The following is a 115,343-nucleotide window of genomic DNA, read 5'->3' on the forward strand; positions in this document are numbered from 1 at the left end:
GTCAACGCCGATTTCCAAGAGAACATCGCCGGCATCAAGACCACGCAGACCTACCGCCACATCCCGGCGGCGACGGATCGCTTCACCCGCCGCACCCACGACTGGGTGGCCGCGCGGATGGTGTCGCAGAAGGCGATCTCCATCTATTTCCCGTTCATCACCTTCATGTCCGACATCGCGACCGCGGTCGCGATCGCCGTCGGTGCGCACCAGATCACGCAGGGCTCCCTGTCGGCAGGCACTCTCGTCGCCTTCGTCCTGTACCTGTCGATGCTGTTCGGGCCGGTCCAACAGCTCTCTCAGGTGTTCGACGGATATCAGCAGGCGGCGGTGGGCCTACGACGCATCGGCGATCTCATCCGCACCCGCAGTTCACTGGCCGACCGTGACCGGCAGATCCCGGTGCCGGCGGACGGTTTCGACGGATGCGCGCACCTCGACGACGTGACCTTCCGCTACTCGGGGGCCCACCGGGACGCACTCACCGACGTCGATCTGACGATTCCGCCGGGCACGTCGCTGGCTCTCGTCGGCCGGACCGGCGCCGGAAAGTCCACCATCGTCAAGCTGCTCGCCCGCTACTACGATCCGACCTCCGGCGCGGTCCGGATGGACGGCGAAGACATCCGCGACCATCCACTCGAGCAGTACCGCAGCCGCATCGGCGTGGTACCGCAGGAACCCCACCTGTTCACCGGCACCGTCGCCGACAACATCGCCTACGGTCGCCCCGGCGCCGACCGCACCGAGGTCGCCGCGGCCGCCGCCGCGGTGGGCGCCGCGACGATGATCGCCGAGCTGCCCGGCAGGATGAATCACCCGATCGGCGAACGCGGCCAGGGTCTGTCGTCCGGTCAACGCCAGCTCATCGCCCTGGCCCGCGCCGAACTCGTCCGGCCCGACCTGCTGCTCCTCGACGAGGCGACCGCAACGCTCGACCAGGCCACGGAGGCGCTCGTCCTGGCCGCCGGCGAGGCACTCACCCACCGTCGGACGTCGGTCATCGTGGCGCACCGGCTGGCCACCGCGGCACGGGCGGACGTGATCGCGGTCGTCGACGACGGCCGAATCGTCGAGCTGGGAACACACCGCGAGTTGCTCGCGTTGGGTAAGAGGTACCGCGCGTTCTGGGATGCCGGTGTCGCGCCCGACGCGGACGGTATCGCCACCGCCGGTGACATGCGCCTCAGATGAGGCTGTTCGGTGAGGTCAGACGCACATGGCCAACTCGGCACGCGTACCATCGGCAGGTGGTTCACCGATAGTCTTCACAAGGGACCTACATGGTGACAAGCGACCCGACACCAGAGGGAATTGAGGCGAGTTAGAGCTGTGAGCAGTTCGATTTCAGACTTCGGACAAAATGCGTGGCTGGTCGAGGAGATGTACCAGCAATACAAGAAGGACCCGAAGTCGGTCGATCCCAGTTGGCACGACTTCCTGGCCGATTACGACCCGAGTTCGAACGGCTCGCCCGAGACCGCCGCAGCCCCCGCGGCCGAGCAGCCGAGCAAGCCCGCCTCGACCCCGTCCACCACCTCCACCGGCGCGGCAGCGCCCTCCGAGAAGCCGAAGTCCACCAAGCAGGTCACCCTCGACCAGCAGCCGACGAAGGCCGCGGCCCGCAAGTCCGGACCGACCAAGGAGTCCACCGCCACCAAGGCGGCCTCGGGTCAGAGCACCGCCAGCCGTGACGGCTCGGCGCGCTCGCAGAAGTCCAAGGAACCGGCCAAGTCCGCCGCGTCGTCACCCAGCGAGGACGAGAACAAGGTGTTGCGGGGTCCGGCCGCCGCGATCGCGAAGAACATGTCGGCGTCGCTGGAGATCCCCACCGCGACCAGCGTGCGCGCGGTTCCGGCGAAGCTGATGATCGACAACCGCATCGTCATCAACAATCACCTCGCCCGCACCCGCGGCGGCAAGATCAGCTTCACCCACATCCTCGGTTACGCCATCGTCCAGGCGATCAAGGCGTTCCCGAACATGAACCGGCACTTCGCCGAGGTCGACGGCAAACCGAACGCCGTCACCCCCGCGCACACCAACCTCGGCCTGGCCATCGACCTGGTCGGCAAGGACGGAAATCGCACTCTGGTGGTCGCCGCCATCAAGGAGTGCGAGAAGATGGGCTTCGCGGAGTTCTACACCGCGTATCAGGACATCGTCCGCCGGGCCCGCGACGGCAAGCTCACCGCCGAGGACTTCGCCGGCACCACCATCTCGCTGACCAACCCGGGCACCATCGGCACCGTGCATTCCGTGCCGCGCCTGATGAAGGGCCAGGGTGCCATCATCGGCGCCGGCGCGATGGAGTACCCCGCGGAGTTCCAGGGTGCCAGCGACGAGCAGATCGCCGACCTCGGCGTCGGCAAGCTGATGACGCTGACGTCGACCTACGACCACCGCATCATCCAGGGCGCGGAATCGGGCGACTTCCTGCGCACGATTCATCAGCTGCTGCTCGACGACGCCTTCTACGACGAGGTCTTCACGGCGTTCCACATCCCGTACGAGCCGGTCCGCTGGCGCCGCGACATCCCCGCGGGCCTCGTCGACAAGAGCACCCGGGTTCTGGAACTCATTGCGGCATACCGCAATCGCGGACACCTGATGGCGGACATCGATCCGCTGATGATGGACAGCGACGCCCGGGCGAGCCACCCCGACCTCGACGTTCTGACCTACGGCCTGACCCTGTGGGATCTCGACCGGAGCTTCAAGGTCGGTGGCTTCCACGGCCAGGAGAAGATGAAGCTGCGCGACGTGCTGTCGATCCTGCGCGACGCGTACTGCCGCCACGTCGGCGTCGAGTACACCCACATCCTCGAACCCGAGCAGCAGCGCTGGGTGCAGGACCGGGTGGAGATCAAGCACGTCAAACCGCCGGTGGCCGAACAGAAGTACATCCTGTCGAAGTTGAACGCCGCCGAGGCGTTCGAGACGTTCCTGCAGACCAAGTACGTCGGGCAGAAGCGCTTCTCACTCGAAGGCGCGGAGTCGGTCATCCCGATGATGGACGCCGTCATCGACCAGGGCGCCGAGCACAGCCTCAACGAGGTCGTCATCGGCATGCCGCACCGCGGCCGCCTCAACGTGCTCGCCAACATCGTCGGCAAGCCGTACTCCAAGATCTTCACCGAGTTCGAGGGCAACCTGAACCCGTCGCAGGCTCATGGTTCCGGCGACGTGAAGTATCACCTCGGCGCCGAGGGCAAGTACTACCAGATGTTCGGCGACAACGAGATCAACGTCTCGCTGACCGCCAACCCGAGCCACCTCGAGGCCGTCGACCCGGTGCTCGAGGGTCTGGTCCGCGCCAAGCAGGACCTGCTCGACGACGACGACCAGTTCTCGGTGCTGCCGCTGATGCTGCACGGCGACGCGGCCTTCGCCGGCCAGGGCGTCGTCGCGGAAACGCTGAACATGGCGATGCTGCCCGGGTATCGCACCGGCGGCACCATCCACATCGTCGTCAACAACCAGGTCGGCTTCACCACCGCACCCGAGCACTCGCGGTCCACGGAGTACTGCACCGACGTCGCCAAGATGATCGGTGCGCCGATCTTCCACGTGAACGGCGACGATCCCGAGGCCTGTGTGTGGGTCGCCAAGATGGCCGTCGACTATCGGCAGGCATTCGGCAAGGACGTCGTCATCGACCTCGTGTGCTTCCGCCGTCGCGGCCACAACGAGGGCGACGACCCGTCGATGACCCAGCCGGCGATGTACGACGTGATCGACACCAAGCGTGGCGTCCGCAAGAGCTACACCGAAGCCCTGATCGGCCGCGGTGACATCTCGACCAAGGAAGCCGAAGACGCCCTGCGCGACTACCAGGGTCAGCTGGAACGGGTGTTCAACGAGGTCAAGGAACTCGAGAAGTACCACGCCGAGCCGAGTCCGTCGGTCGAGTCGGACCAGACGCTGCCGACCAAGCTGGTGACCGCGGTCGACAAGGAGGTCCTCGAGGCCATCGGCGACGCGTTCTTCCACACCCCGGACGGGTTCGATCCGCATCCGCGCGTGAAGCCCGTTCTGGAACGCCGTCACGAGATGTCGCGTCACGGCAAGATCGACTGGGCCTTCGCCGAGCTGCTCGCGTACGGTTCGCTCGTCCTCGAGGGCCGCACGGTTCGGCTGTCGGGACAGGACTCGCGGCGCGGCACGTTCACCCAGCGCCACTCGGTGCTCATCGACCGCAACAGCGGTTCGGAGTACACGCCGCTCAACAACCTCAAGACGGTGGCCGGTGAGACTGCCGAGGGCCGGTTCATGGCCTACGACTCCCCGCTGTCGGAGTTCGCGGTGGTCGGATTCGAGTACGGCTACTCAGTCGGCAACCCGGACGCGCTGGTGATGTGGGAGGCCCAGTTCGGCGACTTCGTCAACGGCGCCCAGTCGATCATCGACGAGTTCATCTCGTCCGGTGAAGCCAAATGGGGACAGCTCTCCGATGTCGTGCTGCTGCTCCCGCACGGGCACGAGGGTCAGGGACCGGACCACACATCGGGCCGCATCGAGCGCTTCCTGCAGTTGTGCGCGGAGGGCTCGATGACCGTGGCGCTCCCCTCCACCCCGGCGAGCTACTTCCATCTGCTGCGTCGTCACGTTCTCGACGGCATCAGCCGCCCGCTGGTCGTGTTCACCCCGAAGTCGATGCTGCGCAACAAGAATGCGGTGTCGCCCGTCGAAGAGTTCACCGACGACAAGTTCCGTTCGGTGATCGACGACCCGAAGTTCATCGCCGGCGGCGACCGCAGCAAGGTCAAGCGGGTGTTGTTGGTGAGCGGCAAGCTCTACTACGAGCTCGCCGCCCGCCGCGACAAGGAGAATCGCGACGACGTCGCCGTCGTCCGCATCGAGCAGCTCTACCCGGTTCCCCACCGCCGTCTGCGCAACACGTTGGAGCAGTACTCCAACGCCGAGGACTTCCGCTGGGTCCAGGAGGAGCCGGCCAACCAGGGGCCGTGGCCGTTCCTCGGCCTGTGGCTGCCCGAGGTGTTGCCGGACGTGCTCAGCGGGCTCAAGCGGATTTCACGGCGGGCCATGTCGGCGCCGTCGTCGGGCTCGAGCAAGGTCCACGCCGTGGAGCAGCAGGAAATCCTCGATGAGTGCTTCTCGTGACCTGATCGTCTGATCGACCACAGACAAGTGCGGCGGGTGTCCCTAGGTGGGCACCCGCCGTCGTCGTCCCCGCCGACAGAACCCCGAATCCCGCCGACAGAACCCGATTCATCGCCGACAGAATCTCGATTGTCGCCGACAGAACCCGAAATCGGGTCGACAGAATCCGGCAGTCGACCCCGGGTTCAGAAGTACCCGCCACGCTTACGTAGCGCTTCCTCGATCTCCACGATGATTCCCCACTGATCGTTCCGCATCCGGTCGGCGGTGATGCGTATGACGATCCAGCCGAGTTCGTCGAGCTTGGCGTCCCGAGCCTCGTCGTGGGCCTTTTGCGCGGGCGTGGAGTGGAAATCTTCGCCGTCATATTCGATTGCGATCTTCAGTTTCTCGTAGGCGAGATCGATCCGCGCGAAGATGTGGCCGGTGATGGGGTCGGCGACTTCCACCTGCAGGTCCGGTGTCGGAAGGTCTCCCTTGAACATGAGGAGTCGGAGCCAGCTCTCGGGCGGCGACTCCGACCTGCCGTCGATCATCGGAATCAGCGCACGCAGCTGCCGGATACCGCGACGAGCCTTGAACTTCTCCACGTAGTCGGCGAGGTCCATCGGACACAGGCCGGTGGCCCGTGCCAGGTCATCGAGGTGGCCGAGCGCACGCCACTCTGGTGGTACGCGACCGATGTCGAGGGCCGTCCGAAGTACCGACGTCACCGAAATGCCGTCCAGGTCGACGACATCGTCGGGGTCGAGGTCGGTGCGATGGACCGCACGCCCGCGTCCACGCTTGTTCCCGGCGTCAGGCGCGCGGATCAACTCGACGGTGAAGTCTCCGTCATGCCATGTGCCGCCGTGCATGAGCTTCGCGGCGATCCCGGCCACCACGACGTCATCGGGAGCGGACAGCGCAGTCGCGATGATGCGCTCGCGGGGCGCAAGAATCGTCGCGCGATCGATGTACAGGTCGCCGTGCAGCCGCGTGAACGCTGTGGCGAATTGCTCCGCAGACATGTCGGCGGCTGCCACTGCCTTCTTGCGTCGGACGAGGTGGCGATCATCTACGGATGTTCGAGTCATGACGACATTTGACGGTGCGAAACTGCGACGAAAGGCGGAGATCACCGGGCTGTGGATAAACGCCGCGGCTGTCCACATCCACCGGCCACCGACCGATCGTTGACCGATTCGTGGTTCTGTCGGCGCGATTTCGGGTTCTGTCGGCGCAATCTGGGGTTCCGTGGGCGCGATTCCGGGTTCTGTCGGCGCGAATCCGGGTTCTGTCGGCGCGATTCCGGGTTCTGTCGGCGCGAATCCGGGTTCTGTCGGCGAGGTCTACTGGACCACGGAGGCCAGCGCGGGCAGGGACGTGGTGATGAGCGCGAGCAGTTCGTCTCGGCCGATCACCGGCTCGGTGAGCCACCGGATCGTGGTCTCCTCGACGAACGAGATCCACCCGTGCACGGTCATCTCGACGACCGGCGTGATCTCGATGCCGAGTGCGGGCGCGTGTTCCAGTACGCGCGACGCCATGACCGAGCGGGTGTGGTCGAACACCTCACGCATCGCCGGATCGGCGCTGGATGAGCCGCGCATGAACGCCATGTAGGCCTCGCGGTTGGCACTGACGTAGTCGACGAACGCCGACATCGAACCCGACAGCATGGCGAGGGGGTCGCCGAGCGCGCGGTCGGGCTCGGTGCACTCGAGCATCTCGTCGGCCTGGGCCCGCGCGATCGCCACGTGGAAGTCCTGCTTCGACGCGAAATAGTGGAAGAGCAGGGCACGCGAAACGCCGGCCGCCTCCGCGATGACGTCGATCGACACCTGTTCGAGCGGCCGATCGCGCACCATGTGCAAGCCCAGTTCGATGAATTGGTCTCGTCGGGCCTCCGGACTCATCCGGGTCCGCTTGGCGGACGGTGCGGAGCCTCGGGTCACCGTCACAGCCTAGTGTCCTCTCGCCGTGTTCCTGCTGGTCCACTCCACGGTAGGCCGTTATTGATCGAAGTTCAACAAACTATTGACGCGCATTCAGTAGGACCCTATGGTGAGACCATGACAATGATCGATGTACAGATCGCCATCGTCGGGGCAGGCTTCTCCGGCCTGGGCGCAGCCATCAAGCTCAAGGAGAACGGCGTCGACGACTTCGTGGTGCTGGATCGTGGCACCGACTTCGGCGGTACGTGGCGCGACAACACCTACCCGGGCGCGGCGTGCGACGTCCCGTCGCAGCTCTACTCCTATTCGTTCGCCCACAATCCCCGCTGGTCACGCTCGTACTCCCACCAGCCGGAGATCCACCGCTACATCAACGACGTCGCCGACGAGCGCGGCGTCCGTGCACACACGCGTTTCCGCACCGAGGTGGAACTCGCCCAGTGGCACGACGACGAGCAGCGGTGGTACCTCGACGTGATTCGGGACGGGGAGCGCGAACAGATCCGCGCGCAGATCATGGTCGGCGCGGTCGGCCCGCTGTGTGAGCCGAACCTGCCCGACATCGACGGTTTCGACGACTTCGACGGCAAGATCGTGCACTCCGCTCGGTGGGACAACGACTACGACTTCACCGGCAAGCGGGTCGCGGTCATCGGCACCGGCGCCTCGGCGATTCAGCTCGTGCCCGAACTCGCCAAGGTGGCCGCTCGTCTCGATGTCTATCAGCGCACGGCGCCGTGGATCGTGCCGCGCACCGAGCGGCCGTACTCGGCGGCCGAGCACTGGGCATTCGAGAACGTGCCCGGATTCCAGACGGCGATGCGCGGCGTCGTGTACGCGGCCAACGAGGTGACGGCGTTCGGGCTCACCTACTCCCCCAAGTCACTCAAGCCGGTCGAGATGATCTGCCGGGCGAACATCGCCCGGTCGATCCGCGACCGGGAGCTGCGCCGCAAGGTGACCCCGACGTTCCAGGTCGGCTGCAAGCGGATCCTGCGTTCCAACGACTGGTATCCGGCGATCGCCCGCCGCAACGTCGACCTCGTCACCGACCGCATCGCATCGGTCACCGAGTCGGGCATCGCCACCACCGACGGCACCATCCGCGACGTCGACGTGATCGTCGTCGCCACCGGGTTCCACGTGACCGACTCCCCCGTGTTCGACAAGATCGTCGGCACCGGCGAGCGCAGCCTGTCGGGGGTCTGGGACGAGATCGGTATGCAGGGCTACAAGGGATCGTTCGTCAACGGCTTCCCCAACATGATGCTGATGATCGGCCCATCCACCGGATTGGGACACACGTCGATGGTGTACATGATCGAATCCCAGCTGAACTACCTCGTCGACTATGTCAGAACTGTTCGTGCACAAGGCATCACACGCACCGAGGTGAAGTTCGACGCCCAGCGCGCGTACAACGCCGAGATCCAGCACACCTTGCGCAACAGCGTGTGGGTGAACGGCGGCTGCGCCTCGTGGTACAAGGACCACCACGGCAACATCACCACCCTGTGGCCGGGCTTCACCTTCAACTTCCGACGAATCACCAAGCGCTTCGACATCGCCGCCTACGATGTGGAACGCCGTCGTGGGACACCCGCCGTCGAGGTCACCGAGAACCAACCGGCGACGATCAACGCCTGACCACCGCCGAGAGAAGGACATCATGAAAGACTTTCGTGACAAGGTCGTCGTCATCACCGGCGCCGGTTCCGGAATGGGCCGCGACCTCGCGGTGAAGCTGGGCCGGATGGGCGCCAAACTCGCCATCTCCGACCTCAACCCGGAGGGCCTGGCGGTCACCGAGAAACTGGTCGCCGAGACGGGGGCACCCGTGCACGCGCAGCTGCTCAACGTCGCCGAGCGCGAGGCCGTCCTGGAGTATGCGGACACCGTGGTTGCCCATTACGGCACCGTGAACGTCATCTTCAACAACGCCGGGATCGCGCACCATGGCGAGATCGAGCGCACCGAGTTCAAGGACATCGAGCGCGTGATGGACGTCGACTATTGGGGAGTCGTCAACGGCACCAAGGCGTTCCTGCCGCACATCATCGCCTCCGGCGACGGCCACATCGTCAACACGTCGTCACTGTTCGGCCTCCTGTCCGAACCCGGCCAGGCCGCCTACAACTCGGCGAAGTTCGCCGTGCGCGGCTTCACCGAGGCCCTCAACCAGGAGATGATCGTCGCCAAGCACCCGGTGAAGGTCACCTGTGTGCACCCGGGCGGGATCAAGACGGCCATCGCGCGCAACGCCACAGCCTCCGGCGACCACGACCAGAAGAAGACGGCCGACTTCTTCGACCGCTACCTGGCACGGATGACCTCGGAGGACGCCGCCGACGCCATCATCGCGGGCGTGCGCAAGAACCGGGCGCGGGTCCTGGTGGGTGCCGACGCGAAATTCCTCGACCTGTGGGTCCGCATCGTCGCGTCCGGATACCAGGGCATCGTCGCCCGGGTCACCGGCTGGGCACTGTCCAAGGCATCCTGACCGCACGGGTCCGCGGCCGGCCGGGCGCGATCAGAGATCGTGCTCGGCCAGCCATCCGTTCGCGAGATCGTCCGGATTCTCGCCGGCCACCGCACGTCGGGCCAGCGTGGCGAGATCGGCAGTGGTCATCTCACCGGCCACGGTGTTGATGGTCTTCACCTCGTCGAGAGTGAACGCCGCACTGCGGTAGACCGGCACCAACTGCTCGGGCCGGGGGCCCACCGCGGCGACCTGCACCTCCCTCGACGCCGAGGTGGTAGCCGTCGCCGTGGGCTGCTCCGGCTGGTCCGCGCGGAGTGCGCGGATGTCGCCGACCGCGCCCTCCGCGTCGTCGCCCGCGACGTCGAGCGGGGTCAGAATCCCCACCGCCCCACCGCCTGCCACACGGTCGACCACCACCGGAACCGACTCCACCGATTCCACGGCACCGAAGCGACACCCGGCGGAAGCAAAGGCGTCGATCACCCCCTGATCGGGGGCGCCGACGACCACGACGGGTGTCCCCGCGGCGATCCGATCACAGTCCGACAGGTCGGTCACCGCTCCCTCATCGGCCACCGTCGACGCCACGAACAGACGCGGGGTGCCGGTGACCATGGTCGCGTCACCTACTGAAACTCCCTGCGGCAGTGAACGATTCAGATCGATGAAGACGTCGTCGGCAGTCGCCGGGGCGAGCTGCGGTGCCAGCTGTGCGAGCAGCCGGCCGCTGAACGCCGGGAACAGGTCCACCGACGTGGTGTCCATCTCGTCGAGCAACGTCCGATAGTCGGCCGTACGAATCTCGGACGACACCTGCGAGCCGGTGTGGCGCAGCGCCCCGGCGTAGACCCGCACCATCACCTGCATCGCGGGTGAGTCGGTCGCGCCCAGCACCAGCTCGCGCGGCCCCGACTCGTCGTCCGCGCACCCCGCCAGGGAGACGACGAGGGCACAGGCCACCAGAATCGCTGTCGCTGCGCGCTTGATCACGCACCCACGTTAGCCGCCCTCGGCGATGAACCCGGCGATGGAGTCGGCGATCAGTTGGACCGCGATCGCCGCGAGCAGCAGACCGGCGATCTTGGCCAGCAGGGTGATCCCCCCGATTCCGAGCAGACGGATCAGGACCGTCGAATACCGCAGCACGATCATCACGATCAGGTGGACGGTGACGATGGCGGCCGCGATCGCGATGTAGCCGCCGGCGTTCCCGGCTTCGGCGCTGACCGCGACGATCACGGCCGCGATCGCACCCGGGCCGGCCAGCAGGGGCGTGCCCAGCGGCACCAACGCGACATTGACGTCGTCGCTGGCCTCGGGTTTGCCCGCGGAGCCCAGTCCCGTCAGCAACTGCAGCGCGACGAGCAGCAGCAACAGTCCGCCCGCGCCCTGCAACGCCGGGATGCCGATGTGCAGGTAGTTCAGAATTGCCTTGCCGCCGATCGCGAACACACTGATCACCAGCAGACTGACCAGCGGCGCCTGCCACGCCGCGCGGCGACGGTACTCGGCGGACCGGTGACCGACGAGGCTGAGGAACACCGGCACCTGTCCAGGTGGGTCCATGATCACCACGAGCGTGATCAACGTCGTGGTGTACACGGTCACGTCGAAGGGCACGCGGTGATCCTACGAGTAGCATCCCTGTCGTGCCCTCGATGCCACACCTGCGTCCAGGCGGACTCGTCGGCCAGCGACGCGACAAACGGCTTCTGCCGCGGATCCCGGTACCCGCGGCACGGGCGGTGGTCGACTGCGCCGTCTACATCGACGGTCATCGTCAGGCCGGGCACATCTCCTATGTCGACGCGCTGCAGCAGGTCCGCTCGACCGGCAAGGGGTTCGTCTGGCTCGGCCTGCACTCCCCCGACGACGAGCAGATGGAGGGTGTCGGCCGCACGTTCGGTCTGCACGAACTGGTCGTCGAGGACGCCGTCAACGCCCACCAGCGCCCCAAGCTCGAGGTGTACGACGACACCCAGTTCCTGGTGCTGCGCACCGTCAAGTACGTCGAACACGAGTCGATCGACAAGGCCAGTGAGGTCGTCGAGACCGGCGAGATCATGATCTTCGCCGGATCCGATTTCGTGATCACCGTCCGCCACGGCGACCACACCCACCTCTCCGGGGTGCGCCGCCGGCTCGAAGCTCGTCCGGAACGGCTCGCATTGGGACCGACGTCGGTGTTGCACGCGATCTCCGACCTCGTCGTCGACAGCTATCTCGGTGTGACCGAGCGGATGGAATCGGACATCTACGCAATCGAGGCAGCAGTGTTCGGGCCGCAACGATCGCTCAACATCGACCCGGTTTACCTGCTCAAACGCGAGGTCCTCGAACTCCGGCGCGCGGTCACACCGCTCACCGGCCCGCTCGCCGGACTCACAGCGCAGAATCCGCTGGTACCCAAGGAGATCCGTCGTCATTTCCGCGACGTCGCCGACCACCTGACCACGGTCATCGAGCGCGTGGTCGAGTACGACGAGGTGCTGACGTCACTGCTCGGCGCCGCCGCGGCCAAGGTCGGTATCCAGCAGAACACCGACATGCGCAAGATCTCGGCCTGGGTCGCGATCGCGGCGGTCCCGACCCTCGTCGCCGGCATCTACGGCATGAACTTCGAGTACATGCCGGAGCTCGACGAGCGGTGGGGCTATCCCGCGGTGATCATCGGACTCCTCGTCACCTGCAGCACGCTGTGGGTGGTGTTCCGCCACCACCGCTGGCTCTGAGCACGACCGATCCCTGAGGAGATCCGGAGCCTGCGAAGGATCGTCACGAAGGGCCCTTCGAGACCCTTCGATACCCTTCGATACGCTCGCAAGCTCGCTACTCAGGGCGGCGCGCTCGCAACTCGCTACTCAGGGCGGCGCACTCGCAAGCTCGCTCCTCAGGGACCAGAGGTCGCCGCTCGCACCCAACCACCGATCCCTGAGGAGATCCGGAGCCTGCGAAGGATCGTCACGAAGGGCCCTTCGAGACGCTCGCAAGCGCTCCTCAGGGACCAGAGGGAGACGCTCGCAAGCTCGCTACTCAGGGCGGCGCACTCGCAAGCTCGCTCCTCAGGGACCGGGGCGTCACAGTTGCGCTGCCGCCCGGTCCGGTGCCATCACGTCGATCCGCGCCTCTCGCCACGCCTCCCGCAACGCGTCGGCACCTTTGAGCCGGACCCACGCGGCCTCGTTGGCGGTGATCGGCACGGCACGCAGGAACTGCACCGGATCCATCGGATCGGGAAGTGCCAGGTCGCCGAGGTCGTCGTCCTCGAGGACCATCGCCGTCGCGGCCGCGCCGTCCCACATCGGCTCCGACAGGTCGACGAGGGCGTCGGGGGCCAGGATCAGACCTTCGACGGCCGGAGCCGCGGCGACGGTGGCCATCCGACGGTGCAGGCCGGGCAACGGGGACGTCGCGTGCATGCGCACCACGAGCTCGGCTCGCGGTCCGCGCACCGGATCGGCGTGGATGTCGGTCGGCTCCGACATCGGGTGCCGGGCACATCCGACGGTGACGTAGACGAGGTCGTCGCCGGTGACGAAGCGCAGGACCTCGATGGGTTCGACCCCGAGGAACGTCACCGACGCCCGTTGCGGTTGTGCGGACAGGCGTTCGGCGAGGAACTCGCTGATCCGGTCGGTGACGGCGTCGCTCATCGTTCCCACCGTAGTCGGCGCCGACGTGGCCTGATGCGCCGCCGGGACCGTACTCTGGCAGACGTGGTTCGAGTCCTGGCCGTGGCCGACGAGGTCGTGGAGTCGCTGACCTTCGGCGTCGGCATCGAGAGCCGCCCCGATGTGATCCTGGGTGCGGGTGACCTGCCGTTCGAATATCTGGAGGTCCTCGCGACCCTGTGTGACGCGCCCTGCGTCTTCGTGCCCGGCAACCACGACCGGGACCTCTCGGGCTACCGTCTGGCCCGGTCCGGTTGGGTGCGGGCCGGGCTGCCGTCGGCCGAACCCGGACCGCGCGGGGCGATCAACGTCGACGGTCGCACGGTCACGGTGGCCGGCCTGCGGATCAGCGGGCTCGGCGGGTGCCGACGCTACAACGACGGACCCAATCAGTACACCGACGTGCATCAACGGCTGCGGTCGTGGCGGCTCACCTGCTCCCGGCCGGCACCCGACATCCTCCTGACCCACAGTCCGGCGCGTGGAGTCGGCGACGGCGACGACCCACCACACCGCGGGTTCGACTGCTACCACAATCTGGTGCGGTCACTGCAACCCACGCTGATGGTGCATGGACACGTACACCCGTACGGAATGCGGCCGTCGGACAAGATGATCGGCGACGTCACCATCTCGATGAACGTGGTCGGCTACTGCCAGTTCGACATCGATCCCGGCACAAGGGAATTCCGAGTGGTGAGGCGACGACATGGCGCGTGACACCGGATTCCCCGACGCCGACGCGCAGAACGACTTCATGCGCATGCGACGGCACGCCGAGATGTCCCGGCTGATGGCCTGGTTCACCCGGCAGCCCGCCGACGTCAACACCGTGCTGCCGTTCGACGAGGTGGTCACCGCACTCGGCCGTGTCGGCGAGACCACGTTGGGGCTGCAGCAGGTGGAGGTCTCCTCCATCGTCGGAAGTGTCGACCGCACCAAGGATTTCGATCGTTACTTCCGGCCGACGTCGTCCCGGATCCGGGAGCGGTGGCAACGACTCGCCGCCGCGCAGCGACGCGGGGAATCGGTGCCACCGGTCGCGCTCTATCGGGTCGGTTCGATGCACTTCGTCCTCGACGGACACCATCGCGTCTCCATCGCGATCGCCCGCCACTTCCACACCATCGACGCCTACGTCACCGAGATCCACACCCGGATCTCACCCGACGGCATCAATGTGACCTCAGACCTGCTGCTCAAAGACCACCGCCGGCTGTTCCTGTCACGGGTGCCGCTCGGCGGCGCCCAGGCCGAGGCGATCCGGCTCGCCGACCCCTTCGACTACGCCGAACTCGCCGAGAACGTCGAGGCCTGGGGATTCCGGCTCTCGCAGGAACTCGGCGAGTACCTCAGCCGGGTCGAGGTGGCGCGCCGCTGGTTCGGCGAGGAGTTCCTGCCGGTGGTGCGGATGGCCCGACGTGCCGAGATCCGCCCCGACCTGAACAGTGACGCCGAGCTCTACATGTGGCTCGCCTGCGAGCGATACCGCTTGGTGCGCAAGCACATCTGGGACGACGAGATCCTCAAGGAGCTACACGACCAGGGACGTCGCCGTCGCCGATGACGCCGACCGGCCGCGGCCTCACCCGAGACGCAGGTTCGCGCCCGACTCCTGATCGAAGACGGCGACCCGCCCTGTGTCGTAGAACAATTCGGCAGTACTGCCGCGGCTGATCGACGACTCCGGCGACACCCGGGCGATCATCTGACCGCCACCGATGTCCACACCGCCGGCATCCGCGGAGAGCTCCGCCAGGGCATCACTGGTCGCATGTGGGGTGTCGACCGAGAAGTAGACGTAGTTGTCAGAGCCCATGTTCTCGATCACGTCGACCGACGCGCTGAACGTCGCGCCGTGATCCCGGGTGTCGGTGTCGACGAGCGCCGAATCCTCCAGGTGCTCCGGGCGGATACCCACCAGCACCTCGCCGTTGCTGCGCGCCTTCTCCGCATTGGCGACCACCTTCTGGTGGTCGGGCACGGAGATCCGCCCGATCGGGGTCTCGATGGCATCGCCGTCGATGCGCCCGGGCAGGAAGTTCATCGCCGGTGATCCGATGAACCCGGCGACGAACAGGTTTGCCGGCTCATTGTAGAGTTCCTGCGGCGTGCCGATCTGCTGCACGTAGCCGCCACGCAGGACCACCACGCGATCACCGAGCGTCATCGCCTCGGTTTGGTCGTGGGTGACGTAGATGGTCGTTGTCCCGAGTCGCTGCTGGAGGCGGGCGATCTCGGTGCGCATCTGGACGCGCAGTTTCGCATCGAGGTTGGAGAGCGGCTCGTCCATGAGGAATGCCTTGGGCGACCGGACGATCGCGCGTCCCATCGCGACGCGCTGACGCTGACCACCGGAGAGGTTGGCCGGTTTGCGGTCGAGATACGGTCCGAGATCCAGGATCTTGGCCGCCTCGTCGACCTTGGCGGAGATCTCGGACTTGCTCATCTTGGCCAGGGTCAGCGGGAACGCGATGTTCTCGCGCACCGACATGTGCGGATACAACGCATAGCTCTGGAACACCATCGCGATGTCGCGGTCCTTCGGCGCGCGTTCGTTGACCCGCTCCCCTTCGATCCGCAGCTCGCCCGAGGTGATGTCCTCGAGGCCCGCGATCATGTTGAGGGTGGTCGACTTCCCGCATCCCGACGGACCGACGAGGATGATGAACTCGCCGTCGGCGATGTCCACGTCGACGCCGTGGACCGCGGTCGAGCCGTCCGGGTACTGCTTGGTCACTTTTTCCAGGATGATCTCGGCCACGGGCTATCCCTTCACGGCGCCGGAGGTCAGACCGGCCACGATTCTGCGTTGGAAGAACAGGACGAAGATGATGATCGGGATGGTGATGACGACCGCCGCTGCCGCGATCGAACCCGTCGGCTCCTCGAACTGCGAGTCACCGGTGAAGTTCGCGATCGCGACCGGCGCGGTGATCGCGCGTTCGGTCGAGGTCAGCGACAGTGCGAGCAGCAGGTCGTTCCAGGCGAAGATGAACACCAGGATCGCCGCGGTCACGACGCCCGGCGCCGCCAGCGGCGCAATCACCTTGCGGAAGGCCTGAAACGGCGTCGCCCCATCCATCTTCGCGGCCTTCTCCAACTCCCAGGGGATCTCGCGGAAGAAAGCCGACAGGGTGTAGATCGCCAGGGGCAGCGCAAAGGTGATGTAGGGCAGGATCAGACCGGGCCAGGTGTCGAACAGGCCGATGCTGCGTTCGATGTTGAACAGCGGTGTGACCAGCGAGATCTGCGGGAACATCGCGATCAGCAGCGCAGCGCCGATCAGCAGTCGCTTACCCGGGAAGTCGAGGCGTGCAACCGCATACGCCGCCATCGTGCCGAGCAGCACCGCGATGACGGTGGTGATCAGACCGATGCCGATGGAGTTGCGGAGTGCGCTGGTGAAGGCACTGGTCTCGAAGATGCCCGCGTAGTTGTCCCACGTCCATTCCTGCGGGATGAAGTTCCCGTCGGTCACGCTGCCCGGCGGCTTGAACGACAGGCTGATGATCCACAGCAGCGGGATGACGGCGTAGAGGATCACCAGAACGTTGGCGATCGCCCACCAGACCCTGCTCGAAGTGTTGCGCGTCATGTCCGGACCTACCTCCCCTCGTTCTCGGAACCTGGCGCCGCCGTACCGAAGCCCTTGACGAAGATGAACGCGATGATCGCGACACAGACGAAGATCAGGACGCTGATGGCGGAGCCGATACCGAGGTTGAACGCCTTGAACAGGTTGTCGTAGCCGAGCATCGACACCGAGTAGGTGTTGTTCGAACCACGCGTCAACACGTAGATGTTGTCGAAGATGCGGAACGCGTCGAGCGTCCGGAACAACAGCGCGACCAGGATGGCCGGCTTCATCAGCGGGATGATGATGCGCCACAGGCGGGTCCACGCACCGGCGCCGTCCACCTGAGCGGCCTTCAGCAGATCGTCGGGGACCAGCGCCAGACCGGCCAGCAGCAGCAGCGCCATGAACGGTGTCGTCTTCCACACCTCGGCGAGCACGATGATCGCCAACGACGGCCACTGTTCGGTGAGCGGCGCGGTGCCGTCGGGCAGCAGATTCGCCAGGTAGCCGGTCTCGGGTGTCCACGCGTAGTACCACGAGAACGCCGCCGCGACGGTCACGATCCCGTACGGGATCAGCACGACGGTGCGGATCGTGCCGCGGCCGAAGATGGTGCGGTGCATGACGAGTGCGATCGCCATGCCGAGGACGAGCTCGATCGCGACGGACACGACCGTGATCCCCGTGGTGACGAAGAACGAGGTCCACCAGTAGCTGTCGGTGAGAACGGTCGCATAGTTGCTGAACCACACGAACTCTCGCTCACCGGGCGCCGACAGGCTCATCTTGTTCAGCGACAGCCAGAAGGCGTAGATGATCGGATACCCGGTCACCAGCAGCATCATCAGCGCCGCCGGCGCCACCAGCCAGAACGCCAGCCGACGCTCGGCCGATTTGCCCTCGCTGATCGCCTTTCTCCGCGCGCTGTCCGGCCGAGCCGGCTCACGTTCGGCGGTCGCGACGGCGGTTGCCGATCCGCCCGTCGCTCCGGCGGATTCGGGTGTGGCCGCTGAATCCGCCGGCGGTACCCACCCGCCAGCTGCCTGTCCCGTCGAGCCCTGTCCCGTCGAGCCCGACGGTGGACGCACCGACGGCTCGCGGGCGGGTGTGTCGCCCTCGGGCATCGCGTGCCGTCCGGGGCGCGAACGCGGATCGTCGTTGCCGCCGGTCGTCATGGGATCAGCCCCTCTCCGTTGATCGCCGCCTCGACCTGCTCGGCGAGTTCGTCGACCAGCGTCTCCGGGTCCCACTGCCCGACCGGACTGAGCTTGGCCGTCAGCAGTGTCGAGATCGACTGGTAGACCGGGGAAGCCGGCCGCAGCGCCGCGGTGTTCTCCTCGAGCTGCGCACGGATGTCATTACCCATCGGGTATGCCGCCTGGAAGTCCGGGTCGTCGTAGATCGATTCGATGGTCGGCGGGGTGCCGCCCTCGATCGAGTACACGCGCTGTGCGTCGCGACTGGTGAGGCAGGCGGCGGCCTCGAAGGCCAACTCCGGCTGCTGCGACGTACTCGCCACCGCGATGTTCACGCCACCCAGCGTGGTCTTCGTCGGGAGTTCCGGACTCACACCCGGATAGCGGGCGAAGTTGAACTTGGACCGCACCACGCGATTCACCGGCGCGAGTTCGGTGTCGGCCGGCGGGTTGTCCGGGTCGGCGAACATCGGACCGAACTCGGTCATCTCCGGGAAGAAGGGCACGTCGCCGGCAGCGGCATTGCTCCGCATCGACGAGAACACGAACGGCCAGTTGACCTCGTAGGCCGCGCTGCCGTTCTCCATGCCCAGACGGGCAGCGGACTCGTCGGAGTTCGTCAGCGAGGGATCGCTGCCGGGCGCGGTGGCGACCGCCTTGAGGATCGTCAGTGCGCGCACGGTGGCGGCGCGATGCTCGGGAGTGTCGTTCAGCGTCACCTTGTTCGGGTCATCGGGGTCGACGACCTGCCCACCGGCACTTGCCAGCACCGAGTTGAACCACACCATCAGGCCTTCGTACTGACGACCCTGCACCATGATGTAGCTGGGCCCGCCCTGGGCGTAGATCTCCTCGGTGTCGGCGAGCATCTCTTCCCAGGTGCTCGCGGGACGGGACTTGTTCAGGTACTGACGCAGGACGTCCGGCCGGTACCAGAGCAATTGGGTGTTGGTCCACGTCGGGATCGCATACAGCCGTTGCTCGGCATCGTCGGGGGTCTTCCACATCGCCGTCTCCAGCGGACCGCCGAGAGTGTCCTCCTCGACGGTTGCGGCGAGGTCGTCCGGGACCGGCACCATCCATCCGGCATCGGCGAACTCCGCGGTCCACACGACATCCATGCCCATGAGGTCGAGGCCCGCGTCGTTGCCGGCGAGACGACGCGCCAACTGGAGCCGCTGGTCATCGGCAGACTTGGGCAGCGGCGTCGTGACGATCCGGTACGCGCCATTGGATTGCTCCGTGCACTGCTCGCCCACGCTCTCGATGAACGAGGCGCCGTCAGCCGGCGGATAGATGTTGATGACCCGGGGCGTGTAGCCCGAACCGCAGGCCGTGACGATCGGCAACGCGGTCGCCAGGGCAGCTGCCGCGATCACCAGTCTTCGTCTCAGACCCGGGGAGGATCGACCGAAATCGGAACTGCCAGCCCACAACCGCACGCAGCCTCCTCGATGTCGTTCGCGGTGCAAGACTTCGAGGCCGCACCGGTCAGCGTCTGCGTTACGTTAGCCTTCACGGTTCGTGACGTGCAACACATTCGGTAAGGGCGTGCCAGAACGTAGGTGAATCGTGATCTGAGCCGAAATCGACTGTGTCGAACTACATCGGGTCTTCGCCCCCGTGAATTCGGGGGTTGTGATCCTGGTCTCGGACTAGTGTCCCGCGCCGGAAATTCGTTTCATGAGTTCGGCGGTCCAGGTGGATGCATCGCGAGGCGGCGGAGGAGCAGGTACTGGATGTACCTGCGACGACGCCAACGAAGCGAGGCGCCGCCTGGACGTCGAAATCATCAACGAATTTCCGGCGCGGGACACTAGGTGGTCAGGTCGCCAGCCGGCTCAGCATGTCGCGTGCCTGCTCGGCGGTTCGGGGGTCGCACAGGACGTCGTAACGGCCGGCGACCAGCTGCATCGTGGATGCGAAATCGCGTTGCCCGCGGGTCGCGGCGTACGGGATCGTGGTCGAGATCACGCCGAAGATGATGCCGCCGACCAGACCGAAGACAATGGGCGCGAAGCCGGCACCGGTCACCACCAGCGACACGAGCAGACCGAAGAAGAGGCCCAGCCAAGCACCCGAGACGACGCCTCCGCCGATCACCTTTCCCCAGCTCAGACGACCGATCACCCGCTCGACCTGCATCAGGTCGACACCCACGATGGTCACGTCCTGCACGGTGAAGTTCTGATCCGACAGGTAATCCACGGCGCGCTGCGCCTCCGCGTAGGTGCCGTACGAACCGATCGGCCACCCCTTCGGCGGCGTCGGCAGGCCCGGGGTCTCGCGGCCTGGGCGCATCGGATTCGTCATCTCGCGTCCTCACTATCTAGGGCGCCTTCGGCGCGACTATTTCGGGCGCCTTCGGCGCGACTATTCGGTGCATTCGGTGCGCACCCTGTCGACGCCGGGGGCGCGGTGACCGACAGCCGGGACGCGCAGCGCGCATCCCGCTGCCACTACCCTTACTCCCATGGCGGTCGTGAGCAAGGTGTACGTGGCCAGGCTGGTCGGTTTGGCCGTGCTCGGACCGGACGGCGAGTCGATCGGCCGGGTCCGTGACGTCGTGGTCGCGGTCCGGCTTTCCGGCCAGCAGCCGCGTGCGCTCGGACTCGCCGTGGAACTGACCACCCGTCGACGTATCTTCGTCCCGATGCTGCGGGTGACGTCGATCGAGCCCCAAGCGGTCACCCTGAACACGGGCAACGTGAGTCTCCGGCGGCTACACCTGCGGCCGGGCGAGGCGCTGGCGATCGGTCAGATCCTCGATTCCCGTGTCCGCGTTGACGACCCCGATCTAACCGACCTCGCCGGCGTGGACGTGACCGTCGTCGATCTGGGTATCGAACGCACCCGCACCCGCGACTGGGTGGTGTCGCGGGTGGCGGTGCGCACCGGCCGCAAGGGTCTGCGGCGGCGCGGCGAGACACATGTCGTCGACTGGAACCATGTCAGCGGCCTCACTCCCACCGACCTGAACCTCCCCGGCCAGGGTGTCGCGCAGGCACTGCTGCAGTTCGAGGGCATGCGTGCGGCGGACGTCGCCAACGCGTTGCGCGAACTGCCCGTCAAACGCCGCGACGAGATCGCCGCGGCGCTCGACGACGAGCGCCTGGCCGACGTCCTGCAGGAGCTGCCACCCGACGACCAGACCGACGTGCTGGCCCATCTCGAACTCGAGCGCGCCGTCGACGTGCTCGAGGCGATGGACCCCGACGATGCTGCCGACCTGCTGGGCGAACTGCCCGACGCGGAAGCCGAATCGTTGCTCGAACGCATGGATCCGGAGGACTCCGAGCCGGTCCGCCGCCTGCTCACCCACTCACCGGACACCGCGGGTGGGTTGATGACGACCGAGCCGATCATCGTCACACCGGCGACGACGATCGCCGAAGCCCTTGCCCGCGCACGCAATCCGGATGTCACGCCGGCCGCGGCGAGTCAGATCTTCGTGGTCCGCCCGCCCACGGCCACGCCCACCGGCAAGTACATCGGCTGCGCCCATCTGCAGGCGCTGCTGCGTGAGCCTCCCGCCGACCTCGTGGCCGGAATCCTGGACACCGACCTGTCGCGGCTGCACCCCGAGGACTCCTTGGAGACGGTGACCCGATACTTCGCGACCTACAACATCGTGTGTGGTCCGGTGGTCGACGAGGGAGGCCACCTCCTCGGCGCGGTCACCGTCGACGACCTCCTCGACGAGCTCCTCCCCCGCGACTGGCGTGAGACCGACTCCGACGACACCGGGCCGATCCCGAAGATCACCGATGTCGGCGCCACAGGAGCGGGTGCGTGAGCCCCGAACAGTCGGGCCGTCGCCTCGACACCCCGCGCCAGGGCCGTCGGTTCTCGTTCAATCTCGACTCCGACGTCGTGGGGGTGTATGCCGAGCGCATCGCCCGCTTCCTCGGCACCGGACGGTATCTGGCCATCCAGACCGTCATCGTGATCGTGTGGATCGCACTGAATCTCGTCGCGGTCTCCTGGCGGTGGGACCCGTATCCGTTCATCTTGCTGAACCTCGCCTTCTCCACCCAGGCGGCCTACGCGGCACCGCTGATCCTGCTCGCGCAGAACCGGCAGGAGAACCGGGACAAGGTCTCGCTCGACGAAGACCGCATGCGCGCGGCGCAGACCAAGGCCGACACCGAGTTCCTCGCGCGTGAACTGGCGGCCGTGCGACTCGCCGTCGGCGACACCGTGACCCGCGACTACCTGCGACGGGAGCTCGACGATCTGCTGACCGAACTCACCGAACGGCTGTCGCCCACCGACGACGCGGACGACGAGTTCGGCCTGCGACCCGGCGATTCGCGGGACCCCGACAAGTAACACACGAGTGTTCATCGCCCGATCAGATGCATGTGGTCAAGAATTGTCGGGTTCCTGTACTGGGGCGGTCGACCCATATGTATCGTGGGTCACACGTCAGCCGGTCCGGGGAGCAGGTGTCCGGGGGAGATCCCGGGGGAATGACACGGCCGGTTACGGCGTATCCCCGCGCAGGTCAGGCGGACATACACGAGTGGTGGACAAACGGAGTGGGTGTGGATAGGCAGTCGACGTCGGTTTCGCGGTCGCAGACCGCACCGGCCACGGGAGGGACGATGTCGCCGAGGGGTGAGTGGTGAGCCCGCGACCGTTCCGCCGAACCCGCGGGCCACGCCGTGCGCGTGTATCTCGGCGTGCGCTGGCGGTCGGTACCGGCGGCCTGCTGGTCGGCGCGATGATGCTGGGAGCGGCGACGTCGAGCGCAGCGGGCGGATCGCTCGCGCAACCGGAAACCGTGCGTGAGGACACCCCCGTCGTCGCCGCGCAGATCGTGCCCGGCGCGCCCGTCACGCTACTGGGCTTCGCACCGCCGCCGAAGACCCCCGAACCGGTGGTCGAGCCACAGTTCCGGATCGCCGCGAGTCTGCCGAGCGGCCCGCTCGGCATCCCCGGGGTGGTGCTGCAGGCCTACAAGCTCGCCGCCAACCGTGTCGACGCCGAGTCACCGCAGTGCAAGCTGCCCTGGTTCCTGCTGGCGGGAATCGGCCGGATCGAGTCCAATCACGCGTCCAACGGTTCGGTCGACGAATACGGAACCACCATCAACCCGATCGCCGGACCGATCCTCGACGGCTCGCTCGCCGGCAACGCGGTGATCCGCGACACCGACGGCGGCAGTATCGACGGCGACGCGGGACACGACCGCGCCATGGGGCCGATGCAGTTCATCCCGAGCACCTGGGCCAGTTGGGGATCGGACGCCAACGGCGACGGCAAGTCCGACCCGAACAACGTCTTCGACGCCACCTACTCCGCCGGCCGCTACCTGTGTGCGGGCGTCAGCGACATCCTCGCCGAACAGAACAAGGTCTCCGCGATCCTGCGCTACAACCGCTCGATGGAGTACGTGGCCAACGTCCTGAGCTGGGCGGGCGCCTACGCCACCGGCGTGATGCCGACCGATCCGATCCCGGAACCGAAGCGCAAGCCGAGCAAGTCCTCGAAGAAGAAGCCGTCCACCCCGACGACCCCGGGCGAGAGTTCGTCGGCACCGTCGTCGACGACACCCGAGACCAGCAGCACTCCCCCGCCCACCTGCATCGGTCAGCTGTGCCTGCCACCCGATCTGATCCCCCGGGAGATGCTGCCGCCGCAACTACAACCGCGGACCGCACCCACACAGGAGCCGACGCCGCCGCGGAACAACCCGCAACCGCGCCGACAGGGTCCGCCGACGACCACCACGCCCGTTCCCGGCGCCGCCCGCTGACGTCGGCCGAACGGTCTGCCAGGACCGATATGCCCGAGCGTTAAGCTGGCAGGGATGACTACCGGAGTTCTCCCCACCGAATCAGCGGTTCGTGCCGCACTGAGCAAGGTCAACGACCCCGAGATCGGCAAACCCATCACCGACCTCGGCATGGTCAAGTCGATCACCGTCAACGACGACGCCAGCGTGGACATCGTCGTGTACCTGACGACGTCGGGCTGCCCGATGCGCAACGAGATCAGCGGGCGCGTCGAGACCGCCGCAGCCGATGTCCCCGGGGTCGGGACGGTTCGTGTGGAACTCGACGTGATGGACGACGAGCAACGCACCGAGCTGCGCAAGAAGCTGCGCGGGGACCGCGCGGAACCCGTGATCCCGTTCGCCCAGCCGGGTTCACTCACCCGCGTGTACGCGGTCGCCTCCGGCAAGGGCGGCGTCGGCAAGTCCAGCGTCACGGTGAACCTCGCTGTCGCCCTCGCCGAACGCGGCCTCAGTGTGGGTGTGCTCGACGCCGACATCTACGGCCACTCCGTGCCCCGGATGCTCGGCAGCGACGCCAAGCCCACGCAGGTCGAGCAGATGATCATGCCGCCGCAGAGCCACGGGGTGCGGTTCATCTCGATCGGCCAGTTCACCGACGGCAACACCCCGGTGACCTGGCGCGGCCCGATGCTGCACCGCGCGCTGCAGCAGTTCCTCGCCGACGTCTACTGGGGCGACCTCGACGTGCTGCTCCTCGATCTCCCGCCGGGTACCGGCGACGTCGCCATCTCCATCGCCCAGCTCATCCCGGGTGCGGAGATCCTGGTCGTCACCACTCCGCAGCAGGCGGCTGCCGAGGTCGCCGAACGCGCGGGCGCGATCGCCCTGCAGACACGGCAGAAGATCCTGGGCGTGGTGGAGAACATGTCCTGGATGGAACTGCCCGACGGCTCGCGGATGGAGCCGTTCGGTTCGGGCGGCGGCGAGATGGTCGCCGAACGGTTGACCCGTGCGGTCGGCTCGTCGGTGGAGTTGCTCGGTCAGGTGCCACTCGAGACCACCCTGCGTGAGGGCGGTGACGCGGGCATGCCGGTGGTTCTGTCCGATCCGGAGTCCGCATCCGGGTCCGCGCTCCGAGCGGTCGCCGAGAAACTGGCGGTTCGCCGACGCGGCCTCGCCGGGATGAGCCTCGGGCTCGACACGACCCGCCACGGCTGACGGGCGTCTGTCAGGTCGCGTCCCAGTCGCCGACCCGGTGATGGCGGGATCCGGATGTCCGGGTGGCCGTGTCGGACGCCGAGGTGGCCGTGTCGGACGACGATGCGTCGTCGTCCCGGTGTGGCGCCGGCAACGGCGCGGACACCGGTTTGATCTCAGGGCTGTCGGTCGTCGACCGGTCGACGGTGGTGTTGTCGAGACCCAGCTTGAAGATCGAATCGTCGCCGTCCAACAGGTGTCGGGTGACCACCGCGCGTGGGGTCATCCCACGGAGCTCGTTCAGGTCGGACAGCGGTTTGCGTAGGTCGTCGAAGTCGGAGCCCAGTTCGTTCTTGAGCTGGTCGGTGGCGCCGGTCGCATAGTCGCGGACCTGTCGTAGGGACTTCATCGTCCAGGAGACCGCGCCCGGAAGACGATCGGGGCCGAGGATGACCAGGCCGGCGACCAGCAGGACGGCGATCTCACCCCACCCGATGCTGCTGAACATGTCGCCTTCCCCTCGCCGGACCGTGATCAGTCACTGGCCGGAGTGATCGTACCGGTGAAGGTACGCCCGTCACGCCAGTATGTGAACGGCACCTCGTCGTCGATCTTCGCCGTCCGGACCGCCACCGTCAATTCGTCGGCGCTCTCGATGGTGCGACCGTTGAAGGAGGTGATCACATCGTCTTCGCGGACCCCGGCACGGTCGGCGGGCCCACCGGCGACGACGTTGCGGATCTGGGCGCCGAGCACGCGGTCGTTGCGCACGGAACTCGCGTTGACACCGATCTGCGGATGACGGACCTCGCCGTTTCGGATGAGGGTCTGCGCGATCGGCACCACCTGGTTGATCGGGATCGCGAACCCCAGACCGATCGACCCACCACCGGGCACGAGTCCGGCGGTGTTGATGCCGACGACCTCGGCGTCGTCGTCGACGAGCGGGCCGCCGGAGTTGCCGGGGTTGATGGCCGCGTCGGTCTGGATGGCGTCGATCACCGCGTCGGTGTCGGATTCGGCGTCCGGACGCAACGGCACCGGCCGGTTCAGCGCACTGACGATGCCGCTGGTCACGGTGCGATCCAACCCCAGCGGTGAGCCGAAGGCGATGACCTCCTGCCCGATCTGCAGGTCATCGGAGTTGCCGATCGTGGAGACGGTGAGGTTGTCGACGTTGTCGACCTTGACCACGGCGAGATCGGTCCTGATGTCACGGCCGACGATGCGGGCCGGAACGCGCGTGCGATCGAAGAACACGGCCTCCAGCTTGGCGTTGCGGTCGTTGGCGGCCATCGCGATGACGTGATTGTTGGTGACGATGTAGCCGTCCGAGTCGATGACGAATCCCGACCCGGTACCCACCGAACTCGCGGTCCGGACATCGAGTGCGACCACGGACTTCTCCACGGCCCGCGCCACGCCCGCCACCGGCGAGCGCGGTGGTGCGCCGTCCTCGGCGTCGCCCGTGGACAGCTGCACCGAGTCGGAGTTCAGGGGCGCCACGACCTCGGCGGTCCACCGTCCCATGAGTCCACCGAACAGCCCGACCACCAACGCCAGGACGGCCAGCGTCGCCAGCGCGTGCCAACTCACCCGCTTGCCGAAGAGGATGTCCTGGATGCCCAGTTTGGGTCCGGGATCGGTCGGTTCGGCGACGGTCGGCGGGGTCAGTGCGGGGGCGGTGAGCGACGCCATGCTCTCCGGGTCGCGCCACGGATCGGCGGGGTCGTCCGGCGCGTCGGGTTCCCCGTAGGACGCCAACGGGTCTCGCTGCAGGGTCTCGGTCGCGCCGACGGGACGACCGAACGCCTCGGCGAGAACCGGGTCGGGCGCCGCGACCTCGGGCATCGGGCGATCGTCCGGGTGGGCAGTGGCCGAGTTCGCGAAAGAGCCCTCGACTCCCGCTGGGCGGCCGAACACCGCCGCCGTGTTCGGCGACACCGGCACGTGACGGTCTGCCGCGTCGTCGGGCGTGACCTCGGTCGTCGCCGACCGATCGCGCCCGGTGTCATGACGATCGGTGTCATGGACCTCGGTGTCGTCGGGCCCCCACGTCGATCTGTCGAGTTCGTTGTCCCCTCTGGCCTCCACCGGTCAGCGGCCCCGCCGACGGCTCATCCACGACCATTGCGGACCGGCGGGCCGGCCTCCGACAAGGCCGGGGGGAAGGGGTGCGGGTTCGGCTGCGTTCGACTGCTCCCACGGTGAGCGGTCGTGCCGGACCGTCGGGGCGTCTGCCGACATCTCGGTGACGTCGATCTCACGGGTGGGGATCTGACTGAGTTGTCCGAGCAGGGAGTCCGGAATCGACACGTCGGCGGCAGAGCGCAGTCGCGTGCGTGCGCTGACCTGCGCGTCGACGGCAGCCATGCATTCCGGACAGTGCGCGAGATGCTGCGTGGCCCGCAGGTGGGCGTTCATCCCGAGTTCGGCATCGACGAACGCGGCCACGGCTTCGGGGGCGAGATGTTCGGTGGGGGCGAAACGGCGCCCACCGGGGGTGCCGGGTGCCCGATAGCTGCGATTGGGGGCGAACGAGGTGCCCACCGGCGACCAGGTCGCGGGATTCCACGCCGAGCGGCGTCGTCGTCGGAGATTCGGTGCGGGAAGGAAGCCGTCGAGACCTTGGCTGTGCTGCCCCGAGGTGGGTCGACCCCGGTTCATCTCCATCTGACGTTCACCTCTTTCACCGTGCTGGGGTGCGCGCGCCTTGTCGACGACGCGCAGCCACCCAGCCTATCCGAAGATGACAACGACGCCCGGACGCGAGCGGTTCCCGCGAGACGGAAGTCGACTGAACGGATCAGCGAGCAGAGCCGATCGCGACCGACCGGCTGTCGGTGTGACCGCGGGAGTTGAGGTGGTCGCGGATGGTCTGCCGGCCGCGGTGGATACGGCTGCGCACGGTGCCCAGTTTCACACCCAGCGTCGCCGAGATCTCTTCGTAGGACAGACCTTCGATGTCGCACAGGACAACCGCCGCGCGGAACTCCGGCGGCAGGGCGTCGAGCGCGTCCTGCAGATCGGGATCGAGGTTGGCGTCGTGGAAGATCTGTTGCGGGTCCGGTGTGTCGGCGGGAACGCGGTCGTACTCGTCGGGCAACGCTTCCATCCGGATCTTGCTCCGGCGTCGCACCATGTCCAGGAACAGATTCGTGGTGATGCGGTGCAGCCAGCCCTCGAATGTGCCCGGCTTGTAGTTCTTCAGCGAGCGGAAGACCCGGATGAACGTCTCCTGGGTCAGGTCCTCGGCGTCGTGCTGGTTACCGGAGAGACGGTAGGCGAGGCGATACACGCGGTCGGCGTGTTCGCGCACCAGCTCATCCCACGACGGCATCAGGGTGTCGTCGCCGGTGGCGTCGAAGCCGGCGGTGCCGGCGGGGACGACGTCTGCAGACCCCAGGGGATCAGTCATGTTGAGTGGCCAGTTCCCTTCCCCGGTCATCGCGAAGGATGACGGATGTTCACGATGGTAAACCAGGGCTCTCGACGATCTATTCCGCCGATCGAGCCGTCAATGCGCTAGTTGAACCCTCTCGCACCGTGGTGTGGTCGCCGTATGAGAGTCCTGAGGTTTCGCTGAGGATGTGAACGGTCGGTCGGCGACGGCCGTGTCGGCGCGCTGACCTCCGAGTTTCGGACCAAGAGTGGCGCGCCGCCCACGCAAACCGGACCCCGGGACATAACCTCGGAGAGTGACCGATTCAGAAGGCGGCCCGCACCCGCCGACCGCATCGCCCGGCAGCGCACTCATCGACTACGCCGAGTCGGCGATCGTCGAGGACGATGCCCTGCTGGCCGCGCGTGTCCGGGCCGATGAACTGGGCGCCGCGGCCGTCGCACCGGCGGTGGGCGCGCTGCTGGCGCTGCTCGCACGCACGTGCGATGCGCATGCCGTGGTCGAGATCGGCACCGGCGTCGGCGTCAGCGGACTCTGGTTGCTCAACGGCATGGCCGCCGACGGCGTCCTGACCACGATCGACCCGGAACCCGAGCATCATCGCGCGGCCCGCCAGTCGTTCGCGGGGGCCGACATCGCGCCTGGCCGTACCCGGCTGATCAACGGAACCCCCCGCGACGTGCTGCCCCGGCTGGCCGACGAGTCCTACGACCTCGTCTTCGTCGACGGCCCGCTGATCGACCACCCGCGACACGTCACCGAGGCCATCCGCATGCTCCGCCCCGGAGGCGTGGTGGTGGTGCACAACGCCACCGCCGACGGCGCGGTGGCCGACCCCGCACGCACCGACCCGCCGGTGGCCGCGGCCCGTGAGGCGGCACTGCTGATCGCCGACGACGAGCGACTGCTCCCGGTCGTCATACCGCTCGGCGCCGGCGTCCTGGCCGCGACGAAGGCTCGCTGAGACCCTTCCCGGCGGGCAGGGTCGGCGAACCCTCGTCGACTGGGCGCCACTTCCCGTCGACTGTGCGCTACTTCCCGTCGACTGGGTCCGATATCCCGTCGACTGGGTACTACATCCGGTCGACTGTGCGTCACATCCCGTCGACTGGGCACTGGATCCCGTCGACTGTGCGTCACATCCCGTCGACTGGGTACTACATCCCGTCGGCTGTGCGACTCACACGTCGGTCGAGAACCGAATCCCGTTGTCGGGGATCTGAATCCCGGGCCACACCCGGGCGCCACGGAGCAGCTCGCAGCGCGCCCCGACGTCGGCGCCGTCCCCGATGACGGTGTCCCGGACGAGGGCGCGGGGACCGAGTCGTGCACCGAATCCGACGATGCTGCGTTCCACCACGGCACCGGCCTCGACGACCGCACCGTCGAAGATCACCGCGCCGTCCAGACGGGCCCGGGGGCCGATCTCCGCGCCGCGGCCGACAACGGTTCCGCCGATCAGCACCGCACCGGGCGCCACGCCCGCACCCTCGTGCACCAGCGACTCGCCACGCCGGTCACCCAGCGCAGGTGAGGGCGCGATCCCGCGCACCAGATCGGCCGAACCACGAACGAAGTCCTCCGGCGTGCCCATGTCGCGCCAATAGGCGTGATCGGCATGCGCCTGAATGTGCCTGCCGTCGGCGAGCAGCTTCGGGAACACCTCGCGTTCCACGGACACCGCGCGCCCCGGCTCGATCTCCTCGATCACCGAACGCCGGAACACGTAGGTGCCCGCATTGATCTGATCGGTCGGCGGGTCCTGGGTCTTCTCCAGGAAGTCGGTGACCCGCCCGGTCTCGTCGGTCGGCACGCAGCCGAAGGCGCGCGGATCGCTCACCGACACGAGATGCATCGTGACGTCGGCGCCGCTCTCGCGGTGGGTGGCGAGCACTTCGCGGACATCGGTACCGCCGAGCACGTCACCGTTGAACACCAGGATGGTGTCGGCAGTCAGCTCGTCGAGGACGTTGCGGATGGCACCGCCGGTGCCGAGCGGCTCGGTCTCGGTGACGTAGGTCAGATTCAGACCGAGTTTGGAACCGTCGCCGTAGTACTCGGAGAAGACATGCGCCTGGAACGAGGTTCCGAGCACGACGTCGACGACACCGGCCTCTTTGATCCGGGAGAGCAGATGGGTCAGGAACGGTACCCCGGCGGTGGGCAGCATCGGCTTGGGCGCCGACAACGTCAGTGGCCGTAGTCGTGTGCCCTTCCCGCCCACGAGGACCACGGCCTGAACCGCGCCGGTGTCCCCTTTCGGCGGCCCGACTGGGCTGTCACTGGTCATGGCTTCCTCCTCGGTGTCGTTCCCCTGACCTACGGGCCGCGATGACGGCGACCCGCGAACGCACGGCCAACCCGATACGCAACGCCAGCCGAACCGGCGCCTGCAGCACCCCGGGGTGCCGGTCGGCCTGGAATCGGTAGGCGCTGCGGTGGTGGGCAGGCAGCATCGTGTCCGGATCACGTCCGGCCGCATGCCCTTTGGTGTGGACGACCTCGGCCCCGGGGACGTAGACATTGAGCCAGCCCGCCTGTCCCAGCCGGTCGCCGAGGTCGACGTCCTCCATGTACATGAAGTAGCGGGAATCGAAGCCGCCGACCGAGTCGAACGCCGCCCTGCGGACCAACAGACACGACCCCGACAGCCAGCCGACGGGCCGCTCGCTGGGCTCGGCATTGTCGGCGCGGTAGGCGGTCGTCCACGGATTGGACTTCCAGATACTCCCGAAGATGGCATGACCGGCACCCGAGATCAGGTCCGGTACCCGTCGCGCCGACGGGTACACCGATCCGTCGGGCTCGCGGATGAGCGGCCCGAGCGAGCCGGCACGCGGCCAACGGCGCGCGGCGGCGAGGAGGTCGTCGAGGGCGCCGGGAGACCATTCGACGTCAGGGTTGGCCACCGCGATGAACTCCACCGAGGAATCGACCTCCGCGACGGCCCGGTTGATCCCGCCGCCGTAGCCGATGTTGCCGCCGGTGCGCACCAGGGTGACGTGGTCGTGGTCGCGTTCGGCGGCCTCGGGCGCGCCGTCGGTGGAACCGTTGTCGGCGATCACGACCTGCGGCACCGGGGACTCCGTCGCCTTCTCGAGGCTCTCCAAGAACGTCGCGAGGTACTTCCCCGACGAATATGTCACCGTCACGACGGCAAGCTCAGCGGTCACCGGGTAAGGGTAACCAACCTGCGCCGCCGCACTCTGCGGCTGCGGCACGTGTCAGTCCACCGCGGCATGGTCGAGGTTGACCGCGGCATGCAACGCCATCCGCCAGTCACGCAGCGGCGTCAGCCCGGCGGATGCCCACGAGTCGCCGGAGAGTACCGAATACGCAGGTCTCGGCGCCGGACGCGGGAAGTCGGCCGTGGTGCACGGGTGGACGCGATCGGGGTCGGCGCCGACCTCGGCGAACACTTCCCGCGCCACGGTGTACCAGGTGACACTGCCCGCGTTGGTGGCGTGCAGCACCGCACCGGAGGTGCCCTCCCCCGGCCCCCGCCGGACGAGTTCCCACAACCCGGCCGCGAGGTCGACGGCGTAGGTCGGCGATCCCGTCTGGTCGTCGACGACGGTGAGCGTGTCGCGTTCGGCCTCCAGACGTCGCATGGTGCCGACGAAGTCCCGACTCGTCGGCCCACCGGTGTAGACCCATGCGGTCCGGACCACTGTCGCGGTCGGATCGGATTCCAGGGCGAGCTGTTCACCGGCGAGCTTGGACGCGCCGTACACGGTCTCGGGGGTGCCGGATACGTCGTCCGGCTGGTACGGGGTGTCGCGTCGGGGCGCCTGTTCGGTGGCCGCGGCACCCGAGAACACGTAGTCGGTGGAGATGGTGATCAGCCATGCGCCGGCCGCCCGGGTGGCGCGCGCCAGATTGCCCGGGCCGTCCCGATTGACGGCGAACGCCCGCGCGGAGTCGGATTCGGCGCCGTCGACGTCGGTGTAGGCCGCACAGTTGAGCACCACGTCACCCGATCGCAGGCCCGACAATGCGTCGGCCACCGACGAGGCGTCCGCGATGTCGATGTCGGCCGAGGTCAGCGGTTTCACCTCGGCCGATGACGCGTGCGGGTCGGCCAGGAGCGCGGCACCGAGCTGGCCGGCCGCACCGAGGACGAAGATCGTCGATCCCATGGGTGACATCGTGCCGCACGGAGGCGCCGACGAGGCGACAGCGGCCCGTGATGTGGGTCTCGACGGAATGTCTCGGCGTGGCGGACCCTGATTTCGTTCGTCACTTCAATAGCCTGACGTCAGAACAGCAACATCTGAAACGCCAACACCTCCAGATATCTGCATGCACTTGCGCAACATGCGGCCGCTCGGTCGCTGGAGGTGGTGACCGACGAGGAAAGGTGACGGCCCGCACGTGGAGTCTCGACCTGGTGATGCACGCCGACCTCGGAGCGGTCGCGCACGTCCCGACGAGTCCACCGGCGCCCGGGACACCGCGGGCGGTCGCCGGCGACAGGAGCAACCGGGCCGGGCACGGCCCCGTCCTGATCAGCCCCGTCCCGATCAGCCCCGTCCCGATCAGCCCCGTCCCGGCCGGCCCCGATCCGAACAGCCTCGCCCCGACCAGTCCCGATCGGACCAGCCCCGCCCCGAACGGCCACGTTCCGAACGACCCCACCCTGATCAGCCCCGTCGTCGTCGACCCCGTCCCGGAGAGCAGAGTTCGAGACAGCAGGGTCCGAGACAACAAGGTTCGGGCCAGCCGAGGCCGGAGCAGCTCGGCCCCGATCAGCAGCGGGCGCGCCCTCGCCGACGACCCGCACCGTCGGGCGATCGGGCGCCCCAGGACCGCCGTCGGCCCCGAGCGGACGGACAAGACGCGCCGCCCCGCAGGCGACGTCCGGCACCACAGTCGACGACGACGGAACGCCGTGCGACGTCGGACGAGATCCACACCCGTGACCGCGGACCGGGCGAGCCGCCGCCGAAGCGCCGACGCGCCCGGCCTGCCGAACCGACACGTGCGGCCGCCGCGCCGGGCGACAGTAACCGGCGTCGGCTGTCTGCCCCGTCGGGTGAGTCGGCGCGTCGGACAGCGGGGTCCGCTCCAGCCGCCGGCCGGCCGACCACGTCTCGGCCGGGTTGGCGCGCGAAGACCACTCGCGCCGGAGTCGGTCGTGGGCTCATCGCGTTCCTGTCGATCTCGGTGTTGCTGTGCACCGGATACGCGTGGAACAACGTCAACAACCTGAACTCCAACATCACCCAGCTGGGTGGTCTCGGCCTGGGCGGCGCCGACGACGGCGCCGTCGACATCCTGCTGGTCGGCACCGATTCCCGCACGGACGCCAAGGGCAACCCGTTGTCGCAGGAGGAACTCGATCTCTTGCGCTCCGGCGAGGAGATCGCCACCAACACCGACACGATTCTGCTGATCCGCATCCCGAACGACGGGTCGTCGGCCACCGCGATCTCGATCCCCCGGGACTCGTACGTGGAGGTTCCCGGCATCGGGATGTCCAAGATCAACGCCGCCTACGGCACCACCAAAGAAGGTGTGCGTCAGCGCGCCGTCGAGGCCGGGCAGAGCGAGGCGACCGCGGAGAAGGAAGGCACGCAGGCCGGGCGTGGCGCGCTGATCGAGAGCGTCGCCGGTTTGACCGGCGTGGAGGTCGACCACTACGCCGAGGTCGGACTCCTCGGCTTCGTGCTGCTCACCAATGCTGTGGACGGCGTCGACGTCTGTCTCAAGGAGGCGGTGCGTGAACCGCTGTCGGGAGCCAGGTTCCGCGCCGGAGAGCAGACGCTGAACGGGCCCAAGGCACTCAGCTTCGTGCGTCAGCGCCATGGGCTTCCGCGCGGCGACCTCGACCGCATCACCCGTCAGCAGGTATTCATGGCGTCGTTGGCGAACAAGATGCTCTCGGCGAACATGCTCGCCGATCCCGGCAAGCTCTCCGAGCTCCAGCGCGCGGTGTCGCGGTCGGTCGTCATCGACGACAATTGGGACGTGGTGAAACTCGCCGAGCAGCTCAAAGATCTCAGCGGCGGACGCGTCAAGTTCGCCACCATCCCCGTCGTCACCGAGCAGGGATGGAGCGAGGACGGTCAGCAGAGCGTGGTGGAGGTCGACCCCCGCCAGGTACGGTCCTTCACCGATGATCTCCTCAACAGCAAGAAAGACGCCGACGCAGTCGAGCGGGCCGATTACACGGTCGACGTGGTGAATGCCGGGACCGTCGACGGCCTCGGCGCGAATGTGGCGAACATCCTCACCACCAAGGGTTTCCAGAGCGGAGAGACCGCGAGCGGACAGGCCGACGACCGCGACACCGTCGTCTACTCGCATGCCGAGGACGCCGGAGCGCGTCAGCTCGCGCAGGATCTCGGAGGTGCCGAGGTCCGGGTGGATTCGTCGATGCCGGACAAGCGCCTCAAGGCCGTCCTCACCAACACCTACGCCGGCCCCGGTTCGATCCTCGATACCGGCGCACAGGTCGACAATGTCCCGGCCAGCGAGCGTGTCGGCAACAACCGGCCGCCCATCACCGCCGGCACCGACGGCCCGACGTGCGTGAACTGATGACACCGACCACGATCACGGGTGCGATCTTCGCCGCCGTCACGGATTGGTCGCAGCCGCTGCTGACCTACTACGACCACGCCACCGGCGAACGCACCGAACTCTCCGGTGCGACCCTGGGCAATTGGGCGGCGAAGTCGGCCAACTTCTTCGTCGACGAACTCGGGCTCGGTCCGGGCGACGAGATCCTGGTCGACCTGCCCGAGCACTGGCAGACGGCGGCGATCCTACTCGGGGCATGGTGGGCGGGAGCGCACGTACGACTGCCCGGACCCGACGGCGACACCACCGCGATCGATCCGACCGGTCTCGGTGCAGCGATCACATCCGCAGGCCGCATCGACGACCACGACGACGTCGACGAACTCCTCGTCGCATCGCTCGACCCGTTCGCGATGGGTGTCCGCGACCTCCCCGTCGGCGTGACCGACTTCGCGACCGCCGTCCGTGTGCACGGTGACCAATACTCGCCGTCGCAGACGCCGACCGGACCGGTGCTCGACGGCGAGTCCACGGACACAGTGCTCGCCGCCGCGCGCGATGCCGCCGGCGCCGACGACATCGTCGCGGGTGCCCGCGTGCTCTCCGCGCGCCCCTGGCACGACTCCCCGGGCGTCATCGCGAACCTGCTCGCCCCGTTGGTGGTCGGTGCGTCGTTGGTGGCGGTGGCCAATCCCGCCGAGGACCGCCTGGCGGGCGTCGCGGACACCGAGCGGGCGACCGTCTCGCTGAATTGACGACGACGTACGGGCGGTCTGCCGGCCGCGGATTCACCCGAACACCCCCTCCCGAAACCGGCCGCGGTACGGCATCCTCGAAGCCATGAAGATCCCCAGAGCGGTAACCCGATTCAACAAGGCTGTCGGTAACCCCATCCAACGCCAGTGGGCTCCGCGCCTGGCGCCCTGGGCGATGATCGAGCACGTGGGCCGCAAAACCGGGAACTCGTATTCGATTCCAGTGTTGGCCTGGGTGGACGATGATCGGATCTCGATCGTGCTGACCTACGGGCGCCACACCGACTGGGTGCGCAACGTCACGGCCGCAGGCCAGTTCGGCGTGGTGCGAAAGTCCAAGCACTACACAGTCGTTCGACCTCGCATCATCCCGTCCGACTCCCCCGACGTCGCCTCCGGCGCACGTCTGCCGGCGCGGATGTTCGACTCGGTGCTCATCGGCACGATGGTGGACGGCTGACTCGCGGTGGCCGATGACGCACTCGACGATTTCACCTGTCGCGATGTCACCGTCGGAACCGCCACCCGGCGCGTCTGGTCGAAGGGCGAGGGCCCGGCGGTCGTCGTCATCGCCGAGATGCCCGGTATCAGCCCAAAAGTGGCCGACTTCGCCCGCAAGGTTGCCGGGCGCGGACTAACCGCGGTGATGCCCTCGCTGTTCGGTGTCGACGGGCGGGACCCGCGACCGGACAACCTGGGCCGTGTCGGGGCCGCCCGCTACATGACCGAGTCGATCTCGCGGGCATGCATCAGCCGGGAGTTCACCGTGCTGGCCACCGGCAAGACGTCTCCGGTCGCGGACTGGTTGCGGGGTCTGGCCGCCGAGGAGCACGAGCGGTGCGGCGGACCGGGCGTGGGCGCTGTCGGCATGTGCTTCACGGGCGGCTTCGCCCTCGCGATGGCCACCGACGACCGCCTGCTGGCGCCCGTGCTGTCGCAGCCCTCGCTGCCGTTCGGCATCATCGGGTCACGCAACCGATCCATCGATCTGTCCGATGCCGACCTCGCGCGAGTGAAAAGTCGGTGCGCTGCGGGTCTGGAGGTGATGGGCCTGCGGTTCGCCGGCGACCGACTATCCCCGCACATCCGGTTCGAGTACCTGCGCGAACAACTCGGCGACGCGTTCCTCGCCGTCGAACTCCCCGACGCCGCCCAGAACCCTGATTCGATGTTCCCGCAACCGCATTCGGTGCTGACCGAGGACCTGATCGACGAGCCCGGTGAGCCGACCTACGACGCCCGCGAGCAGGTGCTCGACTTCCTGGCGAAGAAGTTGCTGGGCTGACAGATCAGGTGAGCCGTCGGTCGATGAGTGCGACGCCGGCACCCGAGAGCGTGGTCAGCGCATTCCGGCGACGGGCCATCACCATGAGCAGCGATATCGCGGGACCACGGACTTCCGGTCCTCGGCCCGCCGACCAGTCGAGATCGGTTGCGACAAGGCGGACGCCGCGGGTCGTCCATGCCCCACGGATCAACGGTGCGATCCGGACGAAGTCGAGCGACACGCACAGCCTTTCGGGAGGTAGGCTGCGCTCGATGCCGAGAGTCGCCGCGATGTCCTCTCGGTGGATCATGCACTCCACCAGCGTGATGCGTCCGCCGATGGCCGCACCGACTCCGTTCGGCGGTGTGCCCGCGCGCACCTGCGCGAGCAGGCTCTCGCTGCCGACCCCGGTGCCGGCAGCGACGTCGGCGGCGTTGAGGCGGTCCAGCGAGAAGCGTTGGCGCAGCATCGCACCCGGGTAGGACCACTGGGAGCGGTCCAGATATCCCACCAGGTGTGCGACGACATCCCGCACCGTCCATCCGGGGCACAGGGTGGGTCCGTGCCACTCGTCGTCGGACAGGGTCGCCAACAGCTCGCCCAGCTCACGCCGCTCGGCCGCAGCCATCTCGATCGCGCGCACTCTCACCCCGCAACTCACCTAACCCACTCAGGCCCAAGAGTTCTTCCTCCCCAAATCGTTTCGTCCCCCCTAAACTTCGGGCGGAGGAAACGATTACCGGGGGAGGAACGTGAAGACGGAGGCCCGTGCCGGCCGACGATCAGTCGTCGCCGAGCAGCTTCTTGCGGAGCGCCTCGTCCTTCTCGAGCACCATCGCCTCCAGCCCCTGCTGGAAATCCTCCATGCGAGAACGGAGATCGGCGTCCGACGAGGCCAGGATGCGAACCGCGAGCAGGCCCGCGTTGCGTGCGCCACCGATGGACACCGTCGCCACCGGAACGCCGGCCGGCATCTGCACGATCGACAGCAGCGAGTCGAGGCCGTCGAGGGTCCGCAACTGCACCGGCACCCCGATCACCGGCAACGGCGTCGCCGACGCGACCATGCCGGGAAGATGTGCGGCGCCACCGGCACCGGCGATGATGACCGAGATCCCCCGGGCCGCGGCGCCGGACGCGTAGTCCAGCATGCGTTGTGGCGTGCGGTGCGCCGACACCACGCCCACCTCGAAGGGCACCTCGAACTCGGCGAGGGCTTCCGCGGCGGCTTCCATTGTCGGCCAGTCGGAATCGCTGCCCATGATCAATCCGACGCGTGGCCGGCCCGGCTCGGCGTACCCGGTGTCGACGATCTCGGTTTCGGTCATGCGTGCGCATCCCATCCATCGGTCCACTCGGCGTGCGACATCCAGTGCGCGGCACGTTCGGCGCGCTCCCGGACCGTCGCAGGGGAATCATCGTCGCTGCCGACGATGTTGACGTGACCGATCTTGCGATCGGGTCGTTCGCCCTTACCGTACAGATGGACCTTCGCATCGGGCATGCGGGCCATCAGGTGGTGCAGCCGCTCGTCCATCGACATCTCCGGCGCCACTTCGGCTCCCAGGATGTTCGCCATCACCGTGATCGGGGCCCGCGGCGCGGTGTCGCCGAGCGGGTAGTCGAGCACCGCGCGCAGATGCTGCTCGAACTGCGACGTCACCGCACCGTCCATTGTCCAGTGACCGCTGTTGTGCGGACGCATCGCGAGTTCGTTCACCAACAGTGCGCCATCGGTCGTCTCGAACAGCTCCATCGCCATCACGCCGACGACCCCGAGGGCCTCGGCGAGCCGCAGCGCCATCTGCTGGGCCTGTTCGGCGACGTCGTCGGAGAGGTTGGGAGCCGGTGCGAGCACCACTGCGCACTGACCGTTGCGTTGCACGGTCTCGACCACCGGCCAGGCGCCGCCCTGACCGAACGGCGACCGGGCGATCATCGCCGACAACTCCCGACGCATCGGGACCATCTGCTCGGCGATCAGACCCACCCCGCCGTCGACCTGTTCGTCGAACACCGCGAGGGCCTCGTCGCGATCACGCAGCAGCCACACGCCGCGGCCGTCGTAGCCGCCACGGATCGCCTTGAGCACGACCTCCCAGCCGTGGCTCTCACCGAACTCCACGAACCTGGCACGCGCCTGCGCGACATCCCCGGTCAGGTCGGCGAAGTCGGGCACCGGCAGACCCAGTTCGGCCAGGCGCGTCCGCATCGCGAGTTTGTCCTGCGCGAAGTGCAGCGCCGATGACGGCGGCCGGATGGTCACGCCCTCTGCTTCGAGCGCCCGGAGGTGCTCCAGCGGGACCCCCTCGTGATCGAAGGTGAGTGCCACGGAACCCGCGGCCGCCCGCCGCAGATCGTCGAGTTCGTCGTGGGACCCCAGGACGACGTCGGCGCTGACCTGCGCGGCGGGATCGGACTCGCTCGCGGCGAGGACACGGAGACACTGCCCGAGCGCGATGGCCGCCTGATGGGTCATCCGGGCGAGCTGACCACCGCCGATCATGGTCACCGTGGGCATGCTGATCGTCACGCCGATCATCGTGGCACGGCCGCTTCGTCATGTGCACGACCGACCGCCGAAGTTACCGTTCGGTTTTGTTTCGTACACTCGGTCCTTGTGCCCTTCATCGACGAGCTGGTCGCTCGACTTCCCGAGCCGGTTCGTCGGCTCGCGATGCAACACCACGAACTGATCAAGTTCGCTCTCGTCGGCGGCACCACATTCGTCTTCGACCTGGTGATCTTCTACACGCTCACCTTCACCGTGCTCGAACCGAAGCCCGTGGTCGCGCGAATCATCTCGGGCGTGCTGGCCACCATCCTGAGCTACATCCTCAACCGCGAGTGGGCGTTCAAGAACCGTGGCGGCCGCGAACGGCACCACGAGGCGCTGATCTTCTTCGCGATCAGCGGGGTCGGGGTGATCCTGGCCGCGGCACCGCTGTGGGTGGCCAACAACGTCTTCGACCTGCGGAGCAACCTCACGGTCACCGAGCTCGTCGTCGTCGACTTCATCCTGGGGTTCCTGATCGGCAATCTCCTGCAGATGGGTTTCCGCTTCTGGGCGCTACGCAAGTTCGCCTTCCCGGTGGAGCAGCTGCGGGGCGGCGACGCCGGCTCCACGGACCTGCACCCGACGCTCGAGGAACTCACCGATGAGGAACTCGGTCATGCCTGACGCCGGGATCTGGCTCGCCGGCGGGCCGTTCGGCGTCCTGGCCGGGCGCCCGACGTCCCAGCGTTGACGGGATCACCAGGGAGAACTCCGCGGGCCGTCGGGAGGTGAGCTCGAGCCGGCCACCGTCGGCCTCGACGAGCGCGCGGGCCAGCGACAGACCGACCCCGTTGCCGCGCCCGGCGGAGAACCCGCGCCGGAAGATGTGGGACACCAGTTCGTCCGGGACTCCGTCGCCCTCGTCGGATACAGACACCCGCAGCATGTCCCCCGACGGCAGGTCGTCGACCTGGATGTGGCAGGTCCCCCGACCGTGCTGCAGGGCATTGTCGACGAGCACGCTCATGGCCTCGCGGAGCCGTCCGGGCCGCGCGCTCACCGCGACGGACCGGCCGTCGAAGCCCGTGGAGATGGTCCTGCCCGCGGCGTCGAACGATGCCCGGAAATCCCCGATCAGGGTGTGCACCATCTCCCTGACGTCGATGTCGGTGGGCACGGCGGGGTCGTTGCGAGAGGCCGCGACCATCTCGTCGAGTTCCCGGGAGAGCCGTTCGACCTGCTCGAGGGCGGCCTCGGCCTCGTCGACGACCGAGGGATCGGGGTGCATCGACAACTCGTCGAGGCGCAGCTGGATGGCGGTGAGCCGGCTGCGCAGTTGGTGGGACACATCGCCGACGATCTCGCCTTCACGCTCGAGCCGCAGCGCGATCTCGGCGTTCGCGTCGCCGAGCGCCCGGGACACCCGGTCGAGTTCGCCGATGCCGTAGGACTTCCATTCCGACCGGAAATCACCCTTGGCCATCGCGGCGGCCCGGTCGGCGAGATCGATGAGCGGGTCCGCGATCCGGCCGGCGGTGACGGCCGCAACGATCGTGCCGGCGACGATCGAACTCGCGACCACCACCAGCACGATGCCGACCGCCGCGACCTGGTCGTCGCGCACCTGATCGAGCGGGATCTCCAGCAGCAGCGACCCCGCGTTGCCGAGACCGATCGAATCTCCGAGCGTCGCCCCTTCGATGCGGTCGCCGATCACGACCATGGCGTCGGACCCGCCGTCCACCGGGTAACGCACCGTCAGCCGACCGTCCTCGGGGATCAGCAGACGGAAGGCGTCGACGTCGAGTTCGCCCGGCGGCACCGTGCCCTCGGCCCCCTCCTGCCGGATGAGTTGGTCGGAAATCAGCTTCAGCCGGCTGTCGAGGGTCTGATGCGCGTTGTCGGACACCCACCACCACGCGATCACGCTCAGCGGGATGCCCAGCAGAAGACCGACCGCCACGCACATGGCGATCATCGTGTTGAGTATCCGGCGGCGCATCGTCGAGATCCCGGGCGTGCGTCAGGGATCGAATCGGAAGCCGACGCCGCGCACGGTGACGATGTGGCGTGGTCGGTCGTGCTGGTCGTCGCCGATCTTGCGCCGCAACCACGAGATGTGCATGTCCAGCGTCTTCGACGAGCGCAGGTCCGCCGAGCCCCACACCTCGGTGAGGATCTCGTCGCGGCTCACCACCTGGCCCGACCGCTCCATGAGGAACCGCAGCAGATCGAACTCGCGGTTGGCCAGCACCAGGTCCTCACCGTCGACGAGGACCCGGCGTCCGCGGGTGTCGAGCTGGATGTCGCCACCGTCGAGGACCACGTCGGCACTCTGCTGTCGTCGGAGCAGCGCCCGGACACGTGCGAGCAGCTCGGCGAGCCGGAACGGTTTGCCGACGTAGTCGTCGGCGCCCGCGTCGAGTCCGACGACGAAGTCCACCTCGTCGGTCCGCGCCGTCAGCATCAGCACGGCCAGCGCCGGACGTGCCGACCGCACCCGGCGGCACACCTCGAGACCGTCGATCTCCGGCAGGCCGAGGTCGAGGATGAGCAATTCGAAACGGCTGTCCATGGCCTGATCGAGCGCCTGCGCCCCGTCGGTGACGACCTCGCAGCCGTATCCCTCCCGGGTGAGCGCCCGGGCCAGCGGCTCCGCGATGGCGGCGTCGTCCTCGGCCAGCAGCACGTCGGTCATCCTCTGTCCCCCTCGTTGTGGCCCCGTTCGGCCCTGCGGTCGGCACTCACCCGCACCTCGTCGGCGTCCGTCTGCCCGGCAACGGGCTCGTTGTCGGCGACATCGAGCACCTCGTGATACAGCAGCGCATGCACACGCTCGACCTGTGGGATGTCGTCGAATGCCAACGGTTCGTCCGACGCCGATTCGATGATGAGGGTGCCGGTCTTCAGCAGCCGATCGATGGGCCCGTGCCGGAACTCGACGGTGTTGATGCGCCGCACCGGGATGTCGATTCCGGAGCGGGTGATGATCCCGTTGCGGAAGATCACCCGGCGATCGGTGAGGACGAAGTGGGTGGACGCCCACGAGATCAGCGGGCGGAGGAAGTACCACGCGAAGGCGGCGAGCCAGATGACGCCGACGATGATGAACAGTACGAGTCGCGTCGTCGAGCTGATCTGTGCGCCGGTGATGACCCCCGCCAGCAACCCCGCAGCGGCCGTCACCACCAGGAACAGGAGAAACGGGCCGATCAGGCATTTCCAGTGGGGGTGGCGATGCAGAACCACCTCCTCGCCGGGCGCGAGGTTCTCCCGTGGATAGGACATGGCTGTCAGCTTAATGCTCGCCGCGTGACGGACAGCCGATCCCGACACCGGGGTCGGTACACTGCCGATGAAGGCGTCCCATGACGATCAGTCTCGAGGTCCGATCAGACATGAGCTACCAAGATCCACGCGACCCACGCGATCCGAGGACCGCGCGCTACGAGCCCGGGTACCCGGAGTCCAGGGCGTACGGCCAGTCCGCGCCGCGGCCCGACCACTCGGAGCCGACCTACGCCTATTCGGCCGACCCGTATCAGCAGGGCGACCCGTATCAGAAAAGCGAGGCAAGGCCCCGCAAACCCAAGACCGGGCCCGACATCAACCCGACGATGTTCGTCGGCGGTGTCGTGATGACCGGCGTCGTCACCGGGCTCGCCGCCTGGTTGGCGGCGTGGATCATTCGCGCGATCGTCGACCGGGTGAACGCGGCGGGGCGCTTCGGGGTGTGGAATCCGCTGGCCCGCGACGAGTTCTGGTTCGCCGTGGTCGGCTTCCTGTGTGCACTCGCCGCGGGCGCGCTGTGGTACGTCCTGCAGCTCGTCACCCCGTCACCCGACCAGTTTTTCCGCTGGATCGTCGGACTGCTGATCGCGGCGGCGGTGATCATCCCGTTGATCCTGTCCGCGGAGTTCTCGGTGGGCATCGCGACAGCGGTGGTGCATCTGATCATCGGCCTGCCGATCGCCACGCTCGTACCCGCGATGGGCCACAAGAGCATCCAGAGCGGCTGACAGCGTCAGTCGTCGACGGACCGCAGGTGCGTGACGTCGCCGGCGGCGGCGACCACCTCTCGCCCATCGGCATCGACGACGATCCGGCCCATCGCGTCGACACCGACTGCCGTCCCGGTCACCTCGAGATCGCCGGGTAGCGCCAGTTTCACCCGGCGGCCGATGGTGTCACTGCGGTCGCGATAGGTGCCGATCAACCGGTCCAGATCGCCCGGCCAATGCGTCAACAAGTCGCCCAGCGCGCGCAGGAACGTCGCCGCCAGTTCCGTCGACGACACCGCCCGGCCGACACTGATCTGCAGGGATGTCGCGGTGGGAACCGGCAGCTCGTCGGCGGACATCGCGGTGTTGATCCCGGTCCCGATCACCGCCAGACCGCCCGTGGGGGTGCGCGTGTACTCCGAGAGGATGCCCGCCACCTTGCGGTCGTCGATCAGCACGTCGTTGGGCCACTTGAGGGTGGGCCGGATCCCGACGACCTCGTCGAGCGCCTCCACGGCGGCCAGACCGGCGATCAACGACAGCCATCCCAGGTGTTCGGTGTCGTCGCCGACCGCCAACGCCGCGGACATCGCGAGTTGGCCGCCCGCCGGAGCGACCCACTGCCGCGTGTGCCGACCGCGGCCGGCCGTCTGATCGGTGGTCAGCCGCACCGTCCCGTCCACGTCGTCGGTCGCGGCACGCGTGATCAGGTCGGCGTTGGTCGAACCGGTGGAATCCACCACTTCGACGTCGCGCCATCGAGTCCCGGCGAGCAGTTCGTGGAGGCGGTCAGCATTCAGGTCATCGGCCGAGGTCATGAGATGACGCTACCGTCCGACCGACCCAGGTCACCGCCGGATCCGAGATCCCCGACCGATCGCTCGGGAACCTGAGGGAAATCTCACTTTGATCCGGTTGACGTGGCTCACACTCAGGTCGTTAGCATCGTTGTTCATGACGACAGCTTCACGCGAGGACGGCGCCGCGCCCGACATCCACACCACGGCGGGAAAGCTCGCCGACCTGCGAAACCGCCTCGAGGAGGCCCAGCATCCGGTCGGCGAGGCTGCGGTCGAGAAGATCCACGACAAGGGCAAGCTGACCGCCCGTGAGCGGATCACGCATCTCCTCGACGAGGGCTCGTTCGTCGAGCTGGATGCGCTGGCCCGACATCGCAGCACCAATTTCGGTCTCGCCGAGCGCCGCCCGGTCGGCGACGGCGTCGTCAGCGGCTACGGCACCATCGACGGGCGTGAGGTGTGCGTCTTCAGCCAGGACGCCACCGTCTTCGGCGGCAGCCTCGGCGAGGTGTACGGCGAGAAGATCGTCAAGGTGATGGACCTCGCCATCAAGACCGGCCGCCCGTTGATCGGCATCAACGACGGCGCCGGCGCCCGCATCCAGGAGGGCGTCGTCTCGCTCGGCCTCTACGGCGAGATCTTCCACCGCAACGTGCGCGCGTCCGGTGTGATCCCGCAGATCTCGCTGATCCTCGGCGCTGCGGCCGGCGGGCACGTCTACTCGCCGGCACTCACCGACTTCGTGGTGATGGTCGATCAGACCAGCCAGATGTTCATCACCGGGCCCGACGTCATCAAGACGGTCACCGGTGAGGACGTCACCATGGAGGACCTCGGTGGTGCGCACACCCACATGACCAAGTCGGGCACTGCCCACTATGTGGCGTCCGACGAAGAGGACGCCCTCGAATACGTCAAGGAGCTGCTGGGCTACCTGCCGAGCAACAACCGTGCCGAGTCGCCGCGTCTGCCCGTCGACCAACCGGCCGCCGGATCGATCGAGGAGACCCTCACCGACGAGGACCTCGAACTCGACACCTTGATCCCCGACTCCCCCAACCAGCCCTATGACATGCACGAGGTGATCCGCCGCATCCTCGACGAGGACGAGTTCCTCGAGGTGCAGGCGGAGTACGCCACCAACGTCATCGTCGGGTTCGGACGGGTCGACGGCCGGAGCGTCGGCATCGTCGCGAATCAGCCGACGCAGTTCGCCGGCTGCCTGGACATCAAGGGATCGGAGAAGGCCGCGCGCTTCGTCCGCACCTGCGACGCCTTCAACATCCCGATCGTCACCCTGGTCGATGTCCCGGGCTTCCTGCCCGGAACCGACCAGGAATACAACGGCATCATCCGCCGCGGCGCCAAACTGCTCTACGCATACGGCGAGGCGACGGTCGGCAAGATCACCATCATCACCCGCAAGGCCTACGGCGGCGCGTACGACGTCATGGGGTCCAAGCACATGGGTGCCGACGTCAACCTGGCGTGGCCGACCGCGCAGATCGCCGTCATGGGGGCGTCCGGCGCCGTCGGGTTCGTGTACCGCGGCAAGCTGAAGGAAGCCCAGGCCAACGGTGAGGATGTCGACGCGCTGCGTCTGGAGCTGCAGCAGGAGTACGAGGACACCCTCGTCAACCCCTATGTCGCCGCCGAACGCGGATATGTCGACGCCGTGATCCCGCCGAGCCACACCCGCGGCCAGGTCGCCACTGCGTTGCGTCTGCTCGAACGCAAGATGGTCAACCTGCCGCCGAAGAAGCATGGGAACATCCCGCTGTGAGCGACGACATCGACACCACCGACGCCACCGACACTGCGTCACCCGCTGCGGCACCCTTCCTGCGCGTCGTCCGGGGCAACCCGTCCGACGAGGAGGTCGCCGCGCTGGTGGCGGTCGTCGCCGCCGCGGCCGGGTCGGGTGAGCCCGGTCCCGCCGAGAGCGGTCCGCGTGACGACTGGGGGCGGCCCGTCGACCTGTTGCGGCCGATCTGGGGTGCCCCCGGCAGCTTCACGAACCAGAGGTGGTGACCGCTCCCGCGGTGATCCTCGGGTCGGCGTCACCGGCCCGCCTACGGGTGCTCCGTGACGCCGGACTCGACCCGCGGGTGCTCGTCTCCGATGTCGACGAGGACGCGCTGTTGGCGACCTTGGCGGCATTTCCACCGGACGACGTGGTGGTCCGCCTCGCCCAGGCCAAGGCCGACGCCGTGGTCGCCGCACTCCTCGCCGAGGATGCCGCGCCCACCGATGCCGTCGTCCTGACCTGCGATTCGATGCTGTTCTTCGACGGACGGCTCAGTGGTAAACCGCACACGGCCGACGTGGCGCGGGCGCAGTGGCGCCGGATGCGCGGTCGCGACGCGGAATTGATCACCGGTCATTGCGTGACCCGCGTCCGGGCCGGCGCGGTCAGCGATGCCGCGCACGCGGCCGCGTCCACGACGATCCGGTTCGCCGAGATCGACGACGCGACCGTCGACGCCTACGTCGCAACCGGTGAACCGTTGTCCGTCGCGGGCGCCTTCACCCTGGACGGGCGTGGTGGGTGGTTCGTCGACGCGGTCGACGGCGATCCGTCGTCGGTCCTGGGCATCGGGCTGCCGACCGTCCACCGGCTCCTCGGTGAGGTCGGGATCGACGTCACGACCCTCTGGCGCTGACCGGCCGTGGCACTGCCGCGGGAGTGAGGCATGGCTACCCTGTCGGAGTGACCACTCACGTCGAGCGCACCACACATGACGACGATCTCTTCATCCGGATGGACCGTGCTTTCGGGGTCCCGGTGCTCAGTCAGGCGATCTGGCGCCTGACCGAGCCGTTGAGTGCCGACGAACTCGAACAGATCGGTCGCCGTCTGCTCACGAGCCCGATCAGTCGGCGACTGCACCGCAGTCGAATCCCGTTCGCCAGGGACTTCTGGACCGCTGCGCCCACCGCCGCCGGGCGCATGCACCTCGATGATGAACTGGACGACGACTCGATCGTGGACTGGATCGAACGGGCCGCCGAGGTCCGATTCGACCTGGCCGAGGGTCCTGTCTGGGAGTTGCGCGCGGCCCCGTTGGCCTCGGGCGGCGGGATGGTGACGCTCTGTTCGTCGCACGCGGTCGGCGATGGCTGGCTGGGCGGACGCGCGGTGATGCAGGCCATCACCGGCGACGACCACCCGCGCTACGAGCCGAAGCCGGCGGCCCTCCTCGACGACGTCCGCGACGCCATCGGCCAGGCGTCCTCCATCGGCATCAATCTCGCCGCCCTGGCCCGTGACACCTGGGCCGCCCGCGGAGCCGCCGATAAGGAGGCGACTGAGCCCGTCACGTCACGATCCATCCCGGCACCGCCCGTGCCCGATGAGGCTGAACTCGCTGCCGAGAGACCGATCCGCACCCCCCTGGCGGTCGTCGCGATCCCGGGCGACGACTGGCGAGCGACGGTCAGCACCCATGACGGCTCCAACAACGCGCTGTTCACCGCGATCGTGGTGGGGCTCATCGTCGCGGCCGGCCGGGCGAGCTGGGAGGACACCGTCCGGGTCTCGGTTCCGATGTCGCTCCGCGAGACCGAGGACACCCGAGCCAACTCGACGACCGGGGTGACCCTCGACCTGCCGGCCGAGTGGAGCCGCGACCGAGACCTCACCGCCATCCGGCGGCAGGCGAAACAGACCTATCTCGACGCTGCCGCGCAGTCGAGCCGCCTCTCGCGACTGCAGCCGCTGATGCAGGCGTTGCCCGACGTTGCCGTCGGGAAGATGAGTCGCAACGCCGCTACTCCCCTGGCCCTCGCATCGAACGGCGGCGTCGTCGATCCCCTGTTCGCCGGCCTCGGTGACCCGTCACGGGTAGCTGCGTTCACCTCGCGGGCCACCACGCAGGGAGTCAGCCGGGAGCGCTTGTCTCGGTTACGCGGTGGACTCGCGGCGTGGTTTCACGACACGGGCGAAACGGTCACGATCGCTGTGTCCGGACTGGACCCGGTAGCGTTCCCGTCCTCGACCGAGCTTCGGGAGTGTGTTGAGAAAGAATGTGCCCGTTGGGGTTTGCCCACATCGGCGTGGTGACATTCCTCACTGAACCGGCACTGTCGCCCGACTCTGTTACTTTCTGTTGCAAACTAATAACAACGATGGATCGTCCGAGTTTCGCAAATCGGGCGCACGAGGCGCAGAGGGGTTTTGATGGCGAATTCACTTGCGCGCACAGCGCGTAGGGAAACGGGTGGTTCCCGCTCGTTCGTCGCGGTGATCACCTGCCTGGCAGTCGCCGCGTCCGCCGCCATCAGCCTCATCGGTGTCTCCGCCTCGGCGTCCGCCGCCCCGAGCGAATCGCGCATCGAGCGGATCGTGCGCGAGGGACCCACGCGACTCGCGGCCTACGTGCACTCGGGTTCGATGGACAAGACCATCAAGGTCCAACTACTCGTCCCCAGAGACTCCGACGGCCCCCGGCCGTTCCTGTACATGCTCGGCGGACTCGGCGAAGAGTCCGAAGAGAACAGCATCTGGCTGATCAAGACCGACGCCGAGAAGTTCTTCGCCGACAAGAACGTGACCGTCGCAATGCCGATCGCCGGCAACGGCAGTTTCTACACCGACTGGCAGCGCGATGATCCCGAACTCGGCCGGTACAAGTGGGAGACGTTCCTGACCAAGGAGCTCCCACCCCTGCTCGAGGCCCGCTTCGACGGCAACGGCAGCCGGGGAATCTCCGGGCTGTCGATGGGCGCCGGATCGAGTCTGACCCTCGCCGCGCGCAACCAGGGCTTCTACGACTCGGTCGCCGCGTTCAGCGGTTGCTACACCACCACCGGCCCCGCCGGTCAGGCGTACCCCCGGGGGATCGTCTCCGCGTTCGGTGGCAACCCCGACAACATGTGGGGCCCGCCCAACGACCCGGCCTGGGCGGCCCACGACGTCCTGCAGCGATCGGGCGGATTGCGCGGTAGCGCCGTCTATGTCTCCACGGGCACCGGCCGGTCGGGCGAATACGACGCACCCGGCTACCCGGGCAATTCGAACCCCACCGACCGACAGATCGTGGGTGGCGCGATCGAAGTCGGATCGCTATGGTGCACAAGAAATCTCCAAGCGCAACTCGATGCCCAGGGAATCCCCGCGACGTTCCGCTACGAGGACCCGGGCACGCACTCGTGGCCCTATTGGGTTGACCAGCTCCATCGCAGCTGGCCCTTCATCGACGCAGCACTGAACTGACCGATCCTGTTGTCCATGTCCCCGACACCCGACCAGAAGACCAGCTGACTGCCCGCACACGGCTTGTGACGATGCCGACCCGACCGTGACAACGCTCCGGAAGGAGTTCTCATGGAGTACACCGAGCTTGCCGATTACCCATTGCCCGCAGGGTCACTGACCGCCTGGGTTCCCGAGGCGGATCCCGCGGCATGGACCGACGACCCCCGCCGCCTGTCCTACATGCACGTCGAGCACGCCACCCGCGCCGCCGCCGAAGGCGACGCCTGGTACAGCCAATGGATCGGTACCGCATTCCTCATCGAGTCGCCCCTCGATCACGACGCCCTCGCAGGCACGATGAAGCGCTGGTACGCACGCCACGAGGCGTTCCGTAGCTCGGTGATCGCCGACGACGACCACCGACTGCGCCGGACCACCGTTCCCGCCGACGCCATCTCGGTGACATCCCGGCCGATGGGCGAGAATCTGGCCAGCACCGAGGTCTTCGAACAGATCAACGAGTACTTCAACACGACCGTGAGCCCACTCGCGTGGCCCCACTGCATCGCGATCACCGTCGACCTCGAGGACCGCGCGGATGCCTTCCTCCTGGTGTTCGCCGCCGACCACACGGTGATGGACGCCTACACGCAGGTGTTCGCGATCAAGGAACTGACCGCCATCTACGAAGCCGCGCTTCGGGGCGAGCAGGACAACCTGCCCGAGTTCGGGAGCTACGTCGACTTCTCCGACGCCGAACGCGAACTCGGCGATCAGATCCGCCACACGGACGCCGCGGTCGCGCTGTGGAGTCAGTTCTTCGCCGCTGCCGACCCCGAGTCCCCGCAGCCGGCGCCGATGCCGACGTTCCCGGAGCAGATCGCATCGACGGGCTCGGCGGCACCCGCGATCGTCGCCGAACGGACACCCGATCACGGCTTCCAGGCGACCCTGTCGTCCTGGCTGCTCGATGCCGCGGAGACCAAGGCCTTTCACGCGTTGTGCAAGGATGCCGGCGCGAACATGCAGGCCGGGATCTACACCGCGCTGTCGATGACGGCGTCCCGACTGTCCGGCAACGCTGATCTCCGCTTCCTCAATCCCATCCACACCCGCAGCGAGGTGAAGTGGGGCGAGGCCGCCGGCTGGTTCGTCGGCCTGATCCCGGTGCACTTGCGGCCCCAGGGCGCGACCACGTTCCGGGAGGCGATCGGGCCGATCGCCTCGAGTGCCGCCGACTACCGCAAGGTGGGTGCCGCCCCGTTCACGCCGGTCGCCGATCTGATCGGCGGGGACACCACACCGCCGGGATTCGTCGTGTCCTACATCGACCTGCGTCACGCCGAGGGCGCCGACGACTGGGATCGACGGCAGGCCAGGGTGCTGCGCAGCGCGACCCGCGCCGCCGACGAGGTCTACTTCTGGATCAACCGGGTGCCTGGCGGTACCAACATCTCGGCCCGGTTCCCCACCGGCGCCGAAGCGGAGGGTGTGCACCGCTTCATCTCCACGTTCCAGCAGATCCTGAAGACCGTCATCGCCGACGGTGACCTCGCCTACGCCCACGTCACCGCCGACGCGTCGAGCCCGTCATAGGCCAGATGAGCCGCGTCCCGATCCTGCGCGCGCCGCTCGTCGGTGGTAGCACCGTCGAGTGGCGTCTCGCCGATCCCGACCGTGCGGAGGCCGAGGCGGTGCGCACGACCGAGGGCCTCAGTTTCCTGCAGCAGGACCATGTCCGCGCCTGCCTGGAGAAGCGCGAGCGTGGTGCCCCGCACACCGGGACGGCGACGAGTGTCACCGTGTTCGACGGACCGCTCGACCGCGACGCCATGGCGACCGCCCTGACACTGTTCACGCGGCGTCATGAAGAGCTGCGCGCGATGTACCCGACGGACGAGCACGGCCCCTTCCGGGCGGTTACGCCGGCCGAGGCGACGCGCTACGTCACCGTCGAGACCGATGACACCCTGACCGCGGATGAGGTGATCGGGTACATCGTCGACCGGGTGGGGTCCAAAGCGGTGTTCGACCGTATGCCCGGGATCGTGTTCGGCGCGGTGGACGAGGGTGACCGGTTCACCTTCTACGCGGGATGCGACCACTCCCACACGGACGGGTTCTCACAGTTCATGGGGGCCGCCGAGATCGCTCGGCTCTACCGTGCACTTCGCGACGGACGCGAGACCGAAGAGCAGCCGACCGGACTGTTCTCCGACTACATCCGCGCCGAGTCCGAACTGGCCCGGACAGTTGATCCCGCCGATCCGCGGATCGCGACCTGGCGCGAGATCCTGTCCGAACACGATCGACGAGTGCCTCCCCTGCCGTTCGACCTCGGACTCGCGGACGGCGAACTCGCACCCGCGAAACCGATACGGCGGATTCTGATCGATGCCGAGGCCCTCACCGCAATCGACGCGCGCAGAGCGGGCGGCGGCACCTCCATGGCCGGTGTCCTCTACGCCGCTCTTGCGGCGGCACAGCATGAACTGCTGGGCGTCGACCGTTTCTTCACCGCGACCGTCCTGTCCACCCGCACCGCGGAAACCGCGAACATGCAGGGGTGGCTGTGCAACTTCGCACCGGTCGCGTTTCCCATTCCCCCGGAGGCGACGTTCGGCGAATTGGCCGTCTCCGCCACCTCTGCCGTCGCGCGGGCCCGCGACCTGTCCGGGCTGCCGGTCCACGTCGTGCTGGCCCTGCTCGCCGGGGAGGGCGCCTACATCCCGGAGCCCGGCTCTCCACAGATGGTGTCCTACATCGATTTCCGCCGCATCCCCGGTAGCGACGATCCCGTACTGCAGCAGTTGACCGGGTTCCAGGCGATCGGCGAGACCAAGAACGCCAACACCTGGTTCACCCGCTATCCGGATCACCTCACGGTGACCGGCCATATCCCGGACAACCCCACGGCGCGAAAGTCATTCGACCTCTACCTCGATTCGGTCGAGCGGTGGATCTCCTCCTACGCCGAAGGGGACGAACGAAAGGTGCGAACGAGCCCGTCGGTGCAGGTGGGCACGTGAAACTGTGCGACGTCGGGTCCGTCGAGATCGAGCCGGGTGAGCTCACCCGATGGCAACTCTGCGCGACAGCTCCCGCCGTGGCGGTGCCGACACCGCCATCGGAGAACGAGCAGTTCCACCTCGATGCGATGCGCCGCAACGGCAGTGCCGGCTGGCTTGCGCTGACGGTCGAGCTGCCCGGCTCGGTCGGGATCGAGCGGCTGACGGCAAGCCTGCGGTCCCTGCTCAACCGGCACGAGGTGCTGCGGTGCCACTTCGTCTCCGACGGTGACGGGTACCGACGGTGGCGACTGGACGCGGACTCCGTCGGCGTCGAGCCGATACCTGGGACCGCCCGCGACGGTGAAGCCGTATCAGCCCACACGCTCACCGCCACCTGCCTGACACAGATCGCCACCGCGTGTACACCGTTCGCCCCGCTCGGCCACTATCTCGCCGCCGTCCGTCGCCCGACGTCGACGACCGTCGTACTGGCCTTCGACCACTGCTTCGTCGACGCGTACTCACTGGCCGTCATCGCATCGGATCTCGTCGACGATCTCGACGGCGCTTCCGTTGACCGGCCCGGCAGCTTTCTCGACATCCGCGCCTGCGAGGAAGCGGCGCCGGACGTACCGGCCGACGACCCGCGCCTACGCAAGTGGGGCGACTTCCTCGCCACCAATGGGTGGACGGTCCCCGAATTCCCACTGGACCTCGGACTCGGCACGGGCGAAACCGCCGAGGTACACACCGAGATCCGCACGCTCCTGGACGCCGACGACGCGGCACGTTTCGACGAACGCGTCCGGACGGCGGGCGCCCGCACCTACCCCGCCCTGCTGACCGCGGTTGCCGACGCGGTGCACCGATCGGGTGGGCCGACCGAACTGCCGACCATCCTGCCGGTGCACACGCGCCACACGGCGGCCGATCGTCGGGTGGTCGGATGGCTGGTGGGCAATGCGCCGATCCGGTTGAGCACCAACGTCGATCACGACACGGCGGTCCGCACCAACACCGCTCGACTCGGTGAGTCCCTCCCCCTCGCCCACATGGGCCTCACCCCGGTCTACTCGGCGTTTGCCGATCTGCTGCGCGCCGCGCGCCAGGACGTCTTCATGATGTCCTACGTCGACTATCGCCGACTGGGGCTTCCGTCCACGGTCCCGGTCCGCCAGATCTCCAGCACCCGCCGGACCGATGCAGCGCAGTTCTGGTTCTGGCGTGACGCCGACGGCATCCATCTGCGTGCGAGGTACCCGCACACCGTCCGAGCGCGGCACACCATGACCGACGTACTCGGCCTCGTGGCTGATGGTCTGCACGCCGGAGCCTGCGCCCCGTCGCAACTCGACTGTGGGTAGGCTCGTGTGCGGCAGACCGCACGTCGGCGGGTCCGCAGCACAGCCCGTTCGCGGACCGACGACAACTCACGAAGGGGACCTCAGTTGAGCGTGGAGACCGATCCGAATCCGGCGTTCGCCGACTACGCGCACCCGGAGCGTCTCGTCAGCACCCAGTGGCTGTCAGCGCATCTCGGCGCCAAGGGGCTCAAGATCGTCGAGTCCGACGAAGACGTCCTGCTGTTCGACATCGGCCACATCCCCACCGCCCAGAAGATCGACTGGCATCTACATCTCAACGACCCGGTGACCCGCGATTACATCGATGGCGAGCAGTTCGCCGAGTTGATGCGCAGCAAGGGCATCGAGCGCGACGACACCATCGTCATCTACGGCGACAAGAGCAACTGGTGGGCCGCCTACGCCCTGTGGGTCTTCACCCTGTTCGGCCATGAGGACGTGCGTCTGCTCGACGGCGGCCGCGACGCGTGGATGTCGGAGGACCGCGACACCTCCTTCGACGTCCCCGAGTACCCGCGCTCGGACTATCCGGTCGTCGAACGCGACGACTCGCGTATCCGCGCGTTCGCCCCGGAGGTCCTCGAGGCCCTCGGCCGCGAACCGCTCGTCGATGTGCGTTCCCCGCAGGAGTACACGGGTGAGCGGACCCACATGCCGGACTACCCGGAGGAAGGTGCGCTGCGCGGCGGGCACATCCCGACCGCGGTGTCGATCCCGTGGGCGAAGGCCGCCGCACCGGACAGCAGATTCCGACGTAAGGCAGAGCTCGAGGAGATCTACGCCGATCTCGACGCCGCCACCCCGACGATCGCGTACTGCCGCATCGGGGAACGCTCGAGCCACACCTGGTTCGTGCTGACCCACCTCCTGGGTTTCGAGAACGTCCGCAACTACGACGGATCGTGGACCGAGTGGGGCAACGCGGTCCGGGTGCCGATCGCCATCGGTCCCGAGCCCGGTGCCGCACCGGCATCGACATGACGCTGCCCGCCCCCCTCGCGGAGATCGTCGACGACTTCGGCGCGGTCGGTGACTCGGATCGGGTGACCCTGCTGCTGGAGTTCTCGCGGGAGCTGCCGGAACTGCCGGAGCATCTGCACGAGGAGTCGATGGAGCCCGTCCCGGAGTGCCAGTCCCCGGTGTTCCTGTCCGTCGACGCCGCCGACAGCGACAGCGTCCGGCTGTACCTCACGGCCCCGCCGGAGGCGCCGACCACGCGCGGGTTCGCCTCGATCCTGCATCAGGGACTCGACGGCGCGTCGGCCGAGGAGATCCTCGCCGTGCCGGCCGATTTCTATCATGCGTTGGGCCTGGACTCCGCGGTCAGTCCGCTACGTCTGCGCGGGATGGCCGGGATGCTCGCCCGGATCAAGAGCCAGGTGCGCACCCAGACCGGGAACGGACCCGGTACCCCAGCACGTTCGACATGAAGTTCGTCCAGATCCGCGACGAACCCGTCGAACCCGGTGGACTCGTCGAGTGGACACCGTATGTCTCGGGTGGGCTCGGCGCGTGGAGCCGCGACTCCCGCCTGACATCGCACAACCACGAACAGCATCTGCGTTCGGCATTCGAGTACCGACTTCGTACCCGCCGCGAAGGCGGACGGGAATCCTGGCTCGGTCTGGCCATCGAGTTCGACGAACCGCTGTCGATCCCGGCGATCCGTACCGCCCTCATGCAGTGGATCGATCGGCACGAGGTGCTGCGCAGCCATGTCATCATCCGCGGTGACGGTCTCGCGCGCCTCAGCACAGACCCGGGAACGGTGAAGCTGAAGATGGGCCGGATCGGTTGGTACACCGAATCGGGGCCGCTGGTCGAGCAGATCGCCGGCTCCTTCGACCGGGCGACGGCGCCACTGCACTGGCCTGCATACATGTTCGCCACCGTCGGCCGCGAGTCGTCCTTCACGTTGCTGTTCGCGGCCGATCATTCGCTGGTCGACGGCTACTCGCTGATCATGGCCCAGCACGAACTGGTCACCTTGTATCGGGCCGCGCGCCGCCAGGAGCCGCCGGAGCTGCCCGAGGTCGGCAGCTACGTCGACTTCAGCGCCCAGGAACGCCGGCTCGCCGACCAGACCGGTGCCGATCACCCCGCCGTGCGGACGTGGACAGACTTCTTGCGGTCCGGACGCGGCGGGATGCCGGCGTTCGCCGTCGACGCCGCCGTTCGCCAGATCGACCGCGCGGATCTCGACGCCCCGGCACCCGACCCGAGCGACGAGTCCGCGGTGGCCCAGGAGTCGCTCTACGGCCTGCTGCTCGACGACGCCGCCGCCAACCGGTTCACCGCGGTGTGCTCGCAGGCGGGTGGAACCCTCACCGCCGGGGTGCTGGCCGCATTCGCGCTGATCTACCACCACCGCACCGGTGATCCCGAGTTCCGGTGTGTGCTGCCACGGCATACCCGCGACGATCAGCGGTGGCTGACCGCACTCGGTTGGTTCGTCGCGGTCGCCCCGTTCACGCTCGACGTGTCCGACACACCGACCTTCGACCAGGCGGTCGTGCGGGCGACCGCCGAACTCAAGCGGGCGCGCCAGGGTGCGAGCCTGCCGTTCTTACGCGTTGCGGAACTGCTCGGGCACCGGGGCGAACCGCTGTTCGTGATCTCTTTCATCGACACCCGGTACGCGCCGGGAGCGGCCGAAGCGGACGCCGGCCGGGCGAAGGTACTGCGCAGCCACAGTTACGCCCCGCATGAGGTCTACATCTGGATCAATCGGACGCCCGGCGGGATGCGCGTGTCCGCCCGCTTCCCACCGGAATCGACGTCCGCGCAAGGGCCCGAGACGGCGGGCGACGATGTGAACCATCCCACTCCGGCGAGCGCTGAGGACCGGTCGACGGGCAGCGATCACGGGCCCGTACGCACCTACCTGCAGGATTTTGCGAAGCTTGTCCGAGAACTCGGCGACACCAGCGTTTTTCATACTCACGAGTAACCGGGCAGGGGTCGACCGAACGATTGATCGGTGGGCTAGGGTATTGCCCTGAACGCGTGATGCTTAGACTCGAGTGTCGTGCCTCACTCGTTCGGCCACACACCGGGCCGGGCGAGCGGGAAACCAGTCGCGTGATGTAAGTCATGACCGCCAGTGGCGCTCCGCGGAGCACCACGACGCCCAGGAGAACAAGTGCCAAGTCCCTCTGCGAACAGTATTTCCAAGGTCCTCATCGCCAACCGCGGCGAGATCGCGGTGCGGGTCATCCGGGCCGCTCGAGATGCCGGTCTGGCCAGCGTCGCCGTCTACGCCGAGCCCGACGCCGACGCGCTGTTCGTCAAGCTGGCCGACGAGGCGTTCGCCCTGGGTGGCCAGACTTCGGCCGAGTCCTACCTGGTCTTCGACAAGATCCTCGACGCCGCCGCCAAGTCCGGCGCCGACGCGATCCATCCCGGCTACGGCTTCCTCTCCGAGAACGCCGACTTCGCGCAGGCAGTGCTGGACGCCGGGCTGATCTGGATCGGGCCGTCGCCGCAGTCCATCCGCGACCTGGGCGACAAGGTCACCGCCCGCCACATCGCACTCAAGGCCGACGCGCCGATGGCGCCGGGCACCAAGGACCCGGTCAAGGACGCCGACGAGGTCGTCGCCTTCGCCGAGGAGCACGGCGTGCCGGTCGCCATCAAGGCCGCGTTCGGCGGTGGTGGACGCGGCATGAAGGTGGCCTACACCATCGACGAGATCCCGCACCTGTTCGAGTCGGCCACCCGCGAGGCCGTCGCCGCCTTCGGCCGCGGCGAGTGCTTCGTGGAGCGCTACCTCGACAAGGCCCGCCACGTCGAGGCCCAGGTGATCGCCGACCAGCACGGCAACGTGATCGTCGCCGGCACCCGCGACTGCTCGCTGCAGCGTCGCTTCCAGAAGCTGGTCGAGGAGGCCCCCGCGCCGTTCCTCACCGACGAGCAGCGCACCAAGATCCACGAGTCCGCCAAGGCCATCTGCCGGGAGGCCGGCTACTACGGCGCCGGCACCGTCGAGTTCCTCGTCGGCAGCGACGGCCTGGTGTCCTTCCTGGAGGTCAACACCCGCCTGCAGGTGGAGCACCCGGTCACCGAGGAGACCTCCGGTATCGACCTGGTCCGCCAGCAGTTCCGCATCGCCAACGGCGAGAAGCTGGAGATCTCTGAGGACCCGACCCCGCGCGGGCACTCGTTCGAGTTCCGTATCAACGGCGAGGACGCCGGCCGCAACTTCCTGCCCGCCCCCGGGCCCGTCACCGTGTACAAGGAGCCGACCGGCCCCGGTGTGCGCGTGGACTCCGGCGTCGTAGCCGGTGACGTGATCGGCGGACAGTTCGACTCGATGCTGGCCAAGCTGATCGTCACCGGCGAGACCCGCGAGCAGGCTCTCGAGCGCTCCGCACGTGCACTCGCCGAGTTCCACGTCGAGGGCCTGGCCACGGTCATCCCGTTCCACCGCCACATCGTCGAGAACCCGGCCTTCCACGGCCACACCGACGAGAACGGCGTCGAGACCTTCGATGTCTACACCAAGTGGATCGAGACCGATTGGGAGAACCCGATCGAGCCGTACACCGGCGGTGAGCCGATCGAGGACGACGAGTCGCTGCCGCGGCAGAACGTGGTCGTCGAGGTCGGCGGCCGGCGCGTCGAGGTCTCGCTGCCCGGCGACCTCGCGCTCGGCGGAGGCGGCGGCGCGAACGGTGTCGTCCGCAAGAAGCCGAAGGCCCGGTCGCGCAAGAAGGGCGGCAGCGCCGCCGTGTCCGGCGATGCCGTCGCCGCACCGATGCAGGGCACCGTCGTCAAGGTCGCCGTCGAGGAGGGCCAGCAGGTCTCCGCGGGCGAACTGGTCGTCGTGCTCGAGGCCATGAAGATGGAGAACCCGGTCACTGCCCACAAGGACGGCGTGGTCACCGGGCTGACCGTCGAGGCCGGAGCCCCGGTCACCCAGGGCACCGTGCTGCTCGAACTCAAGTAGGGACCACACGGGAACGAATACTCCGACCGTGGAGCCTGTCGAGATCAACGCCGGGACGTGGTATCTGCGTTCGCTTCGTGCGGACGACCGGATCACCGACGTCCCGGCGTTGTCCGATCTCGGGGTCGACGACCCCGCCCGCTACGTCACGGCCGCCGACACCGGCTGGGCCGACGAGAGCCGATTCGTCTGGGCCATCTGCATCCCCACGACCGGCGAACTGGTCGCGGTCGTCGAGCTGATCCCCGAGGGTGACGTGGCGCGACTGCGGGGCCGCGCGCGGGACGGCTACGCGGAGGCGTTCGACGCCGCCGTCGGGCCGGTGACGCGGTTCGCCACCGGCATGCTCGGGGTGACGGTTATCCCCGCTCCCTGAGGCTGAGGAGCGAGCTTGCGAGCGCGCCGCCCTGAGGGAGCGAGCCCGCGAGCCTTCCCCCGATCCCTGAGGAGCGAGCTTGCGAGCGCGCCGCCCTGAGGAGCGAGCTTGCGAGCGTCTCGAAGGGTCACGAAGGGCGGCCCTTCGTGACGATCCTCCGCTAGCGCTCCGGATCTCCTAGTAATTCCTTGAAAGGTGTGAGAGCCGAGACATCCTCCTGATGTGGTCGAGGGGCTTGGTATCCCAAATCACATCAAGGAGGATGTCGTGTCTCACGGTAGTCGATTGAGTCGTGGCGATAGTCGCCGTAATGACCGGTTGGACCAGTTACGTCAGATTGTGCGTCGCGAGTACGCGGTGGTCGCGATCGATCTGGCCAGCCGCAAGCAGGTGGTGGCGGTGACCGATCATGACTCGCGGGTGCTGGCGCGTCGAACGGTGCAGGTCACGCCGGCGAAGCTGGGGCCGATGCTGGACTGGGCGCGTGAGCAGGCGCTGGCGGCGGGCTTCACCGGGATCGTGGTGGCATGTGAACCCACCGGTCACCGATGGAAGAGCGTCTGCGATCTGGCGGCCGAGGCCGGCGTGGATGCGGTGTGTGTGCAGCCGATGCTGGTGGCCCGTGCCCGCGAGGCCGAGGACTTCACCCGTGACAAGTCCGACGACAAAGACGCCATGCTGATTGCCCGGTTGACCACCCAATTGCACGTCTATCTGCCCGAACGCCAGCATCCGGCGTGGGCGCGGCTGCGTCATCTGGGGGTGCGTCGCGCCCAACAGTTGACCCGCCGCGGCGCGGCCCGCCAGCAGGTGCGTGACCTGCTGGACGCGGCATGGCCGGCCGCCCTGGACTGCGCGCGTAAACCGTTGGATTCGATGACGTGGCTGGCGGTGATGGCGGTCAGCGACTGCGATCCCGCGGTTCTGGCGGCCAAAGCCGCGACCGCACGCGGGCGACGCGCGTTGACCGCGGCGATCAGCCGTGAACTGCCCAAGTGGGGTGGTCAACGTATCCATACCGGCATCCTGACCGCGCTGATCGCCGCCGCGGCCGCCGAACCGGCCGCCGCCGACGCCCGCCCCGGCACCCTCGAACGCGCCCGCTACGCGTTGGGCGACTACCAGCGCGCCGCCGCCGAGTGCGACGACGTCGCCGCCCGGATGCTCGAGGTTCTCACCGAGCTGCACCTGGCCACGCTGGCCGACTCGATCCCCGGCATCACCGCAGTATCGGTGGCCGCGATCCTCGCCGAAACCGGCGACCCAACCCGTTTCACCTCCGCCCGCGCGGTGGTCAAACACGCCGGGCTGTGCCCGCGGGAGAACTCCTCGGGCAACTACACCGGCACCACCCGCATCAGCGGCCGCGGCCGACCTCGCCTGCGGCTGGCCGCCTGGCGTGCGGTATTCGGCGCACTCGCACACAACGAGGTCTACGCCCACCGCTACCGCCACCTGACCACCCGCGCCGACAACCCACTGACCGACAATCAGGCCCGTATCGCGATCGCCGCAGCCCTGCTGCGACAGCTCCACACGATGATCACCACCAACACCACCTGGAACCCCGCCTTGGCCGGCCCCGCGCCGAGCACCACCGAAAGGACCGCCGCCTGACCCCAAAACCCCCTCCGACCGGGACAAGCTCGCAATCTCCTCGGGCACCAAACCCGACCCTGAGCCTGAGCAGTCCCACCCTCACGCGACCAAAGCTCGGATGAAGGATGTTGGGCACCAACCCGTTTGCACGCTAGGTAGAGCACGCGTCAGGGCAGACCCCGGCCCGGAACCCCACAACCCCAAGCCACACCCCAAGCCGCGAGCACCACCAACCATCGCCCCGCGGCCATACCCCCACGCCACCACCACCATCACGGACCTCTTGACCCCCAGCGCCATAGGATGCTCAGGGACCAGATCGGCAAGAAGCGCTCACGACCGCTCGTCGTGATCCAGCCCCGTCGCCAGGTCACCGCATTCGACGTCGATGAGCACGTCGCGGTGGCTGTCGAGGTACGGGCGGGCACCGATGTCACCGGAGACCACCGCTCGGACGCCAGGCAGATGCTCGGCTCCCAGGTACACCGGATGTCCCGGCCGCGACCCGTAGGTGGCGCGCACGAGCGCCGTTCGTGACCCGTCGGCCACGGCCAGCACGCGGCGCACGACGTCCGCCCCGACGTCAGGTGTGTCGACGACGCCCATGACCACGGCATCGGCGCCACGTCGCTCGCCTTCGGCCACGACGGCCCGGACAGTAGCGCCCATCCCGTCGGCCCAGTCCGCCACCACGAGCGTCGTCGCTCTCGGCGACGGTTCCACGACCGCCGCGCCCATCGCCACCAACACCTCGTCGCAGCCTCCGTCGGCCAGGGCCGCGACCGCTCGACGCAACCACTCCCCCCGCTCGGCCGCGATCTTCGGCCCGCCGTAGCGTGTTCCCGCCCCAGCAGCCAACACCGCGCCCATGATCATCGTCGACAACCTACCGCGGGTCCTGCGGCCGGACAGCCGAACGGCCCGGCAGGCATGCGATCGCCAAGAAGAGGTCGGACCGGTCCGCCGTGGTCGACAGGTCGCGACCGGTGAGCGCCTCGATGCGCGACACCCGATAGCGAACCGTGTTGACGTGCAGATGCATCCGCGCGGCCGTCCGATTCCACGAACAATCCTCGTCCAGGAAGACCGTCAGCGTCCGCAGCAGGTCTGCGGCAGAACGATCGTCGCCGTCGGACAGCGGTCCCAGCACGAGGCCGACGAAGGTGCGTCGAACAGCGTCCGGCAGCATCGCCAGGATCGCGGCCCCGGATGCGAGGGGGCCGCTACCGCTCACCCGCACACGCCGATCGATGTGGTCGGCACCCACGCCGGCAGAGGGCAGCGATCGAGCCCGCCGGGCGAGGGCGAGCGCACCGGACAGGCGCGGTCGGCCCACCGGGTCGCTGATCCCCACGTCGAGCGTGCCGCGCAGGATCGGGGTCAATCGACCCAGGTGCGCACGTAACGTCGACTCCAGCGCGGTGACACCGATGGCGCCGTCGACCACGGCGATCAACTCCGACCCCCGCGGCTGTCCGACCGTGCCACGACCCAGTTCAAGGAGCGAATCACGCAGGGCTGCACGGACCATCGGATAGTGATCCGGTCGATCACCCAGGTCGGCCGACACCACGATCCAGGTCGACGCCGACCCGAGGCCGGCGTCGTCGAGCGCGTCGTCGATTTGTCCCGAACTCGCCTCGCCGGCCACGTATTCGGCGAGGCGGTCGCCGATCTGGTCACCCGCACGCGAGGCCTCGCGTTCCCGCGCCCGGACCAGCGCGCAGATCGCCGCGAACTCCTCGAAGGCCGCGAGCACCTGGGGCCCCAGCTCGGTGAGATGACGTCCCACCACCAGCAACCAGCCACCCGCGCGACGCGACGGTGCGAATCCGATCCTCATCAGCGTCATCTCACCGACCGCAACCGGAAAGACATTGGTGCACAGCGCCTTGGCGGTGATCTCGTCGATCACTTCGGGCGACAGCGTCCGACCTCCGCCGGCGACAGCCACCACCTGCCGTCCGGTCACGGTGATCACCCAGCAGGCGACCCCCGTGGTGGCGACCAACTCGGCCGCCATCCCGTCCAGCGCATGACCCGACGCCACGGAGTCGAGCAACCGGCGCTGCCGCGAGAGGCTCGACGTGAGTTCCGCGGTGCGGTCGGCGGCGTATCGGGCGACCACGTGGTCGGTGACGCGGCTGAACGACACGGCCTCGGGCACCCCGAAAACCGGCATGCCACGCCGTCGGCATGCGTCGACGATGTGGTGCGGCACATGGCCGAAACGCTCCTCGCCCACGCCGAATGCCACCACCGAACTGCGCACCAGGGCGTCGACGAAGACATCGGACTCCTCCGCCGCCCCTGAATGGAAGATGAGCCCGGACAGCACGAGTTCGCCACCGAACAAGTAGCGACTGGGATCGGGGAGGTCGGTGGTGAACACCCGGTCGATCTCGATGTCACGGGCCGACCCCGGGTCATGATGCAGGCGCAGACCGAGGTCGGGGTCGTCCAGCAGGTCACCCAGCCGCATGTGGATTCCTCCGAGAGGTGTGGTGCCCGCACGGTACGGCGCGGATGTTTCGACACCGTTGCGCCTGGGCCGCCATCTGGAGGATCACACAAAGCCCGCTGTGCCGACCCCGTCGAACTTTGTCGCGCCCGCGGTGGCAGGTACCGGCCGACTGGGAGATATTTGAGCAGGTCGGCGCAGTGTCGCGCTCATCTCCTTCTGACCACCTGCTCCCACACCGAGGTCCCCGCCCCATGTCGTCATCCGCTCCCCCATCCCGTGCTCAGCGACGCCGCCACCCCGTCGACGAGGTTCCGCCTGCCGGAAAGCTCGCCGTACTCGGGTTCCAGCACGTCGTCGCCTTCTACGCCGGCGCCGTCCTGGTGCCCATCCTGATCGCCCGTGCCATCGGCCTCGACGGCGAGGCGCTGACCATGCTGATCATGGTCGACCTGTTCACCTGCGGAATCGCTTCGATCATGCAGGCGGTCGGCATCTGGAAGATCGGTGTCCGCCTGCCCCTGTTGCAAGGCATCACCTTCGCCGGCCTCGCGCCGATCATCCAGATCGCCAACTCGAACGGCGGTGGCCGGGAAGGTCTGCTCGTGGTGTTCGGCGCGGTCATCGTCGCCGGCGCGGTGACATTCCTGATCGCGCCGTACTTCTCGAAGCTGATCCGGTTCTTCCCACCCGTCGTCACGGGCACCCTCATCACCATCATCGGTATCGCGCTGCTGCCCGTCGGCATCGGCGACGCGGTCACCAATCCACACACCCACGTTCACGAACCGGACAATCCCCGGTGGCTGATGTATGCGCTGGGCACCATCGCGGTGATCGTTCTGCTGCAACGGTTCCTGCGCGGGTTCCTGGGCACCATCGCCGTGCTGCTGGGCCTGGTGATCGGCACGGGTGTCGCGTGGGCGTTGGGCGACACCGGGTTCGACGACGTCGGCGACGCGGGCTGGGTCGGCTTCGTCCCGCCGTTCGCATTCGGCTGGCCGCAGTTCAGCGCCATCGCGATCATCTCGATGATCATCGTCATGCTGATCATCGCCGTCGAGTCGACGGGCAGCGTGTTCGCCGTCGGTGAGATCGTCGGGAAACGCATCAAGCAGGACGACATCGCCGCAACCGTCCGGGCCGACGGATTGGCGACCATGGTCGGCGGCTCGTTCAACTCGTTCCCGTACACCGCATTCTCCGAGAACGTCGGCCTGGTGCGCCTGACCGGTGTGCGGAGCCGCTGGGTGGTCGCCGCGGCTGGTGGGATCATGATCCTGCTCGGTCTGTTCCCGAAGGCCGCCCGCGTCGTCGAGGCCATCCCTGCGCCGGTTCTCGGTGGTGCCGCGATGACCCTGTTCGCCACGGTGGCCGTGGTCGGCATCCAAACGCTGTCGAAGGTCGACTTCACCGACCACCGCAACCTGATCATCGTGTCCACGTCGCTGGCACTCGGGCTCTACGTCGAGCACTCGCAGGGCGGGACCAGCACCTATTCGGGCGCTACGGTCACCAACGCCGCGGGCGACGTGGTGGCCACCGGCGAGGTCTCCGTCTCCGCGCCGGGCATCGCCGACGCGGTTCCCGGCCTGCTGCAGATCCCCTTCGGGGCCGGCATCACGATGGGCGCCATCACCGCGATACTGCTCAACATCCTGTTCTTTCACGTCGGCGGACGCGGACAGGCCATCGCCGGTGGCGGCCGGATTCACCTACAGGACGTGAACGCGATGTCGCGCGACGAGTTCGCCGACGCGTTCGGCGGCCTGGTCAACAACGTCGATTGGGTCGTCAACCGCGCCTACGACGCGCGACCGTTCGCCGATGCCCACGACCTGCGCAGCGCCTTCCAAGAGTCGTTGCTGGCCGGCACCGAGGACGAACAACTCGAACTGATCCGGTCGTTCCCGACACTCGGCGCTGAGGACGAGACCGGCGCGCTGACCGCGAGCGACCACGAGTCGCTCGCCCACCTCGACGAGGCCGAGCACGCCGGCGTGGTCAACCTCGCGGCGTCCTACCGGGACCACTTCGGATTCCCGCTGGTCATCTGTGCGCGCGAGGCCGATCGGTTCGATCGGGTCCTCGCCGCCGGCTGGTCGCGGATGGAGAACCCGCAGGACGCCGAACGCTCCTTCGCGATGGTCGAGATCGCGAAGATCACCAACTACCGATTCAGCGACCTGGTGGCCGACGCCAACCCGATCACCACGTCGTTGGTGAACTCCTCGACACCGTGAGCACAGCGCCCGCGGATCACCGTCGGTGATTCGCGGGCGGATCGGTTCAGAACTACGGTGGTCGCAGGCAGGACCGACATCCGGCCGGCGACCGCCCACTCGTGATGGGATATGAGATTTGCGTAATGAAGGCATCGGCCTCGACGGGTTCGAACGGCTGACCGATCGGCAGGCGATGCACGCCTTGTTCGAGTGCTGCTCGTCATCGATCTGGGCCCGCCGCGTTCTGGTGGGCAAGCCGTTCGAGAGCCGGGAGTCGTTGTTGGACAGGGCCGACCGGGTACTCGCGGAACTGCCGGAGGCAGAGATCGACGCAGCCCTCGACGGACATCCTCGGATCGGCGGGAAGGTCGACAACGCGTCGTCGGAGCGGGAGCAGGCGGGGGTCGCCGGAGCGCAGGCATCGGTTCTCGATGCGCTCGCCGACGGCAATCGGGCCTACGAGGAGAAGTTCGGGTACGTCTACCTGGTCTGCGCGAGCGGCAAGTCGGCCGACGAACTGCTCGCCATCCTCACCGACCGGTTGGACAACGACCCCGAGACCGAACGGCGCGTCATGCGATCCGAACTGGCAAAGATCAACCGGCTCCGGCTCGAGCGGCTGCTCGGTGCCGACGGCTCCAAAGCACCAGCGACCCAGGAGGTCTCCGCATGACCGGTTTGTCGACGCACGTGCTCGATGCGGTGACGGGTGCGCCCGCGGTCGGCATGTCCGTGGTCCTGCAGGATGCCGCCGGAACCGAACTCGCGTCGGGCGTCACCAACGCGGATGGCCGGATCCCTGAGGTGAACGGCGAGCCGCTGGTGGCCGGGATCCACCACCTCGTCTTCGACACCGGCAGTTGGTTCGCCGATCACTCGATCACGGCGTTCTACCCGGAGATCGACATCTGTTTCGAGGTCGCCGACCCCGACCGGCACTACCATGTTCCGGTACTTCTCAGCCCGTTCGCGTACTCGACCTACCGCGGGAGCTGACCGCCTCCGCCGGCGTCCTCGGCGGCAAGTTCGTCGCCGGCATGTTCGTAGCCGGGATGCACGCTCGGCAACAGGTGCGCCTCATCGGCCACCCGCGCGAGCAACCCGCAGAGTGTCTCGCGGTCGGCTGCGGACAGGGCGCCCAACAATCGGTCGTCACAGGCATCCAGCGCGGCCTCGCCCATCGGGAGCAGCGCGCGGCCACGATCGGTGAGGTGCACCGCGTGGGCTCGACGATCGGCTGGGTTGCGCCGTCGTTCGACGAGGCCGGCCGTCTCGAGTTCGTCGACGAGGCCGACCATCACGTTGCGATGGACGCGCAGGACCGACGAGAGTTCCTGTTGGGTACGGCCATCGGCGTCGGCGAGGACGCGCAGCATGCCGAATTGGCGGCGGGTGACGCCCACCGGTACGAGCAGCTCGTCGAAAGTGCGGTCGGAATGAAAACCCAACTGCGACAGGACGAAGCTCGGCCGCTGCCGGAGCGGGCGGACTGATCGATCGAAGGCGTGCATGCACCCATGCAATACGCTCGCACCATTACAGTCAATAGAGTTGATCGTCCTATTGTGTGATGATCACTGTAGGTGCATACTTGACCCACGGATAGTCGTGAATCGAGGTGTCTGATGCACACGATCGTGATGACCGGCGCCACGTCGGGTTTCGGCGCCCAGGCCGCACGTGCCATGACCGAACGCGACGACCGGCAACTCATCATCGGCAGCAGATCAACCCCTCCAGACCCGAGCGAGGATGTCCTCGAACTCGACGTGACCGACCTCGACTCGGTGCGTCGTTTCGCCGCCGCGGTCGTGCGCAGAATCGACCCGCATGGGATCGACGCCCTGGTCCTCAACGCCGGAATCATCCTGGCCGACGACACTTCTCGCACCGCTGCCGGGATCGAGACCACCTTCTGCGCCAATCATCTGGCGCCCTACCTGATCGCGCGGCTCCTCCTGCCGCACCTCGCCGAGGGCGGCCGGATGGTGTTCACCACCAGCGGCACCCACGATCCCGCGACCGGTGCGGGCCTGGCGGTTCCCCGCCACGCCGACGCCGAACTTCTGGCACATCCCGAGCGTGACCCGAACCGGCACACGATCCCCGCCCAGGCGGGTCAACATGCCTACACCGCCTCCAAGTTGTGCACAGTGCTCACCGTTCGCGCATTGAACGCATTGCCGGACAGCGTATCCCGATCCATCTCGGCAATCGCCTTCGACCCCGGTCAGGTATTCGGGACCGGACTGGCCCGCGACCTGGGACGACTGCGGCGCACCGCGTGGTCGGTGTTGGGCACACCGGTGGGCGCCCCGCTACGGCGCTTGTCGCCGACGCTCAACTCGCGCGCCCAGGCAGGCGCCGCTCTCGCTCGACTCGCCCTCGGGAGCACATCGCCGCCCGATGGACACCACCGGTACGCCGCGCTTCGTCGCGGCCAGATCACCTGGATCGAGCCCTCCGAGCTCGCTCGTCGCGACGACGTGGCCGAGGCCCTGTGGTCGGCGAGTGCGCGGATGGTGGGGATGCAGGCCTCGCTCACCTAGGCGGAAAGTTCCGGCCGCACCTACAGCTCCCGCAACAACGCGGACGGCGGCACGCCGTACTTCCGGCGGAACGCCGCAGCGAAGCGCCCGGTGTGGGTGAAGCCCCACTTCATGGCCACGTCGGTCACCGACGTCGCACCGGCGCGCAGCTCGTCGTGCACTGCGGCGAGGCGTATCTCGGTGAGGCAGTCGCGTGGCGTACGGCCCACGTACTCACGGAAACCTTCCTGCAGTCGCCGGACACTCACCCCGGCGACGTCGGCCATGTCGGCCGCGGTCCACGGCCGGGCCGGGTCGGCCCGCAGGGCGTCGAGAACCCGGGTCACGATACGGGGGCGCGGAAGATGGTGATCGACGGGATCATCGGGAAGGGCCGCGAGCAGAAACGCATCAGTGAGCGACGCGGCCAGCTGTTCCGCGACCAAAGGGTTCGCCAACAAGGGGTCGTCGGCCGGCTGCGCGGCGATCGAACGAACCAACCGGAACCAGCTCTCGCCGGCCGGCGCTCGCAGATCCAGCTGATCGGGGATCGTCACGTCGGGTCCACCGCCGACCCGATCCATCTCGTGACGGAGGAAGTCCCTGTCGATCTTCACGCCGACAATCGAGCACGTGCTCGACCAGCGGGTGATGTCGGCGGGGGTGTCGGGCGGATTGATGGTCGCCAACCCGCTCGTCGACACCACGGAATGGCCCCCGACCTGCGTCTCCAGCACTCCGCCGAGCGGGACGTTGATGCCGTAGGCACCTGGATGGTCCGTATGGATCGCGACCTCCGCTCCCCACCCGATGCGGGCGATCCGCAACGGCCCAATCACGGTCAACGACACATCGGCCTGCGACGCCGAACTCCGCGACTCCCGGGGATTGAGCTGGTGCGGGAAGTACGCATCGGACACCGCGGCCGACGCGGCGTCCCAGTCGGGGTCGCCGGGTATGCGCATCTGCTCGAGTCGGCTCATTCTCACTCCTCACGGCCGCCGGTTCTCCGCGCGTTCGGCGGTTCGCCACGCTATCCGGCTCACCGTCGCGTTCAGCGGATCGTCACACCGCCGCGGCCGACCTATGTTCTACATCACATTCTGCCCGATGTGGAAGGAGGCCCACCATGGAACGCAAGGCCTTGCAGAACGTGTTCGGCCAGTTCGCCAGCGGCGTCACCGTGATCACCTGCAGGAATGCGGACGGGGAACCGCACGGCGCAACCGTCACCGCGTTCACCGCCGTCTCTCTGGAGCCCCGGCTCTGCCAGGTCACGTTGACGCGAAAGTCCAAGGCCTGCGGCTTTTTACACGACCAGCCGTTCGCGGTGAACATCATGGCGGCCGATCAACTCGACATCGCGATGCACTTCGCAGGCCGCCCGGCTACGCCCGGACCGCGCTGGGCGGACGGTCCCACCGCACCCGTCCTCTGCGGTGCCGCGGCGACCCTCAGTTGTGAACCGTGGCGCAGCTACGACGGAGGCGACCACGTCATCTTCATCGGCGAGATCGTCGACGCGCAGGCCAGCGGAAGATCTCCGCTGCTGTACTACCGCAGCACTTTTCACGATCTCGGCGAACCATCGGTCAACTCGTTGTGGACGCTGTGCGCCGACGACCCGCACTCCGGCTGGTTCGACTCGGCCACGACCTTCACACCGTTCCACCTCACGCGAACCGACCAGCTCGCTTGACCTTTCACCCGAGCTGTTCATCATGGTCGCCCCTTCATCACCGCCGTCATTTATCAGCACTGTCGATCAATCGATCAGAAAGAGGTATCAATCATGACCACCATCGAGCGACCCGAGACCGATGCCCCACAGACGAACCCGGCTGCCGAGTCACCGGCGAATCAGACCCGCAACTTCGCGTCGCGTCCGATGACCGGCGACGAGTACATCGAATCCCTCCGCGACGGACGCGAGATCTGGCTGCATGGCGAGCGAGTCAAAGACGTCACCACCCACCCCGCCTTCCGCAACCCCGTGCGGATGACCGCACGCCTGTACGACTCGATGCACGAAGGGCCGCATAAGGATACGGTGACCGCCCCGACCGACACCGGGAACGGTGGGGTGACGATGCCGTTCTTCAAGGCGCCGACGAGTTCGGATGACCTCGTCAAGGAGCGCGACGCGATCGCCGAATGGGCGCGCATGACCTACGGGTGGATGGGTCGCTCACCCGACTACAAAGCCAGCTTCCTGGGCACCCTGCACGCCAACAAGGACCTCTACGCGCCGTTCGAGGCCAATGCCGAACGCTGGTACCGGGAATCCCAGGAGAAGGTCCTGTACTGGAATCACGCGATCATCAATCCGCCCGTGGATCGCCAACTCCCGCCGGATGAGGTCGGCGACGTGTTCATGAAGGTGGAGAAGGAGACCGACGCCGGGCTGATCGTCTCGGGCGCCAAGGTGGTGGCGACCGGCTCGGCCATCACCAACTACAACTTCATCGCCCACTACGGACTCCCCATCCGCAAGAAGGAGTTCGCGCTCATCTGCACCGTCCCGATGGACGCACCGGGGATCAAACTGATCTGCCGCACCTCCTACACCCAGCAGGCCGCGGTGATGGGTAGCCCATACGACTACCCGCTGTCGAGCCGCATGGACGAGAACGACACGATCTTCGTCTTCGACAAGGTCCTCGTCCCCTGGGAGAACGTCTTCATGTACGGCGACGTGGATCGCATCAACGCCTTCTTCCCGCAGTCGGGATTCCTGCCGCGCTTCACCTTCCAGGGCTGCACTCGCCTCGCGGTCAAGCTCGACTTCATCGCCGGACTGTTGATGAAGGCACTCGACTGCACCGGTTCCGGCGGGTTCCGCGGCGTGCAGACGCGCGTCGGCGAGGTCATCGGATGGCGAAATCTGTTCTGGACGTTGAGCGATGCGATGGCCCGCAATCCGGAACCGTGGATCGGCGACACCGTGATCCCGAAACTGGAGTACGGCCTGACGTATCGGATGTTCATGATGCAGGGATATCCGCGCGTCAAGGAGATCATCGAGCAGGACGTGGCGTCCGGCCTGATCTACCTGCCGTCGAGCGCCGCCGACTTCAAGAGTCCGGATGTGCGACCGTACCTCGACAAGTACGTCCGCGGTTCCAACGGCATCACGGCTGTCGACCGGGTGAAAGTGATGAAGGCCCTGTGGGATTCGGTGGGCTCCGAGTTCGGTGGCCGACACGAGCTGTACGAACGCAATTACTCCGGCAACCACGAGAACGTGAAGGCGGAGTTGCTCTTCGCCGCGCAGAACCGCGGCGGGGTCGATCAGATGAAGGGTCTCGCGGAGGCATGCCTGGCCGAGTACGACCTGGATGGCTGGACGGTCCCCGACCTCATCGGCAACGACGACGTCAGCTACTTCTGCCCGGCAAGCTGACCCGGCGCGCTTCACGCGGGTCCTCTCGGTGCGCGCGGGTCGGCTCGGTTCACGCGGGTTGTCGGCTACCCGCGTGAACCGGGCCGACCCGCGTGAGTCGAGTAACGACTACCGTCGACGATGTGCCACGCCATGACGATGCAGCGGCCGCTGCGGTGGTCGCCGACCTCCCCGCTTTGCTGGCCGAGCACCGTCGCGTGCTTCTCGGGATCGTCGGACCACCGGGTGCCGGCAAGACCACACTCGCACGATCGGTGGTGGATCTCGTCGACGACGCCTATAGCGTCGGCACCGGCGCACTCGTCCCGATGGATGGTTTCCATCTGTCCAACCAAGTGCTCGACGACCTCGGGCGCTCCGATCGCAAAGGCGCTCCCGACACCTTCGACGCCGACGGGTTCGTCAGCCTCATCGAGCGGATCACGTCCGACGACGACCGTCCGGTGTACTGCCCCGGCTTCGACCATTCGATGGGCGAACCGGTGGCGGCCCGCCTCGTCGTCGGGCGCGCCGCCCGCGTCGTCGTGGTGGAGGGCAATTACCTTGCGCTCGACGATGACCCGTGGCGAGGGCTCCCGCACCTGTTGCACCGCATCTACTTCATCGACACTCCAACCGACCTGCGTCGCTCGCGCCTCATCGAACGCCACATCGCCGCCGGCAAGTCCCGCGGCGAGGCGCAGGCCTGGGTCGATGTCGTCGACGAACCCAACGCCCGACTCATCGGGGCCACACGACACCGCTGTGACGTCGTCATCGACGACGCCCACCCGCCGATCGAGTAGTCCGAGACCACCCTCCGCTGATCGAGTAGACCGAGGCGCTAGCCGAGGACGTATCGAGATCCCCCACACCAGGTTTCGATACGCACCGGGCTCGCAAGCTCGCACGCCGCTACTCAACCACCGGTTTGGCACCGTTCGCGGCTACTCGACCACCGATTGGGTCCACTCGATCAGCGAAAGGGCCAGCGCCTCAGCCGATCTCGATGAGGAGATCACCCGGCGCCACCTGGGTGACCTGACCGACGGCGACGCGGGCGACCTTGCCGCCGATGGGGGCGGTGATGGTGGCCTCCATCTTCATCGCTTCGATGGTGCCGATGGCGGCGCCGGCGGCGACTTCGTCGCCGACGTCGACCGACAGCGAGACCACACCGGCGAACGGGGCACCGATGTGGTGGGGGTTGGAGCGGTCGGCGCGTTCGGCCACCTCGACGGCCGAGTCGACCGAGCGGTCACGGACCTGCAGCGGACGCAACTGGCCGTTGAGGATGCACATCACGGTGCGCATGCCCTTCTCGTCCGGCTCACTGATCGCTTCGAGTCCGATGAGCAGGTCGACACCGGGTTCGAGTTCAACGCGGTGTTCCTCGCCGTAGCGCAGGCCGTAGAAGAACTGGTTGGCCGACAGCCGCGACGTGTCGCCGTAGGTCTCGAAATGCTCGTCGAATTCCCGCGTGGGACCGGGGAACAGCAACCGGTTGAGCGTCTGCTGCCGCTTGTGCCCGGGAGTGTCAAGAGCTGCGGAGTCGTCGTCGGACACCTCGGCAATCGCCGGCGCCTGCGCGCGGCCCTCCAAGGCGAGGGTGCGCAGCGGTTCGGGCCAGCCGCCGGCCGGGTCGCCGAGTTCGCCGCGCAGGAACCCGATCACCGAGTCGGGGATGTCGTAGCCCGACGGATTGGACGCGAACTCCTCGGCCGTGATCCCGCGCCCCACCAGCGCGAGCGCGAGGTCGCCGACGACCTTCGACGACGGGGTCACCTTGATCAACCGGCCCAGCATGCGATCGGCAGAGGCGTAGGCCTCCTCGACCGCCTCGAACCTGTTGCCGAGCCCCAGGGCGATCGCCTGCTGACGCAGGTTCGACAACTGACCGCCGGGGATCTCGTGGGTGTACACACGGCCGGTCGGGGCGGGTAGCCCCGATTCGAACGGCGAGTACACCTTGCGCAGCGCCTCCCAGTAGGGCTCGAGGTCGCAGACGGCCTGCAGGTCGAGGCCGGTGTCGCGCTCGGAATGGGCCGCGGCGGCCACGATCGCCGACAACGCCGGCTGGCTGGTGGTGCCCGCCAGCGCGGCGCTGGCACCGTCGACCGCCGACGCACCCGCCTCCCACGCCGCCAGGTAAGTCGCCAGCTGCCCGCCCGGAGTGTCATGGGTGTGCACGTGCACAGGCAGGTCGAAATTGCTACGCAGCGCGGACACCAGCGTGGTGGCGGCCGGGGCCCGCAACAGCCCGGCCATGTCCTTGATCGCCAGCACATGAGCGCCGGCCTCGACGATCTGCTCGGCCAGCCGCAGGTAGTAGTCGAGGGTGTAGAGGTCCTCGGCCGGGTTGGCCAGATCGCCGGTGTAGCTCATCGCCACCTCGGCGACGGCGCTGCCGGTCTCGCGGACCGCGTCGATCGCCGGACGCATCTGATCGATGTTGTTGAGCGCGTCGAAGATCCGGAAGATGTCGATACCCACGTCGGTCGCCTCGGCGACGAACGCGGTCGTGACCTTCGTCGGATACGGCGTGTAGCCGACGGTGTTGGCGCCACGCAGCAGCATCTGCAGACAGATGTTGGGTATCGCCTCACGCAGCTGCGCCAACCGGTCCCACGGATCCTCTTTCAGGAACCGCAGCGCCACATCGTAGGTCGCGCCGCCCCAGCACTCCACCGACAGCAACTGCGGGGTCATCGCCGCGACGTACGGCGCGACCGTCAGCAGTCCGCTGGTCCGCACCCGCGTCGCGAGCAGCGACTGATGCGCATCGCGGAAGGTGGTGTCGGTGACGCCGAGCCGCTTGGAATCGCGCAGATCGGCCGCGAACCCCTCCGGGCCGAGCTCCAACAGTCGCTGGCGCGAACCGTCCGGCGGCGACGACAACGTCGCACGATCCAGCGCGGGCAGCTTGTCGCGCGGGTAGACCTTGGTGGGCCGTTCACCGTGGGGCTTGTTGACGGTGACGTCGGCCAGGTACGACAGGATCTTGGTGCCGCGGTCCGCCGACGACCGCGAGGTCAGCAGCCACGGCCGGTCCTCGATGAACGACGTCGTCACCCGCCCCTCACGGAAGTCCGTATCGTCGAGCACGGCCTGCAGGAACGGGATGTTGGTCGCCACACCACGAATGCGGAACTCCGCCACCGCGCGCCGCGCCCGACGCGCCGCAGTCGCGAAATCCCTACCGCGACACGTGAGTTTGACGAGCATCGAGTCGAAATGGCCGGTCACCTCCGCGCCGAGCACCGCGCCGCCGTCCAGTCGTACGCCGGCGCCACCCGGGCTGCGATAGGCGGTGATCCGCCCGACGTCGGGCCGGAATCCGTTGGCGGGATCCTCAGTGGTGATGCGGCACTGCATCGCCGCACCACGGATCTGCAGGGTGTCCTGACTCAGGCCCAGGTCGTCGAGTGACTCGCCCGACGCGATCCGCAGCTGCGAACCGACCAGGTCCACATCGGTGATCTCCTCGGTGACCGTGTGCTCGACCTGGATACGCGGATTCATCTCGATGAAGACATGCCGGCCCTGCTCGTCCAGAAGGAACTCGACCGTGCCCGCACACGTGTAGCCGATGTGACGCGCGAAGGCCACGGCGTCCGAACAGATCTTCTCCCGCAGCTCCGGCGACAGGTTCGGCGCCGGAGCCAGCTCGATCACCTTCTGATGGCGACGCTGCACCGAGCAGTCCCGCTCGAAGAGGTGGATCACATTGCCCTGGGTGTCGGCGAGGATCTGCACCTCGATGTGGCGTGGATTGACCACCGCCTGCTCGAGGAACACCGTCGGGTCACCGAAGGCCGCATCCGCTTCGCGCGACGCGGCCGCGATCGCATCCCCGAGATCCTCGATCTTCTCCACCCGCCGCATACCGCGGCCGCCACCACCGGCGACCGCCTTGACGAACACCGGGAACTGCATGTCGGCGGCCTCGCGCAGAAGTGCGTCGACATCGGAAGACGGTTCCGACGACGCCAGCACCGGCAACCCCGCCGCTTTGGCCGCGGCGACCGCGGTGGCCTTGTTGCCGGTCAACTCCAACACGGCCGCCGACGGACCGACGAAGGTGATGCCGGCATCAGCGCAGGCCTGGGCGAGACCCTGGTTTTCCGACAGGAACCCGTAGCCCGGGTAGATCGCGTCCGCTCCGCACCGCTCGGCTGCGGCGACCACCTCGTCGACCGACAGGTAAGCACGGACCGGATGCCCGGGCGTGCCGATCTGGTACGACTCGTCGGCCTTCAGTCGGTGAACGGAATTGCGGTCCTCGTAGGGAAAGATCGCTACGGTTCTGGCTCCGAGTTCATAGGCTGCTCGGAAGGCGCGGATCGCGATCTCTCCGCGGTTGGCCACCAGGACTTTCTCGAACACTGGGCTCTCTCTCGTCACGCGCGAAGGGCTGCGCTGGCTACACCGGCAATGAACGCTGGGGTGTACCAGAGTACTGGCTGAGCGGACGGATCAACGCGTTGGATGCGCTTTGTTCCATGATGTGGGCGGTCCATCCGGTGATCCGACTCATGACGAAGATCGGTGTGAACGAGGCGATGTCGAAACCCATCATGTGATAGGCGGGGCCCGTGGGGAAATCGAGGTTCGGCTTGATGCCCGTTCGCTCCTCCATGGCCGACTCGAGTTCGGAATAGATCTCACACCAACGGTTTTCGCCTGTGAGCTCCGCGACCTCGATCAACGCTCGTTGCATCGTCGGAACCCGGGAATCACCACGCTTGTAGACACGGTGTCCGAAACCCATCACCTTCTCTTTGGCAACGAGTTTGGCGTCGAGCCAATCGATCGCTCGTTCGGGGCGGTCGATCTCGATCATGTCGTACATGACGGCCTCGTTGGCGCCGCCGTGCAGCGACCCCTTCAATGCACCGATGGCTGCGGTCACCGCGCTGTAGATGTCAGACTGCGTCGACGTGACCACCCGCGCCGCGAACGTCGATGCGTTGAAACTGTGTTCGGCGTAGAGCACCATCGACTTCTCGAACGCCCGCACGATCACGGGATCGGGGACCTCGCCGAAGCACATGGTCAGGAAGTTCTCCGCATACCCCAGTTCGAGACTCGGTGCGATCGGATCCTGACCGCGTCGACGCCGCATGTCCGCGGCGACGATGGTCGGCAGGACCGCGAACATCCGCAACGACTTCTGATAGTTCGCCGCAGGCGTACTGAGATCCTCGTCCGGGTCCTCCGAGCCCAGGTAGCTGATGGCCGTGCGCACGACATCCATCGGATGGCACGACTCCGGGATGCGTTGAAGCAGTACCTGAGTGGACCGATCGGTCCGTCGGTTGGCACGCTCCTGTTCCGTGAACCGGGCCAATTCGGCCTCCGCCGGCAACTCACCATGCCAGAGCAGATACGCCACCTGTTCGAACGAGCACTGCGCGGCGAGGTCCTGGACCGCGTAGCCCCGATAGGTCAGTGAATTGGTCTCGGGCACCACCTTCGAGATGGCCGTCGTGTCGACGACCACCCCGGCGAGACCTTTGTGGATCTTCGGGGCGTCCACCGCTGCTGCTGTGGTCATTTCGTGGCTCCCTCGAGAGTGAAGTTGAAGAGGTCGGAATCGAAGTCGTTGTAGTCCGCGTAGCGCAGCAACTCGTAGAGTCGGCTGCGGTGCTGCATCTGATCGACGAGCCCGGCTTGCGTACCCTCCGAGAGGATTTCGCGCAGACCTCGCTCGACCGCGCCCATCGCGATCCGCAGCGTCGTCACCGGGTAGATCACCGCGTTGTAGCCGGCATCCCCGAGTTGCTGTGTGGTGAACAATTCGGACTTGCCGAACTCGGTCATGTTCGCCAGCAGTGGGACGTCGACGGCCTTGCGGAACTGTTCGAATTCGCGCAGATCGCGCAGGGCCTCGGTGAAGATCAGATCGGCGCCGGCGTCGGCATAGGCCTTCGCGCGGTCGATGGCCGAGTCGAGACTCTCTACTGCACGCGCGTCCGTGCGGGCGCAGATCACGAAATCGTCGTCGCGGCGGGCCGACACGGCCGCCTTCAGTCGCTTGAGCATGTCACCCACCGGCACGACGTCCTTGCCGTCGAGGTGTCCGCACCGCTTGGGGTTCACCTGATCCTCGAGGTGACACCCGGCGAGCCCGGCGTCTTCGAGGGTCGCCACGGTCCGGGCTGCACTCATGGGCTCACCGAACCCGGTGTCCGCGTCGATCAGTGTCGGTAGGTCGGTGGCCCGGGCGATCGCCCCGCCCCGGCCCGCGACCTCGGTGAGGGTGGTGAGCCCGATGTCGGGCAACCCCAAGTCGGCCGAGAGCACCGCACCAGAGACGTAGACACCATCGAAACCGACCTCTGCCACCAGTTTCGCTACGAGTGGTGAGAATGCTCCCGGCCAACGCTGTAGGGTCCCGGATGCGAGACCGGCACGGAGCGCCTGACGCTTGGCCGAGGCGGAGACGCTGGCCGAGAAGAGACCGGAAACCGTTGTGTCAGAGCTCATCAGAAGATCCCCCTACCCGTCTGCGGAGCCTTGTCGAGCACCGCCGGGAGGACCAGGGTGTTGAGGACACCGAGCCCACCGGCCGAGACGCTCTCCAGCTTCTCGACGTCGCCGAGGAAGCGGTCCTGCTCGTCGGTGTCGACGACGCCGTCGGCCATGGACCGGAACTTGGCGATGTACTGTTCGCGGCCGAATGGGCGGGCACCGAGCGGGTGCGCGTCGGCGACGGCGAGTTCGTCGGTGATGACCTCACCGCTGCGGAGAGTGATGACCGCCTTGGCGCCGAAGGCCTTCTCGTTCGGGTCGGTCGAGTGGTAGCGGCGGGTCCACTCCGGATCCTCGACGGTGGAAATCTTCTTCCACAACTCGATGGTCTCGGGCCGATTCGCGCGCTCCGGCGCGTAGGACTTCTCGTGGCCCCAGGTCCCGTCCTCGAGTGCGACGGCGAAGATGTACATCACCGAGTGGTCGAGGGTCTCGCGACTGGCGGTCGGGTCGAACTTCTGCGGATCACCCGACCCGGTGCCGATGACGTAGTGGGTGTGATGGCTGGTGTGCAGCACGATCGACTCGATGTCGCCGAAGTTCGAGATCTTCTCCCGCATCCGGCGGGCCAGGTCGATCGGTGCCTGGCTCTGGTACTCGGCCGAGTGCTCCTTGGTGTAGGTGTCGAGGATGCCGCACTTTTCTTCGCCGGGCGCCGGCAGCGGAATGGTGTACTCGGCGTCCGGCCCGGAGAGCAGCCAGGCGATCACGCCGTCCTCGCCCTCCCAGATGGGGGCGGGGGCTCCCTCGCCGCGCATGGCACGGTCGACGGCCTCGACGGCGATCTTGCCGGCATGGGCGGGTGCGTAGGCCTTCCAACTGGAGATGAGACCCTTGCGCGACTGTCGGGTCGCGGTGGTCAGGTGCAGTGCCTGGCCGACCGCCTGGTAGATGGTCTCGGTGTCGAGGCCGAGCATCGTGCCCAGACCGGCTGCGGCCGACGGGCCGAGGTGGGCGACGTGATCGATCTTGTGCTCGTGCAGGCACATCCCCCGCACGAGGTCGACCTGGATCTCGTACGCGGTGGCGAGGCCCCGGATGAGGTCGTGGCCACTCGCCCCGACGTGCTGGCCGACGGCGACGAGGGCCGGGATGTTGTCGCCCGGATGGGAGTATTCGGCGGCGAGGAAGGTGTCGTGGAAGTCGAGCTCACGGACTGCGACGCCGTTGGCCCATGCCGCCCATTCCGGCGAGTAGCTGCCCTCGACGCCGAAGACCGTCGCACCGGGCGTCGCGGCGTGCGCCTGCGCCTGTCGCCGAGCCGACGTCACCGGCCGGCGGATCACCGACGCGGCACTCACCGCGGCGTTGTCGATGATGCGGTTGATCACCATCTCGCGGGTGTCCGCGCCGACCTCGACCGGGTCTGCGGCGACCTCGGCGATCTTCTGGGCGAGGTGTTCGGACTGCGGGAAGTCCTCGGAACTGCGGTGGGTGCGGACGGAGTGATTGATCATGTCCGCACCGTACGCAGGCGCGTCATCAGTTGAAAAGACCTGGAAAATGCGTATTTTTGCGGATGCAAGGACCGGGTTTTGCGAATGTTGTGGATGATCTGTGTTCTATGCTTGCGTCATGTCCCGACCATCGGCGAGTTCTGCGCGGCGGATGTTCGTCGGCGCGCGGCTGCGTCGGCTCCGGGACGAACGCGGACTGTCCCAGGCAGCCTTGGCGCGCCGAATCGATCTGTCCACCAGCTACGTCAATCAGCTGGAGAACGACCAGCGTCCCATCACGGTGCCCGTCCTGCTCACCCTGTCGCGTGAGTTCGACCTGGACGCCGATTACTTCGCGGCCGAGGGTGACGCCCGGTTGGTCGCCGATCTCTCCGACGTCCTCGCCGCGCAGCCGGACACACCGGACGTCAGCCGAGCGGAGATCTCGGAGTTGGTCGCTCGCATGCCGTCGGTGGGGTCGACCCTGGTGAGTCTGCACCGACGGCTGACCGCCGCCGAGAACGAGCTGGAGACCTATCGCGCGCAGGTGTCCGGCGACCCGGCGCGACCCGCGTCGACTCCGATGCCGTTCGAGGAGGTGCGGGACTTCTTCTACGACCGCCGCAACCACATCGACGTGCTCGACGAAGCCGCAGAACAGATCTTCGCCGACAACAGCTTGTCGATCGGCGGTCTCGACCTCCAGCTCGCCGAGCTGCTCGACCGTGACCACGGCATCCGCGTGGCGATCACCCACGACCGTGATCCGCAGGCCCGCGCCCGGACACCCAAGCGCCGTTTCGATCCCGACGAGCGGGTGGTGCATCTCGCCGGTCGGCTCACCGCCGGGCAGCGCGCCTTCCAGCTCGCCACGCAACTGGCACTGCTCACCCAAACGGACGAAATCGACGCCATCGTCGCCGGGGCCGACGACCTCACACCGGAATCCGTGCCGGTCGCCCGGATCGGTCTCGCCAACTACTTCGCGGGCGCACTCCTCCTCCCCTACGACATCTTCCGCCGCGCGGCCGAAGCAGCGCTCTACGACATCGAGCTCCTGAGCCTCGGATTCGAGGTCGGATTCGAGACGATCTGTCACCGGCTCTCGACGCTGCAACGACCCGGCAGCCGCGGAATACCGTTCATCTTCGTCCGCGTCGACCGGGCAGGCAACATCTCCAAACGTCAGTCCGCCACGGCATTTCACTTCTCCCGCGTCGGCGGCAGCTGCCCGCTGTGGGTGGTCCACGATGCGTTCGCCACCCCCGGACGAATCGTCACCCAGGTCTCGTCCATGCCCGACGGGCGGTCGTACTTCTGGCTGGCCCGCACGACCACCGAACACGACGGATACCTCAGCCCGCACAAGAGCTTCGCGATCGGACTCGGCTGCGACGTCACCCACGCCGAACGGCTGGTGTACTCGACCGGCGTCAACCTGTCCGACCCACGCACCGTGGTCCCCATCGGAGCGGGGTGCAAGGTGTGCGACCGCCCCGCGTGTCCCCAACGCGCCTTCCCGCAGCTCGGCCGACCCATCCACGCGGACCCGACGGTCAGTGATTCGGTGCCCTACCGCCCCGACACGTCATTCGACGAACCGACGACGAGGTAACGCACGCCACAGCGGATCGCGACGTCCCCGGTGGGGCCCACCGAACGTGAGGAGAATCCAATGAACCGTGCACCCAGAATCGCCGTCACCGTCGCCGCAGCCGGCCTCACCGCGACCGGGATCGGCGCCGTCGCCGCACCGTCGGCAGCCGCGGCCCCCACCACCACCCTCTGCTCATTCACCTACCCGAATCCCAACCTGCCCCTGATCTGGGCGGAGAGCACCGCCAGCGCCATCCCGACGGCGCCCGGCAAGGTGACACTGCGCCTCACCACCGATTCCCGCTCGTTCATCGGCTACTCACAGCAGTTCCGGGTCACCTGGGCCAACCTCGACACGGGCTTCAGCGGCGTGGCCAACACGACCGCACGCGTGGTCGGTTCCGAAACGATTCTCTCGATCCCTGACGTGGCCACCGCATCGGGTCGCGTGGCGCTCGTCCTGGGCGCAATGAGCACCGGAACCCTCAACCCGAACAGCGTCAGCACCGAGGACTGCAGCGCGGAGTACACCGTGCCCTGACCCGGCGTCCGCGATACTGCCGCGACATGACGCACCCCGACTCGATAGCGTGAGCGATCGGAGGTGTGTGAGTAGTGAGTGCGATGTGTCGGCCGGTGGATGAGGACTCTGGCGCTGTCGCCGTACCCGAACGTCATCCCCGGCTCGCCGTCACCATCCTGTGTGCCGCCGGGATCGTCGTGGCCCTGATGCAGACGATCATCGTCCCGTTGATCCCTCAGTTGCCGACATTGCTCGACGCGGACCCCGGAAATACGGCGTGGGCTCTCACGATCACCCTGCTCGCGGGTTCGGTCATCACGCCCATCGGTGGACGCCTCGGCGACATGTACGGCAAACGTCTCATGCTGATGGCGAGCATGGGATGTGTCGCCGCCGGCTCCGTGGTGTGCGCGCTGTCGACCTCACTGCCGCCCTTCCTGGTGGGACGCGCACTCCAAGGGTTGGGCTTCGGCACCATCGCCCTCGGCATCAGCGTCATGCGCGACATCGTCCCGCCGCGACATCTCGGCTCCTCGGTCGGCACGATGAGCGCGTCGCTGGGTATCGGCGGGGCGCTGGGTCTGCCTTTCGCCGCCGCCATCGCCCAACAGGTCAGCTGGCATGCACTGTTCTGGGCGTGCGGCGCGGCCGCACTCGCCGGCGCACTGGGGATCGCCCTCACCGTCCCGGAGAGCCCGACACGCACGGGCGGCCGTTTCGACCTGCTGGGTGCCATCGGTCTCGCCGCGATGCTGGTCTTTCTTCTGTTGCCGCTGTCGAAGGGCTCGACGTGGGGCTGGGCCTCGCCGCTGACGCTCGGGATGTTCGCCGCCTTCGTGGTGGTCGGTGTCGTGTGGTGGTTCGTGGAGCGCCGCGGGTCCAACCCGCTCATCGACCTGCACGTGGCGACCCAACGGCCGGTACTGCTGACCAACATCGCCTCGATCGCGACCGGATTCGCCTTCTACTCGATGCAGTTGATCCCCATTCAACTGCTGATGGCACCGACGTCCGGACCCGACGGGCTCGGACTCGACATGCTCACCGCCAGCCTGGTGCTGGCGCCCAGCGGCATCCTGATGTTCGTGTTCTCCCACGTCAGCGCCCGGCTGACCGCCGCGTTCGGCCCACGCGTCTCGCTGGCCACCGGCGGCGTCGTGATCGGCGCGGGCTACATCGTCTTCATCGTCGCCCTGAGCGGCCCCTGGACGATGAACTGGGGCATCATGCTCGCGGTCGCCTGCTTCATCGGGGCGGGCCTGGGCGTGGCCTACTCGGCGATGCCGGCGCTGATCATGCAGTCGGTCCGGGTGGAGCAGACCGGCGAGGCCAACGGCGTCAACGCGCTGATGAGAGTGGTCGGGACGTCGACGTCGGCGGCCGTGGTCGGCATGATCCTGACCTGGTCGATGCTGTCGGTCCCCGACGCGGACGGCACACCTGTCAGCGTCCCGTCGGAGACCGGATACCTGTGGGCGTCGGGCATCTCGTTGGGTGCCTGCGTACTCGCGATCGTCCTCGCCCTGGCGATTCCGCGTCGGCCTCCGATCACCGTCGAGAACGTCTGAATGGACGTCTGGGTGGACTTCTGGGTGCTCCGCCCGTGGTCGAAACGCATCCGTAATGCGATGGTCGTAGCGTGACGCGAGTGTCCCGCATGACCTTGATCGAGAACGCCTACGTCGTCACTGTCGACCCCGAGGGCCGCGAACTGCCCACGGCGTCGGTGCTGATCGACGGAACGAGGATTGTCGCGGTCGGCGATCCGCCCGGGGCACTTCCCGCCGACGTCACCCGAATCGACGGCACCGGCTGCGTACTCACGCCTGGTCTGATCAACACCCACCATCACCTGTACCAATGGGTCACCCGCGGCCTCGCCGCCGACCACACCCTGTTCCAGTGGCTGACCACCCTGTACCCGATCTGGGCGGGTATCGACGAGACGGCCGTGCGGACCGCTGCGCTCGGCGGACTGACATCGCTGGCTCTGTCCGGATGTACGACAACCACCGATCACCACTACGTGTTCCCCGCCGAGGGCGGCGACCTCCTGGGCGCCGAGATCGACGCCGCCGCCACGGTCGGCCTCCGCTTCCACCCGACCCGCGGGTCCATGGACCTGTCGGAGAAGGATGGTGGGCTGCCGCCGGATTCGGTGGTGCAGAGCATCGACGAGATCCTCACCGCCAGCGCCGACGCGGTGGCGCGCTGGCACGACACCTCGCCCGACGCGATGCTGCGGATCGCGCTGGCCCCCTGCTCCCCCTTCTCGGTCACCACCGATCTCCTCCGCGAATCCGCCGGTCTGGCCCGCGAACTCGGCGTCCGGATGCACACCCACCTCGCGGAGTCGCTCGACGAGAACACGTACTGCGACGAGCATTTCGGCTGCACTCCCCTGCAGTACATGGAGTCGGTCGGCTGGGTCGGCGACGACGTGTGGTTCGCGCACGGCATCGAATTCGACGACGACGAGATCGGTCGGTTGGCCGCAACCTCGACCGGCGTCGCGCATTGCCCGACCTCCAATGCGCGGCTGGGAAACCGGATCTGCCGCACCCGCGACCTCATCGACGCCGGTGTGCCGGTCGGCCTCGGGGTCGACGGCGCGGCGTCCAACGAGTCCTGCCGGATGCTCGAGGAGGCACATCAGGCGGTGCTCATGGCCCGCGCCCGGGGCGGCCCCACCGCGCTGACCACCCGCACCGCGATCGAGCTCGCCACCGTCGGTGGTGCCCGCGTGCTGGGCCGCGAGGCCGACACCGGATCGATCGAGGTGGGCAAGCTCGCCGACCTCGTCTTGTGGGATCTGACATCGGTGGCGCACAGCGGCATCGAGGATCCGGTGGCCGCGTTGGTGTTGGGCGCAATCCCGCCGATCGCGGGCAGCTGGGTGAACGGGCGGCCCGTGGTGGCCGGCAATCAGGTGCTCACCGTGGACGCCGATGAAGTGGCCGCCGACGTCGCCGCCGAACACCGCCGACTCATCGCGAAGGCCGGGTGATGGATCTCCACACCGTCGAGGCCTACCGCCACGCCCGCACGCGTGACGACCTGCGGCTGGCGCCGGGCGAGAGTCTCGTCGCCGGAGGCACCTGGTTCTTCTCCGAACCACAGGTCGACACCATCGGAATCGTCGATCTGACCACGATGGACTGGCCCCACCTCGAGAAGCTGCCCGACGACGGACTACGCATCTCGGCAACCTGTCCGATCGCCGAGATCGCCACGCTCACACCACACCCGGCGTGGCGGGCACACCCGCTCTTCGCGCAGTGCGTGAACGCGCTGCTCGCCTCGTTCAAGATCTGGAACCTCGCGACGGTGGGCGGCAACATCTGCCGCTCGTTCGCCGCGGCCTCCATGGTGTCGCTCACCGCGGGACTCGATGCGGTGGCGGAGATCTGGTGCCCCGACGGCACCGGCCGTCGCGTCGCCGTCGCCGACCTCGTCACCGGCAACGGCACCAACGCCCTGGGGCACGGTGAAGTGCTGCGCGCCGTCGACATCCCCGGCTCGTCGATGCGTTCACACACCGCGTTCCGCAAGATCGCACTGGCCCAACTCGGCCGGTCGGGGGCGGTACTGACCGGGCGTCGCGACGAGGACGGCACGACGGTCATCGGGATCACCGCCGCGACAGCGCGTCCGAGGCTTCTACGCTTCGCCGGGGTGCCGGCGGCGACCGAACTCCGCGATCGTGTGCTCGCGCTCGACGGCTACTACACCGACCCCCTGGGTTCGGCCGACTGGCGGCGCGGCGTATCCGCGGTGCTCGCCGAGGAGATCCGGACCGAACTCGCCGACGGGGTGGGCCGGTGAGGTTCTCGGTCAACGGCACCGCCCAGGACGCGAACCCCCGTCCCGGCCAGTGCCTGCGCACCCTGCTCAGGGAGACAGCGCATTTCGAGGTCAAGAAGGGCTGCGACGCCGGCGACTGCGGCGCATGCTCGGTCCTCGTCGACGACGTTCCCGTGCACTCGTGCATCTATCCGGCACAACGCGTCGACGGGCGTTCGGTGACCACCGTCGCCGGGCTGGGCACACCCACCGACCTGCATCCGATGCAGCAGGCGTTCGTCGACAAATTCGCGTTCCAGTGCGGGTTCTGCACGGCCGGGATGATCGTCACCGCATCCACCCTCGATGCCGCCGACGTCGACGACCTGCCGCGGCGCATGAAGGGAAATCTCTGCCGCTGCACGGGATATCGCCCGATCCGAGCGGCGATCGCCGAGGGCGTCGCGGCCGCGGACCGCCCGGTGTCCGCTCCCCGGGGCGGATGCACGGTCGGGCAATCGGCCGAGCCACCGGCCGCCCGGCGCGTGGTCACCGGCACCGAGCCGTACACCTTCGACACCGCCGTGCCCGGGATGACGTATCTGCGGGTGCTGTCGTCGCCCCATCCGCACGCCCGCATCACCGCGATCGACACCGCCGCCGCCGAACGTGTCGAGGGCGTGCAGCTCATCCTCACCCACGAGAACGTGCCCACCCGTCGCTTCTCCACCGCCCGACACGAGCACCGCGAGGACGACCCCGACGACACCGTCATGCTCGACTCCGTCGTACGGTTCGTCGGGCAGCGCGTCGCCGCGGTGATCGCCGATACACCGAAGGCCGCCGAAAAGGCCTGCCGCCTCATCGATGTCACCTACGACGTGCTGCCAGCCGTATTCGACCCGGACGAGGCGCGCCGGCCCGGTGCGCCACTCGTCCACCCCGACCGCACCCCGCTCGATCGCGTCAACCACGCCGACCGCAACATCATCGCCGACTTCCACCACGGGTTCGGCGGCGACGTCGACGACGCGCTCGCCGCCTCTCCCGTGACGGTGTCGGGCACATGGTCGACGGGACGGGTGTCCCACGCGCAGTTGGAGACCCACGGCAGCATCGGATGGCTCGACGAGGACGGCCGGCTGGTGATCCGGACCAGCACTCAGGTCCCGTTCCTCGTCCGCGACGAACTCGCCCACGTCCTCGATCTCGACCGCGACCGGATCCGCGTGTTCAGTGCCCGTGTCGGCGGCGGTTTCGGTGGCAAGCAGGAGATGCTCACCGAGGATCTGGTGGCGCTGGCGGTGCTGCGCACCGGACGACCCTGCGGCTACGAGATGAGTCGCACCGACGAGATGACCCGCACCACCTACCGCCATCCGTTCCGCGTTCGCGTCGACCTCGGCGCCGACGACACCGGACACCTCACTGCTCTACGCATCGACGTGCTCTCGGATACCGGCGCCTACGGCAACCACGCGATCGGCGTGATGTTCCACGCCTGTGCCGAGTCGATCTCGGTGTACAACTGCCCGGTGAAGCGGGTGGACGCCGAGGTCGTCTACACCAACAACCCGCCGTCGGGGGCGTTCCGCGGATATGGCCTGGGGCAGGTCATCTTCGCCGTCGAGTCGGCGCTCGACGACCTCGCGCTGCGCCTGGACCTCGATCCGTTCGACCTGCGACGGCGCAACATGGTGGCCGACGGCGATCCGTTGCTGATCTCGCACGAAGAGCCGGAACCGGATCTGCTCTACGGCAGTTACGGACTCGATCAGTGCCTCGACCTCGCCCAGGAGGCGCTGGCGCGCGGCAACGACGTCGCCGCTCCCACCGGCGACCGGTGGCGCATCGGTGAGGGAATGGCCCTGTCCGCCATCGCGACGATGGCGCCCCGCGGCCACATCGCCCGCGTCCGAGTCAGTGTCGACGAAGACGGCGTGTACCGCGTCGGCGTGGGGACGGCCGAGTTCGGCAACGGCACCACCACGGTGCACACCCAGATCGCCGCCACCACCATGAACACCGGCCTCGACCGGATTCGGTTGCGCCACGGCGACACCGACGCCGCCGACTACGACACCGGCGCCTTCGCCTCGGCCGGGACGACGGTGGCGGGCAAGGCCATCCACGCGGCCTGCATCGCCCTGCGCGAGACGATGGTCACCCTGGCGGCCAGCGTCGCCGACGCCGAACCCGACACCGTGCAGATCGACCGCGAGGGCGCGCTCGTCGGGGATCGCCGGATCTCCTTCGGCGAACTCATCGACGCGGCCGACGATACGGGGCAGACCCGTCGACTCGAGGCGTGCGGTGAGGAGACCGGCGAGTTCCGCTCGATCGCGTTCAACGTGCAGGCCTTCCGGGTCGCGGTGGACGTCGAGACCGGTGTGGTCACGATCCTGCAATCCGTCCAGTCCGCCGACGCCGGTACGGTGATGAACCCGGCGCAGTGCATCGGTCAGGTGGAGGGCGGTGTCGCACAGGCGATCGGATCATCGCTGTACGAGGAGATCATGCTCGAGCGCGGGGTACCGCTGACCAACGTGTTCCGAACGTATCGGGTGCCGCAGATGGCCGATGTGCCGACCACCGAGGTGTACTTCGCCGACACCTCTGACGAACTCGGTCCGTTCGGCGCGAAGTCGATGAGCGAGTCCCCGTACAACCCGGTGGCGCCCGCCCTGGCCAACGCCATCAGGCGGGCGATCGGCGTCCGTCCGTACGAATTGCCGATGTCGCGCGACCGCGTCTGGCGCCTGGCGCAGGGCTGATCGCGGGCTCACCGCCCGGAGATCACCCGCGCAGCAAGCCCTTTGCCACGTGGGTCACCTGGATCTCGTTGCTGCCGGCGTAGATCATCAGCGACTTCGCGTCGCGGGCCAGTTGCTCCACTCGGTACTCGGCCATGTAGCCGTTGCCGCCGAACAGCTGCACGGCCTCCATGGCGACCTCGGTCGCCGCACGTGAGGAGTAGAGCTTCATAGCCGACGCCTCCGCCAGGCTCGGCGGCTTGCCGGCCTTGGTGCGCTCGATCGCGTTGAACAGCATGTTCTGCACGTTGATCCGGGCCACCTCCATCTCGGCCAGTTTGAGCTGGATGAGCTGGAACTGGCCGATCTCCTGACCCCACAGGGTGCGGTTGCGGGCGTAGTCGATCGACAGCCGTTGCGCCTCGTTGATGATGCCGAGCGACAGCGCCGCGATGCCGACGCGTTCGGCGGTGAAACCGGCTTTCGCCCCCTCGCCGCCGCGGGTGTCGGTGCCGGTGTCCTCGGTCTCGCCGAGCAGGCGGTCCGCGCCGAGTCGCACGTTGTCGAAGAACAGCTCTCCGGTCGGCGAGCTCATCATGCCCATCTTCTTGAACGGCTTGCCCTGGGTGAGCCCGGGCATCCCCTTGTCGAGGACAAAGGACAGCACCTTGCGGTCGCGTATGGGGGTGTCGCTGCCGTCGTCGAGTTTGGCGAACACGACGATGGTATCGGCGTAGGGACCGTTGGTGATGAACGTCTTCTGCCCGTTGAGCACGTACTCGTCGCCGTCACGTCGAACCGTGGTTTTCATGCCGCCCAACGCATCCGAGCCGGAGTCCGGTTCGGTGATCGCCCACGCGCCGACCTTCTCCATCGTGACCAGTTCGGGCAGCCAGCGCTTCTTCTGGGCCAGGGTTCCCTTGCCGCGGATCGTCGAGGCCGTCAGTCCCATGCTGACACCCATCGATCCGACGAGTCCGAGACAGACGCCCGCGAGTTCGATGTTGAGGATCATGAACATCGAACTGGACATGTTGCCGCCACCGCCGCCACCCGACGACTTCGTCCCGGCGGCCTCGGCCTCGAGTTCCTTCTCGAGGGCTTCGGCGGCCATCGCGTCGACGCCGAAGGTGGACAACAGCTTACGGGTGATGTCGTAGGGCGGGAGCACTCCGGTCTCGAGTTCGTCGATGTGCGGACGGATCTCCTTGTCGACGAACGCCCGCAAGGCATCTCGCACCATCAGATCTTCGTCGGACCACTCGAACATCGCCACACTCCCCACAGCCGGGACCCGCGTCGCAGCGGGCTGAACATGTTTCACTTACCGCCACGTTACTGTGTCAGGAGTCACTCACGAAGTAAAGAGACACATTCACACTTCCGTACCTTCGGCTGGCAGCGAGTAGCTGGTCGCCGGCCGGATCTCGACGCGGAAATACTCTTCCGCGTCAGCGGTGAGCAGCGCCTGGGCGACCGGCATGGTCACCACACAGACGTCCGGCAACGTCACGGAGTCGGTGCGCCATCGGTGGATACGCGCCACGAAGTCGGCGACGCTCTCCCCGCCATGGGGTCGCGACGTCGGATCGGTGAACCAGGTCGCGAGGTCCTCGGGCGCGATCTCCTCCGGCGTGAGCCCCGACCAGGCGCCGACGTCGAGGGAGACCAACGCCGGGACCACGCGGGCGTTCACGCCGAGTTGCGCCACGGTGTCAGCGGCCGCCCGTTCCGGGCCCACGACGATCGGACCGCCGCAGGTGATCGCCTCGACGACAGTGTCGCGCAGTCGGGCGGCATCGCGCCGGCCATGCTCGTCCAGAGACAGGTCACCGCCGAACCGCACCGACTTGTTGGGCCCGGTGCGGCCGGCGGTGACGATGAGCACGGTGTGCGGTCAGCCCTGTTCGGCGACGACCTTGTCGTCGACCGACTTTGTCGAGTCGGTCGACCCGGCGAGCCGTCCGAGGATCAGCGCGAAGACCAGTGCGAGTACTGTCCACAGGATCACCTGGGAGGCGATCGTGTAGATGCGGAAGTCGCCGATCACGTCGCCGGGGAAGCCCGGGAAGACGATCTCACCCGCACCGTTGGTCACCGGCCCGGGCACCTCGTGGAACTCCGGCAGCAGCGCGACGGTGATCGTGACCGCCACCAGGTAGCCGGCCGCACCCGCGACTGCGGACAGCAGGCCGCCCAGACGAGGGCGCAGCCAGAGCGCGAGGATCACCGCGGCCACCGCGAACGCCACCGACAGCAACGTCAGGGTCAGGAATGCTCCGCTGCGGGCGCCGATGCTGTCGTCGTCGCCCACCGCCGGCGGGTTGGCCGGATAGGCGAAGAACGGCACCCCGAACATGACCACGAATCCGATCACGCCGAGCGCGGCTGACACCATCCGTGGGTCGGTCGCCGGATAGCGCCGGCCGAGGTAGGCCCAGAGCACCGTGAACGCGACCGCGAAGAACGCGCCCATGCACACCGCGAACACGATCGTGCCGACGCCCGCACCGATGTTCTCCTGGACGGACCGGGTGAAGACCTCACCGCCCTCACCGTGTGTGTGGCCGCCGTGGGCGGCCATCTCGAGGGCCTCTTCGGCCTCGGACCGTCCGCCTTCGTAGTCGATCGCCTTGGCGACCTGGGGTTCGATGAACAGTCGCGCGAAGATGAACGCGACGATGCCGGCGATCAGGCCCGAGAGCAGGCCTGCGCCGATGAACTTCTTCTCCATGTGTGGTTGTTCTCCTGCGTCCTGTGTTCGATCAGTAACTGTTCGATCAAGTGGATGTTCGATCAGAATCTGTTCGATCAGTGGCAGGGGAAGCCGAGGAAGTGCCGGGCATCGTGCACGAACTCGTGGATGTGGGTGTCGGAGCCGAACACGGACACCGCGCCCTGGTCGTATCCGAGGAAGTAGTAGGCCAGGCCGGCCAACAATACGGTCAGGCTCAGCCAGAGTGCGGCACTCGCCGCGGAGAGATCCGGTACGGCCAGGGAACGCGGCCGTGCGGCCGCCTGGGTGGAGGCAGTCATCTTCCTCATGTCCTGTTCTCGGGATGTCGCGTCCCGTTGTCGTCGTCGAACGAGCTCACCAGAGCGGCATTCTGGCTCTCCCGCAGACGACGACCGCCGGCCCGGGATCACAGCGGCGCGACCGCTCCGGATTCCCACCGGATTCCCCGCGCACTGGTGTGTGATGACTGTACTACCGGGGTTGTCAGATGTGTGAGGGATGATGGCAAGGTGCCTCGCGCCGCATCCGTTCTCGACCGCTTCACCGCTCCCACCCGGCGGTGGTTCAGCGGCGCGTTCGACGAGCCGACCCCGGCCCAGACCGGCGCCTGGTCATCGATCGCCGATGGCAACAACACGCTGGTCATCGCGCCCACCGGCTCGGGCAAGACCCTCTCTGCCTTCCTGTGGGCACTCGATCGGCTCGCCGCCCGGCCGGAACGCCGCAGCGGTACCCGAGTCGTCTACATCTCGCCCCTGAAAGCCCTCGCGGTCGACGTGGAGCGCAACCTGCGCGCACCGCTGACCGGCATCACCCGTGCCGCTCAGGAACTCGATCTGCCCGAACCCGACATCACTGTCGGGGTGCGCTCCGGTGACACCCCGGCGGCTGCGCGGCGGGCGCTGGTGAAGTCACCGCCCGACATTCTCATCACCACCCCCGAATCGCTGTACCTGATGCTGACGTCGGCCGCGCGCGAGACACTGACCGACGTCGAGGTGGTGATCGTCGACGAGGTACACGCGGTCGCCGCGACCAAACGCGGCACACACCTGGCACTCACCTTGGAACGCCTCGACGAACTCCTCGAACAGCCGGCCCAGCGGATCGGACTGTCTGCGACGGTTCGCCCGCCGCAGGTGGTCGCCGAGTTCCTCAGCGGTTCCGCGCCGTACCAGGTCGTTCGGCCCAAGGCAGCCAAGACATTCGACCTGCGGGTCGACGTGCCGGTCGAGGACATGGCCAACATCCCGCCGCCACCGCAGGCCGACGAGGCCGCCGAGCTCGACGACGCGTTCTCCCCCACCGCCGGTTCGTTGTGGCCGTACGTCGAGTCGTCGATCGTCGACCTGATCGAGAAGAACCGCGCGACGATCGTGTTCGCCAACTCCCGACGCCTGGCCGAGCGACTGACGGCACGGCTCAACGAGATCCATGCCGAACGCTCCGGCGCGACGAGCACCGGATCGAGGAATCCGAGCGTCCCGGGCGGCGCGCCCGCCAACATCATGGCGAGCGGATCGAGCGGGGGCGCCGAGCCGATCCTGGCGCGGGCGCACCACGGTTCGGTCAGCAAGGAGCAGCGCGCCGAGATCGAGGACGACCTCAAGACCGGCCGGCTGCCGTGCGTCGTGGCGACCAGTTCGCTGGAACTCGGCATCGACATGGGCGCGGTGGATCTCGTCATCCAGGTGGAGGCTCCGCCGTCGGTCGCCGGCGGCCTGCAACGGATCGGCCGCGCGGGTCACCAGGTCGGCGAGATCTCGCAGGGCGTGCTCTACCCGAAGCACCGCACCGACCTGATCCACTGCACGGTCACGGTGGAGCGAATGCTCGACGGTGCCATCGAAGAGCTGCGGGTGCCGCAGAACCCGCTCGACATCCTCGCGCAGCAGACGATCGCGGCCGCCGCCGTCGACGACCTAGACGTGGACCGCTGGTTCGACGTGGTCCGCCGCGCTGCGCCGTATCGGGAACTGGGGCGGCAGGTCTACGAGGCGACCCTGGATCTGATCTCCGGGCGATTCCCGTCCGACGAGTTCGCCGAGCTGCGTCCGCGGGTCACCTGGGACCGCGACGCGGGCACACTCGTCGGTCGACGCGGCGCACAACGCCTCGCGGTCACCTCCGGTGGTTCGATTCCCGATCGCGGCCTGTTCGGCGTGTTCATGGTCGGCGAAAAGGCCACCCGGGTGGGTGAACTCGACGAGGAGATGGTCTACGAGTCCCGGGTGGGCGACGTGTTCGCGCTCGGCGCCACCAGCTGGCGGATCGAGGACATCACCCACGACCGGGTCATGGTGTCACCGGCATTCGGCCAGCCCGGCCGGCTGCCGTTCTGGATCGGCGACACCCTCGGCCGACCCGCCGAACTCGGCGCCGCCATCGGCAAATTCACCGGCGCCGTCGCAGATCCGGACGTCCTCGCCGAGCACGCGCAACGGCTCGGTCTCACCGAGTACGCGCAGCAGAACCTGGCCACACTCATCGCCGAACAACGTGACGCCACCGGACATCTGCCCACCGACCGGACCCTGGTGGTGGAACGCTTCCGCGACGAACTCGGCGACTGGCGGCTGATCCTGCACTCCCCCTACGGCTTACGTGTGCACGCACCGTGGGCGAGTGCCATCTCCGCCCGTCTGTTGCAGACGCTCGGCCTCGAAGGCGCCACCACCGCCTCCGACGACGGCATCATCGTGCGTCTCCCGGACACCGACGACGATCCGCCGGGCACGGCGGTGTTCGTCCTCGATCCCGACGAGATCGAGCAACTCGTCACCGATGCGCTCGCCGACTCGTCGATGTTCGCCTCCCGATTCCGCGAATGCGCCGCCCGGGCACTGCTGTTGCCGCGACGCGATCCGGGCCGACGCGCACCGCTGTGGCAGCAGCGCCAGCGCAGCGCCCAACTGCTCTCCGTCGCAGCCAAATTCCCCGACTTCCCGATCATCTTGGAAGCCGTCCGGGAATGCCTGCAGGATGTGTACGACCTCCCCGCCCTCACCGATCTGCTCACGCGCATCCGGCAACGACGGGTTCGCATCGTCGAGACCGAGACACCGAGTCCCTCGCCGTTCGCCGCGTCGATGCTCTTCGGGTACGTCGGCGCCTTCCTGTACGCCGACGACGCACCGATCGCCGAGCGCCGCGCAGCCGCGTTGTCCCTGGACACCAGTTTGCTGGCACAGCTGTTGGGCCGTGTCGATCTCCGCGAACTGCTCGACCCCGCCGTCATCGCCGAGGTCACCGCCAGATTGCAACGCACCGCACCCGAACGCCGCGCCCGCGACGCCGAGGATGTCGTCGACCTGCTGCGGTGGCTCGGGCCGCTGACCACCGGCGAGGTCGAGGCCAGATACCAGGGCGAGCTGCCCGCGTCGGAGCACCTCACCGAACTGCACCGGACCGGCCAGATCATCTCCGTCAATCACCGCCGGCGGGCGTTGTGGGCGTCCATCGACGACACCGCACGCCTGCGCGACGGCCTCGGGGTGCCCGCACCTCGGGGCATCCCCGCCACCTACCTCGAACCCGTGGCCGATCCGGTCGGCGATCTGGTCAACCGGTACGCGCGTACCCACGGTCCGTTCACTCTCACCGACGCCGCCGAGGCCCTGGGTATGGCGGTCGGCGTCGTCCGGGACACCCTGGTCCGGCTGGCCGGTGAGCGCCGCGTCATCGAAGGCGATTTCCTGCCCGACACCGCCGCCGCCCCGTCCACCACCCAGTGGTGCCACGCCGATGTCCTCGGACAGATCCGCCGCGGATCATTGGCCGCGAGCCGCGCCGAGATCGAGCCGGTGGGGCACGACGTGCTCGCCCGATTCGTCGCGTCGTGGCAGCACGTCACCACCGATGGGCAGTTGACCGGGGTGGACGGGGTGGCGACCGTGATCGACCAGCTCGCCGGATACCCCGTCCCCGCCTCGGCGTGGGAGTCGCTGGTGCTGCCCGCCCGCGTCTCCGACTACACACCGTCGATGCTCGATGAGCTGCTCAGCTCGGGTGAGGTCATCTGGTCCGGGCACGGCCGCATCGGTGGCTCGGACGGATGGATCGCGATGCATCCGGTGGACGTCGCGCCGTTGACCCTCCCACCGCCCGACGACATCGACACCACTGCGCTGCACGACCGCCTGACCGCGCTCCTGGACCCGGGTGGCGCTCTGCGTTTCGGTCAGATCGTCGACTCTCTCGCCGGCGACGGAGCACCGTCGGCGGCCGATGTCGAAACCGCACTGTGGGATCTGGTGTGGGCCGGTCGGGCGAGCAACGACTCGTTCGCTCCGGTCCGGGCCCTGCTCGCGCCACGTCGCACCACCTCCGCTGCGCGGTCGGCACCGGCCCACCGGGCCCGTGGTCGCGCCCCGCGGCTCCGCGCCCAGCGTCTGTCCACGCGGTATCTGGCCGAACACGGCGCCGGTCGTGCTGTCGCACCGACCGCGAGTGGGCGCTGGGTGACGATCGACCGGATCGACACCGACGCAACCGTCGCCACGCAGGCATTGTGCGACCAGTTACTCGCGCGCCACGGCGTGATCACCCGCGGCAGCGTCGTCACCGAGGGCGTCACCGGCGGGTTCGCGCGGATCTACAAGGCCCTCACCGTGTTCGAGGACAACGGGCAGGTCCGGCGCGGCTACTTCGTCGACGGCCTCGGGGGCGCACAGTTCGCCTCGACCGCCACCGTCGACGAACTCCGGCGCCACTCCCTGGATGATCGTCACGCCCTGCCGACGATCGCGCTTGCCGCCACCGACCCGGCGAATCCCTTTGGCGCCGCACTGAGTTGGCCCGCTACGACCGTCGACGACGGCGGACATCGACCCGGACGCAAGCCCGGCGCGCTGGTCGTGCTGGTGGGTGGTGAGCTCGTCGTGTTCGTCGAGCGGGGCGGCAAGACCATCCTGACCTTCACCCAGACGGACACGGCGCTGCGGTCGGCGGCCGACGCGCTCGCCGCGCTCGTCCGGTCCGGCCGGGTGTCGCGGCTCATGATCGACCAGGTGGATTCCCAGCCGGTGTTGACGTCGGATTTCGGTCGCACGCTCATCGAGGCCGGCTTCGCCACCACGCCCCGCGGTATCCGGATGCGCTACGGGCAGCATGCCTGAGGGCGACACCGTCTTCGCCGCGGCCGCCCGGCTGCGCGCGGCGCTCGAGGGACAACGATTGGTGCGTACGCAGTTCCGGGTACCGTCACTGGCCACCGTCGACCTGTCGAAACGGACGGTACGGTCGGTGCGTTCGGTGGGCAAGCATCTGCTGATCGACGTGGCCGGACCAGACGACGATCGACCGGAATCTGGTGCGGTGAGCATTCATTCGCACCTGAAGATGGAGGGCTCCTGGCACGTGCATCCGTCCGGGACACGGTGGCGTCGACCCGGGTTCCAGGCACGTGTGGTGCTCCGGACGGCCACCCATGAGGCCGTGGGCTTCGAGCTCGGCGTACTGGAGTTGACGGAGACCCCTGACGGCGATCTGGCCTACCTGGGCCCGGACCTGCTCTCCGACGACTGGGACCCGGCCGAAGCCGTCCGACGGATCGAGTCGATGCCCGAGGAATCCATCGGTGTCGCGCTGCTCGATCAGCGACTCATCGCCGGTATCGGCAACGTCTATCGCAGCGAGCTCTGCTTTCTTCGAAAGGTGTTGCCCACCCGCGCGGTTCGAGAGGTCGACATCCCGTCGATGGTGGAACTCAGCCGCCGGGTGCTGTGGGCGAATCGGCTCCGCTCTGCGCGCACGACGACCGGCCACACCGCACCCAACGCGCGATTGTGGGTCTACGGACGGCGCGGCCGGCTGTGCCGGAGATGTGGATCGCCGATCGAGCGAGGCCAGCTCGGCTCGATCGGCGAGGATCGCGTCATCTACTTCTGTCCGGGCTGCCAGACATGAAGCGTCCGCGACGGCAGTACCGAGGCGATACCCGCCCCCGAATCAGACCGGGTACCGTTCCGGCTCAGGACCGAACAGATAACGCCTGCCGGTGATCTCGGTGACCGAGATCTCGACGTAGTTGTACTTCATCGTCGGAATCCACGGACGAAGCGGCAACTCGTCGGCAGCGGCGACGTCGTGGGTCGACACCAGTACGCGTGCTGCGCCTTTCGCGACAACGCTCCAGCCATCTGTGGCGGTGTGGGCGTCTGCCTCGAAGGCGACGTTCTCGTTGACCACGATCTCGGAGAGCTTGGTGCCCTCTCCGGTGCGGAAGAGAATCCGTCCCTCACCCGCGTAGAAGTTGACCGGGAAGATGTCCGGCTGACCGTTGACGCTCAAGGCGATTCGCCCGAGCTCGGTGTCGCCGAGAAGCTTCCAGGCCTCGTCGATGGTGAGTTCCTGTACCGCGTTGTCGACCATGTTCTGTCCTTCTGCCATGTACAATTCTCTGCCCGTCGGCACAGCGCACGCCAGGGTCCAAGGTCCCGAATCCGCCGTCGCGGATCGCGGATTCACTCCGGAACCGGTACCGGCTCCAAGATCTCCGGGCGCGCCTCGGGCGCCGCGGCGCGCAGTGCGTCGGCCGAGTCGTCATCGGGTTGTCGCTGCGAGGCGACCTCCGCCTCGACCCGGGCGATGTAGGTGGCGACCTCGAAAGCGGTATGCGCATCGGACCATCCGAGGATCGGCGCCAGCAGCTCGGCCACCTCCTGCGCGCAATCCACACCTCGGTGCGGATATTCGATCGCGATCCGGGTACGGCGGGCCAGGACGTCTTCGAGATGCAGTGCCGCCTCGTCGATCGCGGCGTAGACCACCTCGACACGAAGATATTGCGGCGCCGCCGCCAACGGTCGCAGCAGTGACGGGTCGTCGTCGGCGTAGTAGAGGACATCGTCGATCAGGGAGCCGTACCGGTTGAGCAGGCGACGAATCCGGTAGGGGTGCAACCCGAATCGGTGGCCGAGATGCTCGCACTGGTTGATCAGCGCAAAGTAGCCGTCCGCGCCGAGGAGGGGCACCCGCTCGGTGATGGAGGGCGCGACGCGGGTCGGGATGAAATCCGTGCACGCGTCGACGGCGTCGGCAGCCATCACCCGATAGGTGGTGTACTTGCCGCCGGCGATGGAGACCAACCCCGGCGCGACCGTCGCCACCGCGTGCTCGCGGGACAGCTTCGACGTCTCGTCGTCCTCCCCTGCCAACAGCGGCCGCAGTCCGGCGTAGACACCTTCGATGTCGTCGTGCGTGAGCTTGGTGACGAGCACCTCGTTCACCTTGTCGAGGATGTAGTCGATGTCGGCGCGAGTCGCCGCCGGATGCGCGAGGTCGAGATTCCAGTCAGTGTCGGTGGTCCCGATGATCCAGTGGGTCTCCCACGGGATCACGAACAGCACGGAGTTGGCGGTGCGCAGGATGATCGCGGTCTCGCTGACGATGCGGTCGCGGGGCACCACGATGTGCACCCCTTTGGAGGCACGCACCCTGAAGTGACCGCGCTGCTTCGAGAGTGCCTGGACCTCGTCGGTCCACACCCCTGCTGCGTTGATCACACAGTGCCCGCGGATTTCGGTGGTCTCACCGCTCTCCGAATCGCGCACGCGCACACCGAGAACACGGTCGGACTCGCGCAAGAAGCCGGTCACCTGGGTGGAGGTGCGGATCACCGCGCCGTAGTTCGCCGCGGTCCGGGCGACGGTCAGACTGTGCCGGGCGTCGTCGACAACCGTGTCGTGGTAACGGATTCCGCCGATGAGCGAGTTCCGTTTGAGCGCCGGTGCGACCCGCAACGCCCCGGACCGGGTGACGTGATGCTGTCCGGGAACCGATTTCGCGCCACCCATCCGGTCGTATAGGAACAGACCCGCGGCCACATATGGGCGTTCCCACACCCGCTGGGTGAGCGGATAGAGGAACGGCAGCGGCTTCACCAGATGCGGGGCCAGCAACCGCAACGAGAGTTCGCGCTCACGCAGCGCCTCACGGACGAGCCCGAACTCGAGTTGCTCGAGATAGCGCAGGCCACCGTGGAACATCTTCGATGACCTGCTCGACGTCCCGGACGCGATGTCACGCGCCTCCACCAACGCCACCCGCAGACCACGGGTGGCCGCATCCAGTGCCGCTCCCGCGCCGACGACGCCGCCGCCGATCACCACGATGTCGAACTGTTCGGCACCCAGTCGCCGCCACGCCTCCGCTCGGTAGAGCGGACCCATATCTGCTGGTCGGTCCGGGTTGAACTCGGTGTTCATGCTTGCCCAGCGTAATTGATCTCGTCCGATGCCACCGCGTGCGACACTGGCCGCGTGGGTAGCGCAAACACATACGTCGCCGCCGTCGACCAGGGCACCACCTCCACCCGAGCGATGGTCTTCGACCGCCGCGGTCGGGTGGTCAGCAGCGAGCAGATCGAGCATCGACAGGTGTTTCCGCAGGCCGGCTGGGTAGAGCACGACGCATCGGAGATCTGGCGCAACACCCGCCGGGTGATGGCGGCCGCGTTGGCGTCGGCAGACCTCAAGTACGGCGACATCGCCGCGTGTGGGCTCACCAACCAACGTGAGACAACTCTCATCTGGGATCGCGCGACGGGTGAACCGATCCACAACGCCATCGTCTGGCAGGACACCCGCACAAACGACCTGTGCACCGAGCTGGCCGGGGACGTCGGTGTCGACCGGTACCGCGACCGCACCGGCCTGCCGCTGTCCACGTACTTCGCCGGACCGAAGATCCGGTGGCTGCTGGACAACGTCGACGGGGCCCGCGAGCGCGCCGAGGCCGGCGAACTGTGTTTCGGCACAATGGATTCGTGGACCACCTGGAACATGACCGGCGGGCGTGACGGCGGCCTGCACATCACCGACGTCACCAACGCGTCGCGCACCATGTTGATGGATCTGCGCACGCTGGCCTGGGACGAACAGATCTGCGACGAGATGGGTGTGCCGACGTCGCTGCTCCCCGAGATCCGGAGTTCGTCGGAGGTCTACGGCCCGTTGCGCGAGCACGGGTCACTGCCGGGGGTTCCGCTGGCCGGCATCCTCGGCGATCAGCAGGCCGCGACCTTCGGCCAGGCCTGTCTCGATCCCGGCGAGGCCAAGAACACTTATGGAACAGGCAATTTCCTGCTGCTGAACACGGGCACCGAACCGGTGTTCAGCCAACACGGGCTGTTGACGACCGTGTGCTATCGCATCGGCGAAAAGGCGCCGCGGTACGCCCTCGAGGGCTCGATCGCGGTGACCGGATCACTCGTGCAGTGGTTGCGTGACAATCTCGGGCTGATCTCGGAGGCCGCCGACATCGAGGCGCTCGCGGCGTCCGTCGACGACAACGGCGGCGCATATTTCGTGCCGGCCTTCTCGGGGCTGTTCGCCCCGCACTGGCGGCCCGATGCGCGCGGCGTCATCGTCGGGCTGACGCGCTTCGTCGACAAGGGGCATCTCGCGCGGGCGGCGTTGGAGGCCAGCGCCTTCCAGACCCGTGAGGTGATCGAGGCGATGCAGGCCGATTCCGGTGTCGAGTTGTCGACGCTCAAGGTCGACGGCGGGATGGTGGTCAACGACCTGCTGATGCAGTTCCAGGCCGACATCCTCGACGTCCCGGTGGTGCGCCCCGTGGTCAACGAGACGACCGCGCTCGGCGCCGCGTACGCCGCGGGCCTGGCGGTCGGGTACTGGGAGTCCGAGGACGAGATCCGGGAGAACTGGGCCGAGGACCGCCGCTGGGAGCCGGCGATGGACGACACCACCCGCGACGGCCTGTACGCGGGATGGAACCGCGCGGTGGAACACAGCCTCGACCTCGCCTGATCTGCCGAGGAACGCCGCATCCGCGCACCCAGCAACCATCCGCGCGCCTTGCTACGTGCGCGGATGGTTGCGGGGTGCGCGGATGGTGAGATCTCTACTCAGTCGAGGTCGTCGTGGCGGACCAACTGGCGCGCGGCCTCGGTGATCGAGCCGGTCAACGACGGGTACACCGAGAACGTCTGTGCCAGATCGGACACGGTGAGCTTGTTCTGCACGGCCAGGGCGAGCGGCAGGATCAACTCGGACGCCGTCGGCGCCACCACCACCCCGCCGATGACGACCCCCGTGGCCGGACGGCAGAAGATCTTCACGAAGCCGCGCCGCAGGCCGCTCATCTTCGCGCGCGGGTTGGTCGCCAGCGGCAGCATCACGGTGCGGGCCGGATAGTCGCCGTTGTCGATCGCCTTCTGTGAGACACCGACCGTAGCGATCTCCGGACGCGTGAAGATCGCCGACGCAACGGTTTTCAGCTTCAGCGGGCTGACCCCCTCGCCCAGCGAGTGATACATCGCGATCCGTCCCTGCATGGCCGCCACCGAGGCGAGCGGCAGGAGACCCGTGCAGTCGCCGGCGGCGTAGATGCCCGGCACCGACGTCCGCGACACCCGGTCGACGGTGATGTAGCCGCCGCGATCCACCTCGACGCCGGCCCGATCGAGTCCGAGGTCACCGGTGTTGGGCACCGAGCCGACCGTCATCAACACGTGCGACCCGGTCACGGTACGACCGTCCGCGAGATGTGCTGTCACCGTATCGCCGTGGCGCTCGACCTTGTCGGCACGAGCATGCTTGATGAGTTCGACGCCGCGCTCGGCCAGGGCGTCCTCGAGAACGAGTGCCGCGTCTTCGTCCTCGCCCGGCAGGACCCGGTCGCGACTGGACACCAGCGTAACCTTCACCCCGAGCTCGGTATACGCGTGGACGAACTCCGCTCCGGTGACACCGGAGCCGATGACGACGAGGTGCTCGGGCAATTCGTGCAGGTCGTAGAGCTGACGCCAGGTGAGGATGCGCTCCCCGTCGGGTTGGGCGTCGGGCAGGATTCGCGGGGACGCACCGGTCGCCACCAGGACGACATCACCCTCGTAACGCTTGGTCGACCCGTCGGCGAGCGTCGCGATGACGCCGTGAGTGGACACCCCGATCTGACGTTCGTCCAGTTCGGCGCGACCCGACACCACCGTCACGCCCTCACTCATCAAACGCGAGCGGATGTCGGCGGACTGGGCGAACGCCAGGTCGCGCACCCGCTGATGGATCTGCGGCAGCGTGACCAGCGCGTCGTCGGTGCTCAGCTTGATGCCCAGGTCGACCGCGCGCCGCACCTCGGTGCGGACACCGGTCGAGGCGATGAACGTCTTGGAGGGCACACAGTCCCACAGCACACACGCACCACCGACTCCGTCGGAATCGATCACCGTGATGTCGGCGCCGTAGGCCGCCGCCGCCAATGCGGCCTCGTACCCTGCCGGCCCGCCGCCGATGATCACGATCTTGGTCACAAGTCCTCCTGGTCGCCGCGTCCGTGCCGCCTACCAACCTAGTCCCCGAGACCGTGGGCGACTTGGTCGAGTCCGCATCGGCGACGACGGTCGCGACCTACACTCAAAACATGCGCGTCCTCGGGTGCGCTCTCTTCGTCGTCCTGATCCTCACCGCCTGTGGGGACCAGAGTTATGACACGCCCGACGGAGCGGCCGATCCGCAGGTCGTGGAGGCCGACAGCAACTACGTTCGCGAACTGAGCGCCCAAGGCTTCCCGATCGACCAACCACCTCGTGTGATCTATTTCGGCCGTCAGGTATGTCACATGATCGGCAGCGGCGCCACGCCGGACCGTGTTCGAACCTTCATCGTCGATATCGTCGCCGGTTCTCCGGCAGCCCATTCCGCCGGAATCGACCAGGTCCTCCTCATCACCATCCGGCACCTGTGCCCGCAGCACTGGCCCAGCAGTTCCGCGCCGACCGCGCCCCGCTGAATCCGCGGCCGGTGGAGACCCCGCGCTGCCCGACGTGATCTGCCGCCCGGCGTAATACGATCTATCGGGAATGTGGAACCCCAGCGACCCCCATGTGCTGGCACCACCACCGCTCAGACGAGAAAGTGCAGGTCAGAGGCATACATGCCCATCTACGCAGCCTACGGGTCCAACATGCATCCCGAGCAGATGGCCGAGCGGGCCCCGCATTCGCCGATGGCAGGCACCGGGTGGCTGAACGGGTGGCGGCTGACGTTCGGGGGCGGCGACATCGGCTGGGAGGGCTCCCTCGCGACCGTGACCGAGGATCGTGAGGACCCTGATGCCAAGGTGTTCGTCGTCCTCTACGACGTGACAACGGAGGACGAGGAGAACCTCGACCGCTGGGAGGGCTCCGAACTCGGCATCCACGTGAAGCTGCGGGTGCGGGTCGACACCGCGGACGGACCGGTCCTCGCCTGGTTGTATGTGCTCGACGCGTACGAGGGCGGACTGCCGTCGGCCCGCTATCTCGGGGTCATGGCCGAGGCCGCCGAGATCGCCGGCGCGCCAGCTGACTATGTGCAGGACCTGCGCCTCCGCGAATCCCGCAACGTCGGGCCCGGACCGGGCCCGGTCGAACCGTAGCGGCGTACCTCAGTCGGCGTCGGCCAGGGCGATGCCTGCGAGGGTGCGCACCCCGACCTCCAGCGCCCGTTCGTCGAGGTCGAAATTCGGTTGGTGCAGATCCACGCGCGGCGCGATGCCGTCCCACACGCCCAGCCGTCCCATCGCCCCGGGCACGTGTTCGAGGTACCAGGAGAAGTCCTCCCCGCCCGGCGACTGGGGTGTGTCGGCGACCGCGTTGGGACCGATCTGCGCCACCGCGGCACGCATCGTTTCAACCGCGCGCTCGTCGTTGACCACCGGCGGAACCCCGCGGAAGTACGACAGGTCGTACCGCACGCCGAGCGGTGCGAGCAGCTCGCCGATCACGCTGCGCACCAACGGTTCCAGCTCCGCCCAGGTCGAATGATCACCGGTGCGGACCGTGCCCAGCAGCCGACCGTCCTGCGGAATGGCGTTCGGCGCACTGCCGGCATTCGCCGCGCCCCACACCATCACGGTGCCCGAGCGCGGGTCCAGGCGTCGGGACAGGATTCCCGGGAGACCGGTGATGACCGTGCCCATCGCATAGACGAGGTCGCCGGTGAGATGAGGCCGCGACGTGTGACCACCAGGCGAATGCAGGGCCAGATCTATATGGTCGGCCGCCGATGTGAGCGCGCCCGAGCGCATGCCCACCGAGCCCACCGGCAGTTTGGGATCGCAGTGCAGCGCGTAGATCCGTCCGACGCCGCCCATCACGCCGGCCGCCACCGCGTCGAGCGCGCCGCCCGGCATCACCTCCTCGGCCGCCTGAAAGATCAGCCGGACACCGACGGGCAACTCGTCGACCGAGGCCAATAGTTTCGCGACGCCGATCAGCATGGCGGTGTGCGCGTCGTGGCCGCAGGCGTGCGAGACGCCCTCCACCGACGAGCTGAACGACAGTCCGGTGTGTTCGGTGATCGGCAGCGCATCCATGTCCGCGCGCAACGCGATCCGCGGTCGGTCGTCACCACCGATGTCGCACACCACGCCGGTTCCCAACGGCAGACGACGCGGCGACAGACCGGCCGCGCTCAGCTCCGACATCACCAGCTCGGTGGTGTTGACCTCCTGGCGCGACAGTTCCGGGTGGGCGTGGATCGTGCGACGCCACCGCACCACGTCCTGGCCGTGCGCCGCCCACCACGCGTCGATGATGTCGCGCGGTGCGGCCGGCCGGATCTCGCGTTCACTCACTGCCATCGGATGTGCCTCACAACACCGTCCGCGGATACGCGATGTCGAGGTCGGCGATCAGCGGCTGGCGCAGGTTGCGCTTGATCTCGGCCAGGTTCGGCCCGGCCAGCGGGGCGCGCTCGGCGGCCACGGCACGGGCACGCTCGAGCAGCGAGTCCACGTCGACGATCTCCTCGACGATCCGCTTCTCGAGCGCCTCCTCGGCGGTGTAGCGCCGGGCGGTCAGCATCGCCTCGGTGGCCACCGCGTCGTCGAGTCGGGTCCGGATCAGCGAGCTCATCCCCAACGGGAACGGCATACCCAGCGCGGCCTCGGGCAGCGACCAGAACCCCCGACCGGTCCGCATGATGCGGTGATCGGCACACAGGGCGAACATCGCTCCCGCTCCGAACGCGTGCCCGTTGATCGCGGCGACGGTGGGGACCGGCAGGGTGAGCACCTTGCGGTACAGGGCGTGGACGCTGTCGAGATAGGCGGGCAGCCCCTTCGGGCTGGTCGCGATGTGGTCGGTGTCGAGGCCGTTGGTGAAGAACTTGCCCGTCGCCGTGATGACGAGCGGGGTCAACGGTTCCGCGGCGACCTGGTCGAGCAGTTCGTCGACTGAGGCGATCCAACCGGGCCCGAAGCGGTTCTCGGGATTCGACTCGTCGAGTTCCACGCCCTCGGTTCCGAGGTAGAGCTCGGTGACGGCGCCTGCAGAACGGAGAAACGGCATGTAGGGACTTTATCGCCGGGCACTAGGGTTGGGCCCATGGACCCCACCGCCGACGCCGACGCCGCTGCGATCGCGGCGGCCGCGACCATCGCCGCCGAGACCGATTGCGCCGCCCACGACGTCGCGGTGGTGCTCGGTTCGGGATGGGCACCCGCAGCCGCGGCCTTCGGCACCCCGATCGCCAGCGTGGCGATGGCGGCTCTGCCCGGCTTCACCCCACCGAAGGCCGCCGGACACGGCGGCATGGTCCACTCGGTCCGTCTCGGCGATCGTCGTGTCCTGATTCTGTTGGGGCGTATCCACGCCTACGAGGGCCACGCTCTGGCCCGGGTGGTGCATCCGGTGCGCACCGCGGCCGCGGCCGGCGCCCACACCATCGTGCTCACCAACGCCGCCGGTGGCCTCCGCGACGACATGTCGGTGGGCCAGCCCGTGCTCATCGCCGACCATCTGAACCTCACCGCCCGGTCGCCGCTGGCCGGGGCACAGTTCGTGGACCTCGTCGACGCGTACTCACCACGATTGCGCGGCATCGCCCGGCGCACCGATCCGACGCTGGCCGAGGGCGTCTACGCCGGGTTGCCCGGGCCGCACTACGAGACGCCCGCCGAGATCCGCATGCTGCGCACCCTGGGCGCCGACCTGGTCGGCATGTCCACCGTGCACGAGACGATCGCCGCCCGCGCCGCCGGCCTCGACGTCCTCGGCATGTCGCTGGTGACCAACCTCGCCGCGGGGATCACCGGCGAACCGCTCAGCCACACCGAGGTCCTCGAGGTGGGCCGCGCGTCCGCCGCCCGGATGGGTGAGCTGCTCGCGTCGATCGTCGCCGAGCTGTGATGCCGCGATGACGGTCATCGATCCGCACGAGTGGATCACTGCCGATCCGGACCCGCACACCCGAGCCGAACTCGCCGCCCTCGCACCGGATGAACTCGATGAGAGATTCTCCGGCACATTGCATTTCGGAACCGCAGGACTGCGCGGTGTGGTCCGCGCGGGACCGAACGGCATGAACGTGGCCGTCGTCACGCGCACCACGCATGCCCTCGGTCGCTGGCTCGCCGGTCGCGGGTACGGCGGCGCCACGGTCGTGGTCGGCCGCGACGCCCGGCACGGTTCGGCGCAGTTCGCCGCCGCCACAGCGGAAATTCTGGCCGCGGCGGGATTCGACGTCGTCCGACTACCGGGCACCACACCAACCCCGCTGATCGCGTTCGCGTGCCGTGACCTCGGCGCAGTCGCCGCGGTCGCGGTCACCGCCTCGCACAATCCGCCCACCGACAACGGCTACAAGGTCTATCTGGCCGGCGGCGCCCAGCTCATCCCACCCGCCGACCGCGAGATCGAAGAACTCATCGCCACCGCGCCACCGGCAGACACCGTTGCCCGCCAACCGATTTCGCCCGACACACGGGCGAGGGCGAACGCGGACCGCTATCTCGGACGGCTGACCGCCCGGTTCGGTCGGGTGCGGTCCTCGGTACGGGTGGCCCTCACGCCGATGCACGGTGTCGGTGGTGCGTTCGCCGTCGCCGCCCTGGAACGAGCCGGCTTCTCCGACATCCACGTCGTCGCCGAGCAATTCGCACCCGACCCGGACTTCCCCACGGTCACATTCCCGAACCCGGAGGAGCCGGGCGCGGCCGATCGGCTGCTCGCGCTGGCCGACCGCGTCGACGCCGACGTCGCGATCGCGCTCGATCCCGACGCCGACCGGTGTGCGGTCGGCGCCCGGGTCCACGGCTCCTGGCGGATGCTGACCGGAGACGAGACCGGCGCCATGTTCGGCCGGTATCTCCTCGACGCCGCCACGGTCGACGATCCGGTGGTCGCCAGCACGATCGTGTCGGGTTCGATGCTCGCCGCGGTCGCCGATGCCGCGGGCGCCCGGCACGTACGGACCCTGACCGGATTCAAATGGCTGGTCCGCGCCGGGGAGCCGCTGGTCTACGCGTACGAGGAGGCGATCGGGCACTGCGTCGACCCGGTCGCGGTCCGCGACAAGGACGGCATCAGCGCCGCAGTCGTCGCGGCACTGCTCACCCACCGACAGGTCGCGGCCGGGTCGGACCTGGCCGCCGCACTCCACGAGCTCGCCACCGAACACGGTTTGCACGTCACCGCCCAACGGTCGGTGCGGGTGACCGACCTGAGCCGCATCGCCGAGATCATGGCGACGATGCGCGACTCACCGCCGACCTCGCTCGCCGGGATTCCCGTGACTGCCGACGACTTCGCCGATCGCGACGACGAGCTCCGGACGAACGCGATCATGCTGTCGGGCACCCACGGCGAGGAGGCGATCCGCCTGCGCGTGATCGCCCGGCCGTCGGGCACCGAACCGAAACTCAAGTACTACCTGGAACTCGTCGCCCCTCCGGGGCTCGGCGACGTCGCAGCCACGACCGACCGACTGCACGCGCTCGCCGACGATGTGCTCGACCTACTGCCCGGCTGACGCATCGACCCGGATCGGCCGGCGGGCGAGCGGTGACTACCGTTGTCACGTGCCCGCAGACACGCTCCTCGACGCCCGGGACATCCACGTGGTCCGCAGCGGCCGTTCCCTGCTCCGCGACGTGAATCTGCAGGTGCTCGGCGGACAGCACTGGGCGCTGCTGGGGCCCAACGGCGCCGGGAAATCGACCTTGATGACGATCCTCGGTGCCCGCGGCCACCCCACCACCGGCACCATCGACGTGCTGGGCAGACGGCTGGGGCGGGTCGACATGCGGGAGCTCCGCACACACGTCGGTCACGTCGACCCACGCTGGCGCATCGACGTCCCGCTCACGGCGCACGAGGTGGTACTCACCGGACTCACCAACACGCCCGAACTCGACCGTCGCCACCGCTACACCGCCGACGAACACCGCCACGCCGACGAACTGCTCGAGCTACTGGGGATGACCGCGCGGCGCGACTCGGTCTGGCCGGTGATGAGCCAGGGCGAGCGCGGCCGCACCCTGATCGCCCGTGCGCTCATGCCACGGCCCGCGCTGTTGCTGCTCGATGAGCCCGCCACCGGACTCGATCTCGCGGCGCGGGAGAAACTCCTGAGCGGGATCGACCTGCTCCGGTCGGAGGTGCCCGGACTCGCGAGTGTGCTCGTGACGCATCACCTCGAGGATCTGCCGGCCAGCACGAGTCACGCGATGCTGTTGCGCGACGGCGAGGTCGTCGCCGCCGGGCCCGTCGACGAGACGCTGACCACGACCGCGATCAGCGCATGCTTCGACCACGACGTGGTGGTGCGACGCACCGGCGGCCGATGGTCGGCGACCGCTGCCTGAACCCGCCGACGACGACCACCGGCGCTCAGCGCGGGCCGAACTGCCGATCGCCGGCGTCACCGAGGCCCGGCACGATGTAGGCCGTCTCGTCGAGCCGCTCGTCGACCGCGGCCACCACGAGTCGCACCGGATGCCCCGAGCGTTCGAGCGCCGCGACACCTTCCGGCGCGGCGACGACGCAGACCGCGGTGATGTCGGTCGCGTTGCGTGCCACGAGCAACTCGATCGTGTGCAGCATCGAACCGCCGGTCGCCAGCATCGGGTCGAGGACGAACACCGGTAGACTGGCCAGGTCGTCGGGCAGCGACTCGAGATACGGGACAGGCTCGGCGGTCGTCTCGTCGCGGGCCACCCCGACGAATCCGACATGGGCTTCGGGAACCATCGCGTGTGCCTGCTCCACCATGCCGAGGCCCGCGCGCAGCACCGGCACCAGCAGCGGTGGGGTGGCGAGCCGCGCACCGTCGAAAGCCGTCAGCGGCGTCTCGATGGACACGGTAGCGGTCGGCGCATCGGCCAAGGCCTCGTAGACGAGCATCTGGGTCAGGTCCGACAACGCTGCGCGGAACGCCGCGTTGTCGGTGGTCTTGTCGCGCATCGTGGTCAGACGGGCGGCGGCGAGCGGGTGATCGACGATCTGTACCTGCATGCCATCACATTAAGTGGAACCAGACGTCGCGGCGGGACGTCAGAACTACATGACCGAGGTAACCACCCACTCAGCGGCGCTCACGGCGTACGCACGCGGCCAGGGCGCCGCGGCCGACGACGTCGGTGCACAGTCGGCAACCCAGCGCGGCGAGGTCGGTGAACTCACCATGACCTTCGGGGTGATCGGCGCCGACTTCCTGGCCGCGACCGCCTATGTGCTGGACTGCCGTTCGCGCGCGCTCGACGCGATCGCGCAACGCCATCGCGGCCAAGACTCCACGACACGCGGCGCCGACGCCCGTTACGTCGACGCCGACGACCGCAATGCCGCCGCGGTGGCCGACACGGAACTGCGGCTCTAGATGCTGACCGTCGACATCGTCATCGCGCCGCTACGCATCATGATCACCGCTCTGGGCACCGGAATCCTGCCACCCGGCAACCCGGCCGACCGGCTGCGCTCCACCGCCGACGAACTCGACCGTGTGCGCAGACAGTCGGCCGCCGCGACCGAACAGGTGGCCGCGCAGTGGCGCGGCACCGGGGCGGACTCCGCGGTACGGGCCGCGGACCGGACCCATCGGGCCACCATCGCGAGGATCGACGACTCCGCCGCGATCGCCGCACTGATCGAGGACGCGGGCGCCAAGGTGAAGGTCGCCGCCGATCAACTCAACGGGTTGGTCGATTCATTCCACCGGGTGGCGGCCGCGATGGGACCGAACCTGTTCAGCCCGCAGGGCGTCGCGATGATCCTTCCGGTGGCACTCGACCATATCGATCGCGGCATGCAGATCGTGGCGCGCACCCAGGCCGACCTGCGCGCCGACACCGACGCGATGATGGCGCTGGCCCGCACCGAGGCACCCGCCACCTTGACCGGCGTCTCACCTGCATCCGACTCCGGGGGCGTCGCGATCCGCCTGCCCGACGGCTCGGTCGCCTATGCCCCCAACGAGCGAGCCGCCAAGGCCGTGCGCGCGGCCCTCAGTCAACGGGGTGTGCCGTACGTGTGGGGTGGCACCACCCCGGACGGATTCGACTGCAGCGGTTTCACCCAGTGGGCCTACCGTCAGGCGGGCGTCGATCTGCCACGACTCGCACAGGACCAGGACACCGCCGGGTTCGCTGTGAGCCAGTCCGATCTGGCGCCCGGCGACCTCGCCGTCTGGGACGGGCATGTCGCGATGTATGTCGGGAACAACCAGCTCGTCGAAGCCGGGGATCCGGTACAGACGTCACCGCTGCGCACCACGAACGCCGGTCAGGGATTCCAGGGGTTCTATCGACCGCGATGACGACGAGGGTCGATCGATCCGCGTTCACCGAGAGGTCGCGGGGGCGCCACCCGAGTTCACAGGTCCGATCGCTACGCTGTGTCCTCATGGCCGGAGACATCGTCCCCATCGAGCTCGGACTCACCGACGGAAACCGTTTCACCCTCTGGGCACCCCGGTGGCGGGAGGGCGACGACGAATGGGAGGCCTTCCTCGGCCTCGACGAGGATCTCTACGGATTTCCCGGCGTCGCAGAGCTCGCGGCATTCGTCCGCTACGACGACGACAACGACCTCGTCGACCACCCCGCGTGGGAGACCATGGCGGGTCTGCAGGCCGACGAACTGGTGCCCGACGACCGACACAGCTACGACCTGGTCGGTGTGCCGGAACTCGCCGCCGAGGATCCCAGCCCCGAGGTCATCGCCGAACTCGAGGACGCCCTCGAGATCGTCCGGATCCTCGGTGAGGTCTGCGAGCTGACGGTCATCACCAAGTTCTTCAACGGCAACCCCATCCTGGGGGCGGTGACGACGGGGACGCAGAACTTCACCGGCCGTGAGGGCGTGGACCTGTGGGTCCGCATCGGGCGTCTCATCGCCAAACACTGGGACGACGTCGTCGACGCCATCGACGACGTGATCACCACCCCCGATGTCGATGCCGCAGCCGTGTCGACGGCCGCAGCCGAGCTCGAGGCGGCCGCGTCGGCCGAGGACGAGGACGAGCCGGAGGACGAGGATCTCGACCTGGTCGAGGAGGACTCCGACGACGACGCCTCGGACAGCGACAGCGACGAGGACGAGGACGACACCGACGACGAGGACGAGGACGACGAATCCGACGAAGTCGACGATGACGACTTCTGGGCCAACGTGGGCATCGACCCGATCAAGATCGTCACCGCCGACGGCGAGTACCTGTCTCTGCGTTGCTACCTCGGCGACGACCCGGTGTTCCTCGGTGCCGACGGCAAGATCTTCGTGTTCACCTCGGCCCGCGGGCTGGGCCGGTACCTGGCCGACGCCGACGACCATGATCTCGCCGACGTCTCCACCTTCGACGACGTCCGCACCGCGGCCACCGACGGCTCCCTCGAGTTCGACGTCATCGACGACAACGTCTACGTACTGCCCGGCCTCGCCGACGACATCGCCGACGGACCGCGGCGCATGGACCGCAACCAGCTCGATCTCGCGGTCGAGCTGCTCACCGACGCCGCCGATTACGCCGACGACGACTCGGTGTCCGAGGCGCTGGGTTCCACCACCCCGCTGGGCTGGTTCGTCGACTACGCGATCAATCCGGACCCGAAACGGATGGCACCGAGCCCGCCGTTCGAGAACGAGTCGGAGGCGTTTCGCGCGCTGGTGCACGACTTCGAGCGGCGGTTGGTCAAGAAGTCCTGACGGGTCACCGGGTCTCGATACACTGCTCGACCAGCGGCTCGCAGCTACTCGACTCTTTTACCGCTGATCGAGTAGCAGACGAGCGGCAGCGAGGAGCGTATCGAGATCGCGCACGCCCGCTGATCCACCGTCACCCCAGCAACACCGCATACCCCGGTTTGATCACGTCGTCGATGAGTGCGAGACGTTCGTCGAAGTGGATGAACGCCGACTTCATCGCATTGACGGTGAACCGTTCGAAATCTGCCCAGCCGTAGCCGAATTGCGCAGACAGCCGCAGGAACTCCTTGCTCATGGTGGTGTCGCTCATCAGCCGGTTGTCGGTGTTCACGGTCACGCGGAACCGCAGGCGGGCGAGCACGTTGAACGGGTGATCGGCCATCGATGCCACCGCACCGGTCTGCACGTTCGAGCTCGGGCACAGTTCGAGCGGAATGCGCTTGTCGCGCACGATGTTCGCGACCTGGCCGAGCTCGGCACCCTCGAAGGTCTCCGCGGTGAGGTCGGTGCCGTCGGGCAGGGTGATGTCGTCGATGACGCGCACCCCGTGCCCGAGCCGATCGGTGCCGCAGAACGCCAACGCCTCGTGGATCGAGGGCAGCCCGAATGCCTCGCCCGCGTGAATCGTGAAGTGGGCGTTGTTGGCCCGCATGAACTCGAACGCATCGAGATGACGGGTGGGAGGATGGCCGGCCTCGGCTCCCGCGATGTCGAACCCGGCGACCCCGGCGTCGCGATACCGCACCGCCAACTCGGCGATCTCGCGGGAGCGGGCCGCATGACGCATCGCGGTGACCAGGCACCGCACGATGATCGGGCGACCCGCGGCCGCGGCCTCCTGCTCCCCTTCGGCGAATCCGGCGAGCACGGCTTCGACGACCTCGTCCAGGGTCAGCCCCTGTTCGAGATGTTGTTCCGGCGCATACCGCACCTCGGCGTAGACGACGCCGTCCGCGGCCAGGTCGGCGACGCACTCCCGCGCCACCCGGGACAGCGCGGACGATGTCTGCATCACCGCGACGGTGTGGGTGAATGTCTCCAGATAGCGCTCGAGACTGCCGCTGTCGGCGGCGTCGCGGAACCAGGCGGCCAGATCGTCGGCGTCGTCGGCGGGGAGGTCGGAGTACCCGGCCTCATGTGCCAGTTCGAGGACCGTGCGCGGGCGCAACCCGCCGTCGAGATGGTCGTGTAACAGGACCTTGGGTGCCAGGGAGATGTTCGGCAGGTCGAGGGGCCGGCCGGGGCCGTCTGCCGGTCGCTCGGGTGTCGGGGTCGCGTCGACGGTCGTCATGCACCGACGGTAACGCGACCGGCGATCAGCGGCGTGCGCTCGCTCGGCGCGTCATCGACCGTGACCGCGGTCGCGAGTGACGCCCGGGCAGCGGCAAACCGCTCCGGCGTCCGGGTGTGCATCGTGAACAGCGGATCCCCGCGCCGCACCCGCTCACCGGGCTTGGCGTGCACGGTGATGCCCGCCTCGGCCTGCACATTCTCCCCCGGCACCGCCCGACCTGCCCCGAGACGCCACGCGGCGATCCCGACGTCCCAGGCGTCGACGCGGGTCACCACGCCCGAATCCCCCGCCACGACGGTGTCGGTGTGCCGGGCCTGCGGCAACGGGGCCGCGGGATCACCGCCCTGTGCCGTGATCATCGCCCGCCAGACGTCCATTGCCTTCCCGTTGGCGAGGTTCACGACCGGATCGACGTCGAGGCCGGCCGCGTCGAGCATCTCCCGCGCGAGGGCGAGCGTGAGTTCCACGACGTCGTCGGGGCCGCCCCCGGCGAGGACCTCGACCGACTCGGCCACCTCGAGGGCATTGCCCGCGGTCCGTCCCAGCGGGGTGTTCATGTCCGTCAGCAAAGCGCGCGACCGCACGCCGGCGGACTCACCCAGCTCCACCATCGTCTGGGCGAGCTCGCGGCTTTCCGCCTCGGTCTTGAGGAACGCTCCGGTTCCGAACTTGACGTCGAGTACCAGGGCGCCGGTCCCTTCGGCGATCTTCTTCGACATGATCGAGCTCGCCAGCAGCGGGATCGCTTCCACCGTCGCGGTCACGTCGCGCAGTGCGTAGAGACGTCGATCCGCCGGGGCCAGATCGCCGCCCGCGGCACAGATCACGGCCCCCACCCGCTCGAGCTGGGTCACCATGTCGGCCGGATCGATCTCGGCCCGCCATCCCGGGATGGCCTCCAACTTGTCCAGCGTGCCGCCGGTGTGGCCCAGACCCCGTCCCGACAATTGCGGAACCGCGACCCCGAACGACGCGACGAGCGGGGCCAGCGGCAGCGTGATCTTGTCGCCGACCCCGCCGGTGGAGTGCTTGTCGACCGTGACCAGACGACGTCCGTTTCGACGCAGCCCGGAGAAGTCCATCCGGCGGCCGCTGTTGATCATCGCCTCGGTCCAGCGCGCGATCTCGCGTCGACTCATCCCGCGCAGCAGGATCGCCATCAGCAGTGCCGACATCTGCTCGTCGGCGACGTGGGCGTGCTCCCGGGCGTAGCGATCGATCACCCAGTCGATCTGGGCGTCGCTCAACTCGGCGCCGTCGCGTTTGGTGCGGATCACCGAGATGGTGTCGATGATCCCTGCGTCCTCGTGCGCGCCGTCGCCGGCTCCGTCCAGGGTGGTCACCGGGCGGCCTCCAGATCGTCGGGCCCGAACGCGTCGGGCAACAGTTCGGCCAGCCGTCGCGGGCCGCCCGGGTGATCGACGACCAACTCGGGTCCGCCGTGTTCGAGCAGGACCTGCCGGCAGCGACCGCACGGCATCAGGATCGCGCCGCGGGCGTCGCACACCGACACCGCGACGAGCCGCTGACCGCCGGTTCCGACCAGGTTGGCGACCAGGGCGACCTCGGCACAGATACCGAGGCCATATGAGACATTTTCCACATTGCAGCCCCGCACAACACGGCCTTCGGTTGTGAGGCCGCCGGCCCCCACCGGGAAGCCGGAGTAGGGCGCGTAGGCGCGTCCGATCATCGCTTGTGCGTTGTCCCGCAGTAACTTCCAGTCCACCTCGGCAGGCATCAGGCGCTCCTCACAATCGGTACGGGTGAGCAATTTGTGACGTCACTTACCAATGCGAACGTTGGTTAGGCAACCCTAAATCGAGATCACTTGTCGCCCAGATCCGTTCGGGCAATTTATGCCCGGCCTCAGCATAGGTTTAGAGTCTCATGCATGGGTCCACGGCCGAGCGTGAGAATGCCGACTCGGCACATCCATCGACGCTGTTGGAGGCCAGTTTCGCGATGAGCACCCCCACCGAGGTAGCACCAGAGCCGGTGCGCAAGCGCTCCCTTTATCGAGGCGACCCAGGCATGTGGTCGTGGGTGCTGCACCGCATCACCGGTGTGACGATCTTCTTCTTCCTTTTCGTCCATGTCCTGGACACGGCGGTCATCCGGATCGATCCCAACAAGTACTCCGAGATCATCGAGACGTACAAGACGCCGATCATCGGCCTGATGGAGATCGCCCTCGTGGCCTGCGTCCTCTATCACGCACTCAACGGCGTCCGGATCATTCTCGTCGACTTCTGGTCCAAGGGACCGAAGTACCAGCGGCAGATGCTGTGGGTGATCCTCACGCTGTTCGTGATCGTCTTCGGCGCGGCCACGATCCGACTGCTCCAGATCCTGATCAGCCACGCATTCTAGGAGGCACCTGATGACTGCATCGCACACCGCGGGTGCCGCCAAGACCCTGGGCACCCAGTACGACCGACCGGCCAGCCTCGACAATCCGCGCTCGCCGCGGATGCGCAAGGGCGGCA

The 115,343-nt window shown here is 67.8% G+C and carries 103 protein-coding genes and 1 riboswitch (2 of these 104 cut by a window edge); of the genes, 58 read left to right on the forward strand and 45 right to left on the reverse strand.

Annotation, left to right across the window (positions count from 1 at the left end):
- Together VZC37_RS00225 and VZC37_RS00230 are read left to right on the forward strand one after the other, a co-directional pair.
- Nucleotides 1-1,194, forward strand: partial view of an ABC transporter ATP-binding protein gene (locus tag VZC37_RS00225; RefSeq protein WP_431309292.1) — the end only. It extends 2,679 nt beyond the left edge of the window; only the last 1,194 of its 3,873 coding nucleotides appear in the window; the start codon falls outside the window, past its left edge; the stop codon is at nucleotides 1,192-1,194.
- Nucleotides 1,195-1,383: 189 nt separating this feature from the next.
- On the forward strand, nucleotides 1,384-5,124 hold the full coding sequence (locus VZC37_RS00230) for a multifunctional oxoglutarate decarboxylase/oxoglutarate dehydrogenase thiamine pyrophosphate-binding subunit/dihydrolipoyllysine-residue succinyltransferase subunit (RefSeq protein WP_431309334.1): 3,741 nt from the start codon (nucleotides 1,384-1,386) through the stop codon (nucleotides 5,122-5,124).
- Between the two features lie 185 nt (nucleotides 5,125-5,309).
- Here VZC37_RS00230 and VZC37_RS00235 read toward each other — a convergent pair whose 3' ends face one another.
- Together VZC37_RS00235 and VZC37_RS00240 are read right to left on the reverse strand one after the other, a co-directional pair.
- A complete protein-coding gene (locus VZC37_RS00235; protein WP_330430412.1) occupies nucleotides 5,310-6,200 on the reverse strand; it encodes an endonuclease domain-containing protein in 891 nt (296 codons plus the stop codon).
- A 255-nt stretch (nucleotides 6,201-6,455) separates the two neighbouring features.
- Complete coding sequence (locus VZC37_RS00240; RefSeq protein WP_330431653.1) at nucleotides 6,456-7,022, reverse strand: TetR/AcrR family transcriptional regulator; 567 nt, start codon at nucleotides 7,020-7,022, stop codon at nucleotides 6,456-6,458.
- A gap of 156 nt (nucleotides 7,023-7,178) precedes the next feature.
- On the opposite strand from VZC37_RS00240, the gene VZC37_RS00245 reads away from it, so the two are divergent.
- Together VZC37_RS00245 and VZC37_RS00250 are read left to right on the forward strand one after the other, a co-directional pair.
- On the forward strand, nucleotides 7,179-8,711 hold the full coding sequence (locus VZC37_RS00245) for a flavin-containing monooxygenase (RefSeq protein ID WP_330430413.1): 1,533 nt from the start codon (nucleotides 7,179-7,181) through the stop codon (nucleotides 8,709-8,711).
- A 22-nt stretch (nucleotides 8,712-8,733) separates the two neighbouring features.
- Nucleotides 8,734-9,564 carry an SDR family NAD(P)-dependent oxidoreductase gene (locus VZC37_RS00250; RefSeq protein ID WP_330430414.1) on the forward strand — a complete coding sequence of 277 codons (831 nt, stop codon included), beginning with the start codon at nucleotides 8,734-8,736 and terminating at the stop codon, nucleotides 9,562-9,564.
- A gap of 30 nt (nucleotides 9,565-9,594) precedes the next feature.
- Here VZC37_RS00250 and VZC37_RS00255 read toward each other — a convergent pair whose 3' ends face one another.
- Nucleotides 9,595-10,536, reverse strand: coding sequence for a type 2 periplasmic-binding domain-containing protein (locus VZC37_RS00255; RefSeq protein WP_330430415.1), 942 nt, complete (start codon nucleotides 10,534-10,536; stop codon nucleotides 9,595-9,597).
- A 9-nt stretch (nucleotides 10,537-10,545) separates the two neighbouring features.
- The gene (locus VZC37_RS00260) at nucleotides 10,546-11,166 is read right to left on the reverse strand and encodes a MarC family protein (protein ID WP_330430416.1); all 621 of its coding nucleotides are present in this window, start codon (nucleotides 11,164-11,166) and stop codon (nucleotides 10,546-10,548) included.
- 38 nt (nucleotides 11,167-11,204) lie between these two features.
- Between VZC37_RS00260 and VZC37_RS00265 the strand changes: the two genes are divergently transcribed.
- Nucleotides 11,205-12,278 carry a magnesium and cobalt transport protein CorA gene (locus VZC37_RS00265; protein WP_330431654.1) on the forward strand — a complete coding sequence of 358 codons (1,074 nt, stop codon included), beginning with the start codon at nucleotides 11,205-11,207 and terminating at the stop codon, nucleotides 12,276-12,278.
- Between the two features lie 345 nt (nucleotides 12,279-12,623).
- On the opposite strand, the gene VZC37_RS00270 is transcribed toward VZC37_RS00265, so the two are convergent.
- Complete coding sequence (locus VZC37_RS00270) at nucleotides 12,624-13,199, reverse strand: suppressor of fused domain protein (protein WP_330430417.1); 576 nt, start codon at nucleotides 13,197-13,199, stop codon at nucleotides 12,624-12,626.
- Between the two features lie 63 nt (nucleotides 13,200-13,262).
- Between VZC37_RS00270 and VZC37_RS00275 the strand changes: the two genes are divergently transcribed.
- Nucleotides 13,263-13,937: a metallophosphoesterase family protein gene (locus VZC37_RS00275; protein ID WP_330430418.1), complete on the forward strand. Its 675-nt coding sequence runs from the start codon at nucleotides 13,263-13,265 to the stop codon at nucleotides 13,935-13,937.
- Entirely contained in the window at nucleotides 13,927-14,784 is an 858-nt protein-coding gene (locus VZC37_RS00280; RefSeq protein ID WP_330430419.1) for a chromosome partitioning protein ParB, read from the forward strand. The genes VZC37_RS00275 and VZC37_RS00280 overlap by 11 nt, the downstream gene beginning before the upstream one ends.
- Nucleotides 14,785-14,802: 18 nt before the next feature.
- Here the strand turns inward: VZC37_RS00280 and VZC37_RS00285 are convergent, their stop codons facing one another.
- The 5 genes from VZC37_RS00285 to VZC37_RS00305 all read right to left on the reverse strand — a co-directional run bounded on the left by VZC37_RS00285 (nucleotide 14,803) and on the right by VZC37_RS00305 (nucleotide 20,306).
- Nucleotides 14,803-15,981, reverse strand: a complete 1,179-nt coding sequence (locus VZC37_RS00285; protein WP_330430420.1) for an ABC transporter ATP-binding protein — start codon at nucleotides 15,979-15,981, stop codon at nucleotides 14,803-14,805.
- A 3-nt stretch (nucleotides 15,982-15,984) separates the two neighbouring features.
- Complete coding sequence (locus VZC37_RS00290; protein ID WP_330430421.1) at nucleotides 15,985-16,815, reverse strand: carbohydrate ABC transporter permease; 831 nt, start codon at nucleotides 16,813-16,815, stop codon at nucleotides 15,985-15,987.
- Nucleotides 16,816-16,823: 8 nt separating this feature from the next.
- Nucleotides 16,824-17,972: an ABC transporter permease subunit gene (locus VZC37_RS00295; RefSeq protein WP_330430422.1), complete on the reverse strand. Its 1,149-nt coding sequence runs from the start codon at nucleotides 17,970-17,972 to the stop codon at nucleotides 16,824-16,826.
- Entirely contained in the window at nucleotides 17,969-19,372 is a 1,404-nt protein-coding gene (locus VZC37_RS00300) for an extracellular solute-binding protein (protein WP_431309293.1), read from the reverse strand. The genes VZC37_RS00295 and VZC37_RS00300 overlap by 4 nt, the downstream gene beginning before the upstream one ends.
- 445 nt (nucleotides 19,373-19,817) lie before the next feature.
- The gene (locus VZC37_RS00305; RefSeq protein ID WP_330430423.1) at nucleotides 19,818-20,306 is read right to left on the reverse strand and encodes a YflT domain-containing protein; all 489 of its coding nucleotides are present in this window, start codon (nucleotides 20,304-20,306) and stop codon (nucleotides 19,818-19,820) included.
- Nucleotides 20,307-20,466: 160 nt separating this feature from the next.
- On the opposite strand from VZC37_RS00305, the gene VZC37_RS00310 reads away from it, so the two are divergent.
- The 4 genes from VZC37_RS00310 to VZC37_RS00325 all read left to right on the forward strand — a co-directional run bounded on the left by VZC37_RS00310 (nucleotide 20,467) and on the right by VZC37_RS00325 (nucleotide 24,954).
- Complete coding sequence (locus VZC37_RS00310) at nucleotides 20,467-21,789, forward strand: magnesium transporter MgtE N-terminal domain-containing protein (protein ID WP_330430424.1); 1,323 nt, start codon at nucleotides 20,467-20,469, stop codon at nucleotides 21,787-21,789.
- Entirely contained in the window at nucleotides 21,786-22,325 is a 540-nt protein-coding gene (locus tag VZC37_RS00315; RefSeq protein WP_330430425.1) for a DUF1003 domain-containing protein, read from the forward strand. Before VZC37_RS00310 ends, VZC37_RS00315 begins: the two co-directional genes overlap by 4 nt.
- Nucleotides 22,326-22,620: 295 nt before the next feature.
- Nucleotides 22,621-23,754 (forward strand): lytic transglycosylase domain-containing protein, encoded by a 1,134-nt coding sequence (locus tag VZC37_RS00320; protein ID WP_431309294.1) that lies wholly within the window; start codon nucleotides 22,621-22,623, stop codon nucleotides 23,752-23,754.
- 54 nt (nucleotides 23,755-23,808) lie between these two features.
- The gene (locus tag VZC37_RS00325; protein ID WP_330430427.1) at nucleotides 23,809-24,954 is read left to right on the forward strand and encodes an Mrp/NBP35 family ATP-binding protein; all 1,146 of its coding nucleotides are present in this window, start codon (nucleotides 23,809-23,811) and stop codon (nucleotides 24,952-24,954) included.
- 10 nt (nucleotides 24,955-24,964) lie between these two features.
- On the opposite strand, the gene tatB is transcribed toward VZC37_RS00325, so the two are convergent.
- The 4 genes from tatB to sigE all read right to left on the reverse strand — a co-directional run bounded on the left by tatB (nucleotide 24,965) and on the right by sigE (nucleotide 28,351).
- A complete protein-coding gene (tatB, locus tag VZC37_RS00330) occupies nucleotides 24,965-25,441 on the reverse strand; it encodes a Sec-independent protein translocase protein TatB (RefSeq protein WP_330430428.1) in 477 nt (158 codons plus the stop codon).
- Nucleotides 25,442-25,467: 26 nt separating this feature from the next.
- A complete protein-coding gene (locus tag VZC37_RS00335; protein ID WP_330430429.1) occupies nucleotides 25,468-27,027 on the reverse strand; it encodes a S1C family serine protease in 1,560 nt (519 codons plus the stop codon).
- 3 nt (nucleotides 27,028-27,030) lie between these two features.
- The gene (locus VZC37_RS00340; protein WP_330430430.1) at nucleotides 27,031-27,606 is read right to left on the reverse strand and encodes a hypothetical protein; all 576 of its coding nucleotides are present in this window, start codon (nucleotides 27,604-27,606) and stop codon (nucleotides 27,031-27,033) included.
- A 133-nt stretch (nucleotides 27,607-27,739) separates the two neighbouring features.
- Nucleotides 27,740-28,351, reverse strand: a complete 612-nt coding sequence (sigE, locus tag VZC37_RS00345; RefSeq protein ID WP_330430431.1) for an RNA polymerase sigma factor SigE — start codon at nucleotides 28,349-28,351, stop codon at nucleotides 27,740-27,742.
- 280 nt (nucleotides 28,352-28,631) lie between these two features.
- Between sigE and VZC37_RS00350 the strand changes: the two genes are divergently transcribed.
- Nucleotides 28,632-29,300: an O-methyltransferase gene (locus VZC37_RS00350; protein WP_330430432.1), complete on the forward strand. Its 669-nt coding sequence runs from the start codon at nucleotides 28,632-28,634 to the stop codon at nucleotides 29,298-29,300.
- A gap of 216 nt (nucleotides 29,301-29,516) precedes the next feature.
- Here the strand turns inward: VZC37_RS00350 and manB are convergent, their stop codons facing one another.
- The 3 genes from manB to rfbD are packed head-to-tail and all read right to left on the reverse strand — an operon-like array spanning nucleotide 29,517 to nucleotide 32,484.
- On the reverse strand, nucleotides 29,517-30,626 hold the full coding sequence (gene manB, locus VZC37_RS00355) for a mannose-1-phosphate guanylyltransferase (RefSeq protein WP_330430433.1): 1,110 nt from the start codon (nucleotides 30,624-30,626) through the stop codon (nucleotides 29,517-29,519).
- On the reverse strand, nucleotides 30,616-31,509 hold the full coding sequence (locus tag VZC37_RS00360; protein ID WP_330430434.1) for a glycosyltransferase family 2 protein: 894 nt from the start codon (nucleotides 31,507-31,509) through the stop codon (nucleotides 30,616-30,618). The genes manB and VZC37_RS00360 overlap by 11 nt, the downstream gene beginning before the upstream one ends.
- A 51-nt stretch (nucleotides 31,510-31,560) precedes the next feature.
- Entirely contained in the window at nucleotides 31,561-32,484 is a 924-nt protein-coding gene (gene rfbD / locus VZC37_RS00365; protein WP_330430435.1) for a dTDP-4-dehydrorhamnose reductase, read from the reverse strand.
- Between the two features lie 226 nt (nucleotides 32,485-32,710).
- Here rfbD and VZC37_RS00370 point away from each other — a divergent pair, with 226 nt between their 5' ends.
- The 4 genes from VZC37_RS00370 to VZC37_RS00385 all read left to right on the forward strand — a co-directional run bounded on the left by VZC37_RS00370 (nucleotide 32,711) and on the right by VZC37_RS00385 (nucleotide 36,901).
- Entirely contained in the window at nucleotides 32,711-34,879 is a 2,169-nt protein-coding gene (locus tag VZC37_RS00370) for an LCP family protein (protein ID WP_330430436.1), read from the forward strand.
- The gene (locus tag VZC37_RS00375) at nucleotides 34,879-35,616 is read left to right on the forward strand and encodes a TIGR03089 family protein (RefSeq protein ID WP_330430437.1); all 738 of its coding nucleotides are present in this window, start codon (nucleotides 34,879-34,881) and stop codon (nucleotides 35,614-35,616) included. The genes VZC37_RS00370 and VZC37_RS00375 overlap by 1 nt, the downstream gene beginning before the upstream one ends.
- 85 nt (nucleotides 35,617-35,701) lie before the next feature.
- Entirely contained in the window at nucleotides 35,702-36,076 is a 375-nt protein-coding gene (locus tag VZC37_RS00380) for a nitroreductase family deazaflavin-dependent oxidoreductase (protein WP_330430438.1), read from the forward strand.
- 6 nt (nucleotides 36,077-36,082) lie between these two features.
- Entirely contained in the window at nucleotides 36,083-36,901 is an 819-nt protein-coding gene (locus VZC37_RS00385) for a dienelactone hydrolase family protein (protein WP_330430439.1), read from the forward strand.
- A 4-nt stretch (nucleotides 36,902-36,905) separates the two neighbouring features.
- Here VZC37_RS00385 and VZC37_RS00390 read toward each other — a convergent pair whose 3' ends face one another.
- The 3 genes from VZC37_RS00390 to VZC37_RS00400 all read right to left on the reverse strand — a co-directional run bounded on the left by VZC37_RS00390 (nucleotide 36,906) and on the right by VZC37_RS00400 (nucleotide 39,404).
- Nucleotides 36,906-37,532, reverse strand: coding sequence for a maleylpyruvate isomerase family mycothiol-dependent enzyme (locus VZC37_RS00390; RefSeq protein WP_330430440.1), 627 nt, complete (start codon nucleotides 37,530-37,532; stop codon nucleotides 36,906-36,908).
- 133 nt (nucleotides 37,533-37,665) lie between these two features.
- A complete protein-coding gene (purE, locus tag VZC37_RS00395) occupies nucleotides 37,666-38,211 on the reverse strand; it encodes a 5-(carboxyamino)imidazole ribonucleotide mutase (protein WP_330430441.1) in 546 nt (181 codons plus the stop codon).
- Nucleotides 38,208-39,404, reverse strand: coding sequence for a 5-(carboxyamino)imidazole ribonucleotide synthase (locus VZC37_RS00400; protein WP_330431656.1), 1,197 nt, complete (start codon nucleotides 39,402-39,404; stop codon nucleotides 38,208-38,210). Before VZC37_RS00400 ends, purE begins: the two co-directional genes overlap by 4 nt.
- A gap of 99 nt (nucleotides 39,405-39,503) precedes the next feature.
- On the opposite strand from VZC37_RS00400, the gene VZC37_RS00405 reads away from it, so the two are divergent.
- Entirely contained in the window at nucleotides 39,504-40,064 is a 561-nt protein-coding gene (locus VZC37_RS00405) for a GtrA family protein (protein WP_330430442.1), read from the forward strand.
- Here the strand turns inward: VZC37_RS00405 and VZC37_RS00410 are convergent.
- The 3 genes from VZC37_RS00410 to VZC37_RS00420 are packed head-to-tail and all read right to left on the reverse strand — an operon-like array spanning nucleotide 40,036 to nucleotide 42,668.
- Nucleotides 40,036-41,382 carry a sensor histidine kinase gene (locus VZC37_RS00410; RefSeq protein WP_330430443.1) on the reverse strand — a complete coding sequence of 449 codons (1,347 nt, stop codon included), beginning with the start codon at nucleotides 41,380-41,382 and terminating at the stop codon, nucleotides 40,036-40,038. The genes VZC37_RS00405 and VZC37_RS00410 overlap by 29 nt on opposite strands.
- Before the next feature lie 21 nt (nucleotides 41,383-41,403).
- Entirely contained in the window at nucleotides 41,404-42,078 is a 675-nt protein-coding gene (locus VZC37_RS00415) for a response regulator transcription factor (RefSeq protein WP_330430444.1), read from the reverse strand.
- On the reverse strand, nucleotides 42,075-42,668 hold the full coding sequence (locus VZC37_RS00420; RefSeq protein ID WP_330430445.1) for a PH domain-containing protein: 594 nt from the start codon (nucleotides 42,666-42,668) through the stop codon (nucleotides 42,075-42,077). Before VZC37_RS00420 ends, VZC37_RS00415 begins: the two co-directional genes overlap by 4 nt.
- Nucleotides 42,669-42,778: 110 nt before the next feature.
- Between VZC37_RS00420 and VZC37_RS00425 the strand changes: the two genes are divergently transcribed.
- Entirely contained in the window at nucleotides 42,779-43,399 is a 621-nt protein-coding gene (locus VZC37_RS00425; protein WP_330430446.1) for a hypothetical protein, read from the forward strand.
- Between the two features lie 5 nt (nucleotides 43,400-43,404).
- Here the strand turns inward: VZC37_RS00425 and VZC37_RS00430 are convergent, their stop codons facing one another.
- Nucleotides 43,405-44,199 carry a biotin--[acetyl-CoA-carboxylase] ligase gene (locus VZC37_RS00430; protein ID WP_330430447.1) on the reverse strand — a complete coding sequence of 265 codons (795 nt, stop codon included), beginning with the start codon at nucleotides 44,197-44,199 and terminating at the stop codon, nucleotides 43,405-43,407.
- Between the two features lie 136 nt (nucleotides 44,200-44,335).
- On the opposite strand from VZC37_RS00430, the gene VZC37_RS00435 reads away from it, so the two are divergent.
- The 14 genes from VZC37_RS00435 to VZC37_RS00500 all read left to right on the forward strand — a co-directional run bounded on the left by VZC37_RS00435 (nucleotide 44,336) and on the right by VZC37_RS00500 (nucleotide 60,694).
- Nucleotides 44,336-45,964, forward strand: a complete 1,629-nt coding sequence (locus VZC37_RS00435; RefSeq protein WP_330430448.1) for an acyl-CoA carboxylase subunit beta — start codon at nucleotides 44,336-44,338, stop codon at nucleotides 45,962-45,964.
- Complete coding sequence (locus tag VZC37_RS00440) at nucleotides 45,961-46,212, forward strand: acyl-CoA carboxylase subunit epsilon (RefSeq protein ID WP_330430449.1); 252 nt, start codon at nucleotides 45,961-45,963, stop codon at nucleotides 46,210-46,212. The genes VZC37_RS00435 and VZC37_RS00440 overlap by 4 nt, the downstream gene beginning before the upstream one ends.
- Nucleotides 46,206-46,844 carry a Maf family protein gene (locus tag VZC37_RS00445; protein ID WP_330430450.1) on the forward strand — a complete coding sequence of 213 codons (639 nt, stop codon included), beginning with the start codon at nucleotides 46,206-46,208 and terminating at the stop codon, nucleotides 46,842-46,844. The genes VZC37_RS00440 and VZC37_RS00445 overlap by 7 nt, the downstream gene beginning before the upstream one ends.
- A 47-nt stretch (nucleotides 46,845-46,891) precedes the next feature.
- Complete coding sequence (locus VZC37_RS00450) at nucleotides 46,892-48,244, forward strand: hypothetical protein (protein WP_330430451.1); 1,353 nt, start codon at nucleotides 46,892-46,894, stop codon at nucleotides 48,242-48,244.
- 117 nt (nucleotides 48,245-48,361) lie between these two features.
- The gene (locus tag VZC37_RS00455) at nucleotides 48,362-49,396 is read left to right on the forward strand and encodes an alpha/beta hydrolase (RefSeq protein WP_330430452.1); all 1,035 of its coding nucleotides are present in this window, start codon (nucleotides 48,362-48,364) and stop codon (nucleotides 49,394-49,396) included.
- 111 nt (nucleotides 49,397-49,507) lie between these two features.
- On the forward strand, nucleotides 49,508-50,974 hold the full coding sequence (locus VZC37_RS00460; protein WP_330430453.1) for a condensation domain-containing protein: 1,467 nt from the start codon (nucleotides 49,508-49,510) through the stop codon (nucleotides 50,972-50,974).
- A 5-nt stretch (nucleotides 50,975-50,979) separates the two neighbouring features.
- Nucleotides 50,980-52,407: a condensation domain-containing protein gene (locus VZC37_RS00465; protein ID WP_330430454.1), complete on the forward strand. Its 1,428-nt coding sequence runs from the start codon at nucleotides 50,980-50,982 to the stop codon at nucleotides 52,405-52,407.
- Nucleotides 52,404-53,753 carry a condensation domain-containing protein gene (locus VZC37_RS00470; RefSeq protein WP_330430455.1) on the forward strand — a complete coding sequence of 450 codons (1,350 nt, stop codon included), beginning with the start codon at nucleotides 52,404-52,406 and terminating at the stop codon, nucleotides 53,751-53,753. The genes VZC37_RS00465 and VZC37_RS00470 overlap by 4 nt, the downstream gene beginning before the upstream one ends.
- An 84-nt stretch (nucleotides 53,754-53,837) precedes the next feature.
- Entirely contained in the window at nucleotides 53,838-54,734 is an 897-nt protein-coding gene (locus VZC37_RS00475; protein WP_330430456.1) for a sulfurtransferase, read from the forward strand.
- Complete coding sequence (locus VZC37_RS00480; RefSeq protein ID WP_330430457.1) at nucleotides 54,731-55,183, forward strand: SufE family protein; 453 nt, start codon at nucleotides 54,731-54,733, stop codon at nucleotides 55,181-55,183. The genes VZC37_RS00475 and VZC37_RS00480 overlap by 4 nt, the downstream gene beginning before the upstream one ends.
- Entirely contained in the window at nucleotides 55,180-56,703 is a 1,524-nt protein-coding gene (locus tag VZC37_RS00485; protein ID WP_330430458.1) for a condensation domain-containing protein, read from the forward strand. The genes VZC37_RS00480 and VZC37_RS00485 overlap by 4 nt, the downstream gene beginning before the upstream one ends.
- A gap of 192 nt (nucleotides 56,704-56,895) precedes the next feature.
- The gene (locus VZC37_RS00490) at nucleotides 56,896-58,701 is read left to right on the forward strand and encodes an acetyl/propionyl/methylcrotonyl-CoA carboxylase subunit alpha (protein ID WP_330430459.1); all 1,806 of its coding nucleotides are present in this window, start codon (nucleotides 56,896-56,898) and stop codon (nucleotides 58,699-58,701) included.
- A gap of 28 nt (nucleotides 58,702-58,729) precedes the next feature.
- The gene (locus tag VZC37_RS00495; RefSeq protein WP_330430460.1) at nucleotides 58,730-59,077 is read left to right on the forward strand and encodes a GNAT family N-acetyltransferase; all 348 of its coding nucleotides are present in this window, start codon (nucleotides 58,730-58,732) and stop codon (nucleotides 59,075-59,077) included.
- Nucleotides 59,078-59,416: 339 nt separating this feature from the next.
- The gene (locus VZC37_RS00500) at nucleotides 59,417-60,694 is read left to right on the forward strand and encodes an IS110 family RNA-guided transposase (RefSeq protein ID WP_330430461.1); all 1,278 of its coding nucleotides are present in this window, start codon (nucleotides 59,417-59,419) and stop codon (nucleotides 60,692-60,694) included.
- A gap of 315 nt (nucleotides 60,695-61,009) precedes the next feature.
- On the opposite strand, the gene VZC37_RS00505 is transcribed toward VZC37_RS00500, so the two are convergent.
- Both VZC37_RS00505 and VZC37_RS00510 read right to left on the reverse strand, forming a co-directional pair.
- A complete protein-coding gene (locus VZC37_RS00505) occupies nucleotides 61,010-61,552 on the reverse strand; it encodes a nucleotidyltransferase family protein (RefSeq protein ID WP_330430462.1) in 543 nt (180 codons plus the stop codon).
- A 10-nt stretch (nucleotides 61,553-61,562) separates the two neighbouring features.
- A complete protein-coding gene (locus tag VZC37_RS00510) occupies nucleotides 61,563-63,158 on the reverse strand; it encodes a helix-turn-helix domain-containing protein (protein ID WP_330430463.1) in 1,596 nt (531 codons plus the stop codon).
- A 233-nt stretch (nucleotides 63,159-63,391) separates the two neighbouring features.
- Between VZC37_RS00510 and VZC37_RS00515 the strand changes: the two genes are divergently transcribed.
- The 3 genes from VZC37_RS00515 to uraH all read left to right on the forward strand — a co-directional run bounded on the left by VZC37_RS00515 (nucleotide 63,392) and on the right by uraH (nucleotide 66,358).
- Nucleotides 63,392-65,380 carry a solute carrier family 23 protein gene (locus VZC37_RS00515; RefSeq protein ID WP_330430464.1) on the forward strand — a complete coding sequence of 663 codons (1,989 nt, stop codon included), beginning with the start codon at nucleotides 63,392-63,394 and terminating at the stop codon, nucleotides 65,378-65,380.
- Nucleotides 65,381-65,498: 118 nt separating this feature from the next.
- Nucleotides 65,499-66,035 carry a 2-oxo-4-hydroxy-4-carboxy-5-ureidoimidazoline decarboxylase gene (gene uraD, locus VZC37_RS00520; protein WP_330430465.1) on the forward strand — a complete coding sequence of 179 codons (537 nt, stop codon included), beginning with the start codon at nucleotides 65,499-65,501 and terminating at the stop codon, nucleotides 66,033-66,035.
- Nucleotides 66,032-66,358: a hydroxyisourate hydrolase gene (uraH, locus tag VZC37_RS00525; RefSeq protein ID WP_330430466.1), complete on the forward strand. Its 327-nt coding sequence runs from the start codon at nucleotides 66,032-66,034 to the stop codon at nucleotides 66,356-66,358. The genes uraD and uraH overlap by 4 nt, the downstream gene beginning before the upstream one ends.
- Here uraH and VZC37_RS00530 read toward each other — a convergent pair.
- Entirely contained in the window at nucleotides 66,343-66,873 is a 531-nt protein-coding gene (locus VZC37_RS00530) for a MarR family winged helix-turn-helix transcriptional regulator (protein WP_330430467.1), read from the reverse strand. The two genes, uraH and VZC37_RS00530, sit on opposite strands and share 16 nt — an antisense overlap.
- A 114-nt stretch (nucleotides 66,874-66,987) precedes the next feature.
- On the opposite strand from VZC37_RS00530, the gene VZC37_RS00535 reads away from it, so the two are divergent.
- Nucleotides 66,988-67,911: an SDR family NAD(P)-dependent oxidoreductase gene (locus tag VZC37_RS00535; protein ID WP_330430468.1), complete on the forward strand. Its 924-nt coding sequence runs from the start codon at nucleotides 66,988-66,990 to the stop codon at nucleotides 67,909-67,911.
- A 20-nt stretch (nucleotides 67,912-67,931) separates the two neighbouring features.
- On the opposite strand, the gene VZC37_RS00540 is transcribed toward VZC37_RS00535, so the two are convergent.
- Entirely contained in the window at nucleotides 67,932-68,873 is a 942-nt protein-coding gene (locus VZC37_RS00540; RefSeq protein WP_330430469.1) for an AraC family transcriptional regulator, read from the reverse strand.
- Nucleotides 68,874-69,019: 146 nt separating this feature from the next.
- Here VZC37_RS00540 and VZC37_RS00545 point away from each other — a divergent pair, with 146 nt between their 5' ends.
- From VZC37_RS00545 to VZC37_RS00555, 3 genes are all read left to right on the forward strand, one after another.
- A complete protein-coding gene (locus VZC37_RS00545; protein ID WP_330430470.1) occupies nucleotides 69,020-69,589 on the forward strand; it encodes a flavin reductase family protein in 570 nt (189 codons plus the stop codon).
- 93 nt (nucleotides 69,590-69,682) lie between these two features.
- Nucleotides 69,683-71,293, forward strand: coding sequence for a 4-hydroxyphenylacetate 3-hydroxylase family protein (locus VZC37_RS00550; RefSeq protein ID WP_330430471.1), 1,611 nt, complete (start codon nucleotides 69,683-69,685; stop codon nucleotides 71,291-71,293).
- Nucleotides 71,294-71,415: 122 nt separating this feature from the next.
- Nucleotides 71,416-72,078: a nucleoside/nucleotide kinase family protein gene (locus tag VZC37_RS00555; protein WP_330430472.1), complete on the forward strand. Its 663-nt coding sequence runs from the start codon at nucleotides 71,416-71,418 to the stop codon at nucleotides 72,076-72,078.
- A gap of 190 nt (nucleotides 72,079-72,268) precedes the next feature.
- Here VZC37_RS00555 and VZC37_RS00560 read toward each other — a convergent pair whose 3' ends face one another.
- Genes VZC37_RS00560 through prpD form a run of 4 tightly spaced genes read right to left on the reverse strand, consistent with a single transcriptional unit; the run spans nucleotide 72,269 to nucleotide 79,263 of the window.
- A complete protein-coding gene (locus VZC37_RS00560) occupies nucleotides 72,269-75,658 on the reverse strand; it encodes a pyruvate carboxylase (protein WP_330430473.1) in 3,390 nt (1,129 codons plus the stop codon).
- 37 nt (nucleotides 75,659-75,695) lie between these two features.
- Complete coding sequence (locus VZC37_RS00565) at nucleotides 75,696-76,829, reverse strand: bifunctional 2-methylcitrate synthase/citrate synthase (protein ID WP_330430474.1); 1,134 nt, start codon at nucleotides 76,827-76,829, stop codon at nucleotides 75,696-75,698.
- The gene (gene prpB, locus VZC37_RS00570; RefSeq protein WP_330430475.1) at nucleotides 76,826-77,761 is read right to left on the reverse strand and encodes a methylisocitrate lyase; all 936 of its coding nucleotides are present in this window, start codon (nucleotides 77,759-77,761) and stop codon (nucleotides 76,826-76,828) included. Before prpB ends, VZC37_RS00565 begins: the two co-directional genes overlap by 4 nt.
- On the reverse strand, nucleotides 77,761-79,263 hold the full coding sequence (gene prpD, locus VZC37_RS00575) for a 2-methylcitrate dehydratase PrpD (protein WP_330430476.1): 1,503 nt from the start codon (nucleotides 79,261-79,263) through the stop codon (nucleotides 77,761-77,763). Before prpD ends, prpB begins: the two co-directional genes overlap by 1 nt.
- 118 nt (nucleotides 79,264-79,381) lie before the next feature.
- On the opposite strand from prpD, the gene VZC37_RS00580 reads away from it, so the two are divergent.
- The 6 genes from VZC37_RS00580 to VZC37_RS00605 all read left to right on the forward strand — a co-directional run bounded on the left by VZC37_RS00580 (nucleotide 79,382) and on the right by VZC37_RS00605 (nucleotide 87,918).
- The gene (locus VZC37_RS00580; RefSeq protein WP_330430477.1) at nucleotides 79,382-80,857 is read left to right on the forward strand and encodes a short-chain fatty acyl-CoA regulator family protein; all 1,476 of its coding nucleotides are present in this window, start codon (nucleotides 79,382-79,384) and stop codon (nucleotides 80,855-80,857) included.
- Between the two features lie 60 nt (nucleotides 80,858-80,917).
- A complete protein-coding gene (locus tag VZC37_RS00585) occupies nucleotides 80,918-81,379 on the forward strand; it encodes a hypothetical protein (protein ID WP_330430478.1) in 462 nt (153 codons plus the stop codon).
- An 83-nt stretch (nucleotides 81,380-81,462) separates the two neighbouring features.
- Nucleotides 81,463-82,929 (forward strand): MFS transporter, encoded by a 1,467-nt coding sequence (locus VZC37_RS00590; RefSeq protein WP_431309335.1) that lies wholly within the window; start codon nucleotides 81,463-81,465, stop codon nucleotides 82,927-82,929.
- Nucleotides 82,930-83,009: 80 nt separating this feature from the next.
- Nucleotides 83,010-84,368 (forward strand): 8-oxoguanine deaminase, encoded by a 1,359-nt coding sequence (locus VZC37_RS00595; RefSeq protein ID WP_330430480.1) that lies wholly within the window; start codon nucleotides 83,010-83,012, stop codon nucleotides 84,366-84,368.
- A complete protein-coding gene (locus VZC37_RS00600) occupies nucleotides 84,368-85,186 on the forward strand; it encodes an FAD binding domain-containing protein (protein ID WP_330430481.1) in 819 nt (272 codons plus the stop codon). The genes VZC37_RS00595 and VZC37_RS00600 overlap by 1 nt, the downstream gene beginning before the upstream one ends.
- Nucleotides 85,183-87,918, forward strand: coding sequence for a molybdopterin-dependent oxidoreductase (locus VZC37_RS00605; RefSeq protein WP_330430482.1), 2,736 nt, complete (start codon nucleotides 85,183-85,185; stop codon nucleotides 87,916-87,918). Before VZC37_RS00600 ends, VZC37_RS00605 begins: the two co-directional genes overlap by 4 nt.
- 22 nt (nucleotides 87,919-87,940) lie before the next feature.
- Here the strand turns inward: VZC37_RS00605 and VZC37_RS00610 are convergent, their stop codons facing one another.
- From VZC37_RS00610 to VZC37_RS00625, 4 genes are all read right to left on the reverse strand, one after another.
- Nucleotides 87,941-89,167 (reverse strand): acyl-CoA dehydrogenase family protein, encoded by a 1,227-nt coding sequence (locus VZC37_RS00610; protein ID WP_330430483.1) that lies wholly within the window; start codon nucleotides 89,165-89,167, stop codon nucleotides 87,941-87,943.
- Between the two features lie 105 nt (nucleotides 89,168-89,272).
- The gene (locus tag VZC37_RS00615) at nucleotides 89,273-89,785 is read right to left on the reverse strand and encodes a histidine phosphatase family protein (protein ID WP_330430484.1); all 513 of its coding nucleotides are present in this window, start codon (nucleotides 89,783-89,785) and stop codon (nucleotides 89,273-89,275) included.
- A gap of 9 nt (nucleotides 89,786-89,794) precedes the next feature.
- Nucleotides 89,795-90,631 carry a CbtA family protein gene (locus tag VZC37_RS00620; protein WP_330430485.1) on the reverse strand — a complete coding sequence of 279 codons (837 nt, stop codon included), beginning with the start codon at nucleotides 90,629-90,631 and terminating at the stop codon, nucleotides 89,795-89,797.
- Nucleotides 90,632-90,708: 77 nt separating this feature from the next.
- The gene (locus VZC37_RS00625; protein ID WP_330430486.1) at nucleotides 90,709-90,933 is read right to left on the reverse strand and encodes a CbtB domain-containing protein; all 225 of its coding nucleotides are present in this window, start codon (nucleotides 90,931-90,933) and stop codon (nucleotides 90,709-90,711) included.
- 44 nt (nucleotides 90,934-90,977) lie between these two features.
- Nucleotides 90,978-91,105, reverse strand: a riboswitch (cobalamin riboswitch).
- A gap of 38 nt (nucleotides 91,106-91,143) precedes the next feature.
- On the opposite strand from VZC37_RS00625, the gene VZC37_RS00630 reads away from it, so the two are divergent.
- Nucleotides 91,144-95,751 carry an ATP-dependent helicase gene (locus VZC37_RS00630; RefSeq protein ID WP_330430487.1) on the forward strand — a complete coding sequence of 1,536 codons (4,608 nt, stop codon included), beginning with the start codon at nucleotides 91,144-91,146 and terminating at the stop codon, nucleotides 95,749-95,751.
- Entirely contained in the window at nucleotides 95,744-96,541 is a 798-nt protein-coding gene (locus VZC37_RS00635) for a DNA-formamidopyrimidine glycosylase family protein (RefSeq protein WP_330430488.1), read from the forward strand. The genes VZC37_RS00630 and VZC37_RS00635 overlap by 8 nt, the downstream gene beginning before the upstream one ends.
- Nucleotides 96,542-96,583: 42 nt before the next feature.
- On the opposite strand, the gene VZC37_RS00640 is transcribed toward VZC37_RS00635, so the two are convergent.
- A complete protein-coding gene (locus VZC37_RS00640) occupies nucleotides 96,584-97,006 on the reverse strand; it encodes a pyridoxamine 5'-phosphate oxidase family protein (protein ID WP_330431657.1) in 423 nt (140 codons plus the stop codon).
- 92 nt (nucleotides 97,007-97,098) lie between these two features.
- Entirely contained in the window at nucleotides 97,099-98,841 is a 1,743-nt protein-coding gene (glpD, locus tag VZC37_RS00645) for a glycerol-3-phosphate dehydrogenase (protein WP_330430489.1), read from the reverse strand.
- Nucleotides 98,842-98,895: 54 nt separating this feature from the next.
- Between glpD and glpK the strand changes: the two genes are divergently transcribed.
- Nucleotides 98,896-100,404 carry a glycerol kinase GlpK gene (gene glpK / locus VZC37_RS00650; protein ID WP_330430490.1) on the forward strand — a complete coding sequence of 503 codons (1,509 nt, stop codon included), beginning with the start codon at nucleotides 98,896-98,898 and terminating at the stop codon, nucleotides 100,402-100,404.
- Between the two features lie 98 nt (nucleotides 100,405-100,502).
- Here the strand turns inward: glpK and VZC37_RS00655 are convergent, their stop codons facing one another.
- Nucleotides 100,503-101,906, reverse strand: coding sequence for an NAD(P)H-quinone dehydrogenase (locus tag VZC37_RS00655; protein ID WP_330430491.1), 1,404 nt, complete (start codon nucleotides 101,904-101,906; stop codon nucleotides 100,503-100,505).
- 110 nt (nucleotides 101,907-102,016) lie between these two features.
- Between VZC37_RS00655 and VZC37_RS00660 the strand changes: the two genes are divergently transcribed.
- Together VZC37_RS00660 and VZC37_RS00665 are read left to right on the forward strand one after the other, a co-directional pair.
- Nucleotides 102,017-102,385, forward strand: a complete 369-nt coding sequence (locus VZC37_RS00660) for a DUF732 domain-containing protein (RefSeq protein WP_330430492.1) — start codon at nucleotides 102,017-102,019, stop codon at nucleotides 102,383-102,385.
- Nucleotides 102,386-102,529: 144 nt separating this feature from the next.
- Nucleotides 102,530-103,012 carry a gamma-glutamylcyclotransferase family protein gene (locus VZC37_RS00665; protein ID WP_330430493.1) on the forward strand — a complete coding sequence of 161 codons (483 nt, stop codon included), beginning with the start codon at nucleotides 102,530-102,532 and terminating at the stop codon, nucleotides 103,010-103,012.
- 9 nt (nucleotides 103,013-103,021) lie between these two features.
- Here the strand turns inward: VZC37_RS00665 and VZC37_RS00670 are convergent, their stop codons facing one another.
- Both VZC37_RS00670 and VZC37_RS00675 read right to left on the reverse strand, forming a co-directional pair.
- Nucleotides 103,022-104,218, reverse strand: coding sequence for an amidohydrolase (locus tag VZC37_RS00670; RefSeq protein WP_330430495.1), 1,197 nt, complete (start codon nucleotides 104,216-104,218; stop codon nucleotides 103,022-103,024).
- 10 nt (nucleotides 104,219-104,228) lie between these two features.
- Entirely contained in the window at nucleotides 104,229-104,927 is a 699-nt protein-coding gene (locus VZC37_RS00675) for an enoyl-CoA hydratase/isomerase family protein (RefSeq protein WP_330430496.1), read from the reverse strand.
- A gap of 36 nt (nucleotides 104,928-104,963) precedes the next feature.
- Between VZC37_RS00675 and VZC37_RS00680 the strand changes: the two genes are divergently transcribed.
- The 3 genes from VZC37_RS00680 to VZC37_RS00690 are packed head-to-tail and all read left to right on the forward strand — an operon-like array spanning nucleotide 104,964 to nucleotide 108,223.
- Nucleotides 104,964-105,767 (forward strand): purine-nucleoside phosphorylase, encoded by an 804-nt coding sequence (locus VZC37_RS00680; RefSeq protein ID WP_330430497.1) that lies wholly within the window; start codon nucleotides 104,964-104,966, stop codon nucleotides 105,765-105,767.
- A gap of 7 nt (nucleotides 105,768-105,774) precedes the next feature.
- Nucleotides 105,775-107,388 (forward strand): phospho-sugar mutase, encoded by a 1,614-nt coding sequence (locus VZC37_RS00685; RefSeq protein WP_330430498.1) that lies wholly within the window; start codon nucleotides 105,775-105,777, stop codon nucleotides 107,386-107,388.
- 49 nt (nucleotides 107,389-107,437) lie between these two features.
- Entirely contained in the window at nucleotides 107,438-108,223 is a 786-nt protein-coding gene (locus tag VZC37_RS00690) for an ABC transporter ATP-binding protein (protein ID WP_330430499.1), read from the forward strand.
- A 25-nt stretch (nucleotides 108,224-108,248) separates the two neighbouring features.
- On the opposite strand, the gene upp is transcribed toward VZC37_RS00690, so the two are convergent.
- Nucleotides 108,249-108,872 (reverse strand): uracil phosphoribosyltransferase, encoded by a 624-nt coding sequence (gene upp / locus VZC37_RS00695; protein ID WP_330430500.1) that lies wholly within the window; start codon nucleotides 108,870-108,872, stop codon nucleotides 108,249-108,251.
- Between the two features lie 49 nt (nucleotides 108,873-108,921).
- Between upp and VZC37_RS00700 the strand changes: the two genes are divergently transcribed.
- From VZC37_RS00700 to VZC37_RS00710, 3 genes are all read left to right on the forward strand, one after another.
- A complete protein-coding gene (locus tag VZC37_RS00700; RefSeq protein WP_330430501.1) occupies nucleotides 108,922-109,236 on the forward strand; it encodes a type VII secretion target in 315 nt (104 codons plus the stop codon).
- The gene (locus VZC37_RS00705; protein WP_330430502.1) at nucleotides 109,237-110,172 is read left to right on the forward strand and encodes a C40 family peptidase; all 936 of its coding nucleotides are present in this window, start codon (nucleotides 109,237-109,239) and stop codon (nucleotides 110,170-110,172) included.
- An 86-nt stretch (nucleotides 110,173-110,258) separates the two neighbouring features.
- Nucleotides 110,259-111,560 (forward strand): primosomal protein, encoded by a 1,302-nt coding sequence (locus VZC37_RS00710; protein ID WP_330430503.1) that lies wholly within the window; start codon nucleotides 110,259-110,261, stop codon nucleotides 111,558-111,560.
- Between the two features lie 130 nt (nucleotides 111,561-111,690).
- On the opposite strand, the gene VZC37_RS00715 is transcribed toward VZC37_RS00710, so the two are convergent.
- Genes VZC37_RS00715 through VZC37_RS00725 form a run of 3 tightly spaced genes read right to left on the reverse strand, consistent with a single transcriptional unit; the run spans nucleotide 111,691 to nucleotide 114,595 of the window.
- A complete protein-coding gene (locus VZC37_RS00715) occupies nucleotides 111,691-112,851 on the reverse strand; it encodes an adenosine deaminase (protein ID WP_330430504.1) in 1,161 nt (386 codons plus the stop codon).
- Nucleotides 112,848-114,197, reverse strand: coding sequence for a thymidine phosphorylase (locus VZC37_RS00720; RefSeq protein ID WP_431309295.1), 1,350 nt, complete (start codon nucleotides 114,195-114,197; stop codon nucleotides 112,848-112,850). Before VZC37_RS00720 ends, VZC37_RS00715 begins: the two co-directional genes overlap by 4 nt.
- Nucleotides 114,194-114,595 (reverse strand): cytidine deaminase, encoded by a 402-nt coding sequence (locus VZC37_RS00725; RefSeq protein ID WP_330430505.1) that lies wholly within the window; start codon nucleotides 114,593-114,595, stop codon nucleotides 114,194-114,196. The genes VZC37_RS00720 and VZC37_RS00725 overlap by 4 nt, the downstream gene beginning before the upstream one ends.
- Nucleotides 114,596-114,819: 224 nt before the next feature.
- Between VZC37_RS00725 and sdhC the strand changes: the two genes are divergently transcribed.
- Entirely contained in the window at nucleotides 114,820-115,227 is a 408-nt protein-coding gene (gene sdhC, locus VZC37_RS00730) for a succinate dehydrogenase, cytochrome b556 subunit (RefSeq protein ID WP_330430506.1), read from the forward strand.
- A 10-nt stretch (nucleotides 115,228-115,237) separates the two neighbouring features.
- Nucleotides 115,238-115,343, forward strand: partial view of a succinate dehydrogenase hydrophobic membrane anchor subunit gene (locus VZC37_RS00735; RefSeq protein ID WP_330430507.1) — the 5' end (the start) only. 350 nt of this gene lie beyond the right edge of the window; only the first 106 of its 456 coding nucleotides appear in the window; it begins with the start codon at nucleotides 115,238-115,240; its stop codon lies beyond the right edge, outside the window.

This window comes from Gordonia sesuvii (assembly GCF_036350415.1).
In the GTDB taxonomy this organism is placed as follows: domain Bacteria; phylum Actinomycetota; class Actinomycetes; order Mycobacteriales; family Mycobacteriaceae; genus Gordonia; species Gordonia sesuvii.

Coding starts and splice junctions, on each gene's coding strand:
- VZC37_RS00640 (WP_330431657.1), bottom strand. CDS start 97,006: ATGGTCGACAACGCGGTACAGGAACTCACCATCGACGAGGCCTGGAAG.
- VZC37_RS00235 (WP_330430412.1), bottom strand. CDS start 6,200: ATGACTCGAACATCCGTAGATGATCGCCACCTCGTCCGACGCAAGAAG.
- VZC37_RS00550 (WP_330430471.1), top strand. CDS start 69,683: ATGACCACCATCGAGCGACCCGAGACCGATGCCCCACAGACGAACCCG.
- VZC37_RS00540 (WP_330430469.1), bottom strand. CDS start 68,873: ATGAGCCGACTCGAGCAGATGCGCATACCCGGCGACCCCGACTGGGAC.
- prpD (WP_330430476.1), bottom strand. CDS start 79,263: ATGATCAATCACTCCGTCCGCACCCACCGCAGTTCCGAGGACTTCCCG.
- VZC37_RS00425 (WP_330430446.1), top strand. CDS start 42,779: ATGAGCTACCAAGATCCACGCGACCCACGCGATCCGAGGACCGCGCGC.
- VZC37_RS00670 (WP_330430495.1), bottom strand. CDS start 104,218: ATGGCAGTGAGTGAACGCGAGATCCGGCCGGCCGCACCGCGCGACATC.
- uraH (WP_330430466.1), top strand. CDS start 66,032: ATGACCGGTTTGTCGACGCACGTGCTCGATGCGGTGACGGGTGCGCCC.
- VZC37_RS00270 (WP_330430417.1), bottom strand. CDS start 13,199: ATGAGCGACGCCGTCACCGACCGGATCAGCGAGTTCCTCGCCGAACGC.
- VZC37_RS00715 (WP_330430504.1), bottom strand. CDS start 112,851: ATGACGACCGTCGACGCGACCCCGACACCCGAGCGACCGGCAGACGGC.
- VZC37_RS00545 (WP_330430470.1), top strand. CDS start 69,020: ATGGAACGCAAGGCCTTGCAGAACGTGTTCGGCCAGTTCGCCAGCGGC.
- rfbD (WP_330430435.1), bottom strand. CDS start 32,484: ATGTCACCCATGGGATCGACGATCTTCGTCCTCGGTGCGGCCGGCCAG.
- VZC37_RS00375 (WP_330430437.1), top strand. CDS start 34,879: ATGACACCGACCACGATCACGGGTGCGATCTTCGCCGCCGTCACGGAT.
- sdhC (WP_330430506.1), top strand. CDS start 114,820: ATGAGCACCCCCACCGAGGTAGCACCAGAGCCGGTGCGCAAGCGCTCC.
- VZC37_RS00565 (WP_330430474.1), bottom strand. CDS start 76,829: ATGACCACAGCAGCAGCGGTGGACGCCCCGAAGATCCACAAAGGTCTC.
- VZC37_RS00295 (WP_330430422.1), bottom strand. CDS start 17,972: ATGACGACCGGCGGCAACGACGATCCGCGTTCGCGCCCCGGACGGCAC.
- VZC37_RS00590 (WP_431309335.1), top strand. CDS start 81,463: ATGTGTCGGCCGGTGGATGAGGACTCTGGCGCTGTCGCCGTACCCGAA.
- VZC37_RS00305 (WP_330430423.1), bottom strand. CDS start 20,306: ATGACGAATCCGATGCGCCCAGGCCGCGAGACCCCGGGCCTGCCGACG.
- VZC37_RS00660 (WP_330430492.1), top strand. CDS start 102,017: ATGCGCGTCCTCGGGTGCGCTCTCTTCGTCGTCCTGATCCTCACCGCC.
- VZC37_RS00510 (WP_330430463.1), bottom strand. CDS start 63,158: ATGCGGCTGGGTGACCTGCTGGACGACCCCGACCTCGGTCTGCGCCTG.
- VZC37_RS00515 (WP_330430464.1), top strand. CDS start 63,392: ATGTCGTCATCCGCTCCCCCATCCCGTGCTCAGCGACGCCGCCACCCC.
- VZC37_RS00600 (WP_330430481.1), top strand. CDS start 84,368: ATGGATCTCCACACCGTCGAGGCCTACCGCCACGCCCGCACGCGTGAC.
- VZC37_RS00340 (WP_330430430.1), bottom strand. CDS start 27,606: ATGGAGATGAACCGGGGTCGACCCACCTCGGGGCAGCACAGCCAAGGT.
- VZC37_RS00675 (WP_330430496.1), bottom strand. CDS start 104,927: ATGCCGTTTCTCCGTTCTGCAGGCGCCGTCACCGAGCTCTACCTCGGA.
- upp (WP_330430500.1), bottom strand. CDS start 108,872: ATGCAGGTACAGATCGTCGATCACCCGCTCGCCGCCGCCCGTCTGACC.
- VZC37_RS00710 (WP_330430503.1), top strand. CDS start 110,259: ATGGCCGGAGACATCGTCCCCATCGAGCTCGGACTCACCGACGGAAAC.
- VZC37_RS00620 (WP_330430485.1), bottom strand. CDS start 90,631: ATGGAGAAGAAGTTCATCGGCGCAGGCCTGCTCTCGGGCCTGATCGCC.
- VZC37_RS00410 (WP_330430443.1), bottom strand. CDS start 41,382: ATGCGCCGCCGGATACTCAACACGATGATCGCCATGTGCGTGGCGGTC.
- VZC37_RS00635 (WP_330430488.1), top strand. CDS start 95,744: ATGCCTGAGGGCGACACCGTCTTCGCCGCGGCCGCCCGGCTGCGCGCG.
- prpB (WP_330430475.1), bottom strand. CDS start 77,761: ATGAGCTCTGACACAACGGTTTCCGGTCTCTTCTCGGCCAGCGTCTCC.
- VZC37_RS00465 (WP_330430454.1), top strand. CDS start 50,980: ATGAGCCGCGTCCCGATCCTGCGCGCGCCGCTCGTCGGTGGTAGCACC.
- glpD (WP_330430489.1), bottom strand. CDS start 98,841: ATGAACACCGAGTTCAACCCGGACCGACCAGCAGATATGGGTCCGCTC.
- VZC37_RS00535 (WP_330430468.1), top strand. CDS start 66,988: ATGCACACGATCGTGATGACCGGCGCCACGTCGGGTTTCGGCGCCCAG.
- VZC37_RS00250 (WP_330430414.1), top strand. CDS start 8,734: ATGAAAGACTTTCGTGACAAGGTCGTCGTCATCACCGGCGCCGGTTCC.
- manB (WP_330430433.1), bottom strand. CDS start 30,626: ATGACCAGTGACAGCCCAGTCGGGCCGCCGAAAGGGGACACCGGCGCG.
- VZC37_RS00420 (WP_330430445.1), bottom strand. CDS start 42,668: ATGTCCTATCCACGGGAGAACCTCGCGCCCGGCGAGGAGGTGGTTCTG.
- VZC37_RS00505 (WP_330430462.1), bottom strand. CDS start 61,552: ATGATCATGGGCGCGGTGTTGGCTGCTGGGGCGGGAACACGCTACGGC.
- VZC37_RS00280 (WP_330430419.1), top strand. CDS start 13,927: ATGGCGCGTGACACCGGATTCCCCGACGCCGACGCGCAGAACGACTTC.
- VZC37_RS00610 (WP_330430483.1), bottom strand. CDS start 89,167: ATGTTCGAGTGGTCCGACGAAGATCTGATGGTGCGAGATGCCTTGCGG.
- purE (WP_330430441.1), bottom strand. CDS start 38,211: ATGACCGAAACCGAGATCGTCGACACCGGGTACGCCGAGCCGGGCCGG.
- tatB (WP_330430428.1), bottom strand. CDS start 25,441: ATGTTCAGCAGCATCGGGTGGGGTGAGATCGCCGTCCTGCTGGTCGCC.
- VZC37_RS00245 (WP_330430413.1), top strand. CDS start 7,179: ATGACAATGATCGATGTACAGATCGCCATCGTCGGGGCAGGCTTCTCC.
- VZC37_RS00725 (WP_330430505.1), bottom strand. CDS start 114,595: ATGCCTGCCGAGGTGGACTGGAAGTTACTGCGGGACAACGCACAAGCG.
- VZC37_RS00325 (WP_330430427.1), top strand. CDS start 23,809: ATGACTACCGGAGTTCTCCCCACCGAATCAGCGGTTCGTGCCGCACTG.
- VZC37_RS00455 (WP_330430452.1), top strand. CDS start 48,362: ATGGCGAATTCACTTGCGCGCACAGCGCGTAGGGAAACGGGTGGTTCC.
- VZC37_RS00705 (WP_330430502.1), top strand. CDS start 109,237: ATGCTGACCGTCGACATCGTCATCGCGCCGCTACGCATCATGATCACC.
- VZC37_RS00625 (WP_330430486.1), bottom strand. CDS start 90,933: ATGACTGCCTCCACCCAGGCGGCCGCACGGCCGCGTTCCCTGGCCGTA.
- VZC37_RS00460 (WP_330430453.1), top strand. CDS start 49,508: ATGGAGTACACCGAGCTTGCCGATTACCCATTGCCCGCAGGGTCACTG.
- VZC37_RS00685 (WP_330430498.1), top strand. CDS start 105,775: ATGACGGTCATCGATCCGCACGAGTGGATCACTGCCGATCCGGACCCG.
- VZC37_RS00530 (WP_330430467.1), bottom strand. CDS start 66,873: ATGCACGCCTTCGATCGATCAGTCCGCCCGCTCCGGCAGCGGCCGAGC.
- VZC37_RS00430 (WP_330430447.1), bottom strand. CDS start 44,199: ATGACCTCGGCCGATGACCTGAATGCTGACCGCCTCCACGAACTGCTC.
- VZC37_RS00480 (WP_330430457.1), top strand. CDS start 54,731: ATGACGCTGCCCGCCCCCCTCGCGGAGATCGTCGACGACTTCGGCGCG.
- VZC37_RS00400 (WP_330431656.1), bottom strand. CDS start 39,404: ATGCCCACGGTGACCATGATCGGCGGTGGTCAGCTCGCCCGGATGACC.
- VZC37_RS00485 (WP_330430458.1), top strand. CDS start 55,180: ATGAAGTTCGTCCAGATCCGCGACGAACCCGTCGAACCCGGTGGACTC.
- VZC37_RS00310 (WP_330430424.1), top strand. CDS start 20,467: ATGGCGGTCGTGAGCAAGGTGTACGTGGCCAGGCTGGTCGGTTTGGCC.
- VZC37_RS00435 (WP_330430448.1), top strand. CDS start 44,336: ATGACGACAGCTTCACGCGAGGACGGCGCCGCGCCCGACATCCACACC.
- VZC37_RS00265 (WP_330431654.1), top strand. CDS start 11,205: ATGCCACACCTGCGTCCAGGCGGACTCGTCGGCCAGCGACGCGACAAA.
- VZC37_RS00665 (WP_330430493.1), top strand. CDS start 102,530: ATGCCCATCTACGCAGCCTACGGGTCCAACATGCATCCCGAGCAGATG.
- VZC37_RS00290 (WP_330430421.1), bottom strand. CDS start 16,815: ATGACGCGCAACACTTCGAGCAGGGTCTGGTGGGCGATCGCCAACGTT.
- sigE (WP_330430431.1), bottom strand. CDS start 28,351: ATGACTGATCCCCTGGGGTCTGCAGACGTCGTCCCCGCCGGCACCGCC.
- VZC37_RS00580 (WP_330430477.1), top strand. CDS start 79,382: ATGTCCCGACCATCGGCGAGTTCTGCGCGGCGGATGTTCGTCGGCGCG.
- VZC37_RS00415 (WP_330430444.1), bottom strand. CDS start 42,078: ATGACCGACGTGCTGCTGGCCGAGGACGACGCCGCCATCGCGGAGCCG.
- VZC37_RS00680 (WP_330430497.1), top strand. CDS start 104,964: ATGGACCCCACCGCCGACGCCGACGCCGCTGCGATCGCGGCGGCCGCG.
- VZC37_RS00380 (WP_330430438.1), top strand. CDS start 35,702: ATGAAGATCCCCAGAGCGGTAACCCGATTCAACAAGGCTGTCGGTAAC.
- VZC37_RS00230 (WP_431309334.1), top strand. CDS start 1,384: ATGTACCAGCAATACAAGAAGGACCCGAAGTCGGTCGATCCCAGTTGG.
- VZC37_RS00240 (WP_330431653.1), bottom strand. CDS start 7,022: ATGAGTCCGGAGGCCCGACGAGACCAATTCATCGAACTGGGCTTGCAC.
- VZC37_RS00585 (WP_330430478.1), top strand. CDS start 80,918: ATGAACCGTGCACCCAGAATCGCCGTCACCGTCGCCGCAGCCGGCCTC.
- VZC37_RS00700 (WP_330430501.1), top strand. CDS start 108,922: ATGACCGAGGTAACCACCCACTCAGCGGCGCTCACGGCGTACGCACGC.